The sequence below is a fragment of the Paenibacillus sp. GM2FR genome (assembly GCF_002803325.1).
Classification (GTDB): Bacteria; Bacillota; Bacilli; order Paenibacillales; family Paenibacillaceae; genus Paenibacillus_AQ; species Paenibacillus_AQ lautus.
Map to the genome: position 1 here is coordinate 115,343 of NZ_MKZM01000008.1, position 115,343 is coordinate 230,685.

Below are 115,343 nucleotides of genomic sequence, written 5' to 3' on the forward strand. Positions count from 1 at the left end.
GCTGAATCGGAGAAAGCAGCCGAAGTGATTAAGTTTCTGGACTTTATCGCCAGCGACTATAAGACGCTGAAGCTCGGCTTCGAGAACGAAATCTGGCGTTGGGAGGACGGGGCGATCGTTACGGATTTTGCGCTTCACGACAAGCATTTGTACCGTGGCATTTACCAGTCGCTTGTTGATGTGCCGGACCAACTGCTGTTTAAGGAGCGGCTTGACTCCCTAGGCGATTTCAATCTATACAACAACTTGCAAATGATTAATCAGCATATCGTTCCTAACGCATTCTACGGAGTTCCCACACCTGCCATGACGAAGTACAGCAATAAGCTTAAAAATCTGGAGGACGTGTTTACGAAGATCATTATGGGGCTGGAACCGCTGGATGCCTTCGATGACTATGTGAAGAGGTGGAAGGAAGAAGGAGGAGATGAAATCACGAAGGAAGTGAATGAATGGTACTCCAAACAATGATGTCGGCCGCCAAAAGAGGGGGGACTCGAATGATGGCGTTGATTCGCTGGGTCCGGGATCGGTTTTCGCAAAATATTCAAACCCGCTTGACCGGTTATTTTCTGCTGATCCTGCTGCCACTGGTCATCATCAGCCTGTTTGCGGTGGAACGGTCCCGGGATATTCTGTATGAACAGGCGGTCGAGCGGACGGAAATGGCGCTTTCGTCAGCGATGAATCATTTTGATCTAGCTCTGCAAAACGTGGAGGAAATATCCACCTTGATTGCAAGCGACCCTGGAATGAATGAGCTGCTGAACAAAAACAGCACCAACTTCTCCCCTTATTCGATCGTGGATTTCTCGGATATATTGGATCAGTTATTGAATTCCGTTTCGGTGAACCGGTTTGTATCCCAAATTTCGGTGTATCATCCGGCGTCCAGCAGGTTAATCTCTACTCATTATGGCGTCAAAGAGCTGACGGGTGAGACGCAGCGGGAATGGCTTGTTGAAGCTGCCCGGAGGAACGGAACGGGGATTTCCTACGTGATGTCGGAATCCCCAGTGGCGGAGGGCATCACTTTTGGCCAGATGACGAATACGGACAGCGTCTCCTTAATCCGGGCCATGGATCTGTACAACAGCGAGCGGCAGTCGAATCTGCTGGTGGTGTCTTTTAACAAGAGCAAGCTGTTAAATATCATCAAGACGCTGCTTCCCTCCGAGAACAGTCGTATCGCCCTGTTGAACGAAAAGGGACAAGTGGTGGTGGAGACAGGCAGAAAATACGAGGATAACATTTCCCACAAGGATATGACCGTAGCGATTGACTCGGATTACTCCGCATGGCGCCTCGCGCTGGTGCAGCCGAAAAGCGAGCTGTACGAAGAGACGGATCAGCTGCGCCTGTTCACGGTTGCGATCATCGGGCTGAGCATCCTGCTGGCCATCATTATTTCATGGGTGGTTTACAGCGGAATTGCCTCCCCTGTGTTGAAATTGTCGCGCGGGATGAAGCGGCTCAGCAGCGGGGAGCTGAATATTCATGTCGATACCAAGCGGAAGGACGAGTTCGGCTTTCTCATTCAGTCGTTTAACAAGATGGCCGTCGTACAGAAGCATCTGATCGAGGATCATTATGAGCAGCAGCTGCGATTAACGACAACGGAGCTAAAGTTTCTGCAATCCCAGATCAACCCGCATTTTCTGTATAACACCCTTGATTCGATTTATTGGACGGCCAAAAACTACGATGCGGATGAGATCAGCGAGATGGTGATGAATCTGTCGAAGTTTTTCCGGTTGAGCCTGAACAAGGGCAGGCAGGTGTTCACGATTGAGGAGAGCATCACCCATCTGCACTACTATTTACGAATTCAGCAGCTTCGTTTCATGGACAATTTCACCGTGGATTATCACATATCGGAAGAGAGCAAGGACGTTCCGCTCCTCAAGCTCCTGCTCCAGCCTTTGGTGGAGAATGCGATCATTCATGGCATGGAGGGTAAATCCTCAGGTGGGAGCCTGGTCATATCCAGCCGGATCGAAAAGGGGCAGACCGTGGTCATTAGCGTACAGGATAACGGGCCGGGGATTGGGGAAGAACGGCTGCGTTATATCCAGCATGAGCTGGAGATGATGGGTTCCCGCAGTGTGGCGTCTTCTCAGGATGAGGACCATGTAAAGGATCTGTTCGGCCTTCGGAACGTGCTGAGCCGAATGAAGCTGTATTATGGCAGGGAAGCCCAACTCACGGTTCACAGTGTCTCAGGCGAAGGCACAACCGTCACGATTTCCATTCCGCTGGATCGCTGCAAGGAAGTTAACCTGAAGTAGGTATTCATATATAGATCGCTCAAAAGGGGAGGACATAAATGAATCTCATGATTGTAGAAGACGAACCCCGGCTGCGTAATGCACTGGCTTACAATATCCCTTGGGACAAGCATGGAATTGAAGTGGTCGGTATGGCGTCCAATGGCATCGAAGCCCTTGAGCTTGTAAGCCGGAAGAAACCGGATATTATGCTGATCGATGTGCAGATGCCTGAAATGGATGGACTGACGCTCCTCGGCGAGCTGCGAAGCCGGCAGGACATCAGTCGATTGACGAAAATGATCATCCTGAGCGGGCATGATAATTTCGAGTTCGCGCAGCTGGCGCTGGAATACGGGGTGTCCAAGTATTTATTGAAGCCTGCCGGCGAGGAGGATATTCTCGAAGCGGTGCTTGAAGCGAGGCAGCAGCTGCGGGAGGATTTGGAGCAGTGGCAGCGTAAGGCGGCGTTGGAACAGAAATGGAAGGACAATCTTCCGCACCTGCAAAATCTCTTTTTTATCCAGTGGGTGAGCGGCAAATATACCAAACAGGACGTTCTTAGCAAAAGCAAGGAACTATATATTCCGTTGAAGGAGGACGACCGCATTGCGGTGGCCGTGGTGGACCTGGACCCGCTGCCGGAGCATGAGACCCGGTTTCAACGGGGGGATGTCGAGCTGCTGCAGTTTACGATGCAGTGCCTGGCCAAGGAGCTATTGTCCCATCCTTCCCGCTGGATCACATCGGATTCAGGCAATATGCTGCTGATGGTGTTGATCGTGGAGGAAAACCAGGAAGCCAAGGAGGCCATGCTGCGACTGAATGCGGATGTATCCAAGCTGCTCTCCCAGACGAAGGAAGTGCTGAAGTTAACGGCAAGTGCCGGCATCTGTGCTTCGATCGGCGCGATTGAAGATATGAGCCTGCTGTATGCGCAAGCCTGCCGGGCGCTTCAAGACCGCGTCGTGTACGGACACGATCTTGCGATTCCTTACCGTGAACAGCTGAGGCGGGATATCCAGGGCGTGATCGTGCAGCAGAATCTGGAGAAGACGCTGGAGATTGCTCTGGAAACGGCGGATGAAACGAAAGCCCAAGAGGCGCTGAAGGGGTTATGGGAAGAAGCCTTCTCCAGATCCGAATCCTCGGATGAATTTCATGAGGCGGTTTTATACATGAACAGCTTCTTTACCCGGATGATTCAGAAGCAGGGCTGGACAGTAAAAAGAGTCGTCGGTGAGGATATCGAATATTTTCATAACGTCAGGCTGCTGAGCACCAAAATGCAAACCTGGTCGCTCTTGGAACGAACGGTGAAGCATATCGTCTCCTTTATGAGCGAGCAGCGGAAAACGACGAGCAATCAGGTGGTGAAGGATATTCTGAACCTGCTCGAGGAGGAGATGGACCAGGAAATTACGCTGCATACGGTGGCGGACCGGCTCTACGTCAATTCTTCCTACCTCAGCCGGTTGTTCAAGCAGGAAATGGGGGTTGTCTTCTCAACCTATGTGCTGGAACGCAAAATGGAGCGCGCCAAGTCGCTGCTGCAGGAGGGACTCAAGGTGTACGATGCCGCCCGGCTGGTCGGGTACCGCGATGTCAGTTATTTCACCAAGGTGTTTCGGAAGTATTGGGGTGTGAGTCCGGGGGAGTTTAAGGGGTGAGGATGCGGGAGAGGCTGTACGGCACTGCTTTACACACCTGAAAGCCGCTCCGCGGTCGTATCGTTCCTCCAATCGCTGTTGTCGCCGAATTTCCAGAATGATGATGACAGAGGAAGAAATTCGGCTCCAAAGGCGACCACTATCGTTTTTCCGGAATCGATTCGCCCGCTCCGCTAGTCCGCGTGGGTTCAATCCACCCAAAAGCCTCCCCCTTGAGGTTGGGGAAAGGGAGAGATTGAAAGCCCGCTGCGCGGTCGTATCGTTCCTCCAATCGCTGTTGTCGCCGAATTTCCTGGAATGATGTTACAGAGGAAGAAATTCGGCTCCAAAGGCGAACACTATCGTTTTTCCGGAATCGATTCGCCCGCTCCGCTGGTCCGCGTGGGTTCAATCCACCCAAAAAGCCTCCCCCCTTGGGTTGGGGAAGGGAGAGATGTGAAAGTCCGCTGCGCGGTCGTATCGTTCCTCCAATCGTTGTTGACGCCGAATTTCCTGGATTGGATGTTACAGAGGGAGAAATTCGGCTCCAAAGGCGACCACTATCGTTTTTCCGGAATCGATTCGCCCGCTCCGCTGGTTCGGTGAGGGTCCAAACCACCCAAAAGCCTCCTCCCCTTTGGGTGGGGGGAGAGGGGAAGCGCAGCGCGGCAGAGCCTGCGCAGTACATAAACTAACCAAACGAGCCGTTCGGGGCATCCATCCCGAACGGCTCGTTTGCTATTACCCCCAGCCTAAACCATCGGCAGGACGGAAGTAATCACCCGCGCGGTATGGTTGGGGGTGGTGTACGGAGGCCAAGGTCGGTGCAGAGCAGACGAGGCCTCGCTATGGCGACGAAGCAGGGCAACGCCGTGCTTCGAATGCCAACATCATTCTTGAGCAAGCTTCAACGGAGCAGGCGGAATTGTTCTGGAGAAGCGGCAGCGGTCCCCTGAAAGCTTTCCTCTGGAAAGCTAGCTTCGGAAGCATAAGCCATCCCTGGATTTCCACTTTATCTATCCATTCAGAAGAAATCCGGGGGTAACAGGGATCGGAAGAACAATCCGCATGCGGAGTGCTGAACCATCCTCTTTTTCGATGTGGGTTCAAAAGGTGCAAATGGTCCTAGGAGTTTTGAAAGCAAAGGGTTTGAATTTCAGTTATGAATTTCGGTTGGCAACGGTTCGCCGATCCTCACAAGTTAACATCGCATGAAACACCCGCCGCAACCTCATGGCACATTTACTGACGTCCATGCCTCAACACAACATCATATTACCATAAATAGTAATGATCCTCGCCTACTCAGTCCCTCCTCCGGGAATTACAATTTGTAGTAACCAAGGAGATTGAATCAATAGAAAGGGGGAGACGAGTCGATGAAACCCACGATAGAACCATCGCCGGCACCGTATAGAGAGATGAAGAAAAAACGAGGGTACTGGGGCCGCTTAGGGTCGGACATATGGAAAGAGTGGGATCTTTATCTGCTGCTCGTACCGGGCATCTTGTTCATTTTACTGTTCAAATACACGCCGATGTACGGCATTACGATCGCATTTAAGGATTTCAACATCTTCACCGGATTTGCCGACAGCCCGTGGGTGGGATGGAAGCACTTCGAGAAGCTGTTCACGTCACCGGATTTTGCTCAGGTATTCAAAAATACGGTCATCATCAGCTTCCTGAAAATCGTGATCTTGTTTCCGCTCCCCATCATTATCGCCCTGATGCTCAATGAGCTGAGGAATATGGTATTTAAACGCACGGTGCAAACCGTCATCTATTTGCCGCATTTCCTGTCCTGGGTAATTGTTGGCGGATTGTTTATCGATATCCTCTCAACGAACGGAGGAATCGTCAATAAAGTTTTGGTATCCCTGGGCATGGAGCAGATTGCGTTTTTCCTGGATAACAGCGTGTTCCGAGGCGTGCTGATCACCTCGGCAGGCTGGAAGGAAACGGGCTGGAGCACGATCGTATATTTGGCAGCGTTTACAATGATCGACCCGATGCTGTATGAAGCGGCGAAGATCGACGGGGCCGGACGATGGAAGCAGCTGTGGCACATTACGCTCCCGGGGATCGCCCCGATTATTGTCCTGATGTTCATCCTGCGTCTCGGAAACGTGCTGGAAGCGGGAACGGAACAGATTCTCGTCATGTACAATCCGGTCGTGTACCAGGTGTCGGATGTCATCGGAACCTATGTATACCGGCAGGGTCTCGGGAACCAGGATTATAGCTTCTCGACAGCGGTTGGTTTGTTCGAAGCCGTAATATCCTTCACATTGGTCATCATGGGCAATGCCATGAGCAGAAAATACTTACAGCGCGGAATCTGGTAAAGAAAGGGTGGCGCAAATGGATCACAAAAAAGCTTTGGAAGGAACAAACACCACCCGAGGTGTCATCCAAACATCGTTTTCGGAAAAATGCTTCTCGGTATTCAATTATGCTTTTTTCATCTTGATGGGTTTAACGACCCTGCTTCCTTTCATGAACCTGATCGCGAAATCCTTGAGCAGCGAGGGAGCCGTCATATCGGGCCAGGTTGGACTGCTCCCGGTCGGGGTTCAATTCGAAACGTACAAGTATGTGCTGCAGGATTCCATGTTCTTGAATTCGCTCAAGGTATCCATTTTTCTGACGATCATCGGAACAGCTTGCAGTTTGTTCCTGACCACGCTGACGGCTTATCCGTTGTCCAAATACCGGCTGCGGGGACGAAAAGGGCTGCTGTTGATTTTCGTATTCACGATGCTCTTTAGCGGCGGACTGATTCCGACTTACCTGCTCATGCAGAATTTGAATCTGGTGAACTCCTTCCCGGTGTTATTCCTGCCGGCAATGGTGAACGTGTACAACATGCTCATCATTAAAAACTATTTCGAGGGGCTTCCGGATGAGCTGGAGGAGTCCGCCAAGCTGGACGGCGCGGGGAATATCCGGATCCTGGTCTCGGTCATTGTGCCGCTCTCGCTTCCCGTCATGGCAACGATTGGATTGTTCTTTGCAGTCGCTTTCTGGAATGACTATTTTGCGGCGATGATCTACATTACCGATCCGGCAATCAAACCGATGCAGCTGTACCTGAAGGAACTGCTGGTTTCTTCCAGCGGGGACTTCCTGAAGGATAATGTCGACGCCGCGATCAACGCAACGCCGCAGTCCATTCAAGCTTCCTCGATCCTGCTGGCAACGATCCCGATTTTGCTGGTGTATCCATTCCTGCAAAAGTATTTTGTCAAAGGCGTGCTGGTAGGTTCGGTTAAAGGATAGGGTCATCCGACCTTACTTTATAAAGGTGGTGATGCGCTTCGTATTGCTCAGATGGCAGAATTCATTGAATTTCTCAATCACAAGGAGGGTTATCCATGATCAAGATTAAAAAATCCGCGGTACTGGCCGGGATTCTCGGATTCACACTGGCGCTGTCCGGATGCGGCGGCGGGGGAGGCGGCACGACGGATACGCCGGCCGCTCAGCCGACGGATACACCGGCAAGCACGCCAAAAGACGAGGGGAACGGTGGGACTACGGCCGAGAAACCGGGTCTGCGCATGATCATGCAATATGGATTGTTTGATCCGAAGACCGAATACGTGGCTAAGTACATCCAGGAAAGAACCGGATTCAATGTGGAGTACGAACTGCTGCCGGCCGAGAACGCGGATGAGAAGCTGAACCTGCTCGTATCCAGCAAAGATAACTATGATTTGGTGAAATTGAATGCACTCCAGTTCTACAATCTGGCCTCTGCGGGAGCGCTCGAGCCGATCGATGAGCTTCTTGAAGCTCATGGGAATTATATCAAACAATCCATAAAACAAGAGTCCTTTGGCAGTGCAACGATCGACGGGAAAATCTTTGGTATCCCAGAGACAGGGGCAGGCGTAAGCATCGGCGAGGCACTGGTGGTCAGACAGGATTGGATGGATGAATTAGGCCTAGCTACACCTACAAACACCGATGAGCTTTACAATGTGCTTAAAACAATTAAAGAGAAGAAGAATGTTATTCCACTCACAGTGAGCAATAAGGCTCCAGCTATCTATGGCAACATTGCCGCAACATTTGGCGTTTTCACCGATTGGAAGGAAGTCGATGGCAAATTGGTGCATCGGGCTGAACTGCCTGAAATGAAAGAATATCTTACTTTTATGAACAAACTGTACAAAGAAGGATTGCTTGATACCGAGACTCCGATTAATACCGCACAGAAATCCATTGAAAAATTTTCGGGTGGTAAAGCTGCGATGTATGAACTGCCTTGGTGGAGCGCTGGGACAACGATTGAGGCACTGACGAAAAATTTCCCGGAAGCAAAAACATCCATTATCCCTTACCTGAAGGGCAAAGATGGTAAGGCTGCTATTGGAGTTAAAACGAATACAACTTGGTATGTGGCTATCCTGAAATCTTCGAAGAACAAGGAAGCTGCCATGGATTTCCTCAATGCGAAGTTGGAGCCTGAGACATTTAAAGGCATAGCGCTTGGTAAGGAAGGCGTACACCATGAAGTTAAGGATGAGAAATACTATCCGATTCTGCCGATATTTAACGATGAACTGAATAATGCAAGCAACTTCCTAACCGGGGTAGATGAAGAAAAGTATCCGATCTACTGGCAAGCACGTGTACGTAAAGATCCTGTTCTTCAGGCGCATTTCGAAGAGTATCAGAAAAATGCCGAAGGAATTATGGTTGTAGATCCTATGTCGACAGCTCCGCCTATTGATGCCGTATCCAAAAACCAGCTGAAATTGTCGACCATGCTCGATGACAATGTGCTGCAATTCATCTCGGGAGCGAAACCGATTGATGCTTACGATCAATTCTTGGCTCAATGGAGAGCCGAAGGTGGAGCCGATATGGTAGCCGCAGCAAATGAATGGTTTCAATCTACGAAGTAAATGACCTAAACGAAAAAGCAGTCTGCGCAAGCAGCTGCTTTTTCAAAATTCGTAAAGGGGGTGACTGTTGAATCTATATTCACTTGATCGTTCATTCTGAATAAAAGAAGGGTGGTATTTCTTGATGTATCGTTTATTTCGCAGGCGGATCGCGCTGTTTCTCAGTCTGTCGCTGATCGTTTCCCTCCTCGTTCCGGTTGGTTCCTCCGCGTTCGCGGATAACGAAATTTCCCCGGTTCAAAACGCGGGTCCCGAACCGGTTACCCTGATCTCCCAAGGCGGAGAGAGTCTGGAGTTCACGGATATCAACGTGGCGGGCGACACGTTGGAAGGGAATAACGACTATTTGGCGCTGTATACCAGTGGCGCAACGGTTACGGGTTCCGTATATACCGATGAGGTATGGGTGCCTACGCTTCATGTCGCGGTCTCCGTGGATGCGGGTGGTAAAGTACTGGATATCGTTGGACCGGACTCTGATCCTCCGACTTCTTGGGATCCGGGAACGTTGCTTCCAATTCCGGCCGGTGGTTATGTTGTAGTGGCTGGTGGCACCAATGCGTGGGATCAATCTGCTTTTCAGAAACCTCTCTTCAATCATAATAAAACAGGAGATTCGGTGAAGCTGATGCAGGCGGGCAAAGAAGTGACAGCGGCTGATTTCCTGCCGGAGCAGCCGGGTCCGGGGCCGGATCCGCTGCCACCCGAGCTGCATCTGATTACGCAAAATGATACGACCGTGGATATACCGGTCATTGAGATTGCAGGTTTTGTGGCGAACTATGCCGCGGATCAGGATTTAAGCGTAACGGTGAATGGCGATGAGACTGCGCTTACGGCGGAAGGCATGTTTCGCACGAATATTTATTTGGAGCCGGGCCCGAACGCGGCTGAGGTGAAGCTGTTTAAGGGAGACGGCGAATTGGCCGTTCAAACGCTGAACATCGTGTACGAACCGATCGAGAACCAGGATTATATTGAAGTCGAAGCGGCGCCGAAGGATATTACGATCGACATCGAAGGTCCGCGCAAGAAGCTGGACTATGTCGACAAGGATGTCACAGGCGTGCCTAACATCGTGGCGGTGTTTACAAGGGATTATGGCAGCTCCATCACGATTCCCCAGACTAATGTCGCCGTGCAGGTGGATGCCAACAACCGCGTATTGCAGGTGATCAATCCTTCGATCAACGGCAAGCCGCCGGTATGGACCGGACCAACCGAACTTGAAATCCCCGAAGGCGGTTATGTGCTGATGGCACAGGATAACAGCTACGCAGGTAATAACATCAAGCGCTATTTGGCTGAGAATTTTAAGGTCGGGGACATGATCAAGCTGCGGAAGAACGGGGAAGTGGTTCAGGTACGCGACATCATGAGCGGCAATGGCCTCATTGCAAGACTCACGCTGGATAACCAGACGATGTACACCGTAACGGAAGGCAGTACCGCTATCACGGGGCGCATCGACAACATGGACGCCATTACCGCGATCAAACTTCTAGTGAACGGTAACGAGGTTCCTTTTGAAGCGGATGGTACCTTCACCCATAACTACACGTTAACAAGCGGCACCAATTATATCGAAATCAAAGTGTTGAAAAATGACATTGAGCAGGATGTGCGTCATCTTGCGGTGTTTGCAAGACCTGATTTTTCCCCGGAAAAAGAAGTCATCCTCTGGGTAGACCAGGCTTCCAATGCCAGAAAGTTTAAAACGAGCGAGGATGTTTTAGCATTCTTGCAAAAAGCCAAGGAAACGGGTGTTACCTCGGTCGCATTTGATGTGAAGGGCGTTGAAGGTTATGTCTCGTACAAGAAGAACGATTTGACGGGCAGACCTTATGTCAGCGAGATCAAGGCACCCGAAAAAGCAGGCGCAAGTCCGGATCTGGACTTATTGCAGGAGTTCATTGATCATGGTCATGCCTTGGGATTAGAGATTCACGCGGCGATCAACGTATTTGCCGAAGGATCGATCGCCCATAACGAGTATGCGGTTCTGAACGATCATCTTGATTGGGAGGAACGTGTATATTTCGCGGAGAACAATGGCGAGATCAAGCGTCTGCGCGAAAGCAAAAAGCAGGGCTTGGTAGCCTTCGTCAACCCGTCCAATGACGAGGTTCGCAATTATCAGCTTAGAACATTTGAGGAAATCATCAAGAACTATGATGTGGACGGCGTTGTCCATGACCGGAGCCGGTATGACAACGAAGGGGCTGATTTCAGCGACGAAACCCGCGTGAAGTTCGAGCTGTTTTTGCAGGCAAGGGGCAAGCAGCTGGTCAATTGGCCAAACGATATTTTCTATTATGAAAACAATGTTCGGGTATACGGCGACCTGATTCAGGACTGGTGGGAATTCCGCTCGGGCACGATTCAGAGCTTCTTCGGAGAAGTGAAGGATCTGGTGGATTCCTATGAAGTTTCAACAGGCAGAAAGATCGAGGTATCCTCTTATGTTGGATCCTGGTATGAAACGTATTATTTGAACGGCGTGAACTGGGGCAGCAAGAACTTCCGGTTCAATCCCGCGCTCGGCATGCCGGACGAATCGGTGTATACGCCGGAATATTATGAGACCGGGTATATCGAGTATTTGGATTTCCTAATGATCGGGGCTTATCAAACCACAAGCCAGGAAATCCAAAAATACATTACGCTCGGCAATATCGTAACGAACGGGGAAATTCCGCTGTATGCAGGCATTGCCATGAACAATGTGCAGGCGCCGGCCGTTCAGCGCGAAGTGTTCCAGGCGGGGCTGAAGTCCACGAACGGATTGATGCTGTTTGACGCATCCCAGGTCAACTGGCCGATCGCGGCGGCTGCTCTCCAAGATAAGGAGTGGGTGAAGGATTACCAGCTCGGCATGAGCTTGCCGGGAAGTCCGGATTCGTTCCTGGAAGGCAATTTCTATAATATCAACCGGATTGAGGGCAACGTTAATGTGATGACGGAAGCCTTCGGATACTCCACGGGCACGAATCGCTTTGGGGTTGAAGTGGTGGTTGACAACACGGGCCACGTGACCCGGGTGGTCAACCGGAACCAAGCGATCAATTGGAGCTGGGGAGCGCCGGAAGAGAATAACAGCGTTATTCCGCAGGGAGGCTTTGTCATTTCCACCCTGGACCCGTCAGGCACGAGAACGCTGCGTCAGCTTGTGGCCAATGCCTACAATACCGGGGATCAGGTTCGCTCAGCCGTATTAAGCGGGCTGATGGATGACGAGGGCAAAGAGACGCGCGACAGCCAGCTTGCGCTGCAAGGGCTGGTGGAAGTTCTCGGACCCGGCCAAGCGGCCGTGAAGGTGAACGGTGCCGATGCGACCCTGTCGGCGAAAGGTGAATTTACAGCTAATGTGCCTCTGCAAACGGGCGTCAATTCGATTACCGTGGACGTGTTCGTTGACGAATTCAAAACGAACAGCAAAACGTTCGAGGTCATCCGGACTACTACGGGAGACGGCGGATCCGATCCGGGAACTCCGGGCGGAGGATCCGGTTCACCCGGTGGAGGATCGACAACACCACCTCCTAAACCGTCAGAGCCCGAGCGGTTGAGCATCAAGAAAGAGACAGCACCGGGCGGCGGGACGGTCATCGTAGCGGATGCGAGTGAGAAAGGCATGCTCAGGGACGTGGAACGGCTCAGCAAGCTGCCCGCGGCATCACGCGTGCTTACGTATTCGGTGACCGACGCTTCGGATTCCGTTGTTCTTCACTTGCCGGTTCAGGGGTTGAGCGCTGCTGTGAAGGACCTGCCGGGGGGCTCCATCGTGTTGGAATCCTCCCAAGGCCGATTGGAAATTCCGCTGCAGTCGCTAACGGAAGCTATGCAACAGCGGGGTACGGCGGAAAGTCTGCAAATTCGCATCGGTTTAGCTTCGAATGAAGAAGAGGAACGTGTGAAGGCAGCGTTGGAGGCCGGAGCCTCCGTACTGGATGCATCACTTTCCATAAACTTGGCTTGGAAACAGGGAGATACGTTAACTGCGTTGCCGGCGCTTAAGGGACCTTATGCTAAGTTTACCAAGGGACTGTCCAGTGTCGTCAGTCCATCCCAAACGACGGTGCTGCGGATGGATCCGGCATCCGGCAAGCTGGTCTTCGTACCGGCGCTCATTCGCACGTCGAACGGCAAATCCCAAGCGGAGTTTAAGTGGAGGGAAAGCGGCGTTTACTCCGTTGTTTCCCAAGAGAAGACATTTGAGGATTTAAACAGCCATTGGGCCCGCGAGGACGTTTCGCTGCTGGCCTCGAAACAATTAATTGAAGGACTGAGCGTCACGCGTTTTGGTCCGAACGAGCCGATCACGAGAGCCCAGTTCACGGCGATGCTCGTCCGTGCACTCGGATTGAAGGATCAGGGAGCCGAAGCGGGCTTCCAGGACGTGGAGGCAAACGATTGGTATGCAGCCGCTGTTGCTATGGCTGTGGAGCATGGAGTTATCGAAGGCTTCAGCAATGGTACGTTCCGTCCGAACGAGGAGATTACCCGTGAGCAGATGAGTGTCCTGCTGCTCCGTGCACTGAAGCTTGCCGGTACGGATATGGAGACAGGAGATTCGGACTCCATATTGGAAGGATTTAAGGATCGCGAACGCATTGCGTCCTGGTCCGAAGAGGCCGTGTCGGCCATCGTCAAATCAGGGTTGATGGAAGGACGTTCTTCTGACCGGTTCGTACCGGAAGCCCATTCTACCCGGGCTGAAGGCGCAGTCGTATTAACCCGAATGCTGCAGATGGCAGAATTCATTAACCGTTAAAGCTAAAGACCCGTTCGATCCTATCGAACGGGTCTTTGTTATGTACCAGAGAGTTGTACATAACAATCAACAGTATCAGTAAGCAAGTAGAAGTGAGTTAGAAGAACCAACTAAATCTAATTCCAACAGCTATAAATAAAATGATCCAACCCCACAGAACCCATAATCGAAAAGGACGCGGGATAATTAAATATTCCGAATACAGTTTGAGTATAATCTTCAATTTAATCACGTCCTTTTTTGGACTCATGCACATTCTGATCATCATTGCCGAAATGCCCTGTCTAAGGGCATCTGCTTACATAAACTGTACCATACCACTTCGCAAGGAGGTTTATATCGATGAGCTACGATAAATGTTGCTACGGCGGCGGATACGGAACTTCGGTAGGCATTGTTCTGGTATTGTTTATTCTGTTGGTGATTGTATTAAGCACCTTTTGGATTTAAGTCATGGTGAGCATCCTTGTCAATCATAAAGCCTTCCGGATTCGCTCCAGCATATCGCCGGCAAACGCGATGAGACCATCCGGTGCGGATTCCGCAGGTTTCCCGGCTCCGCCGGTATATTGATGCAGGGCATGCTCGATCATCGGGTGATACTGTGAGGGAAGTGCGCGAAGCCCCCATTCGCCTCCTTCTTTTTTGGAGGACACCACGCCTTCCCTCAGATAGTACAGCACCCGGCACAGGTTTAGCGTGTAGTACATAGGGGAGCCAGTGATGTCTTGTACCGCACCCTCCACGTCATGGAGAATGGCTTGTATGTAATGCTCCCGGTCAACGGATGTAAAGACCTCTTGAACCGGTTTGCCGTACAGGGTAATGCCTCGATGATAGATCACGGTGTAATGGGCCGCGAGGTCGGCGTCTAGGGATCCGCCGCATAAGTAATCGTCATCGGCCAAGTACTTCTCCCGATGAAAGGCGGAATAGTGGAACTCGAATGGAGGCGGATAGACGAGCCTCTGCAGACTGGACTCCAGGACAAGGCTGAGTTCCAACCCCTGCTGATTGGGCATATCATCGTGGAACGCTATGATTTTCTTGGCCAGCCGTCTCATATGATCCCGGGTCAGCTTGTCCGCTACGACGAGCAGCAGATCGATATCGCTTGTGTCCGGGTTGAAGCAGCCCATAGCTAACGAGCCATGTAAGTAAATGCCGACCAGATTGTCGCCGAGCTCCTCCTTAAACAAGTCGACCGCTTGATCCAAAATCCATTGCGTGTCCAATCGAATACCTACCTTTCACTCTGTATGATATTCATCCATTATGTTCGGGAATTCTTTCCCTTGTCAATCCATCGATCCGTTCGTCCGTTTATATTTGCAATGGCGGCAGGGAGCCTAAGGCAAGCAGGGGAATTGAATGTGCATATCGAAGTGAACAGGGGACTAAGTTTTAGTGAAAGGACGGAGTTATGGATACTTTTCATGCTGACCAACCAAGCCATATTGAAGTATATGCAATTCAGAATTCGGACCAAATTCGCGATGAGACGTTCCGTGTCTTGTTCCATACGTTATCGCCCGATCGACAGGACTATGTGTCCAAATTCAGAAGAGCGAGTGATTACCAACGATCAGTGCTTGGTGATGCCATGGTCTATCGAATCCTTCGGGATAAACTGGGTCTTGATCCGAAGAATATAGAAATCGTAAGGAACGCATATGGCAAGCCATTCTTAAAGGATCATGACAACCTGCATTTTAACGTCTCCCATTCCGGGCATTGGATCGTGTGCGCCGTTAGCCACGAGCCGGTTGGGATTGATGTGGAGAAAATAGAGGCCATCGATATGGATATCGCTAAACGCTATTTCCATAAAACCGAGTTTAACTCGCTGCTAAGCTGTGATCCTTCCGTCCGGCTTTCCCGCTTCTTTGATTTATGGACGTTAAAGGAAAGCTATATCAAGGCCGTTGGCAAAGGCCTTCATTTGCCTTTGGATTCTTTTGCTTTGGCGCTGCAAGAAGGCGAGTGGGATCCTATTGTTGGGGAGGACGGAGAGACCTACTATTTTAAACAGTATGCGGTGGAAGAAGGTTACAAGCTGTCGGTCTGCGGCATTAGCCGTCATTTCCCTAAGAACGTCCATTTCGTAACTGCTGAGGAGTTATGAACGGAACTAGAAAAAACCAGCCTGAGGACGATGCCCATGAGCTGGTTTTTTGGCATTTCTATTGTAGCTGATGATCATACAGGCCGCAGTGCCGGCCATGCCAGCTCGATGCCTTCGCTAACGAGCCTTTGCTGGAAGCTGGCCAGCCTTTCTTCATCGCTGCGCACATCCGTCGGCAGAATATCATGGTCCAGGCAATAGCTGACGCAGTATCCTGCGGCCTCGCCGATGTTCCACTCTACGGGATGCAGCCGGTAGCAGCCGTTCGTAATGTGGGTGACCCCGATGTTTTTGCTGGCAGCCAGCACATTCTTCATCCGTTTCGGAATTAAGCTGCCCAGCGGGATTTGGAACGGCAGGGACGAGATATCAATGTAAGGGCGCTCGCCCGTGCTCGGATGCAGATCGATACGGTAACAGCCGATGCCGACGGAATCAGGGAACGTTTCCGAAGCTCCGTCCGGCCGCGATTCGGTTGCCACATGCTGTTCCAGCACCGTAAACTCGGCCTGAATTCTTCTCGACTCACGGATATAAGGATACATCGCCATGCCGTCTTCCGTTCCGACCACATCGGGACGCAGGCGCAGCCCCGGGTAACCCTGCCCGCCATCCGGTCGCGGCACTTCGGTCTGCAGCCAATACAGCAGGGACAAGCTAAGCTGCTTGGCTTGGTAGATATGATGGTCAGCCTCTTCCTTCGGAACATCGATAATGGAGCCCAGCCAGTAGTCGTTCTGCGGCCAGTTCACTAGAGACACCGAGCTTTCGAACGTACCTTCGGCGAAATGCTTGGGATCCAGGATTTGCCTGTATTGATAGAGCGGGAACTTGCCATGTCCCGGGAATATCTCATACTCGATCGGCTCATTCGTGGACGGCTTGACGGCGGTCAGGCTTAACAGTTTATCCGGCCAGAATTCGGGTTTATATTCCCGCCAAAAATCGTAAAGGGCAGGCTTCTCGATGGTGTGGTCCTCACCCTCCAGATAATCCACGGCAAAACAATACGTGAAGCCCTGCATGTCCTGCGGCAGCGGATCGCCTTCAACGGCATGCGGCTCCCCTGTCTGGGACTTGGACTCGGCGCCGGTAACATACTCGATACCCGCCAGCGGAAGCAAATCGCCGAGCTCGGTGGCATCCACGAAGAACGGGGCGCGGAGCGCGATTTGATCCTGCGTTTCAAGATGACGAACGGTTACGCTGTTCACGCGATCCCCTGAAACGTCGGCAGACTCCGCCGCATACTGATACAGGATCGTAAGCCGTCCGCTATGAATGTACGGGGCCAGCATTTGATGCAGCACGGCGAGAGCCGTGCGCGGCTCATGGCACAGCCGGCTGACGATGCCGCTGCCGGGGTTCAATTGAACATTGGATCTGGCCTTGGGCGTCATGGGGAAAAAATCGCGGTAGTACTGGCGGACACCTTCGCGGAACTGCCGGTAGCTGCGCGTGCAGCCAAAGGATTCAATCCACGGATGCTCGTCGGGCGGAACCGCCTGGCTGGTTAGCTGTCCCCCGATCCAAGTGGTCTCTTCGGTCATGATGACCGTCTTTCCTGATTTAGCGGCGGCAAGTGCGGCGGCTGTTCCTCCGGTCCCGCCGCCGAGAATGACGATATCGGCCTGCATTTCTCGTATCATTGACAGATTCTCCTTTTGGGATAGTTTCATAAATGATCAACAAGATCAGCACAACAAGTGACTATTTCTAATTGTAGATGCTTACCCTTAGGAAAAGTACGGGAAACAGGTGACCTTTTTTGGTAATCTGATGCCGTTTTACAAGGTTTATTGTCCGGTTTTGTATTTGCCGCGATATTGCCCGGGTGTCATCCCCTCCAGCTTACGGAAGGACCGGATAAAGTTCTGCGAATTGTTGTAACTCAGCTTCTCCGCAATATCCTTAATGGGCATATCGGTTTCAACAAGCCATTTTTTGGACATTTTGAAGCGGTATTGGGACAGGTATTCGCTGAAGGACATATTGGTTTCCTTCTTGAACACGCTGCTTAGATAAAAATTGTTGTAATGGAGGCGCGAAGCACATTCCTCGAGCGTAATATTGCGGTCAAACTCATTGCGGATGATCTCGATCATCTGCTCGGAGAGATTCTGGTATTGAGAGTCCTGGCGGTCCCGGAATACACTCACCATCGGCCGGATAATCCGGGATTTAAACCAGCTTTCGATATCGGGATTGGTGTAGAGTCGAAGAAGCTCCTCCACGAGAGAGCTGTCCCGGATGTCGAGCTGCTCCAGCATGATGCCATTCTCCTGCATCACGATCATCAGATCATTCAACAGCCGGATGAGTGAGATTTGATAATCATGCGGGGTCCGATCCTTGCGAAACACTTCGTGCAGCCACTGCTTCAGAAGCTCTACGGCCCGATCTTCATCAGCCAGCTTGATGGCATCAATCAGCTCGTTCTCCACCTGCATCGGGTAGAAATAGACCCGGGTATGCTTGCCGGAGTTCAGGCTGAAATAAGGGATGATGACGCCGGTACCCAGCTTGATGCGGTGTTTAAGGGCTTCAAGCCCTTCTTGGTAGGCGCGTGACGTTTTGGATAGGTTCTCGTATGGCAAACTGATGCCAATGCTGACCTCCAGATCGAGAAAACTGCGCGTCGTCTTCTGGATCTCCTCCGATAACGTATAGATATAGTCATTGAATTCTTCCAGCGTGATACCGCCTCGTCCGATGAGCGTAACCTGTGTGAGATCGATAATGACGGAGGGGAGACGATGGGAGGAGGGGATCATCTCCTCAATGATATTGTTGACGGCAAAGAGCAGCAGATCCCTATCCTTGCGTTCATAGCGGGTTTCGTCCAGCATGTCGATCTGGAGGGTGAATACCGCCAGCCGTTCCCATGCGGACACTTGCTCCTTGAAGCCGAACAGCTCGATCTGTTCCATTACTTCGGGCGGACTGATCTTGCCCAGGAACAGTTTATGGAGGAAAAAGGTGCGCACCTGCTGGCTGGTCTGCCGAAGCTCGCTGCGGAGCTTGGTATTCGAATGGAACATATCCCGGATATGTTCATCGATGATTTGCAGCTCGCTCTTTTTATTCGCTTGAATTTCCGGCAGGCGCTCCACGATATTTTCAAAAATGTGCCGGATAGGCGTGTACATCTTCCGCGTTCCAAGCCATACCAGCAGAATGCTGAAACCGATCATCAGCAGGCAGATATACAGTGTAAACCAGCCGATGGAGCGGGACTCCTTGGTAATGGCGGACATTTCGGTAAAGGAGGCATACAGCCAGCCGTTAAAATCGGACCGGACGTACGTAACGGACACCGGCTTGTTGTCAATCTTCGTCTCGAACTGCCCCGATTTATTGTCAAAATGGTCCAGCTCTGCCTCTGCATACCCGGTATCGGTCAGATATTGCCCAAGCTTTCCTTGCTCGGGATGTACGACGATCCGGTAATTGTGGTCCAGAACCATCACCTCCCGGGGTTCGGAAGGGGTATCCATCATAGCCGCGAGACTGCAGCTGGGAATGGTGGCGAGTGCGACACCCCGGGCGCTGGAGGAGGAGAGCGGCATTTTCTTCACAAGCGCAATCGTGTAGGGGCAGGCATAACTGAGCGTATCGCTGGATCCGAGGGATTCCGTCTCAAGCATCACCCAATTGGAGTTCCCTTGAAGCTCCATGAGTGTCAGAAGCGTATCCTTGGAAGCGTATTCATTAAATTCGTACATGCCCCGGTTATTGATCAGCCAGTTGGTTGTTGTATTCGCAAGGATGACATCCGTAACCTTGGTTTCGGGAGATTGCAGCAGACTCATCTCTTCTCTCAGTTTGTTATACAATTGGAAGTCATAGTAAGACAGGGGCCGATACAATGCGCTTTGCAGAATATTCGAATTAATGACGTAATTCAGTGTATAGTCCACGGTCCGCAGCACCTGTTCGAGATTGCTGTTTGTTTGATTCATAATCTGGATATTGCTGCTGTTTACGTGGTTTTGTACGGAGGTGGATGATTTCATGAACGAGAAGAAGCCGAGGGCCACAAGAGGAATGATGCTGATGAAACAGCCGAACAGGACCATTTTAGAATAAAAGCTACTTTTTGGATGCAATAGGTACACCTTCCTGTTTAACAAAGTGTATAATCATTGTATGGGCAACCCGGGTTACATTCAATAATCATTTCAAAAAGAATAATCACTGTATTTGATCATCATGGCTTGTCATGAAAAAAGATGTACATATGTTAAAATCATCCCAACCACATAGGAACCGCAAGAAACATGGGGGAACGGAGGTAGAACGGATTCATGACCCGTCTGTCTAACTATGTCATTCTTACGCTCGCTATCCTGATGGTGTCGGCTGCGTGCATCAGCATGGCCCGATCATCGGGAGCGGATGGCGGAAGTACGTCTTCTGATCGCAAAACCAGCATTTCGATTATGGCCAACCTGCACACCGCTGAGGTTCCCTCCGATCGGATCGAGAAATGGATAGAGGAAAAAACGGGTGTTCAGCTCAACATTCAGTGGGTACCCGACGGGAGTTATGATGAGAAGGTGTTTGCTTCGCTTGCAACGGGGACTTTGCCGCAAGCACTGTATCTTAAGAATGCCGCATCCTTGTCCTATTTCAGGGACGAGATTCGGAGCGGGCAATTCTGGGAAATCGGCCCTTATCTTAAGGACTATCCGAATTTGCAGAGATTGAAGCCCGAGGTTTTGAAGAATACGGCTATAGACGGTAAACTGTACAGCCTGTATCAGGAGCGAGCCTTAGCCCGTTCAGGCATCATTTACCGTAAGGACTGGTCAGATCGGCTGGGGCTGCCGGCACCGGAAACGCTTGATCAATTATATGAAATGTTGAAAGGGTTTACATATGAGGACCCTGACAACAACGGTATCGATGACACCATAGGTTTGACGGATCGCAACGATTTGATCTACGGGGCTTTCAAGACGATCAGCTCCTATTATGGAACACCGAACCATTGGGGATGGTATAACGATTCATTGCAGCCGGAGTTCGTCTTTCCACAGTATATGGAAACGATGAAGTTCTTCAAGAAGCTTCATAGCGAGGGACTGATAAATGAAGACTTCCCGATTACCAGCAAAACCGACCAGCAGGAGCTGTTCGTAACGGGAAAAGCCGGCGTCTATATCGGCGCGATGGGGGACGTCCTGTCCCTGGAGTCAAGGCTGCTGGCGAATGATCCCAAGGCAGTGCTGGATGTTCAGAACCGGATTCTCGGACCCGATGGGTACAGGATTTGGGCTTCGCAGGGGTACGGAACGGTCATCTTGTTTCCGAAGACCGCCATTGCCACGGAAGAGGAATTGAAGAGTGTGCTCTCCCTCTATGATGCGCTGATGCGTCCCGAGCTTGCGAATCTGATGTATTGGGGAATCGAAGGGACTCACTATACCGTTCAAGATAACAAAGCGATGGCGGTGGATGCTTTTGAGCTGAGGGAAAAGGACGTAAAGCCTTACCAGGCTTTGATGGCCGGAGGCTTCAGCACCATACCGGGCATGCTGCAGCCGGTTAACACGAATCAGGTGAAGGATAAGGCCGAGCGGCTGATTTATGATAACGAAAGCTTCCTCGTCTATGATCCCACCGCACCGCTGGAATCTCCGCTGTATAACGAGATCGGCGTCAGATTGAATGAACGCATGCGGGATGCGACCTATCAATTCATGCTCGGGATGATCGATGAGCAGGGCTTTGAGGCCGAGACCGACCGTTGGCTGGAAGAGGGGGGCCGCCAAATTATCGAGGAATATAATACTTCATACCAAAGCACGGCCGGACCATATTTGCATGAGCAATACCGCTAGGGGATGGATATCCCCAGCGGTATTTTTTGTTGTGCCATGCATGATCAATCTCATTGACAACATAATCATTAGATTTGATTCCACGGCATTCCATGCCGGACGCGACCGAACTCCCCATATCCAATCTCAGGATTATATACGTACCGGGCTTCCGTCATCTAAGCTGTTTCTTGTCAGTCCATATTCAAATTTAAAAACGGAGGTCAGAAGATGAAGAAGAAGAAAGCCAGTACCATCCTGGCAATTGTAACCGCTTTATCCGTGTTGGCGGGCTGTGGCGGCAACTCCGCTCCTGCAGCAACCGGCAGCTCAAATGGCAGTCCAGCGCAAGGCGAGAAAGCGAGCGATCCGGTAACCATCTCGATTATGGCCAACCTCCATACTCCTGAAGTTCCCTCCGACATGATTGAGAAGCTGCTGGAAGAGAAAACAGGCACCAAGCTTGACATTCAGTGGGTGCCGGACGGCACTTATGATGAAAAGGTGAATGCATCCTTTGCAACCGGAACGCTGCCGCAGGTGACGTACCTGAAGAATGCTGCCTCGCTTGTGAATATGCGTGATGCGATCCGCAACGGGCAATTTTGGGAAATTGGGCCATTGCTGGATCAGTACCCGAACCTCAGCAAGCTGAAACCCGAGGTGTTAAAGAACACGGCGGTGGACGGCAAAATCTATGCGCTGTACCGTGAAGTGCCTTTGTCGCGCCAGGGCATCATTTACCGCAAGGATTGGGCCGACAAGCTTGGGCTCAGCGCTCCGACCAATGTGGACGATTTCTATAATATGTTGAAGCAGTTTAAGGAGAAGGACCCTGACGGCAATGGCAAAGACGACACCATTCCGCTCACGGACCGGAATGACCTGATCTATGGCGCGTTCAAAACGATTAGCTCGTGGCTCGGCACACCGAATAACTGGGGCGAGAAGGACGGCAAGCTGGCTCCCGAATTTATGTTTCCCGAATATCTGGAGACGATGAAATTCTTCAAGAAGCTTCACCAGGAAGGCCTGATCAATCAGGATTTCCCGGTTACCAGCAAAACCGACCAACAAAATCTGTTCATTACCGGCAAGTCGGGCGTTTATATCGGAGCGATGGGGGACGTATCCAGCCTGCATCCCAAGGTCGTCGAAGTGAATCCGGATGCGGAGCTTGATGTTCAGAATAAAATCGAGGGAGGACCGAACGGCTTCGGGATCTGGTCTGTGCCCGGCTATGGTTCGGTGATTCTCTTTCCGAAAACGGCCATCAAATCGGAGGAGGAGCTGAAAGGAGTGCTTGCCTTCATGGATCAGTTGATGAGCCCGGAGCTCGGCAACCTGATTTATTGGGGCGTGGAAGGACAGCACCACAAGCTGGAGGAAGGCAAGGTCGTTCCTTCGGAGGACGTCAAGCTGACCGATCGTGAAGTGAAGCCGTACCAAGCCATGCAGGTCGGCGGGCCGTTAACGATTGAAGGTTTTTATGAACCGAAGCACTTGCTCCCTGTTAAAGCGAAATCCGAGGAAATGATCACGGAAAACAATGATTATCTCATTGAGGATCCTTCGGCTTCGCTGGATTCCAAGACGTTTAACGAAAAGGGCGTCCAACTGCAGGAGATGATTAAAGACGGCACGTATCGATTTATGCTTGGCGATATCGATGAGGCCGGATTCCAGGCGGTCGTGGATAACTGGCTTAAGAGCGGCGGTCAGCAAATCATCGATGAGTTCAACGTATCCTACGAATCATCCAAATAACGAACATGCCAGCATCCCGAATGGCCGGGGACTGCGATGCTGCAGTTTCCGGCAGGCTTCGGGACAGAAAGGAAGTCTGAGATCATGAGCGAAACCGCAGTGAAGACCGGGATGAGCAAGAGCGCCCCCAAAATACCGGAGTCCGGTCGAATGAGAAGAATAATAAAAAACCGGGCGATCTACCTCATGATACTTCCGGGATTTTTATACTTCCTGATCTTTAAATACATCCCGATGTCGGGATTGATTATAGCCTTCCAGGATTATCAGGCTTATCTTGGCGTCACGGGCAGTCCCTGGGTGGGGCTCAAGCATTTTGAGCGGCTGTTTACCGAGCCGATGTTCTTCACGATTTTGGGCAACACGCTGCTGCTGTTTTTCTTGAACCTGGCATTCTATTTTCCCGTGCCGATTATCCTCGCCTTGATGCTCAACGAGGTCCGGCGCGAAGTATTTAAACGTTTTATCCAGACGCTGGTGTACATTCCCCACTTTATGTCTTGGGTCATTATCGTATCCATTTCGTTTGTCATGCTCTCGATGGATCGCGGAATCATTAATGAATTGCTGGTTATGGCCGGATTCGAAAAAATCAATTTCCTGATGAGCAGCGAATGGTTCAGGCCGATGTATGTCATGCAGATCATCTGGCGGGAGGCAGGCTGGGGCACGATCATCTATTTGGCCGCCATGGCGGCGATTGATCCCGGTTTATACGAAGCGTCCCGGATTGATGGAGCCAGCCGCTTTCGGCAAATGTGGCATATTACGCTTCCTTCGATTCGAAGCGTGATCGTCGTTTTGTTGATTTTGAAAATCGGCGATGTGCTGGAACTTGGGTTCGAACATATCTATCTCCTCTTAAACTCGATGAACCGGGATGTGGCGGAGATATTCGATACGTATGTTTATACCGCAGGTCTTAAGCAAGGACAGTTCAGCTTCAGTACGGCGGTCGGGTTCTTTAAATCGCTGATCGGTCTCATTCTGGTGATGCTGGCCAATTGGCTGGCCAAAAAAGCCGGAGAAGAAGGCATCTATTAACTACAGAAAGGTGGATCGCTATGGTACAAGATAAAACGATATCGAGCCGAATCTTCGATATTGTAAACTATACGCTGCTGTTGATCATCGGCCTGGTTACCATCCTGCCTTTCCTGCACGTCATCGCGGGATCCTTCACAACCGTGACGGAGCTGGCGCAGAAGCAGTTTGTCCTGTTTCCGACCGTTTGGTCACTTGATGCCTACAAATATGTATTTTCAACCAATACGGTGTTTCGCTCGCTTGGCGTTTCCGTGGGCGTCACCTTCCTGGGCACCTTGTTCAGCATGCTGCTAACCTGCCTGATGGCTTACGGACTGTCGCGCAGAGATCTGGATGGCCGTAATTTCATCATGTTCATGGTATTGTTCACGATGCTGTTCAGCGGCGGAATGATCCCTACGTTTCTCGTGGTGAAGGAGATGGGGCTGATCGATACGTATGCGGCGCTGATTGTCCCGACGGCGATCAATGCCTTCAATCTCATCATCATGCGAAACTTCTTTCAGAACCTGCCTGAGGGACTGGAGGAATCCGCGAAGATCGACGGGGCCGGCGATTGGGGCATCCTGTTCCGAATCGTGATTCCGCTGTCGATGCCTGCCATTGCAACCATATCGCTCTTTTATGCGGTGACCTACTGGAACACGTATATGTCAGCGATTTTGTACCTGAATGATGCGGCCAAATGGCCCGTGCAGGTCATTCTGCGGCAGATCGTCATCCTTGCCAGCGGTTTGGCAGCGGACACCTCCGGCATGGACGAATTCGTCCGGCCGCCGGAGCAGACGGTGAAGATGGCAGTTATCGTCATTGCCACGCTGCCGATTCTGTGCGTGTATCCGTTCCTGCAGAAGCATTTTGCGAAGGGTGCGCTGCTGGGATCCATCAAAGGATAGAGAGGAGTGAGGCAAGGTGTTGGAAAAGAAACGGTATGCGCCAATCATTGCCGGCAATTATGCCGACCCGTCGGTCATCCGGGTCGGCGAGGATTATTACATGACGCATTCCTCCTACAAGCTGACGCCCGGACTCGTCATTTGGCATTCGCGCGATCTGCTGAATTGGAGCCGAGTTGGGGCTGCGCTGCCTCATTACGAGGGTGATGTATGGGCACCGGACTTCGTTGCGCATAACGGCATGTATTATATTTATTATCCGGCGGGGCGCACGAACTGGGTCGTAACGGCGTCCAGTCCGGCGGGACCTTGGAGCAAACCGATCAATCTGGGGATCAAGGGAATCGATCCGGGGCATACGGCAGGACCGGACGGAAAGCGTTATTTGCATATGTCGGGCGGTGATTTTGTAGAGCTTACGGCGGACGGACTCGCGGTCGCAGGCGAAGTCAGACATGTGTATAACGGCTGGCGGTATCCGGACGATTGGGTCGTGGAGGCTTACAGCCTGGAGGGGCCGAAGATTACCGTTCATGATGGATATTACTACCTGACAGTGGCCGTCGGGGGGACGGCCGGCCCGCCTACAAGCCATATGGCCGTGTCATCAAGATCCAGAACGCCATGGGGCCCCTGGGAGCACTCTCCGTACAACCCGATCATCCATACGGAGTCCAGGGATGAGCCCTGGTGGTCCAAAGGACACGCCTCGTTAATCGACACCCCTGACGGCCAGTGGTGGATGGTCTACCATGCTTATGCGGGCGGGTTCCATTCGCTGGGCAGGCAGACCTTGCTTGAACCGATTGAATGGACTTCTGACGGATGGTTTCGAGCTGCGGGAGGCCGTGAGGGACTTGACCAGCACGATCGGCAGCGTTACGAAGGAGAAACCAATGTTGTGCAGCAAGGAGTTTCATTCAGGGATACCTTTGCCGGACCTGAGCTGGGTCTGCATTGGCAGTGCGAAGGCGTGGAGCCTTCCGCCCGGTTCCGTTCGGGGAATCAGGAACTGGTTGCCGAGGCAGCATCCGAGGAAGCAAAGGCTTCCCCACTGCTTTATGTGGCGGGTCATGAACGTTATTCGGCAGAGGTCGAGATGATCGTGGAGGGCCCGGCAGAAGGCCGCCTGCTGCTCTACTATAACGATGCGGCATATCTTGGTATGGGAGTCAACGAGCGCGGAGTCCGGCATTTCCGGTCATTCAAGGGCTATGGCACGATGCCGAACGATCAGCGCAGGGCATTTTTGCGATTGGTAAACGATAAGCATATCGTTTCATTCTTTTACAGCTTCGATGGGTTCGAATGGCACCGATACGACAAAGTGGTGGATGTTTCAGGGTTTCATCACAACACGTTTGGCGGGTTTCAGAGCCTCCGCATCGGACTGGATGCTATCGGTAAAGGCAGGGTAATTTTTCGGAATTTTTCATATAACGTCATAAAGAGCTGAAAGAAGGGATAGGGCATGACACAGCGATTAGAGGACGTTCTGGAGGGTGGCGACGGACTGTTCGAAGGATTCTTCGAATGGCTTGAGGGACAATATGACGCTGCTTCCGGCGGTTTTTATTATGCCCGCAGTTCCAGGGATTCCGGGACGTTCACGCCGGACATCGAATCGACAGCGCAAGCTTTGGGTATTATCGAGCGCTGCGGGCTTCAGCAAAGGCTGGCCGATGATATTAAGACGGGTATCGTGCGTTTTTTTCAGTCTAAGCAAGACCCTGCGACGGGGTATTTCTATGATGCCGATCCCAGGATGAGAAAAGACGATGTGATGGTGGGACGTGCACTTGGCTACAGCGTAGGAGCACTTCGCAAGTTGGGTGCAGCCCCTTTGCATCCGCTGCCGGGCAATCGAAATATGGCTCCGGCATACTGCCGTTCTCCCGAGGCTTATGCGGAGTGGCTGCGTTCGATCAGTCTTGCGAACAGCTGGCGCGGCTGCGACCGGCTGTGTAACTCGGCCCCTTATTTATCCCAAATGCCGCAGGATGATAGGGAGCCGTTTTTGCATGAGGCGCTGTCGTATTTTGCGAGTATTCAAGATCCGGCGACGGGGCTATGGGGCGAAGGTACCCTTTATGTGCGAATATCGGGAACCTTCAAGCTGTTAACGTTCTATAACCGATTTCAAGCACCCCTGCCTCGGACTGCGGAAATATACCGATCCCTGCTCCACGCCCTACGGAACGAGGAGGCGGTTGATATGTGTTATATCCGGAACCCGATCAGCCTCCTGACATCGATGAAGCTGCGCATTCCGGAGGAGGACGTTCTGGAGATCGCGGAAATCACCATATGGAATATGGCGCGGCTCAAGCGGGCGGACGGGGGATTTTCCAGGGAGATCGATCATTCCCCGCCGGCACCCAATGTGGCCCAAGTGAAGCAAGGTGAGTATTATCCTGACATGCCGGAGGCGGTTCCGCTGGGCAGAGGTGAGGTTGAAGGGGACATGAATGCGGGAACGCAGGCGATTCTTATCCGCTATTCGCTGCGTGAACTCGGGGGGATGCAGGAACGAAAGCTGGATATTCCCGATTCTGTGTTCTCATCCCTACATAGCAGATACGTGTAGATCATGTATGCGTCAGTACCCTCTAAATAAATGTTATCACTCAGTCGAGATGACTTTTCTGAATTTTATGACATGGATAATAGGAATACGCAGACTCTTCGGCGAAGAAGTTATGAAGGGTCTTTAATTTAATGAACCGATAAACGCGAAAATTCGGAGTTTGATTAGCAGAGGAGGAGGATCATGGCGGAAATCGGAGTTTGGGAACAAGCGGAGCCCGGGGTGACAAGGAAGGTGTTTAAACCCGGGACCGGGCTGATGATGATGGAGGTGCATTTTGAAGAAGGGGCGGAAGGTGCACTGCACAGCCATCCCCATGAGCAGATGAGTTACTGTCTGAAGGGCGCCATCGAATTTTATATCAACGGTGAGACGACCCTGGTGCATCAGGGAGATACGATCATCATTCCCGGCGGAGCGGAGCATGGGGTAAAAGCACTGGAACCCTCTGCTCTTTTGGATGCGTTTACACCGCTGAGACTGGATTTGCTTGGTTCCTGAGTGGCTAAAGCTGAAGGAAATGAAGAAATGAATGAATAAATAAACGACTTGATATGAGAGACAGAAAGGAATGGATATGATGAAGCTTTGGGAACGGGATATTCCCGGACATGAGTCGGTGGAAGAGACATTCACACCCTACATGACACCTTATCTATTGCAAAATGAAACGCCTCACGGGGCAGTGCTTGTGCTTCCGGGCGGCGGATACGGGGGGCGCGCGGATCATGAGGGCGGTCCGATTGCCTTGTGGCTGAATTCGATTGGTCTATCGGCCTTTGTCGTTCATTACCGTGTTGCCCCTTATCGGCATCCCTATCCGCTGGGCGATGCACAGCGTGCAGTCCGGCTTGTAAGGCATAACGCCAAGGAATGGAACATCGATCCGGACCGCATCGGAATCCTCGGATTCTCAGCCGGCGGACATCTCGCGGCGAGCGCCAGCACGCATTTCGATGAAGGAAATCCGGAGGCCGTGGATGCTGTGGACCGGCAGAGCTCCCGCCCGAACGCTTCCATTCTCTGTTACCCGGTCATATCATTTAAGGATTATTACCATGAGGGCTCCATGACCAATTTGTTGGGGGAGGACCCGCCGGAAGAGTTGAGAAATGCGTTGTCTCTCGAGCTTGCGGTAAAACCGGACACCCCTCCGTCATTTCTGTGGCATACCGCGGACGATGGCGCGGTTCCGGTCGAGAACAGCCTGATGTATGCCGGATCACTAAGCCAGCAGCGCATTCCGTTTGAGCTTCATGTTTTCCCGGAAGGCCGGCATGGCCTTGGCCTTGCGGATGAAGACGCCAGTGTTTCGCAATGGACGGGCCTGTGCGCGGGGTGGCTGCAGAAGATCGGATTCCTGTCGCAAGCGGTCGTTCAGGGAAGGTAGACGGATGCAGCTAAATTGAACCCATGAAAAAAACAAGCTCATCTGAAAAATCATTCAGATGAGCTTGTTCGTATAACCTAAAGATCAGGACCGGCCTCTAATCTCCTGTCGGAGGAACAGGACGTAAGAGATGGCGAAGCAGATCAACGTGGCTGCGGTCAGTCCGGTAATTTGCGGCCAGACGAGCAGCAGGCTTTGGCCAAACGGCAGCGGACTTGCGATGGCACCGTACACCTGCTCCTGCGTGAGCGGTCCGAGATTGCGGATGGACGGCATCAACAGGGTGGTCGTCGCTTCATTGAACAGGGTATACGGCGACAGCCGGCCAAGCCAGAGCATCAGATTCTGATAGCTCATGACATCATGGACCGTGGCCGAGGCAGAATCCGGAGCCAATCCTCGTGCCAGCAATTGCAGGATCATATCAAAAAAGAAGCTGAAGAACAGCCAGACCGCAATGCTCGACAGGGCGGATGTCGCCGGCTGGCGGAATCTTACGGAGAACATAATGGACAGATTCAGCCAGAAGCCAACATAAAAAATGGTCACGACCAGAAAGCTGAGGATTCTCAAAATTTCCTCAAAGGTTGGCGGTATGCCGATAATCAGGGTGCCCAGCGCCATGGTCAGCAGCCCGAGCGTGATAAACATGATGCTGATGACGATCAGGGAAGCGGCGAATTTGGCATTGAGCAGGTCGTCGCGGTGGATCGGCTGGGCCATGATGCGGCTGAGCGTCCCTTTGTTCCGTTCACTGTTGACGGCATCAAAGCCCATGCCGATTCCGAGCAATGGACCTAAGAAACCGACAAACCCGATGAAGGTCGGGAGGGTGCCATCCGAGAGGGTGAACAGCTTCAGGATGACAAAATCATCGACCCCGTTCTCCGACCCGAGGGCTTCCCGGATGCTGTTCATAGCCGTATATAGGGAAGCCACGCAGGTTAAGGCAATGATGCCTAGCAGTAAAATGAAGCGCCAGCTCCGGATATGGTCCGCGATCTCTTTACGGACCAGCACGCCGAAAGCTGAAGGCGTGGACGATTTGGCAGATTCTACTGTCACCGATTGGCCGGGGGTGCTGGTCCGCTTGGAAACAATTTTTTTGATGTTTTCGGAGAAGGACTGAAGCCGGCGCCCAATGCCAGCCAGCTTATCCTGTACGCTCAGCACTCTTCGCTCTGCCATGCTCATCACCTCCTGCAAAATAACGGTGGTAGATTTCGTCCAAACCATACTGCTGGCGGTTCAGCGAGAACAGCTGGGCACCTGCATTCACGACCGCGCGGGCAATCTCAGGGCTGCAATCCCTATCGGCCCGGATCAGAACCTTAGCCGATCTGATCGGTATGTCCGCATGCTCAGCCGGATCGCTTTCGATAGACGGAACCTCGATCTGGTGAACTCCTTCGATGTTGCTGATCTCATCCCGCAATTCGAGTCGAAGCTCATCCAGCTCCACGGTGATCATAATCGGATCATCCGCGAACAGGGTCCGGGACAGCCCCTCGACATCCCCTTCGGCAAGCAGCCGTCCCCGCACGAACAGACCGACGCGGTCGCAAATCTGCTGAACCTGGTGCAGCTGGTGGGACGACAGCAGTACGGTAAGACCTTGCTCACGGCTTAGCTTCCGTATCAAACGCAGCAGCTCCTCCATTCCTGTTGGATCGATGCCCAAGGTCGGTTCGTCCAGAATGATAACCTCCGGGGATTTCATCAAAACGTCCGCAAGTCCGAGACGCTGTCGCATCCCGCGGGAATAGGCCCCCGTCTTCTTGTGGGCTGCCTGCGTGAGCCCTACTTGCTCCAACAGCTCCAGCGCCCTTTTCCTCGCTTGGGAATCGGGGATTCGATTCAGCCGGGCCGTAAGCATCAAATTTTCCAGCCCGGTTCGGTCCTCGTAAAAGCCGACGTCATCGGGCAGATATCCGACCCGCCGCTTGACCGGGATCGGTTCTCTGGTCGGATTGAGGCCAAGCACGTTAATGGTTCCTGAATCCGGCTCGCTGAGTCCGAGCAGCATCAGGATCGTGGTGGATTTGCCCGCACCGTTCGGGCCGAGCAGACCGAAGATCTCGCCGCGTTTAATTTGGAGGGATAAACGGTCCACCGCCTTCGTTTCATTGTAGCTCTTCGTCAATTCGTGAATGTCAATGACCGTATCCATCAAGGTTATCTCCTTCCGTATTTACGAATGAGAACATAGATGCCTCCCAGAATTGCAACAATGACGAGCACGCCGATCCAACCCCACAGCATGGAGCCTTTGACGGCTACGCGAAATTGGGCGTCGGCGCTTGCTTCAGCCGCTGCGGCCTTCAGGCTGGTAACATAATCGCCCGCAATGGCTTTGTCGCTTGACGTCAGTTTGGCCTCTACCGTTGTGGATTTGCCTGCGGGCAGATTTTCGATCGTTTTCGGATTGAAGCTTACCTCCCAGTCCACCGGCGTATCGGAGCTAAGATTAATATCCGAGAGGGGCGCTGTTCCCGTATTCTTGACCAGCAGCTCGATGGTTTTGCTGCCGCCCGCATTTACGTTTGTGCTGAGCAAACCGCTTGGTGTTGTCAGCTCCAGCCCATAAGATCCCGTAATGACAGCTTCCAGCGAAAGCTCGGAGGATGTCGATGAATTGGAAGCGCGGATCGGAATGGAGAAGGTGCCTTCCGTCACTTCGGCAGGCGGTTTGACATCGACGGTAATGGATTGACTTGCACCCGCTTCGATTTCGACAGAGGATACCTGCTTGCCGCCGGAGGTGAATGTAACGTCCCATCCCGCTTGGGCATCGGCCTGCAGAGCATAGTTTTGTTTATTGGCAGTTCGGTTTTGCAGATTCACCGTGTAGGTAAACGTGGAATCGGCATGCCCCTCCAGATTGGCTTGATCGGTTGTGAGCTCGGTCTGATAGGTTCCTTTTTCCGTAATATCCACGGTTAATGGCAGAGTGGCCAGGGATCCCGCCGTCACTTGAAACCGGTAGGAGCCTTTATCTACTTTGAGCGGCACGGTAACCTCCAAGGACACCGATTCCGATTCGCCCGGCTTCACGGACACTTCCTTTAGCTGCCAGCCTCCGCCGTTAAGCTTGGTGCTCCAGCCGCTCGGCAGGCTGTTGATTTGGAGCGGAACCGTAATGACGCCGCTCGTATTGTTTTTGACTTCAAGGGGATAATTGATGACTTCCCCCGGCGGAACGGAAATCGAGGTGTAAGGTGTGTACAAGGTGATTTCCCCTGCCGCGAATGCGGTATTTCCTCCACTTAACAAGTAAGTACCCAGGATGAACAAGAGCAGCAGGTTCAGCTGCTTTGCTCTTTTTCTAAGCGATTTCATGACACTACCCCTCCTAATTTATGAATTCATAATGAGTACGTTAGAAGCACCGGGTTTGGATTTATCGGAAAGATTAAAATTAGCTAAAAAATTCATTAAAGGAAGCTGAAAAGTGTCCCGGTTTATTCAAAAGACAAGGAGCGTTTGCTAAAATATTGAATCGAAAATGGCAGTGCGAAAGGCAGGCCATCATGATTCTTTGAGAGGAGAACAGGTTAGGGGGGTTCAGGGATGAACGATCATTCTGCGATGTGGTTGGAGGAGATTGCAGAAGGTTCGGCCGCAGCGTTCAGGCGTTTCTATGATGCCTATGCCCGCCTGGTTTACCGGCTGGCTTTGCAGATGACCAAGGATCCGGCCGAGGCGGAGGAATTATGCCAGGATATCTTCATGGAAGTGCTGCATAAGGCGGATCAGTATGATCCTGCACGCGGAAGCGTCGAGGCTTGGCTGGCTGTGAGAACACGGTGCAGGGCGATGGATCGAATGCGCAAGCGGCAGCGCACGGCTGCAGCCGAATGGATCGAAGAGGCGCTGCCGGAAACGGCATGGAGCGAAGAGCAGGAATCGGTAGAGTTGGCCGCCTTGCGCCGGTTGGAGCTGGAGCAGGTAAAGGAGGCGCTCCAGGGCATTCCGCCCCTTCAGAGGATGGCGGTTTACGGAAGCTACGTCGAGCAGCGCTCCCACCGGGAAATGTCGGAATTGTTAAACCGGCCTGTCGGAACCGTCAAATCCTTAATCCGGTACGGCATCCACAATGTTAGACGGCGGCTGGATGCGATGAACGGGAAGGAAGGGGGGAGCTCGCAGCATGAAACATTCAAAGCAAGACCATGAGCGTTTCGCTCAAGACAACTTTGACTGCCCGTTATATCCCGAGGAGAAGCTTGTTGATTACGTTATGAAGCGATTGCCGTACGCGGAGAGGATGAATGTCGAGCACCATCTTAAGGAATGTAAGACATGTTCCGGGACAGCGGCAGAATGGGCCGACCTTATGGGAGCAGAAGGTATCGCAACGCCATCACATGAATCCGATGTCATCGAGCAGGAGCTGTTTCGAAGCGGTGATATTCATGGCGAACCGCTTGTCGGATCGACTCAGCCTGCAGGTACGAGGACGGCCATTCGGGAGTCAATGAAGAATCAAGCCGCGGAGGGACACATGCCTCCCAAACGACTGCGCAGCAGGCTCCTGCTTGCGGCTTATATCCGGTCCTTCCGAAGCAAAATCCGAATCAGGAAGCATGTTGCATGGCAGGCGATATCCGGAGCACTGTTCATCCTGTTGATAGCCGGTTTATTCACCTTGAAGGGAAACGACGCTCAGACCCATGCGGCCTTCGAACATACGGTGAGTCAGCGGATTGCCGATATGCAAAGCGAGGATACCGAGCGGTATATCATACAGCCGGTTGAGCCTTTTTACGGCAGCGGCTCGGTGTGGCTAAAACGTGGCTCGGGAGAAATGCTGATCGTTGTGAACGGCCTGCATTCCTTGGAGGAGAAAGACTATCAGGTGTGGCTTCAGGATGAGGATCGGCTGTCGAGCGCGGGCTTTATGCTTGTGCAGGGCCCGCAGGGGAAGAGCTATTATTACGGTTTCGGAGCGGAGAAAGCGAAGCGGATTGTGGTCAGCATGGAACCCAAAGGGGGGAGCCGGAGACCGACCGGGCCCGAAGCCGTCCTGGTGAATATGGGGCCTTGATGCCCAGGCATACAGGGGAAATAAGTTATCCAAGGGAAACGCAGTGTCTAAAAACAATGAGTAAATTGAAGGCGGTGAGTACGGTGATGTGGCGCGCAGATGCTTTACTGGAGTCCATGTATAACGAGGCAATGGGACGAATGAAAGACAGGCAGGTTTCCATGAGCCCCGAAGAGCGCAAAGGGCATTTAAAGCAGGCGCTTCGGCAATTGATCGGCGAATTCGAATCCAATGAAAGGCATAAGCCTGTACTGCTCGAACAGGTACAATGTGACGGGTATATTCGGGAGAGGGTGGAGCTATCCGCCGTACCGGGCGTGTCCTTTGCGGCATATGTATTAATTCCGGAAGGGATTCAGATGAAGCCGATGCCAGCAGCCGTCGCCGTTCATGGTCATGGCTATGGAAGCAGGGAGATTGTTGGGCTGAGGCAGGACGGATCAAGCGATCCCGATACACCTGGTATACATCGGCATTTTGCTGTCCAGTTGGTAAGACGAGGCTTGGTGGTGATCGCTCCGGATGTTGTCGGTTTCGGTGAGCGGCGCCTTGCGGCGGATCTCGCACGGAATCCGGATGCCCCGAATTCCTGCCACCGGCTGTCCACCCAGCTGATGATGCATGGCAAGACGCTCGCCGGTCTCCGCGTAACCGAGACGCTGAAGGTCTTGGAGTATGTGGCCGAACGCCCGGAGGTTCAGGCTGACAGAATCGGCATCATGGGCTTTTCGGGAGGCGGGTTTATCTCGTTTTTGAGCGCGGCGCTGGATGAACGGATTCGGGCTGCCGTGCTTGCGGGATATCCCAATACTTTCAAGGACAGCATTATGGCGATGCAGCACTGTGTATGCAATTACATCCCCGGCATCTTGAACTATGCCGAGCTGCCGGAATGGTTGGGACTGATCTGTCCTAGGCCCTTGTTTCTGGAGTCGGGAACCCATGATCGGATATTTCCGGCTGCCGGCTTTGAAGCAGCAGCTCATGAGCTCAGGGAAATATATCGGCACAACGGTGCTGAGGAGAGGCTTCGAACCGATCTGTTCTCCGGAGCGCACGAAATTAGCGGCCGGTATTCGTACGACTGGTTGTTTGAACGGTTAAGCAGCCCGGATTTGTGAAGGGTACTCTTCCCTAGCCGATTCTGATCAGACACTAATTGTAACAGGGCATCGCACGTATGGGCCGCAAGAGACTATGGGTACAGTTGAAATAGAACAAAAAGGGACTCCTGAACATCAGGAGTCCCTTTTTTATACGTTATGCATGGTCGCCGCTATAGCGCTTGATGTTTACTCCAAGCCATCCTGCCAATCTTGGAGCAGGGAGTTCGCATCGGTATTCAATACCGTTTTGGCTTGATCGCTGACGTTGCGTCCCAACGCCTCCTTATTCAGGTGCTTGGTGAAATTCTGCATATGCTTGACGGCATGATCCACTCTTTCCAGATCCAGTTGATGCTGTACCTGGTTAAGAGCGTTGGTCAGCTGAGGAATGAGCGCTCCGCTTACATCCCCAGAATCCGCGAATCGGTCGATTAATTGTTTCATGGAAAACACGCTGGTCATGACCCGGAACTGGAATGTCTTCTGAGTTTTGTTACCGGAGCGGTCTTCAGTCGTAACCGTTGCCGTTATGTCGCCCAAATTCCCGGCCAAATCGATGTCGATAGCGTCCTTGGTCAATAGATCCAGCGTATATACTTTATCGCCGATGGTTATTTCGGCTAATCGGATGGCAGAAGTGTCCATGATTTTGAAGCTGAGAGCCATGTAATCCTCCAAAGAATCGCCATCTTCCAAGCTCTTGCCATTAACAGTCAAAGAGAAGGAAGGAGAATCGGTAACCTCGATGGTGACTCCCTGCGATACATTCCCGGACCGATCAATGGACCGGATGAAGAGCGAATAGTCCTTGCCCGCTTCGATTCCCTGTATCACCGCTGTTTGAATTCCCCGATTTACCTTAATGACGTCGCCGACCTGCTGTCCATTACTCCGCAGCGTAATTTGCACTTTTTGAGCATCGATATCGTAGGGACCATCCCAAGACAGCGTCATCTTGCCCTCGCCGCGCTTCACCTGAACATTCTCTACCTCGCCCGGAGCAACATGGTCCTCTTCAGGCATAGGAGGAGTTGGAGTCTCTGTGAATACGGCCGGATCGCCAAAAGTGAATTTATCAAAGTTATATAACCAGTCTCCGCCTTTAAAAGACAGGAATACAATGTGTTTTCCCGTTACAGGGGTCGTTACATCCGTCGAGGAAACTTTGAAATTTTGCCAGCCCCCGGTTCCTGAGACGGTGGCTGTTGCAATGACCGGACCGCCCAGACTGTCCAGTCTGACCTCGATTGTCCCGCCAGCCGTGGCGCTGGCTGCATTGACATGGAATTGGGTAGGGCTTTCGCTGCCAAAATCGATGTAATTGTACATAGCATAAGGGTTATTCGGTCCAAACATCCCGGCCAGGTAAGTTTCCCCGCCGCCGGTTTCTCTGCCGAAGCCTACTCCGTTTGTATAGTTTTCGGCTTCCAGCTTGTCGTAAGCATCCCTTGCTTTTCCTTTCATGGTGGTAAAGGTGAACCACTCCAGATTGAGAGGGTAGTCACTGCCGTTCGCTCCCTTGAAAACAAGGTATACGTCGTGAACACCTACAGCTAAGGTGTCATCGATATTCGCCATGATATCGACCCAGTTATCCCAGCTTCCCAGCGCCGGAATTTGAATGACCCCTGCGGTAGGTCCATCCAGACTGTCCAATTTAACCTCGATCGTGCCGCCTTGATTGCCGCTGGCCACATGCACCGTGATGCCAGCCGCGCCAGATCCGAAATCAATTCCTTCATAAGAGGCATAGGCATTGTGATGGATTGCGTCCAAATATCCGAACTCGGCATGTTTACTAAGTCCTTCGCTACTGTCGTAATTTCCGGCCTTAAGCTTGGCATAGGCGTCGGTTTCCGTCGGGTCCGTCGTTGTGAATTTAACCCAGTTCAAATTGAATAAATAATCGTCGTTTGTCTTGGTGAAGACAAGATACACATCATGGACGCCGGTTATCGTGCTCGGCGCTCCCTGGTCATCTTTAAGGAGGGTGACGGCATCGATATATTGATTCCAGTCGCCCGTTCCCTCTACGTTCAAGGTCCCGACTTTGGGGCCATCCTTGGAATCAAGCCGGATCTCAATGTTACCTCCGCCTGTTCCGCTGGACGCTCTGGCAATGAACCCGATCGCACCGTCGGATCCGAAGTCCACATTTTTGTAAGCGGCATAAGAGCCATGCTGTATTCCGCCTAATTGCAGCGAACCTTCGAACGCGCCTTCCAGAACGAAACCGGACCCGATATTGTAGCGTTCCGCTTCGATTTTATCGAAGGGGTTTTTAACGCCATAATGAAGCTCGGCTTCCATCGGTTTGATACCGTTTAAAGCTTGAACGGCTGCGGCCGAGGACCAGGATTCATAGGTTCCGGACAGCAGTTGTCCCGCCCAGTTTCCATCCACGATATGATCCGAATTCCGGTGACTCCAGGCCATTTCGATATTGAATGCAAGCCATTCGTCGAATTCAGCACTGAATTCCGGGTACTGGCCGGTTTCATCCAGTGTCTTTTGCAGATGGGCCAGATTGCGCATAAGGATCGTTTTGCCGCCTTTCAGATCCCCGTTGGGACCTTCATAATTCAACACCCCGTTTGAATCCACCAGATGGTTTTTGGTGAATTTAGCGGCTTTGACGGCGTCATCGAGGTAAACGGCATTTCCGGTCGCTTTATACAATCCGACGGCCGACCCGATGTATGTACCCTGGTTGTAGTGAGTGGCATCCGGAACCGCGCCATGTTCAATTTCGATGCGGTCGAACACTTTTCCGTTTCCGTCCGTAAGCATCGTTTTGCCCCATCTGAATATTTTGGTTGCCGCGTTTAGATAATGCTCATCTTTCGTAATATCGTAAAGATAAAGCGCCGCTTGCGCCGCCGGGAAATTAATGCACGCATTTTTGGTATTATGGTCGCTGTTCAGCCACCAAATGCCGCCGTTTGCGAACTCTTCATCCCACTGCGTATCGTACACAAAATCGAAATGATCCCTCGCGGCTTCCAAATATCTTGGGTTTCCGGTGATTTGATAGGCTCTGGCGCTTCCCATCGCCCACCACATAATATCGTCATTGAACGGGTTATTCGTCCAATCTTGCCCGTACTTGGCGACGGTGCCGTCATATACATCGTCGATTTGCGTTTTAAGCTCGGCTTTCAAAGCAGGATCGGATGTATGCTGATACGCATCCATGACCAATTCCCACAGCTCAGCCTCCACCCAGAAGTCTTGATGCTTTTCGCGCTTCGAGTCCTTCCAGAACATCTTGGCGTTCGGATCCCAAAATGTATCGTTAAAAGCTTTCATCGCTGTATCCCCATCTGATGCGGTATAGGCGTAGGCTTTGGACGTTCCGATGCCCGGCATGGAACCGAGCATGAGCGCGATAGCCAGAGGCACCGCCAGAAACCTGAAAAGTTGACCTGATCTTAGTGACATGAATGTTCCTCCTCTATTTTCAAATCGAAGCCGATCCGTTCCATTCACGATCGGCTTCATGAGCTTAACGGTTCCGGTTACTACTTGCCGGTCGTAATCACTTTGTTGATTTTTTCGGCCATCACATCCAGTTCGGTGATCGGGGCTTTGCCCATCAGAATGTTTTTCCATGATGCTTCAATGAACGGGTACGCTTTGCCAGCCCACGTCGACAGGAAACGAACCGGCTGCGTATTCTGGGATTTCAGGATATGATCCAGTCCTTCGCCCACTTCAGGATGTCCGGCCGTTTTCAGCGCTTCGTAATAAGCTGCGGAAGAAGCTTGATAGGCTGCGGGAGCCACCGGGGTTGAAGGGAGAACTTCCTCGTACATTTTGGAATCCAGATACTTGAGCACTTTCCATACCGCTTCCGGATTTTTGAGCGTTGCCGGACTGGACCAGCCTACGGCGTCATAAATCTCGGTCTGGCTGTTAACCACCGGCATCGGCACGTAGCCCCACTCCAATTCCTTCGGAGCCGTACGGATCAAATCGTCGGCTACCCATTGCCCTTGCAGGGTCATCGGGACTTTACCTTGTTTGAACGAACTCATGGCATTCGTTAAATCAAAGGTAGGAGGATTCATGTAACCATTTGCAATGGCAGCCTTATATTTTTCGACGCCTTCCCTGAACGGGTCGCTGATTTCCACCTTCGTTGGATTGATGATGGCATCAGCGAAGGGAGCACCGCCTGCGGAAACCGAATAGAGAGAGACATGGAAGGGGTCAAGGGGGGCGTAATAACCAAATTGCTGCACGCCGCCCTGATTGCTCGAAAGCTTCTCCATCGCCGTGAAGAATTCATCGTAGGTCCAGCCAATCTTCGGTTCCGGAAGACCTGCATCCTGGAATGATTTTTTATTGTAAAAAATGCCGTATGTGTTCAAAAGGCCCGGCAATCCGACCAACTTGCCTTCATAGTACCAGCTGTCTACCACGCCCTCGTAGAAGCCCTCCATGAACGCTTTGTCCTGTGTTGCAAGCTCCGTCCAGTCATAGAGAAGTCCTTTGCCGGCATTATCGAGCAGCATGTCGTTACCGGTCATGAAGATGTCGGGTGCTTTCTTCGCCGTGATCATTCCGTTAATCTTGACACCGTAATTGTCCAATGGAGTAGGGATGAGCTTCACTTTGATGTCAGGGTTATCCTCTTCGAATTTTTTCATGGATGCCATGATTTTTTCGTTCATGGCCGCCGACTCCCAAGTAATCATCGTGACTTCGACGGGTTTCTTGGACCCGGCGTTATCTTCTCCGGATGGTGTGTTCCCGGGACTCGCCGAACCGGAGCCTCCGCCGCTGTTGCCGCCGCAAGCGGCCAGCAGACTTGAAAATAACAGTAAAGCGATGATTCCACTGGCCCACTTTCTTGCACCCTGTCTCATTGAAAGACCTCCCAATGGTAAATTTAATGAACTGAGCATCACCTGTTTTTTACTTCAGTCAATCCCGGTCGGCATCACCTCCCATATGGTCGGAAGCTTTACTTTAAACCCGCGGAATTCATGGAGCCGAGCCCCTGCATAAAAAACTTCTGGCCAAAGAAGAAGAGCAGCAGCATCGGCAGGATATAAATCAAATCCGCGGCCATGAACAGATTCCAGGCTGTCGCATAGGTGCCCGTATAGGTAGCCATCGCCAGCGACAACGTCCATTTGCTTGGATCGATAATATAGAGCAAAGGTTCCAAATATTGATTCCATGCCCCTTGGAACGCAAATATTACCATGGTCATGATGACCGGCATGGACATCGGCACCAATACCTTAAGCAGCACATAAAGGTCCGATGCTCCGTCTATTTTGGCAGCCTCGTCAAATGAAACGGAGATTGTTTTTATATACTGGACAAACAGGAACGAGAACGTGGCGTTTCCAAAAAAGGCGGGAACGATAATCGGCAGCCAGGAATCGTACCATCCAATGCTGGTGTACAGGTTAAACATAGGGATCATGCCTACAAATCCGGGAAGCATAAGGCTCCCTATAAAAAGCGAGAACCACAGCTTACGTCCCGGGAACTTGAGCCGTGCGAGCCCGTAGCCCACCAGCACCGAGCTTATAATCTGTCCGATTGTGCAGGTAATCGCGATAAACAGGGAGTTGCCAAACGTTTGCCAAAAGTTGATTTCTTTTGTTCCGGTGACAAAATTGGACCAATGAAATTCCCGCGGAAACCATTCGGGCGGAATTTTGAACACGTCGTTGTTGCTCTTCAGCGCAATGGTAACCATCCAGAAGAGGGGGAACAGCATCGCAATGGCGCCGATCGCCAATAAGATAAAACGAATGGCGTCTATCCAGTTAAACCGTACTCTTCGCTTTACGCGTATGTCCGCTGTATTCAAATTTCCTCGTTGTTCGGGCCGTACTTCCGCTTGCATCACTTCTAACCCCCTTATTTGTCGCTTTCGTAATAAACGAACCGGTTGGAGTACCGATAAGAAATCACGGTAAAAATCATGATGATGACAAACAGTACCCACACCTCCGCAATGGCATAACCAAACATTCTTCCGTTGAAGGCGTCGGTATAGATTTTGTAATTCAGCAGGGAGGTGGAAAAGTTCGGGCCGCCTCCGGTCAGCACCTGAACCTGGTTGAACGCCTGGAATGCCCCGATGATGCCGAGTATAAGCTGCAGGAACAGGATCGGGGTGATCATGGGCAGCGTAATGTTTAACGACATCCGCCACCTGGAGGCGCCGTCGACTTCTGCCGCTTCATACATTTCCTGAGGAACCGACTGCAGACCGCTCAGAAAAATGATGACACTGGATCCGACCTGCCATAAACCGATTAAAACAATGGATGGAAGCGCTGTCGTTTCGCTGGTCAACCAAGTGCCCGGCGGCAGTCCGAACTCTCTTAGCAGCGAATTCGCCAGACCATATTGGGGCTCATAAATAAATTGCCACAACGTGAGCGTGGCGATGGAGGGAACGACAACGGGAAGATAAAAGATCGTGCGGAACCATTTGATGCCGGTCAAGTTTTTGTTCAGCATCATGGCCAATAACAAACCTAGGATCAGCGATAAAGGAACACTCAGGATCACGAAGTAAAACGTTGCCCGGATCGAAGGCCAAAAAGCCGGATCCTCGGTGAAGAGGTATCTAAAGTTCTCAAAGCCGACAAAACGGGGGGAATCGTACCCGCTCCATTCTGTCAAGGCGTAATACATGGACGACAACAGGGGGTAGGCGACAAAAACGCTGAAGCCGATAATGGACGGTAGAATGAACAGATATCCGATGACCCAGCCGCGAAGCTTCCTATTGGTTCCCATGGTGATCCCGATGACCTCCTCCAATATCTATCGCTTTGACTCGAATGCCGCAGTAATCCATGATCAGTTCGCAAAACATCATGTTAGCCCAGGAAAACCATGGGCGGGTATAACGGGCAGGGTCGTCGACCAGAAATCCTTCATGCATCATGCCGGTGCCTGCATCGGTATCCGCCATCAGCCGAAGCAGCCGAAATTTCTCTTCCCGATCGGTAGTCGTCAAGCCTTGAATCGCCAGCGCAATCGGCCAGATATAACGATCAGGCGTATGGGGGCTTCCAACGCCCGCAGCGGCAGTGCCCTGATAATAATACGGATTGGCGTGGCTCAGCACGAACCTGCGGGTATTTTGATAGACCGGGTCATCAGCGCTTGTGTAACCCAAATACGGAATGGACAAAAGGCTGGGGACGTTGGCGTCATCCATTAACAGGTGGCTTCCCATCCCGTCCGTTTCATAGGCATAAATTTTGCCATATTCGGGATGCTCGAGAACGCCGTACGACTCAATGCCATGACGGATCTCTACGGAAAGTTTCTCCGCCTCCGCTTCCAACTCGGGATCGCGCAGGACATCGCGGGAAATCTCCGCCAGATATCCAAGCACAACGACGGCGAACATATTGGATGGAATGTGGTATCCGTAGGCGCAGGCGTCGTCGCTCGGGCGGAAGCCGGACCAGGTCATTCCTGTATAAGCCACCTCCGTCCCTTTTCCGCCGCGCGGCAGCGTGTCGCTTGGAGGACAATCGAAGCGTTCGAAGTAATACGGCGATTTCGATTCATGATGCTGCTCGGTTCGCCAGATGTCCAGAATGACCCTAGCGGCTGAATGGAACGTTTGATCCAGATGCGAGGTCCTGCCGGTTTCTTTCCATAGCAGGTAAGCAAGCTGGATGGGATAGCATAACGAATCGATCTCATATTTGCGCTCCCATAGCCATGGATTCATGGCGGTGCGGTCGTTCTGGTGGCCTTGACCGGAAGGCGAATCATTGAATGCATTGGCGTATGGATCAAGCAGGATGAATGCTGTTTGCCTGCGTACGAGCCCCTCGATCAAATCGGCCAGCTTCTCGTCTTGGCCCGCGGGAACGAGGAAGGGGCGGATTTGGGCAGCCGAATCCCTCAGCCACATGGCCGGAATATCGCCGGTAATGACAAAGGTGGTACCGTCGGGCTGTTTTTGAATGGTCGAACCCAGCGTATTGTCCAGCATGCTCCTGAACATATGTCCGAGCTTCGGGTAAGCTGAGGTGCCTTCGGTTATCGTGCGGTTCAAATCATGCAGTACAGAAAAATAGTCCAACGTGTACATGTAAGCTCTTCTCCCTTCCATTCTTCAGGGTGTTGATCGTTTTGTAGGTCATTATATAAAACGCTTACATTTAATATAATTACATACCAATTTAATGTCAATATATTATATTAAGAAAAATTATGGCTGTTATATTGTGTGAGTGTAATGAATGTCTTATCGATCAATCTGTGGGTCCGTCGCTTATATTTACAAAAAGTCAACCTCCCTCGTTATGAGGGTAGAAATGCTGGACTTGAATGATTGATTTGAGCCAAAAAGTTTTGTATTAGATTCGGAATGTACCGTGCGGCAAATGCAATTCATCGGTTGTTGTAGCTTATTTTCATAACATGATATATTGGTATGTGTTGAATGGATGATCACTAGTTGCGGTAGTTCGTTGCTTGGTTGAGGAATCAACCAAAAAAACAATTGGCGTATAATTGCGGGCCTTCTTTTATGAATGGTCGGACAGATGTGGGAGATTAAACGTTTTTACGAATCACTTTCCCGCGTACAGGCACTTCTGGGCCGTTGCCTACATACAATGAGAAGACCGAGAGACCGAGCGCGATAAGGGCCGGTTGCATTGTAACTTCGCAGGAGGTGTCCTAAAGTGCCTGGATTGTTTACCGCAATTGCTTTGTTCATAAAAGAGTTGACCCTGCTCGTTTCGTACGTGAAAAACAACGCGTTTCCCCAACCTCTGACCGAGGAAGAGGAAGCTAAACATCTGCAGCGAATGGCCGAAGGCGATCCTCAATCGCGCAATAAACTGATTGAGCATAATCTTCGGCTGGTTGCGCACATCGTCAAAAAGTTCGATAACACCGGCGAGGATTTAGAAGACTTGATTTCCATCGGGACGATAGGACTCATCAAGGCGATTGAAAGCTTCAGGCCGAATAAAGGCACGAAGCTGGCGACATTTGCTGCCCGTTGTATAGAAAATGAGATACTGATGCATCTTCGTTCCTTGAAGAAGACACGAAAAGACGTATCTCTTCATGATCCGATTGGAACGGACAAAGAGGGGAATGAGATTACACTTATCGATATCCTCGGGACCGAAGCGGATGATATCGTGGATGCCGTGCAGTTGAAGATTGAGAAGAGTAAAATCTACCGGAACCTCGATATATTGGACGACCGGGAGAAGGAAGTCGTTATTGGACGTTTCGGACTGGAAGCTGGCGGAGAAGAACGGACGCAGCGTGAGATTGCCAAGGAACTCGGCATTTCGCGCAGCTATGTATCGCGGATCGAGAAGCGGGCGCTGATGAAGCTGTATCATGAGTTTTACAAGCAGAAGCGGTAGGAAGCAAGCTGTGTTAACCACTGATGACCGACGGGAATGTCGATATAGAGCTACTAAAGCCACTTCCTGTGATGGAAGTGGCTTTAGCTTGTTTTCTCGGGGCCGCAAACCGCATGCTTGGCAAGAGGCTTTTACCATACAGGTTCAAATAATTGTTCTGGGCAGCCTGTGAGCTGCTGCCCGCATGATTATGTAGGGCTCAGCTTGCTCGGCTTGGTCAGTGAATGCAGCCCAAAGCGCACCTGAAGCTCGGATTTGCGCTGTTGCCATTGCAGCACGCGGCGAATCGCCATTGGAGCGATCATACTGCCAATCATGCCGAGCAGATCGGATTGGAGCGCTTTTTGAGCGATAATATAACCGCAAGACCCCCCGATAAATTCAATGGACATGTAGCGCTTTACGCTGGATAACGTAACAACATAAATCACGAATTCATCCTTTTCCTTATTAATAGGCATGTGCTCCTCCCTCCACTCCTTCCTCTCTCTAACCGCAGCCGACGGTGTATCTCTTCGTGGGACCGCGAGTCGATGGAAGGTTCTCACAAGAAAAACATCCGCCACATGCGGTTTGTCTTTTTGAGAAAGTATGATGATCGGCGTTTTTCTTTTGCCATTTTATGTGTTTTTATAGGCCATTATGCTTACGAAGCGGAGGTTACAAGCCTGGTTACGACAAAAACCAACCGTCTTGTCCAAAGAACGACGGTTGGTTTTTTAGGTTGGCTCTACTCGGGTTTCTTTTGTCCCGGGTCTGCTTGAATGCTCTCGTCTTCGCCAGGATACTCTCGTTCAATGCCCATGTGCAGGTTGCGATCCTCATAATCAAACCGATTCGGAGGCCGCTGATCCTTGCGCCATGGGGTGCTCTTTCCAAGGGAATCGCTGCGGAGATCGGAACCGTAAGGTCCCTCGGGAAATTCCTCGGCCACCAGATCGTTTCGCTGTGACTCAACGGTAGACAGATCCGTAAAGTTATCCCGTTCTTCCTTCTTAAATCCGTTCATTCCTGAGACCTCCTGAAAAGGTGCTTAACCTACCATTTCAGTGTTCCCCTCAACAGGTGGAATCATTCCGTTATGTGACGTGGCTCCCACCGCGTGACATGGAGAGTTTGCCTGTCCTGAGTATCTGCCAGTCAGTTAACCGCTCTCAGCATGCATGGAACCTCTAATTATAATCCTGCAGCCCCGAATACGTTGTTGAAGGCTTGACGTGATTTGGCAACGAGTTCTTCCGGCGTGCCCGTTGGTGTGGAAGGCGTCAGAATTTCTTGTGTAACCGGGCCTGCATATCCGATATCGTTCAGTGCCTGAAGAAACCCTGGCAGATCAATTACGCCTTCACCCGGATAAACCCGATCATTATCGAGAACATCCCCCACGGGAATATTCTTCGCATCATTAATGTGGACATGAACGATTTGTTCAGCCCGCAGCTGCCGGATATCCGAAACCGTCATCTCATTGGTGTACCAGTGATAGGCATCATATAGCAGCCCGACATTCGGTTCCCCGATGGCATCGATCCAATCCAATGTTTCTTGTACCGTCCAGATGAACGGGTTCTTCCATTGGGTGCGCAGATGATGCGGGCCTACGAACTCCAGGGCCAATCGAATTCCGTATGCTCCCAAAATGCTGGCACAAGCCCGCAGCCTTGTGGTGGCCAGAGCCATGAAATGAGCTGCGGGTGCATCAGTGGAAGGAAGAATGTATGTACAGCAGCGAGTGCAGCCAAGGGCCCTGGCCGCTGCCGCTGCTGCCGGCAGTTTCTCAAGTCCGCTTAGGAACTGCTCGTTCGACCCTCTCCATTCCACGGGAAGGCCGATCGCCCCGATTTCCAGTTGGCGGGATTTCAGCATATCGGCCGCCGCTTCTGTGCCTAGGCGGTCTACAAGACCTTTGGCATCGATATCGACGCATTGGAATTCATATTTGGCCGCGAGCTCGATAAACTGTAAATCGCTTTCAAGCTTTCCGAGTCCTGCGCTTGTTAAACCTTGCAGCATATTCATCGTCTCCATTCGCTATAAGATGTCGTATTGCTCTGGCGGGCGCATCGTTTATATCAACCCGTTGGTTTTTCATAGTTTCTATTATGATATGTTCAACTCTATAAATCTATGATCGCTTTTTAATTTTTTTAGAAAAGATAACGATTGGAGCCCCGATCAATTTGTTATTTTGAGAGAAAACGTAATAAACCGGCATGAATTCCTACCGTTTCGAAAGGGATTGCGGATGTGTTGCCGAAATAACCATGTTACAAGAACCTTCACTTCACTCGCGAAAAGGAGATTTAACTCAGAATGAATACCATTGACCTGCGTAAGAAAGAGCTTGGCAACTTGTATCCGGAACCTACGATCAACGTGGAGGTATTGAATCGATTTTGGGAAGAAGTGTTGAAGTCGTATAGCGGCAAGCCGCTTCACATGGCCATTCAGCCGGAAGCGACGCCATATCCCCATATGAAGGTATCCAAGGTAACTTATCACGGTTATGATGATACGCCCATCCATGCTTGGTATATCGCTCCAGCTATGCAACCTTCGGACGAAAAACCCCGACCGTGTATCGTAACCTTCCCGGGTTATTCCGGAGACCGTGGATTTCCAGAACGGTATGCTCACTGGCTGATGCTGGGTTATACGGTATTTGCCGCTGACGTCAGGGGACAGGGCGGGGAGACCGGGAATCTGCTGCCATTGGACAGCGGCGTGGTTAAAGGCTGGGTGACACAGGGGATTACAGATATTCGTCGCTCCTATTACATGGCAGTCATTATGGATGCTGTGAGAGCGGTGGATGCGGCATCGCAGCAACCCGGAGTGGATCCGAAAAAAATTGCCGTGGTAGGTGGCAGTCAGGGTGGCGGACTGTCTCTGCTGGCAGGGGCCCTGAATCCGAAGGTCGCGGCCATTGTGGCCGATATTCCCAACATGTGCAGAATGGATTACGGGATTCTGCATTCGGTCAGCTCGCTGAGCGAAATCGCCCAATACATAAAGCGGTACCCGGAGCAATTGGATCAGATCCTGGAGCATCTATCGTACTTTGACATGCTGAATCTGGCGCCGCGAATCCAGGTGCCGGTCATGGTATCCGTTGGATGGAAGGATACGGTCTGCATGCCTGAAACCATATATGCAGCTTACAATCGAATGAAATCGGCAAAAGAAATAAGAGACTATCCGTTCTCCGGCCATGAAGTCAATGAGCACCAGAAGCGGGAGGGCGTCTTGTTCCTGGAACGGATTTTTAGCGGGGAATAGAACAAGGTGATAGATTTAGGACGTGAGCACGGGGCCCGACGCCCGATCAGGATTACTCTTTATTTAGGAAGAGGGCAGAAGTAAAGTAAACGGAACCACACTCAAAAAGATGTTATTTTAATGTTATATAAATTGACATTAATTAAGTTTTTGTTATCTTTTTTGACGTTTATGTATTGACAACAGCCCGATATCGCCTATAATTATACCCAAGGACAGAAAAAACTCGATAAACACCCTATACCTACCCCGGTCAATGTAATATTAATTTACACAAAAGGGATGTTGAACCATGATGACAGCAGGCGAACTCAAACAGGATCTTTTGAGGGTTTACAACGCGATAAATAAGAAAATATTTAACGTGGGTGTAAAGCAGCAAAAAGTCGATTTCGTTGGCAACAAAATCATCATTGTATCGAGGAATAGTAGAGTCCCCGTCCTCAAACTGCTGGATGAGAATTACCCCCTCTCTACCCGGCAGTTGGACCACCTTTTATTTCAGGTGTTCAAGCAGGAGATTAGAACCTCCTTGGAACAGCAGTTTCAATTTAAAATCATCTCCATTCTTAAAGACTATGATGCAGAGACCGAGTTTTCCGGTACCATCGTATTTTTGGAGAAGGATGTAGAAGCATATCTGAACGACATGCCGGAACTCTTGTAGTGCGGGTTCAAAAAGTCAGGTTTTCAGCACTGAAGCTTATGCTTCCGATGTGCGTTTTTTCAAAACGCTTTAGTTGGATGAAGCTAGGGACTGAGGAGCGGAGCGTAGGTGCTACGTGATCAAAAGATGACTTTTTGAACAACCTCGAGTAGAGAGCGGGCCGATCGTCAGTTTGGTACCAAGGCACACACATGTGTGCGGCTTGGGGCTGGACTGGCGATTTTTTGTTACATCCGCTTTTGAAAATACATGTTTGATGTTTCTGAAAAATCATGAAATCAAAAAAGAGGAGGAAGGGGCATGACTCACAAAATTGAAATTTCGGGCGTCAGCAAATGGTTCCGCAGAAATGGGGAAGAGATTGCGGCCATGCGGGAGACGAGTCTGGCGATTGAGGAGGGGCGTTTTGTCAGCATTATCGGCCCCAGCGGGTGCGGCAAATCCACCCTGTTTAACATTATCGCCGGTTTGATGCCGCCCTCCACGGGCAAGGTGATGGCTGACGGCAAAGATATCGTGGGCACCACCGGTTACGTGGGCTATATGCTGCAAAAGGACATGCTTCTGCCTTGGCGCACCATCCTCGACAACATCATTTTAGGCATGGAGGTCCGAGGCGTTCCTTATAAGGAAGCCGTAGAGAGGGCGCTGCCCTTGATGGAAAAGTATGGACTAAAGGGCTTTGACAAGCATTATCCGAAGGAGCTGTCGGGAGGGATGAAACAGCGCGCCGCGCTGCTGCGGACGCTGCTCTACGACCGGGATATCATTTTGCTGGACGAGCCCTTCGGCGCACTGGATGCCCAAACGAGGCTGACCATGCAGAACTGGCTGCTGCAGATCTGGGAGGATTTTGGGAAAACGGTGCTGTTTGTTACCCATGACATCGACGAAGCGATTTACCTGTCGGATGACATCTACGTGTTCTCGTCCAGACCCGGACGGATCAAGTCCAAAATCACCGTAACGATGGAGCGTCCGCGCAAAACCGAAGACATGACGTCCCCGGCATTCATGGAGCTGAAGCATCATCTTATGGATTTGTTGTCAGCCGGACATGATGAGGAACTAATATCGTAGGGAATAAGAACGAATGAGGAGGGAAACCGATGGAAACTGCACGCAAAGAGGCTTTTATCGTACATGCCGTAACACCAGCGGAACCTGCCACGGGTTCATCCAAACGGCCGGAGGTTGTGCCCTACATCTTGGATGAAGAGGCGATGGAGCGCCGGAGGAGCAGGCGGATCGTCTGGGGGCGGGCCGTTGTGGCCGTACTTGTTTTTCTGGTATGGGAGGTGTTCACCCGGCTCGGCCTGCTGGACTCCTATTATTGGAGCAACCCAAGCGCGATCCTTCGCACAACCTGGACCCAAATGACCGAGGGGACGTTGTTAAGGGATATTACGTACACTTCAGGGTCAACCATACTCGGATTTGTGTTCGGCACCTTCCTCGGTGCACTGCTCGGGCTATCGTTCTGGTGGTCAAGATCGTATGCAGGGATCAGCGAGCCGTATCTTATCATTTTGAATGCCATGCCCAAGCTCGCTTTGGCGCCTGTACTCGTCATACTGCTGGGTATTGGGTTCTTTTCCAAGGTGGCGCTGGCGTTCTCCATGACGGTTGTCGTTTCGGCGCTGTCTGCTTACAGCGGTGTGAAGAGCGTGGATCCGGATATGGAGAAGCTGATGTATTCCCTCGGCGCCAAGCGGCATCAGGTCTTTGCCAAGGTCGTTGTCCCCTGGTCCATGCCCTGGATTATCAGCAGTTTGCGGATTAACATTGCCCTTGCGCTGGCAGGTGCTATCGTAGGCGAGTTTATCGCTTCAAGTCAGGGCGTCGGCCGAATGATTATGTATGCAGGGACGATACTCGATATCAATCTCGTGTGGGTGGGCGTCGTTGTCCTGTCGCTGCTGTCCATGGTGATGTACTGGGGCGTGGTCGTGATGGAGAAGTGGTTATCCAAGGGATTGACCAAACAATAGACACAATAATCGAACTCATTATTTCTATTAAAAGGGGAATTCATATGAACCAAAAAATGAGGAAACGTTCACTGTTGTTTGCACTGGTCATGGTCACCGGTCTGCTTGGCGCCTGCGGCAATGAAAAAAACGACGCCAGCACCGTGTCCGCCTCGGGTGACGGGAAGCTGAAGAAAATCGTGATCGCCGAGCCGCTTCATTCCACGGGCTATCTGCCACTGTACGTCGCACAGCGCGAAGGTTTCTTTGAGAAAAGAGGGCTGAACGTCGAGGTCATCCAAGCGGCCGGAGGGGCGCACGTAACGGCCGTGGTCAGCGGAGATGCCTGGGGTGTTATCGGCGGGACAGAGTCCAACGCCTTGGCTAACAACAACAATTCCGATCCAATCATCTCGGTCGTGAATGTTGTCAATCGGGCGAACGTGTATTTAATGGCCAAGAAAGGCACCGCGCCTGCGAGCAATTCTCCCGAAGACCTGAAGGCATTTTTGCAAGGGAAAAAGATTAACGCCGGTCGCCACGGCGGTACGCCAAACCTTCTGACCCGCTATCTCTTGATTCAGCTTGGACTCGATCCGGAAAAGGATGTGCAGCTGCTGGAGCCGGCAGATGGCTCAACGGTGGTGACGATGGTCCAGCAGGGTGCAGCCGACATAGCGAACGGAGCCGAGCCGCAGATCAGTGACGGGATATCGAAGAACGTATGGGAAGAGCCGTTTTACAAGTTTCATGATCTGGGAGATTTCTCGTATTCGGTGCTCAGCGTGAAGAAGTCTACCATCGAGAAGGATCCGGAAGCCGTGCAAAGCTTTACCGATGCCATTATCGAAGCGCTGGAAGTTGTGCAGACGGATAAAGAGCTGGCCAAGAAGAACCTGAAAGCCGAATTCCCGACGTTGTCTGACGATGCCATCCAAGCTGCGCTGGACCGGGCCTATGCAGACAATCTCTGGAGCTTGGACGGGATGATCTCGGAAGAGGCGTTGAAGCATGATATGGATGTCATGATCGAGACCGGGATTTTTAAAGGGGATTACACCTATGATGCGCTGGTGGATATGCAGTTTGTGAACCATTCCAACAAGTAAGCGGCAGGGTTCATTCTTACCAATACAGGTCTGAAGGGGAGAGAGTCACGATGAAATCTTTAAATCAGCTGATGCTTGGGAGTAAAGCGGCTGTCATTGTCGTTGATGTGCAAAATGATTATTGCCATCCCGAGGGGGCACTGCCTCGAGCGGGATGCGATGTTAGCGGGGTGGCAGCGATGATGCCGCAGCTGCATAGGCTGCTGCATTCAGCCAGAGAGCTGAACGTCCCCGTTATCTTCATTCAGACGCTTCACGAGAAAGCGACGGACTCCGACGCATGGACCACCCGGTCCTCGGGACGTTCGGCTAACGTATGCCGGAGGGGAAGCTGGGGAGCGGAATTTTACGAGGTATCGCCGGAGGAGGACGATATTATTGTCAATAAACACCGGTACAGCGCTTTTGTGAATACAAGGCTGGATTCGGTATTGAAGACGCTGAAGATCGAGACCTTGATCATGACGGGGGTCAGCACCAATGTGTGTGTGGAATCGACGGCCCGGGACGGGTTTATGCTGGATTATCATATCGTGCTTGTAGCCGATGCTTGCGCATCGTATTCGACAACGGCCCATGAAATGACGCTTGAGAATATTGAAGGCTATTTCGGGAAAGTTAGTGAGGTAGCGGAGCTTATCGATATTTGGATGGATCAAATGCCCGAGGAACCGCTGCGGCCGATGTCGACGGCTCAGCCGGCCATCGGCTAGCTTGTCAGAACGTGGTTCTAACAGAGGGAAGCTCTCGAATGCGGGAGCTTTTTCTATGAACGGAACAGAAATTAATGAATAAAGCTGGTGAGTCCTGCATGAATAACAGATCAAGGATGATCGTCCAATATACCATTTGTTTAGGGGCTTTTCTGTCCAATCTGTCGGCCGGCATGTTCAACATTGCGCTTGTTGATATCGCCAGAACGTTTGATTCCACCATCCCTACGGCCCAGTGGATCGTCACCGCCTATTTGCTTGTTATCTCCATATTGCTTCCGGTCATGGGAAAACTCGGGGATATGCTGGGCAGGCGGAAAATCCACAATATCGGCTATTTTGTGTTTATGGCAGGTGCGCTCTGCTGCGCCTTGTCTCCTTCATTAAACGGACTGGTATCTTCCCGAATTCTACAAGGCGTAGGAGCGGCTATGTATCAAGCCACCAATATGGCGCTGATCATCTCCGTGTTTCCGAAGGAACAGCGCGGCAAAGCGCTCGGGCTTATCAGCACGTTTGTTGCCGCAGGCTCGATGGTCGGACCGAGTCTTGGCGGGATATTGATTCAGTGGTTTTCGTGGCGGAGCAATTTCTGGCTGCTGACGGCTGTTTCCTTGATTGCATGGTTGTTTGCCCGGCGCTTCATTCCGAAGGACGAACCGGAAAAAGGCGTAAGCCGATTGGATGTCCCGGGGGCTGCCTTTTTTGCAACATCCTTAACCGGACTGGTTACGGCCGTCAATTTGGGGGCTCAGTGGGGATGGGGTTCATGGCAGGTTGCCGTGCTGTTCATCGTGTTTGGAGCGGGAGCTGCTGCATTCATCGGGTGGTGTCTATCGTCGCGGTGGGAACGAGTAGGGAAGGGGAAACTCCCGTTTATGAAGCTGGATCTGTTTCGGGATACAGGCGTTAGCGTAGGAATCATCATTACGATCATTACCTATATGGCGGCCTTCTCCGCACAGCTTGTGCTGCCCGTGTTTTTGCTGAGCGAGCTGGGCGTTGAACCTGCCACGGCAGGGCTGATCATGATGGGATATCCGTTGTCCCTGATTATTTTCTCGCCGCTGAGCGGGAGCCTGTCGGACAAGCTGGGGACATTCCCGTTATTGTCTGCCGGCCTGCTGGTCATGACGGCAGCGTTATTAGTGCTCGGTTTTGTATCGCCGGCATATCCGATCTTCTTTCTGATTCTGCTTATCGTCCTGCTCGGCGGTTCCATGGGCATGATAACGCCCCCGAACAATTCGCTGGTGATGGGCAGGACAGCCAAAACGGACCTCGGCCTGATCAGCAGCATTTTGGCGCTGTCACGAAATCTGGGGATGATGTTTGGTACGGCGGCGGGGGGTGCCATGCTGGCGCTCCCGGGCCAGTCGGCAGGGGGACTTATAGGATTTCGCATGATATTTGTGCTGAATACAGCTCTGGTTGTTATTGTCTATTTAACGATGATTTTATCCTTTCGGTTCGCACGGCATAAAGAGACGTTATCTTCATAAGGAAGAAGTAAGAAAAAGGGTATCCGCAGGTCTCTTTGAAACCTGCAGGATACCCTTTTCTTATAGATTATGCCCGGTCGAGAATCGTCTGGAGTGTCGTGCGATCCAAACCTTTCACGAGCTTGATCAGAAGTTCTTTAGCAGCTTCGTAGTCGTCCGTGTGGATGATGGACGAAGATGTATGGATATAGCGGGAGCAAATGCCGATGATGGTAGACGGAACGCCGATGCCGCTAAGATGCACTTGGCCTGCGTCTGTGCCGCCCGGCGAGACGAAGTATTGGTATTTGATTTTGTTTGTCTCCGCCGTATCTTGAACGTACTCGACCATTCCGCGGTGAGTCAGCATTGTCGGATCGAAGATGCGGAGCAGTGCGCCTTGACCCAATTGGCCGAACTGGCTCTTGTCCCCCATCATGTCGTTTGCCGCGCTGGCATCCAATCCGAAGAAAATATCCGGCTGAATCAGGTTGGCTGAAGTACGTGCTCCACGCAGTCCGAGCTCTTCTTGGACGGTTGCACCGGCGTAAACGGTGTTAGGCAGCTTCTCGCCATGGAGCGCCTGGACCAGCTCGATTGCCAGGCCAACGCCATAGCGGTTATCCCACGCTTTGGCCATGATTTTTTTCGGATTGGCCAGCGGCGTGAATTCACAGATCGGAACCACTTGCAATCCGGGACGAATGCCAAACGCTTCCGCTTCCGCCTTGTTGTCGGCACCGATATCGATATACATGGTTTTGATGTCGACCGGCTTGCTGCGCTGCGCTTCATCCAGCAGATGCGTAGGAATGGAGCCGACTACTCCGACAACAGGGCCGTTGTCCGTGATGATTTGCAGGCGCTGAGCAAGCACGGCCTGACTCCACCAGCCGCCGAGCGGCTGGAAACGGACCATACCCGCTTCGGTTATGCCGGTTACCATGAAACCGACCTCATCCATGTGACCGGCCACCATGACTTTCGGACCTTCATCGTTACCGCGAAGAACGGCGAACAGACTGCCCAGCCGATCCTGCACGAACTCATCTGTATATGGAGAGAGGGCATCCTTCAACCAGGAACGAAGTTCCCTCTCAAAGCCTGGTGCAGCCGGGAATTCCGTCAAAGTACGAAATAATTCCAGTGTTGATTCATTCATTACGAAATCGCTCCTTTAAAAAAGGTATGTAAGAGTTTTTCCTTGTTCTAGTATGCCCCTATATATCTGAAAAGTCTACAAAACCCGTACCGCTAAAGACACGTCATTTATTAGTAATTGGAACAAGCACCCTGCATCCGGGAAAGGAATACGATGTAGAAACGAAGTGGAATTTTGGTTGTCCGAGGGAAGGAGCAGAGTATGAAGCACCATGGGATTGAGGTAAATGTCTATCATGCCGAAGTCAGAGAACTTCTGCTCATTATGGTTCTGTTCATCCTCCTCGTCATTTTGCTGAAATACATTCTTATATAATGACCGGCTCCAGCAATGATGACAGGCGACTCTTATTTCAGCTTTCAGGGATACTCCTGGAGGCTGATTTTTCGTGTGGGGCAATCTTGGCGTTAGGACAAGCTGTGATTACCACGTGAGAAGGATGATTTTCCAAACATAAAGGGAGTTCATTCAAAGCATAATGATATCGAGTGATATCCATAGCGGCTCTTTAGCCTTTTTAGAGGATTCCATACTTAAATAAAAGCGGAGGTGTATTGAAATGTCAGGCTCTAACCAAAAGCCGAAGTCTGATATCACCACAATGAGCTCGGCGGAATATCAGGCAATTGCCAAAAAGCATGAACCTCCCCGCGCCGTACTTAAAAATTGTCTGCGCGCTTTTTTGGTGGGAGGTCTCATCTGTTTGATCGGCCAATGCATTCAGCGGTTTTTTATGTCCGTATTCGACATGAGCACCACCGAAGCGAGCAATCCGACGGTAGCCGTGCTGATTATACTCTCCGTCATTCTGACCAGCTTCGGCGTGTATGACAAAATCGCGCAATGGGCGGGAGCAGGCAGCGCCGTGCCGGTTACGGGGTTCGCGAATTCCATGTGCTCCGCAGCGCTTGAGCACCGCGCGGAGGGTTTGGTACTGGGGGTCGGGGCCAGCATGTTTAAGCTGGCGGGATCTGTCATTGTATTTGGTACTGTCGCAGCGTTTATCATCGGTATCATTTACGCTATTTTTGGCATCGAGGGGAGGTAACGAGAGATGAAGGTGATCGGCCAAACCTGGCAGTTCGAGAACAAACCCGTCATTATCGGCACGGGGACGATTGTAGGACCTGAGGAAGGCGAAGGGCCACTCGCCGATGATTTCGACTACATCTACGACAATATTGAGATCAACGAAAAAACATGGGAAAAAGCGGAACGAAAACTGCTGGAGGATGCTTCAAGCAAGGCGGTCGAAAAGGCGGGCATCAAGGAAGACCAGCTGCAGTTTTTTGTGGGCGGGGACTTGATGAACCAGATCATCAGCAGCTCGTTTGCCGCAAGACAGTTGGGTGTGCCTTACATCGGCGTATTCGGAGCTTGCTCTACATCGATGGAGAGCCTCGCGGTGGCCTCCATGCTCGTGGATTCAGGAGGGGCCAAGTATGTCATGGCCGGCACGGCAAGCCACAACTGTACGGTCGAGAAGCAGTTTCGTTATCCGACGGAGTACGGATCGCAGAAACCGCCGTATGCGCAATATACGATTACCGGAGCAGGCTGCTCGGTCATTTCGGACAAGGGAGACGGTCCTGCTGTCACGTATGCCACTATCGGCAAAGTGGTTGATCTGGGCATCAAGGATCCGTTCAATATGGGGGCGGCAATGGCTCCGGCGGCAGCCGATACGATAACAAAGCACTTTAAAGACACAGGCCGGCAAGCGAAGGATTATGATCTGATCGTGACCGGTGACCTGGCCTCCGTTGGGCTTCCGATAGCCAAAGATCTCTTGAAACAAAATGATGTCATCATGGACGGTACGGTGTTTGCCGACTGCGGCTTAATGATCTACGACTTGGAAACACAGAAATACGTTAATGCAGGGGGCAGCGGCTGCGGCTGTTCGGCCGTTGTCACGTATGGCCATATTTTGAAACGGATGCGTAAAGGCGAATTGAAAAAGGTGCTGGTCGTTGCAACCGGGGCCTTGCTGTCGCCTCTTTCTTACCAGCAGGGTGAGAGCATTCCGTGCATCGCTCACGCCGTAGCCTTAGAGATGGGAGGATAACACAATGCAGTTTTTATGGGCGTTTATTATTGGCGGTCTGATTTGCGTCATTGGGCAAATTATGATGGACGTTATTAAACTGACACCGGCACATACGATGAGTTCGTTAGTGGTCGCCGGAGCCATCGCCGATGGGTTCGGATTGTATGAGCCGCTTGTTAAATTCGCGGGAGCGGGAGCTTCCGTCCCGATCACCAGCTTTGGTAATTCGCTTGTGCATGGCGCCTTGACGGAACTGGGGAGGGACGGCTGGATCGGGGTCGTGACGGGGATATTCGAAGTCACCAGTGCGGGGATATCCTCGGCCATCATTTTCTCTTTCCTGGCAGCGCTGTTCGTCCGTCCGAAGGGATAAAACTGAATCATCAAGAAGGAAAGGACCCTGGCTTCATGCCGGGGTCTTTTTCTGTTGAGAGGAACAACAAAAAGTTGAATAGGCAAAATATCTCTTCGAATGTACTCCGGGACCTCGATCATGTACAATAGTACTAAAATAAGTATTTATTCCCTTACAGGAGGTTAGTCATACATGCCCGTAAGCCAAGAATCCATGAAAATCATTACCTCGGTGCGAACCAATCTGGAGTCGTGCCTTCTAGGCAAAGAATTTGAGATCCAATTGCTCCTTACGGCGCTGCTCGCTGGCGGACATGTACTGATCGAGGATGTGCCCGGTACAGGAAAGACCCAATTGATCAAAGCATTAGCGAAATCCATGCAGGGAGACTACCGCCGGATTCAGTGCAACCCGGATATTCTCCCGAGTGATATAACGGGCGTTTCGGTATTCCACCCGAGAGATGAAATGTTTTACTTCCGTCCAGGTCCGGTCATGACCAACATTTTGCTGGCGGATGAAATCAATCGAGCGACAACCAAGACGCAATCGGCCCTGCTTGAGGTCATGGAGGAGCGCAGTGTAACGGTGGACGGGGCTACCCACGAACTCCCGCATCCCTTCATGCTGTGCGCGACCCAGAACCCGATCGATTTTGAAGGCACCTATATGCTCCCGGAAGCACAGCTGGACCGGTTTATGCTGAAGCTGAGCCTGGGTTACCCTGATGCTGTCACGGAGAAGCAGCTGATGTACCGTTCACGTGACGGACAACTGGCAGACAAACTTCAGCCGGTGACCCATATGGATAAGATTTCGACTATTCAACGTGAAATTCGCGAGGTATTCATCGGTGACCCTGTCGCCGATTACTTGCTGAATATAACCCGGTCGACCCGCGAGCACCCTTCCGTAATGCTGGGCGCAAGTCCCCGGGCGACGCTGTCATTCATGAATGCCGTTAAAGCCTATGCCTTCTTGCAAGAGAGGGATTACGTTCTGCCAGATGATGTGAAGACGCTGGCTCCATACGTGCTTTCGCACCGGATCATGCTGCGTCCGGAAGCCAGGCTCGACAATGCGAGTCCCGAATCGGTGCTCGAGTTTATACTGCGTCAGGTCAAAGTGCCTGTTCAGATGGGGAGATAGGCATGCGCCGCGCGGTTTCGTTATTTTTGAATGGCATGCAGCCGTCTAGACTCGCAGCGGTATTGGCGGTATGGTGCCTATGTCTTTTGTATGTATTATTTCAGGGGGGCAAAACCTCGCTCATGCTTTTCTCCATGGTCAGCCTTCTGACGATCTATTTGATCGGTGCAGGCTTTGGCGGAGTCAATCGCGTAAAAGCCCAGCGAAGCGTGCTGGGAGGATCGGAGCGCGGAGGAGAACTTCTTCATGCGGGTGAACAAGTCCGCGTGAAGCTGGAGGTCCATGTTCCGGGATTGCTGCCGATGCCCTATATGATCGTGCGTGAAGTATTGCAGAGGCACAACGGCGACTCCTGGTCTTTTGAAGATAGCGTCATTCCGAACCTCCGCGGTGTGGGCAAGCTTGTATTTCAGACCCCTCCGCTTGAACGGGGGCGGTATGCTTTTTCAAAGACGGAATGCATTAGCGAGGATATATTCGGATTAATGGAGCACAAGGGACGCATTGAAGTCCAGACCGATTTCCGCGTTCTGCCGAGAACCATATATATTCCCAAATGGCAGCGAAATATACGGAATTCCAGGTTGGGCGGCACGCATACAACAGTTTCGGCTTCAAGACGGGAAACAACGCAGATCAACGGGGTCCGCGATTATGTATATGGCGACCGGATCTCCCGGATTCACTGGAATGCAACGGCGAAGACCGGCTCGTGGAAGTCGAAGGAATTTGAGCATGAATCCTTTCCCAGAACGATGATCGTGCTCGACTGCACCGCGGACGGATATGATCATGCCCAGCAATTCGAGTTGGCTGTATCGGCAGCCGCGTCGCTGATCGAATATGGTGCCAAGGAGCATGCGGGTACAGGCCTGTTCACGGCTACCCGCGAAGCTCAGATGTTCGCTCCCGCCGATCACGCCGGAGAGCGGATGCGCATGATTCAGCATTTGGTTGACGTGGATTATGACCGAAAAACCAAATTGATTGCTTCCCTGGAGAAATCCTATCGCCATTTTCCAAAAGGGGCCCTGTTTCTGCTGATCAGCCCGATGAGCGGCAAGGACGCTTCGGAGATCATGCGCTGGGTGGAGACCAGGGGAATGAACCCTTGCTTCTTGCAAGTAACCAATTCCAATGAAACGAATAAACGCGATGAATCCATTTCGCTTCTGCAATCCCGGGGGATTTCAAGCTATTCGGTTGCTTCTCTTGACGAGCTTCCGGCTGCGCTGGGAGGTGGTGCATGATGAAGTTATGGCTGGACAAACTATCTACGACATTCTTTAGTACGCTAACGATGCTATGGATCTGGATCATCGGGATGCAGTGGGTGTCCTTTACGGAGACGATATGGCTCTCGGAAACAACAGCCATCGTTATTGCAGCGTTAACCATTACGGCGGTTACCGAAGCGCTGCTGCCGATCAAGCAAGGGTACCGGGTGCTTATCCAGTTTATTTTGATCCTGTATTGTGTATACAGTTTGCTGAAAACTTACGGTAATCCGGTTCCTGCCTTTGGCGCTGAAGGGGCTTTGACCGAGGAAATCATGTATCTTTTTCCTTATTTGTGGTTTGCTATCGCCGCATGGGCCGCTTTTCTGTTCCTTGCGCGGTGGGCCAAAACCAAGGGGCGCGTGCTTTTTGTAGTCGGGATCAACGTCATCGGTTTTGCCGTGCTCGATTCCTTTACGAAAATCGTGCTGTGGGATGAGATCGCTTGGGTTGTCGGAGCGGGGATGGGCTGGCTCGTATCCAGCCATTTTAACCGGTTTCGCAGACGCTTTCCGCAGGGATGGGTCAATTTATCGAAGTATCCCTTTAAGATTATCGCCAACATTTTGGTCATCTTCTCGTTGATCATTGTGGCCGGCGTGAACATGCCGCATGTGAAGCCCACGTTAACGGATCCTTACACGGCGTGGAGAGAGTGGAACGGGGTACCGTTATCCGGCGGCAGTACAACCGGAACCGGAACCCTTATCGATTCACCGTCTGAAAGCATGTCCGGATATGGACGTGAGGACAACGACCTTGGCGGCGGTTTTAATTTTGACTATTCACCGGTGATGTCGATTACCTCGGATGAACGCAGCTATTGGCGAGGGGAAACCAGAGCCGTATATTCGGGAACGGGTTGGGCGGACGGAGCCAGCAGCCGGCGTTCCGGCACGGGCGTGGGCATCGGTGAGGAATTGCCGGGAGAAGCCAGCGCATCCGTTCCTACCAAAACGTTGGAGCAGTCGGTAACGATGCTGAGTGATACGGTGTATCCGGTATTGTTCGGTGCCTATACCGTTCGTCAGTTGGAAAGTATGGATGAGGATATCGATCCGGATCGGCTCAGCTGGCTGCAGGAAGGTGCGGAAATGCATCTGGACGACGTTCGTAACGCGGACTATCCGAAGAGTTATACTTTAACGTCCGAAGTGCCGGTGATTCCAATCGATGAGCTGAGTACCAGAACTTATGATGAACTATATTCCGGCTCAATTGACGATGCTTATATCCAGATGCCGAGAAACTTCCCTGACCGCGTTTCCGATCTCGCCGAAGAAATTACCGCGGGCGGAAATACGCCGTATGAGAAGGTCATGCTCTTGCAACAATATTTATCGAGCAACTTTACCTATACCAACACGCCCGATCTTTCGCGTAAGCAGAGCGATGATTTTGTGGATGCGTTTCTGTTTGAAATCCAGGAAGGGTATTGCGATTATTTCTCGACATCCCTGGTGATGATGACACGGTCGCTGGATATCCCTGCACGCTGGGTCAAAGGCTACGCGCCGGGAAGAATGACGGCTTCGGAGTATGTACCGGCCGATGGTCAAACCTCGATTGAGCCCGGAAACTATACCGTTACGAATGCCGACGCTCATTCCTGGGTTGAAGTATACTTCGGCGAGTACGGCTGGGTTCCGATTGAAGCGACACCGGGCTTCAGCATGCCGATTCTGACGGCCGACACAGACGCTGAGCCTGTCATTGAGGAAGAAGTTGAAGAAGAAGAGAACGAAGAGGACAAGACTACGCCAGCAGCAACCTCTGATCACCAGCAGCCCGGCTGGGTTAAAGTTGTTGTAACGGCCGCGGTGGTTGTTATCGTATTGTGGATTCTGTACATCGTATGGAGAATGCGCATCAGCCTGCGTTTTGCCGGGGCGCGTATTCGGGCAGGCAAGCCGCTGACGGCAGCGGATAAAGTCATTGCCGAAACCGAACGATGGATTCGTTCCGTGCAGCGCAGAGGCTTGGTGAGGCAGGAACATGAAACGCTCCGTGAATCGGTTAGCCGCTGGGTAAGTGCACACCCTGAGCTGGGAGCAGAGCTGAGACCGCTGCTGCAGCAATTTGAAGCCGCTCGTTACAGCCCGGCTGAAGTGAAGGAGGAGCAGTGGCGCTCCGTCCAACAGGATGCTCAGAAGCTGAAAAAGTTCATTAAGAAGGTCCGCATCGTACCCGAGAAACGTCTATCAACCTAATCCAAGAAGACAGACCGCGTGATGGTGGTTGTTGTTGGGTGTATCAGGATAGCTCGGTATGCATACGTTCTGATATCCGATCATTTCAAGACCGCCCGGTCCGCTTCCAAACAGCCGCCGGGTGGTCTTTTGCAGGTAAAGGTAGCGATACGGTAAAAGGGAAGAAAAAGGCTCGTGATTATTTTTACTAAGGAACCGGAATATGGTATAGTTTTTCGTATGAAATTGAGGTGACGAACTTGTTTGAAATGTTAATCCCAAAGCTCCGTGTCAATACGGTTTTTGATATTAACCTAGAGGAATTATATGAGCAGGGGTATCGGGGGATCATTACCGATTTGGATAATACCCTTGTGGGGGCCAAGGCACCGGTAGCCACGCCCGAACTGGTCGTTTGGTTCAAAAGGGTGAAGGAGATCGGTTTCCAGCTTATCATCGTCTCGAATAACCAGCTTGAACGCGTGTCTAAATTTGCGACGCCGCTGGATATCCAATATGTGCATGAAGCCCGTAAACCAAGCAATACCCCGTTTCGCAAAGCGATGAAGATGATGGAGCTCACGCCGGATAAAACGGTTGTTGTCGGCGACCAGATGCTGACCGACGTATATGGCGGAAATCGGCTGGGTCTGTATACGGTATTGGTTATGCCCATCGCCATCAACGATGAGGGGTGGTTTACGCGCCTGGTCAATCGCCGGGTGGAGCGCATCGCATTGACCCGTTTGCGCAAAAAAGGATTATGGATGGAGGAGGAACCGAAATCATGACGTTGCCTACTGGCGGAGAAGACATCAAGAAGTGCAGCGGTTGCGGCATACAGCTACAGAGTGCAGCACAGGACAAGCCGGGCTATTTGCCGGAGAAGGCTTGGGACCGCGACCCGGTTATTTGCCAGCGCTGTTTCCGGATTAAGAATTATAATGAAGCGTCCTCGGTTGCCGTAGACCAGGATGAGTTTTTACGGCTGCTGGGACAGATCGGCGGCAAGAACGCGCTTGTCATTCATATCGTGGACCTCTTCGATTTTGAAGGGAGTCTTATTTCGGGACTGCAGCGGTTTGTCGGCAACAATCCGGTGATTCTGGCCGTTAACAAGACCGATCTTCTCCCGAAGGTCACCAATTGGAACAAGGTTCTCAATTGGGTGCAGAAGCAGTGCAAGGAGCATGGACTGAGAACCGAAGACATCGTGCTCTGCAGCGCGAAGAAGAATCAAGGCTTTGAGCGGCTGCTGGAGACGGTTGCGCATTACCGAGGCGACCGGGACGTCTACGTGGTTGGCGCCACGAATGTGGGTAAATCCAGCTTGATCAATCGTCTGATCCGCGACTACAGCGATCTGGATCAGGAACTGACCGTTTCCCGTTATCCGGGAACGACGCTGGACATGGTCAATATTCCGCTGGACGACGGCCGGTATATTATCGATACGCCAGGCATCGTGTATCCATGGCGCTATAGCGAGCTTGTGAGCCGTGAGGATTTGGGGACGGTCATGCCGGAGCATCCGCTGAAGCCGATGGTATACCAGTTGAACGAAGGACAGACGCTCTTCTTCGGAGGTTTCGGCCGTTTTGATTTTCTGCAAGGAGAGCACCAATCCTTTACTTGCTTTATCAGCGGCAGATTAGGCATTCATCGGACCAAGCTGGAACGGGCGGATTCGTTATTCGCCGAGCATGCCGGAGAGCTCCTCTCACCGCCGACCAAGCAACGAATTGAAGAACTGCCGGAGTGGACAAGACATGAAATCCGTATTCCTAAGGGGACCCGCCAAGACGTGTTTATCTCGGGGCTCGGCTGGATCAAGATCAATGGTGAACAAGGAGCGCTCGTGGCGGTTCATGTACCTAAAGGAATCAAAGTTCTGTCGCGTCCATCCTTGATATAAGTGTTAACATCGCTTTGGTACACCGCCCGGTTTATCATGGGAGAGATAAGGGAGAAATGAAAGTGAATCCAATGATCGAGCGTGATTATTTGCTCCTAGGCGTAATGGGGGACCCTATCGGTCACTCGAAATCACCGGCTATGCATCATGCGGCCATTACCGCCCTGGGTTTGTCAGGGGCCTATGTACCCCTTCATATACGTCCGGAGGGGCTTGGTGACGCCATCCAAGCTGTTAAAGCGCTGGGATTCCGCGGAGTGAACGTAACGATCCCGCACAAGGTGGAGGTTATGAAGTATCTGGATGTCGTCGATGAAGGGGCGCGGCGCATCGGTGCCGTGAATACCATCGTCAACGACAATGGCAAATTGACCGGTTATAATACGGACGGCATCGGCTATGTTCGTTCATTAAAGGATGAAGCCTGCCCCGATCTTAAGGGAAAACGCATCGTCGTCATCGGCGCCGGCGGAGCGGCCAGGGGGATCATCTATGCTCTTACCGGTGAAGAGCCCGAGAAGATTTCCATAGTGAATCGGACATCCGACAAAGCGCTGGCATTGGCCGAGGAGTGGAGTGCGCTTGCCGACTTGAGGGGATACGGAGAGGATCATGCCAGAGAGGCATTGTCGGATGCCGATGTCTTGATCAACACCACCTCGGTGGGGATGTTTCCCCGGGTTTCCGAGCTTCCCGTTCCAGCGGAATATATACCGGAAGGGATCGTTGTCAGCGATCTGATCTATAATCCGTTGAAGACCGAGCTGTTACGGGAAAGCGCGCTTCGGCAATGCACGGTGCATGGCGGACTCGGAATGTTCATCAACCAAGGGGCGTATGCATTCGAGTATTGGACAGGTCTGACGGCGCCCGTACAGGCTATGAAGGAAGCGGTTCTGACCAGCTTCCAATCCGAGGTTTAATATCTTGTTTATTGATTAATGCTTATGCAAAAGCTACAATATAGCTTTCGACAAGCAGCAGGCTTTAATAATTGAATATTTAAGGAGTAATGACCAAGCATGTTAACAGGAAAGCAAAAACGACATTTACGTTCGCTTGCGCATCATCTGGATCCGCTGTTCCAGGTAGGCAAGGGAGGCAGCAATGAGCATCTGATCCGGCACATTTCCGAGGCGATTGAGAAGCGGGAGCTCATGAAAGTATCCGTGCTTAACAACTGTCTCGAAGATCCCCGCGAAATCGCCGAGGAGCTTGCTGAAGGTGCCGGGGCGGAGCTGGTTCAGGTTATCGGCAAGACGATCGTGCTTTATAAGGAATCGAAAGACCACAAAACCATCGAATTGCCGTAAAGGAGCCCTGATCGCTCCAGCTTGGCGGATATAGAATAACTCTCTTATTAGGGGAGGTGAACCCGGATGAAGGTAGGGATAATGGGCGGAACCTTTGATCCCATTCATATCGGGCATATGCTCGCAGCCGAGTGCGCGCGGGACGCTTACGATCTGGAAGAGGTATGGTTTATGCCCAGCCATATTCCCCCGCACAAGGAAGATGCCGGCGTAACCGGCCTGATGAGGCTGGAGATGACCGCGGAGGCTGTAGCCGACCATCCATCTTTTCGTACATTGGATTGGGAAGTGAAACGCGGCGGCGTATCCTATACCGTAGACACGGTTAGAGAGCTGCGGGACACGTATCCCGAGCATGATTTCTCGTTCATTATCGGGGCGGATATGGTAGCGTATCTTCCCAAGTGGAACCGGATCGGGGAGCTGGCGGAAATGCTGACTTTTATTGGGCTTAACCGTCCCGGAACCAGACTATCGGTGGAGGATCTGCCTGATTTCCTGCAAAAGGTGGTAGTGACAGCGGAGATGCCGCTGATCGAAATATCCTCCACCCTGATTCGGAGCAGAGCCGCGTCAGGCTCGTCCATCCGTTATATGGTGCCGGACCGTGTATACGATTATATTGTTAGGAGCGGTATTTATGGAGTACAGCCGTGAAGAACTCATTGAAGCGGTATCCTCTCAGATGCCGGCAAAGCGCTGGGAGCACACCAAAGGCGTAATGGAAACCGCGGTCATCCTTGCGAAGAGGTTCGGGGCCGATCCGGTTAAGGCGGAATTAGCCGCCATCCTGCATGATGTGGCCAAATACTGGCCCGTGCAAAAGCTTCATCAAATGATGGTGGAGCACGCGCTCTCCGAAGAGCTGCTCCATTACGATAAGCAGCTTTGGCATGCTGAGGTCGGTGCGTTCGTAGCGGAGCACGAATATGGCGTGACGGATGCGGAGGTGCTTGATTCCATCCGTTACCATACGTCAGGACGCATAGGCATGACGCTGCTTGACAAAGTGGTCTGCCTTGCGGATTATATGGAACCGGGACGGGATTTCCCCGGCGTGAATAATATTCGCGAACTGGCCAACCATAGCCTTGAAGAGGCGCTTGCAGCCGGTTTTGATTCGACGATCGGACATCTGCTTTCGCGCAGACAAATCATTTTTCCGTTGACGGTACAAGCCCGCAACGATCTAATTAAGCAATTGGAGGCGAATTCATGACGTTGAAACCGAATGAATTGTTAAATGTGGCAGTAACTGCTGCTGAAGATAAAAAAGCGATGGATATCGTGGTCCTGGATCTCAGAGGAATTTCCCTGATCGCCGACTATTTTGTCATTTGCCACGGTAACTCGGATACACAGGTGCAGGCAATTGCAACCGAAATCCGTAAACAGGCTCATGATGCGGGAGTAGCTCTGCGCGGACTGGAGGGAATGGATGCAGCCCGCTGGGTACTGATGGACCTCGGAGACGTGATCGTTCATATCTTCCATCGCGATGAGCGCGAATATTACAATATCGAGCGACTGTGGTCGGATGCTAAAGTGGTGGAGAACGTATGAGTCTGATTGCCGGCACATTAACGAAACTCGTCGTTTCCAGAGAAGTGTCCCCTTACGGTTATTTTCTGGATGGCGGAGATCGGGATGTGCTTCTTCACTATTCGGAGCTCACGGGTAAAATTGAGCCTGGGGATACGGTAGAGGTCTTTATATTCTTCGATACGGAAGACCGCCTGGCCGCAACGATGAAGAAGCCTTACCTTACGCTGGGCGAAACCGCTAAGCTTGAGGTGGCGGACGTTCATCCGCGCCTTGGCTGTTTCCTCGAGATGGGGCTTGGCAGGCAGCTTCTGCTTCCGATCCGGGAATTGCCGGAGATGCGGGAGCTTCACCCGCAAGTGGGAGATCATGTGTTTGTCATCATGGAGCATGATAAGCAAGGACGACTTCGCGCCAAACTCGCCGGAGAACAAGAGCTTGCTCCGCTTGCGTTCCATGCGCCTGAATCGTGGAAAGGGCAATGGTTCACTGCCTTGGTGTACAAACCGCTCCAGATGGGGACGTTTGTCATCATCGATGGCGGTGTGATCGGTTTCGGCGCAATCGGCATGATCCACTCCTCGGAACGGACGCGCATGCTGCGGCTTGGCGAAGAGGTGAAGGTCCGGGTCAGTCATATCCGGGAAGATGGCAGGGTCAACCTGTCGATGGTTCCGCAAAAAGAGATCGGCCGGACGGATGATGCAGACCGGCTGCTTGCTTTTCTGAAGGAGCGTCCGGGCCATGCGATGCCGTATTCGGATGAAACGCCGCCCGACATTATCAAGCAGCGGTTCGGCATTAGCAAATCCGCCTTTAAACGCGCGCTGGGCAAGCTGATGAAGGACGGTTTGGTTACGCAAAAGGACAGCTGGACGTACATGGTCAATCAAGAGGAGAACTCCGGTTCAAACGAATAACCCGGCAAGGTAGGGGAAGCTTCTAAGGAAAGTGGTGTCATCATGTTGTCTTACCGCAAGTTTGCTTACGTATATGATCAACTCATGGAAGACATGCCGTACCCGGATTGGATTCGCTTTGCGAGAACCGCCTGGGATAAGCACGGAATGCCAAAAAGCGTCGTTGAGCTTGGATGCGGGACGGGCAGTATCACCATTCCGCTTGTAAACTCCGGTTTCGAGGTAACAGGAATAGATCTGTCGGCAGATATGCTCTCGGTTGCCAGACGCAAGCTGGAGGGTACACCCCAGGGGCATCGATTGTTCCGGGAAGGCAGCGTCCGCTGGGTACAACAGGACATGCGTTCGTGGGAGCTGCCCGAGCAGGTGGATTCCGTCATTTCATTTTGTGATTGTGTGAACTACCTGCTGGAAGAAAAAGACATACGCTCCGCTTTTGCCAGGACTTACAACGGTCTCAAGGATGGCGGCACGTTCCTGTTTGATGTGCATCACCCGAACACGCTCCTACGATACGACGCAGAACAGCCATTTGTGCTGGATGAACGGGAAGTATCCTACATTTGGACATGCGACCTGGATGAACGCCGGATGGAGATTGAACATCATCTCTCCATCTTTGCGCGGGATAACCAAGATCCTACGGTCTACCGTCGCTTTGAGGAAACGCATGTGCAGCGGGGATATGAACCGGAATGGATGAAGGTCGAGCTGGTTAAGGCCGGATTCCGGGATGTGAAATGTTATGCCGATTTTGAGTGGTTGGAAGCGGGCCAGGATGCATCCCGGCTGTTCTACGTTGCCGTCAAATAAACGAATATCCTTTTTGCGAGAAGCATTTTCTTTTGTCTGTACAGACGAAAGAAAATGCTTCTTTTCTTTGTGTAGGGATTCATTATATTCAAAGACATTTCTTTTCTGCTTTATTTGACTGTGGTTAAGGTTCATTGGAAGGGATATGGGTTTGCTTCCAGGACTGTGCTACGATGAGGGATAGATAAGATGAACAGAAATGAGAGCGCTATCTAAAAGAATGATTCTATGCATCCGGTACGCTCTGAATGTCAGTATTTGAGTTCAATGATGGTCAAATGATGCATAAGCTAGTTCATTAGGTTAAGAGAGGATGAATGAGTCATGAAACTGTCCGTATTCACAGTCGCAACCCCTGATTTACAGCCTGAGGAGTTGGCAAAAGCCGCGGCGGATGCCGGTATTGAAGGGATCGAATGGCGCTTTAAAGAGATTCCTGCCGATGCTGCCGAGGAGAAGCCTTCCTTCTGGCGGCATAACCGCTGCTCCATGGATCCGAACGGCACGCAGGAGGATTGGCTCAGGTTTCAGCAAGCAGCCGACAAGCATGGACTGCGCAGTCTGGCGGTCGTTCCTTATCTGACCTGCGGTGATGTGGAAGGGACGGAGAAGGTCATGCAGGCGGCCAAGCTGATCGGAGCCTCCTTTATACGCGTGGGTATTCCGGGATATGACCGAAAGCGCAATTACAACGAGCTGTACGACCAGGCGGTCCGTTACCTGCATGAGGTACAGGATCTCGCTGCGGCTTACGGTGTCAAGGGAGTGGTGGAAACGCATCATCTTACGATCACCCCGAGCGCCGGACTGACGCACAGGCTTGTATCCCACTTCAATCCGCAGCATATCGGCGTGCTGTATGATCCGGGCAACATGGTCCATGAGGGTTACGAGAACTACCGGATGGGCTTGGAGCTTCTTGGTCCCTACCTGGCTCATGTCCATGTAAAAAACGGGGGTTATCGCAAAATGCCTGCCGAGGATGGTACCTCTGCGGCGTGGTCCGGGGAATGGGTTCCGCTTGACCAGGGGGCCGTGCCATGGAAGCAGGTCATACAGGATCTGCAATCGGTTGGTTACGAAGGTTACTACGGAATCGAAGATTTTAGCGGAACGTTTGAGTCCAGGGAAATGCTTCTTCGTTTTGCCGAGCAGATGAAGCTGTGGTCAGAGCAGAAACAAAACGCGTAGGTCACTTTTGAAGGAGGCTACAGATATGGATCAGGTAAGAGTAGGGGTTATTGGACTGGGGATGGGTTTTTCGCATGCCAGAACGCTAGCGTCCGGGCGGATCAAGGGCGCGCGGCTTAGCGCGATATGCGATCTGAATCCTGCCAAACAGGATGAAGCGAGGGAAACGCTGCCTTCGGACGTGAAAATATGGAGTGATACGGGCGCTATGATCTCATCGGGGGAGATCGATGCAGTCATTATTGCGACGCCCCATTATGCCCATCCTCAAGTGGCGATCGAGTGCCTGAATCATGGACTCCATGTCCTGATCGAGAAACCGGCAGGCGTTTACACGAAGCAAGTACGGGAAATGAACCGCACGGCTGAAGCCAGCGGCAAAGTATTCTCGATTATGTACAACCAGCGCTGCAATCCGCTGTACAAGAAGCTGAAAGAGCTCATAGAAGACGGTGAACTCGGGGAGATCCGGCGGATGAACTGGATCATAACGAATTGGTACCGGTCCCAGAGCTATTATGATTCAGGCGGATGGCGAGCTACCTGGGCTGGTGAAGGCGGAGGGGTGCTGATTAACCAGTCCCCGCATCAGCTGGACCTCTGGCAGTGGACGACCGGCATGATGCCAAAGAGAATTCGTGCATTTTGCGCCTTCGGCAAGTACCGGAACATCGAAGTCGAAGATGACGTGACGGCTTATGCGGAATACGAGAATGGTGCTACGGCCGTGTTTATTACGACAACGGGTGAAGCGCCGGGCACTAACCGATATGAAGTGACGGGGGACCGCGGAAAAATCGTCATCGAGGACGGCAAGCTTACCTTCTGGCGCCTCCGTGTGCCTGAGCCGGAATTCAATCGGCAGTTTACCGGGGGCTTCGGCGAACCGGAATGCTGGAAATGCGAGGTCCCGATCTGGGGGGATAATCCGCATCATAGCGGCATTATCCAGAACTTTGCGGATGCCATTTTGCATGGAACGCCATTGATTGCCCCGGGTGAAGAGGGAATCCATGGATTGACGCTGTCCAATGCCATGCATCTGTCCACCTGGACCGACAATTGGGTTGATCTGCCTCTTAACGAAGACCTGTTTTACGAAATGCTGCAGGAACGGATCACACATTCTTCCGCTCAGAAAACGGTCAAGGAGATCGGGGCGGTGGATATGAGCAAAACGTTTGGATCCTACTAAATTATAATCGGGGGGCGCGTGGTATGGACCGCAGTAATGGAATGCTCTATGCGCCGGTGGGCAAAGCCCAGCCGGTGTGCAAGCCCGGAGAGTTTATGTTTGCCGCCATGTCGCTGGAGCATGGCCATATATACGGCATGTGTAACGGATTAATCGAGGCCGGGGCGACGTTGAAGTGGGTGTATGACTCAGACCCCGCGAAGGTTGCGGCTTTTTGCAAGGCTTATCCGAGTGTAACGGTCGCTTCGTCCGAGGCACAAGTGCTTCAGGATGCGGAGGTTCATCTGGTAGCGGCTGCCGCCATTCCTTCGGAAAGATGCGAGCTTGGCCTGAAGGTCATGTCGCATGGCAAGGATTATTTTACGGATAAAACGCCTTTCACCACGCTGGAGCAGGTGAACGCAGCTCGCGCGAAAGCCGAGGAGACAGGTAAGAAGTACATGGTCTATTACAGTGAACGGCTGCATGTGGAGAGTGCCGTCCATGCAGGAAGTCTGATCCAGGACGGGGCAATCGGGCGAGTGGTGCAGGTGATGGGAACAGGACCGCACCGATTAAATGCGCCCTCCCGTCCGGACTGGTTTTTCCGTCATCAACAGTACGGCGGCATTCTGTGTGATATCGGCTCCCACCAGATTGAACAGTTTTTGTTTTATGCGGGCTGCCGCGATGCCAAGGTGCTCAGCAGCAAGGTGGGCAATTATGCGAATCCGGAGTACCCGGAGCTGGAGGATTTCGGAGATGCAACGCTAGTGGGGGACAACGGGGCCACGAATTATTTCCGTGTCGACTGGCTGACACCTGGAGGCCTTGGCACCTGGGGCGACGGAAGAACCTTTATTCTGGGCACAGAAGGATACATTGAGCTTCGCAAATACATCGATATCGCAAGGAATCCGCAGGGCGATCATCTGTACCTGGTTAATGGCGAGGGAGAGTTTCATATGGAGCTTCGAGGCAAGGTAGGCTACCCATTCTTCGGAGAGCTTATCCTCGATTGTCTGGAACGTACGGAACATGCCATGTCCCAGGAGCACGCCTTCAAAGCCGGAGAGTTGTGCGTGATTGCCCAAAATGAAGCCGTGCGCATTCCATAAAATCATATATAATAGAGAAAACCCCGTTACGTTGAGGGTTATATAACTCCAAAATCGCTAAAGGGGCGATTCTCTAGATGACCTCATCTTCCCATATGATGCCGGGATTTGATCGCATGCAGCTGCAAGCGCCGTTTGATCTGATCTATTACAATGAACGGCCGTTGTCGGGCGGGCAGTTTCATTCGCATGCTTTTTATGAGATTTATTACTTTCACGAAGGACGCTGCACTTATTTGATCGGTGATTCCATTTTTGCCCTGAAGCCGGGGGATCTGCTCCTGATGAACGGGCTCACGCTCCATTGTCCGAATGTAGAGCCTGATTCCAGATACGTCAGAAGCATTCTGCATTTCGATCCTGCCTGGATTTGCAAGGGGCTTTCGGAGACGGCCAGATCGATATTGCTGGACCCCTTCGAAACGCTGCGTAATCATCGCATGACACTGACAGGGGCAAACCGTGACGAATTCGAAGGGATGCTGGCCGATATACATCGTCTCTCGGCATCCACGACCGGTTTTCGCCAGGAGCGGATGACCTTGCGTATTCAGGAGATGATGTACGTCATCGCGGACTGGTGCCAGGACGCTGTGCAGGATCAGGACTCCATCTCCGAGAAAGAGCGGCATGTCCAGCATGTCGTATCGTTTGTCGAGGAAAACTACATGCATGATCTGACGCTGGAGCGAATCGCCCGCGATATGCATATTACGAAACACTATTTATCCTCCTTGTTTAAGGAGGTTACCGGAACGACGGTGTTTAAATATTTGTATCACCGGCGGATTAACCAAGCTAAAATTTTGCTCAGGCTCCACCCGCATCTCAGCATCACGGAAATCAGCCAGGCATCAGGTTTCAAGCATTTGGCTCATTTCAGCCGGATGTTCAAGGCCATGGTCGGGACGACGCCGGAATATTATCGCAGAAACGGTGAAGAGCTTCCGTTGACTTGATCGGACTTTTTGGGTATAATAGCCACATTAAAACGGTAATATGAACGCGATGATGAGGATCAATCGTTCCACTTTCGATCATGCAGAGAGCCGGTGTCTGGTGAAAACCGGTTGACGATAGGGATGAACTCGCCTCGGAGCAATGGTGTTAACCCGGCCGCTGGAGGGCTGTATTCCGGCAGATTCGGCCGCTGAAGCACCGTCGTCTCATCCGCGATAAGGATGCAAAGGGAGTGAAAGGCAAAGCATGCCTTTGGCTAACTAGGGTGGTACCACGGGAATCAAACCTCTCGTCCCTAGCGATCAGCGCTATGGATGATGAGGTTTTTTTGTTTTTTGGGCAATGGCATAGGCCTTGTCTCTCGACTGTGAAGGAGGAGCAATGAAGTATGACGGACAATCAACCAACCGGCCACGGCTACCAGCCGCAGGCCATCGAACCGAAATGGCAGCAATACTGGGATGAGAACAAAACCTTTAAAACGGAAGATTCATCATCCAAACCGAAATTTTACGCACTGGATATGTTTCCGTACCCATCAGGCGCAGGCTTGCATGTAGGACATCCGGAGGGGTATACAGCGACTGACATCGTGTCCCGTTACAAGCGGATGCGCGGATACAACGTGCTTCATCCTATGGGATGGGATGCTTTCGGTCTGCCAGCGGAGCAGTATGCAATGGATACAGGCAAACATCCTCGCGAGTTTACCGTGCAGAATATTGATACGTTCCGCCGCCAGATCAAATCTCTCGGCTTCTCGTATGATTGGGACCGTGAGATCAGCACAACCGATCCGGAATATTATAAATGGACCCAGTGGATCTTTATCCAGCTCTATAAGCGCGGTCTTGCCTATGTGGCTGAAGTGCCGGTGAACTGGTGCGAAGCGCTCGGTACCGTGCTTGCGAACGAAGAGGTCATCGACGGCAAGAGCGAACGCGGAGGCCATCCGGTCGTACGTAAACCGATGCGCCAATGGATTCTGCGTATTACCGAATATGCGGATCGTCTGCTTGAGGATCTGGATGAACTGGACTGGAGCGAAAGCCTGAAGGATATGCAGCGCAACTGGATCGGCAAATCCACAGGCGCTGAGGTCTGTTTTGACATCGAAGGTTACGATGGTCATCTGGAGGTGTTCACAACCCGTCCGGATACGCTGTTCGGGGCAACCTACTGCGTCCTGGCGCCGGAGCATGACCTCGTCGATAAAATTACGCCAGCCGATCAGCGTGAAGCCGTCAAGGCTTATCAAGATCAAGCAGCCCGTAAAAGCGACTTGGAGCGGACGGATTTGGCCAAGGATAAAACCGGTGTATTTACGGGTGCATACGCCATCAATCCGGTAAACGGCGCTAAGGTGCCGATCTGGATCGCGGATTATGTGCTTGCCGGCTACGGAACGGGGGCCATCATGGCGGTTCCGGGTCATGACAGCCGCGACTGGGAGTTCGCGAAGCAATTCGGTCTTCCGATTATTGAAGTCGTTCAGGGTGGAAATGTCGAGGAGGAAGCATACAGCGGCAGTGGCGCGCATGTGAATTCCGGCTTCTTGAACGGGTTGGACAATGAAGCGGCTATCCAGGCGATGAATGAATGGCTGGAAAAAGAGGGCAAGGGCAAAAAGAAGGTAACTTACCGTCTGCGCGACTGGCTGTTCAGCCGTCAACGCTACTGGGGTGAGCCGATTCCGATTCTGCATTTGGAAGACGGAACGATGAAGACCGTGCCTGAGGATCAGCTTCCATTACTGCTGCCGGATGTGGATCAGATTAAACCTTCCGGTACCGGCGAATCGCCGCTGGCTAACGTTACGGAGTGGGTGGAAACGGTAGATCCCGAAACCGGCATGAAAGCCCGCCGCGAGACCAATACGATGCCGCAATGGGCCGGCAGCTGCTGGTACTACCTGCGTTACATCGATCCCCGTAATAATGATGAATTGTGCTCTAAGGAGAAGCAGAAGGAATGGCTGCCGGTTGACCTCTACATCGGTGGTGTGGAGCATGCGGTGCTTCATTTGCTGTATGCGCGCTTCTGGCACAAAGTATTGTATGACCTGGGCGTTGTCGATACGAAGGAGCCTTTCCAGAAGCTGGTCAATCAGGGTATGATCCTGGGCAACAATAATGAGAAAATGAGTAAGTCCCGCGGCAATGTCATCAATCCGGATGATATTGTGAACGAATACGGTGCCGACACGCTGCGCGTGTACGAGATGTTCATGGGGCCGCTGGAAGCGACCAAACCATGGAACACCAATGGCGTTGAAGGAACACATCGTTTCCTCTCCCGGGTATGGCGCCTGTTCATCGGGGACGACGGTCAATTGAACCCTAAAATCGTGGAAGGCGAGGGTACGGACGAATTCAAACGTACGCTGCACAAAACGATTAAGAAAGTAACGGAAGACTTTGAGCATATGCGCTTTAACACAGCGATCAGCCAGCTGATGGTATTCATCAACGAGGGATACAAGACGGAAGAGCTTCCGCGCAAAGCGATGGAGAACTTTGTTCAGCTGCTTTCCCCGCTGGCCCCTCACCTGGCTGAAGAGCTGTGGAGCCGTTTAGGCTACACGGAGAGCGTAACCTACGTGCCATGGCCGGAGTACGACGAGGCTTGGACTGTAGAGGCCGAAGTTGAGATTGTCGTTCAAGTTAACGGCAAAATCGTAGAACGTGCCAAAATCTCGAAAGACATGGACCAAGAAGCCATGCAACAACATAGCCTCTCCCTTCCAAATGTCAAGCAGGCGCTGGAAGGAAAGAGTATTCGCAAAGTCATTGCCGTACCGGGTAAACTGGTCAATATCGTGGCCGGTTAATCGTAAAACCGAAGGCAGCATCCAGTTTGGCCAAATCCTCCTCATACTTGTCGTGTGTGGTTTTGATCAATTGGTAGAACAATCCGTCCAGGTTTGAATCCAGCAGTGCCAAAGCCTGGGCCGTGATGCCTCCGGGAACCGCCACCCGCTCTTGCAGCTGTTCGGGGGAGAAGCCCTCCTCCGTTAGCAGCTTGCCGGTGCCAAGCAGCATTTCACCGGCTAATGCATTCAGGGTCCTGCGGTCGATTCCGGTCATTTCAACGGCAGCGTCAATCCATTTTTCCATGAATAAACTTAAAAAAGCAGGCCCGCAGCTGGAGAAATCGGAAGTGATTCGCGTGTGCGATTCCAGTATCTCGAGCGGCCTGCTGATATAAGACAGGAGGCTTTCTATAAGCTGCCTGTCTTCTTCTTTTATTCGGGAACCATACATGCATAACGATGCTCCGCCTCCAGTTAAGTTGGTGATGCTCGGTATGATTTTCGCCACCTTGCAGGGCAGCGATGATTCCAGATGGATCAATTGGACCGGACTCGTGATGGATATCGCGATTTGCCGGGCTTCAAGCCGGTCTTTGATTTCGCTGATGACCGATTTGAATTCGAGCGGCTTGATACATAGGAATAGCAGGTCGCTCTGAGAAGCCGTCTCCGTGTTACAGCTGCATACCGTCAGACCGGGATGGCGTTTTGCCAGCTGCAGCGGCTTTTCAGGGCTTCGGTTGCTGACCCGAATCTGCTCAGGCAGGAGTGCGCCCGATTGAATGAAGGCATCGATCAACAGACTACCCATGCTGCCCGTACCGATAAAACCGACCTTCATGTGTATGTTCCCTCCTTTCGCGCTTTACGGCAGAAATGTACCGTCCTTACGTTTAATGTATGCGGGGAAGATGCCGATTCATGACGGTTTTTCATGCGATTTCGGTGGGGAAACCGAAGAATATTCATGGGTTTGTACCAGATGAACTTTAATGTTAAGGAGGGGTCATAGATGAAACGGATATCTTTAGGTTGGAGTCTAGCCGCGACGATTGCCGGCTGTGGGTTTATCTTGTTTGCCGGCGGTACGGATCGGGGGATCGAGGGCTGGCAGCCGCTAAACGATCAGTTGGAGCAGGTGGTTGCCATCGAAGACAATGCGGGTGTGAAGACGTCCGGGGCTGATTCCCGGCATAAGAATGTGGAACAGGCTGAAGCCTCTGCTGAAGCCGGAACAGATTCGAAGAATGCTGCAAAGACCGCTCAGGCTGGGCAAATCGAACCTGCAAGTAACGTGAAGGACCCCATGCCAAACCACGACCAAGGTGCGGGAGGGAGCAGTATAGCAGATCATACGGCTCCTTCTTCAATTTCTGCCCAATCTGCTTCGTCTTCAGTTCCGCCTCAGGCTGAAGATGTCGGTCAGCAGTTACAGCAACAAGCCCCTGTTAACCGTACAGCACAGCCACCAGCAGCTCCGGATTCATCCGGGTTGATTAATGTCAACACGGCGGATGCTGCAGCGCTTATGGAGCTGCCTGGCATTGGCGAAGCGAAGGCCAAGGCCATTATCGATTACCGGAATCAGTTCGGTCCATTTCGAAGTCAGGCTGACTTGATGAACGTAAAAGGCATCGGGCCCAAAATGCTGGAGAAGATGAAGCCTTACGTCGGACTTTAGCTATGTGCTACAATAAAGGGGATATTGATAAGGAACAGGTGACAGATGATGAGTGCAGATCAACGTAAAGATTGGGATACTTATTTCATGGATATTGCCTTTATGGTTTCTACCCGCTCTCAATGCCCGCGGCGTCATGTCGGTGCGGTGCTGGTACAGGGGAAGAAACTGCTCGGAACGGCTTATAACGGTGCGCCGATGGGAGTGCCTGATTGCTCGGAAGCGGGTTGTATGATCGCTGAGGATTATGAATTGGTTGTACAGGACGGTAAGGAGAGCATGGTGAAGAAACAGCGCTGCATCCGGACTATTCATGCCGAGCAGAATCTGCTGCTATTCACGGACCGGATCGATAGGGAAGGCAGTACGGTGTACGTGACGGATGAGCCCTGCTGGACCTGTGCGAATATGCTTGCCAACAGCGGCATTGTCGAGGTTGTGTTCCACCGTCCTTATCCGAAGGATTCGGGCAAGGTGTCCCGCATGATGGAACAGAAGGGGATTTTGTTCCGGCAGCTTGAAGCGTATGAGCCGCCGCGCGAAACCTTGATGACGGTAGCGGAATGATTCATGAATATAAGGTTATGGAAAAAAATGAATAGAAAATCACAGAGGAAGGACCTTTGACTGCGATATGCAGGCAAAGGTTCTTTTTCATTTAATGATGAAGGGATTTGTTCAGATCATGAAGCGAAGGCCGTTACTTGTGTTTACCGTGTTTTGGGTAATCGGCAGTGGTGCCGCATGCCTGTACGATGGATGGAGGCTGGCCTTGATTGCTGCCGGGCTGATGCTCATACTGCTTGCTGTATGTCATTGGGCGGGGGCGGGGCGTCTTTTTTCACTCTGCATGCTGTTCTCCTTGTGCGTGTCGGGTACTTACTGGGAATGGCATGACGCGGTGAATGTAAGTGATTTCGAGCAGGTCCTCTCCGGGGAGACATCGACGGATACCGTTCCTGTTACTGCGTTCGGTGTAATCACATCCCCTATAGAAGCGGATGGTGACCGTGCGGATTTCAATGTTTCACTGCATCAAGCTGCTCTCACGCTAGCCGAGCCTCCAGCGTCGCAAAAGCAAGCGAATCCGGATAACGGCTCCATGCTGAAGACGGATGATATCGTGAGGGTTCAAGTAAAACTTCTGGACAAAAAGGAGCTGGAGATCGTTAACCGTTGGCAGCGCGGGGACCGCATCGAGCTGACGGGAGAGTTGCAAAAACCTGGAGAAGCCCGCAATTTTGACGGATTTGATTATCTTCAATATTTGCGAACCCAGAACATTCATTGGATGATCAAAGTGAAAGGCTCTGAACAAGCGCAGGTTACCCCGCCTGAAAGCTGGAAATTAGGCCATATTCTACGATGGACTGATGCCGTTCGCGAGAAGCTCGGGGGCAAGCTGGATCAATTGTACGACGGAATCCATGCAGGTTATATGAAGGGACTTGTCATTGGCAATCAGGATGATCTGGATCCCGATACGTTTATGGAGTTCTCGCGTTTGGGATTGACTCATATTCTTGCGATATCGGGCATGCATGTGGCTGTGGTTGTGGGATGCCTCTTATTCGTATGCACAACCCTTCGAATGACGAGGGAGACCTCGCTGACTGTGGTCATGTGGCTGATTCCCGTATATGTCCTGCTTACCGGGGCGAGTCCTTCTATCGTCCGTGCCGGCATCATGGGGATGATCGGTTTGTATGCCGCACGGCGGCGACTTTTGAAGGATGGACTGCATATTCTTAGTGTTGCCGCGCTCGCTATGCTGCTGTGGAACCCGTATTTTCTTGTAAACGTCAGCTTTCAGTTGTCATTCATCGTGACTGCGGGCTTGATGATATTCGTACCGAAGCTGATGCCGCTGCTGACATTCTTGCCCCGCTGGCTTGCGGGAACCGTCGGAATCACGGTTGTAGCGCAGTTGATCTCCTTTCCCCTTACCATTTATTATTTCAACCAAGTGTCGCTGATATCGGTCTTTGCCAATTTGATCCTGGTTCCGGTTATTAGCCTTGTGGTTCTTCCGTTAGGAATGGTGTCTTTGCTGATGGGGTGGATATGGATGGGAGGAGCTAGCTGGTTGGCGGCTGTAGTGGAATGGCTAAACCAAATAACGTTCCGAATCGTTGAATGGATGAATGGTTCATCCGCTTTTATGACATTGTGGCCATCCCCGTCGTTAGCCTGGATTCTGTGTTATTTTGTTGTTCTGTATTCATTGCTGTCCATTCTGAAGAAGAGATCCGGAAGTCGCCAAGAAGAGCGGAGCGGGTCGGATGATACCGTTCCATTGGCAGGACACGTACCCTTGGATAATAAAAGAAGCTTGTCTGGGGCAACCGGCATGTTTCCGCTTGTGGATCAATGGGCCGGTGCGTTGCGATGGAGAGGGTTTCTTCGCGCCAGTGATTATATCGAACGCTACGCAGCGAGAACTGCGATCGTGCTGCTGTCCGGAGCTTTGGTTTTTCTGCTGTACGGCGGCTATCAATCTCCATCTATGCACGGAGCGGGACTCGTGCAATTCCTGGATGTGGGACAAGGGGATGCGATATTGGTAACAACACCTGAAGGCAAGCACGTACTCATTGACGGTGGTGGAACGGTGAATTTTCGGAAGGAAAAGGATGCCTGGAAGGAAAGGAAGGCTCCATACGAGGTGGGAGCGAAGGTGGTGGTTCCGTTGTTGAAAAAACGGGGCGTGCACCAGCTTGAGGCTGTCATCATGACCCATGGAGACCAGGATCATATAGGCGGTCTGCAGGCGGTTTTGCAGGAAATCCCCGTAAAATCGGTTGTGTTCAATGGGACCTTGACCGAATCCGCCACCTTCAGAAAACTGATGTTAACGGCCGTTCAGCAGGGCATTCCCATTTACGAAGCAGGAGTTGATCGGGAAGTATGGAAGCTTGACAGTCATACGGAAATACAATTTTTAGCACCTGTTTTCCCGGAAAGTGGAGAAACGATAAAACCATTACCGTTGATTAAGGAGCAGAATCATGCTTCACTAGTATTTGTCCTTCAGATGAACGGCAGTCGGTTCTTATTTACAGGTGACACGGACCAAGCCGCCGAACATAAAATATTGCTGCACCTGGAGGAACGATCTCCACAAGATGATTTAGTTTCACGGGGTGCTGCTGCCGATGACCGGATCGATGTCATGAAGGTTGCCCATCACGGAAGCAAAACCTCGACATCCGCGCTATGGCTGAATGCATGGAAGCCGAAGGCATCGGTTATTTCCGCTGGCGTCAACAATATGTACGGCCACCCTCATCCGGATGTGGTAGGCCGGTTGGAACGTTCCTCGACGCTCATCTATCAGACCAACCTTCAAGGTGAAATACAGATGAGGATCAAGGAGGGGCAAATTGAGACGCGTACGAAGCTTCCGTAAAGGCAGCCGCTGTCCTTGGGACATCGATTCGTAGTATGATCTTTTATAGGAAAATGCAGCGGTGACTATCATCTTTATATTTGGTATAGTTAGATGAAGTTTCTAAAAAAATAATAGGTTACATACTGCAACATTTTTTTTATTCTATCCGTCTGTATGTATGCAGGGAGAGGGGGATCCACTGTGGTGGAGCAGGGACTCATAAGAGCCGCTCAATCGGGCGATCGCGACGCTCTAATCACCCTATTGCGAGAAATTGAGCAACATGTTTACCGAACTGCTTATTATATTTTAAACAATGAACAGGATGCCATGGATGCAGCCCAGGAAGCACTTATACGTGTATATACGAAGATTAACTCCTACGAGGAGAAGGCTCAGTTCAAAACTTGGGTCCAACGGATTGTCACCAACATATGCATTGATAAATTCCGCAGGACCAAGCCGACGGTTTCCATCGATGAACATGATCTGGTGTTTCGGGATAATCTCGATGTAGAACGGGAAGTGATGTCGGGATATTTGGCCCAGGATATTCAGGAAGCCATTAATCAACTGCCGGATCATCATCGCACGGTCATTGTCTTAAGGTATTTGCAGGATCTATCCTACAACGAAATTGCTGATTGTCTGAACCTCCCGCTCAATACGGTGAAATCCTATTTGTTCAGGGCCAGGCAGCAGCTGCAGAATATGCTCCAAGAGCATCAGAAAGGTGGTGTATCAGGATGAATTGCCAAGAGGTGGTGGAACGTATGCACCGGTATTTGGACCGGGATCTCACTTCGGAGGAGACGGCCCAAATGTACCAGCATATTGCCGTGTGCCCCATGTGTGCGGAGACCTTTAATATATTGAAATCATTGAACAGAGAGCTTGAGGATCTTCCGGCCGTAACCCCGCCTGTCAGTCTGGTAGACGCTATCATGCCTAGACTGGATGCCATCGACCGTGATCGCCAGAACCTTGTTGAACCTCCAGTCGTGAAAAGCCAGGAGCCAGCCGAAATGATGCCGGAAATGCGGCGTCCGCGACGTGCGGGCAGCTGGTTAAGCACGATTGGCGGGAGAACTGCTATCGGGGCCGCCGCGGCTGTACTTATTTTCGGCGTAGCGATCTTTAATCATGAACCAAAGATGTTATCCGATGCGGAGATTCCATACGAAGAGGCAAGCACGACCAGCGCCGGGGCGAATGAAGACTCGTCTGCGATGCAGAGTCAGGAAATGGCTCAGCCGTTCGCTGCCGATGGCGGCACGGAGACGGGTGGCGAATCGAATGAGGGAAACGATTCTTCCGCAAGTCTGCGGAGTTCGCCATCGGAATCGTCATCGGAAGCTAATTCCGACACTGCCCCGGATGATACGAAGGCAACACAGGAGCCATCGGATGCGGCTAACGGCACCAAAAAAGATGTCACAGCACCCGATACTTCGGTCCAAAAGAAAGATGATGGGGAACCTCAAGTGTCAGACCAACCTGCAACGAGCAACAATGAGGTACCAAAAAACAATACCACAAGTTCGTCTGACCCTCCCGCCAGTGAACCGGAGCAGGGCTCTGAGACCATGGATGCCCAGACTTCGCCTACGGAATCGGCAGATACCTCGTCAGAGATGGTGCCTCCAATTAGCGATCCTTCCGGCGATGCAGGCACGGGAAGCACGGAATCATCCGACAGGTCAACCGGATCGTACCAAGGACTGGCGATGGTACCGGAACAGTGGTCGTCCCCGGACGGTCTCTACCGAGCTTCGCTTGAAGCCGATCATCTGATTATCTATCGTCTGCCATCGGGAAGCCAAACTTCGCCAGAGGCGGTTGAAACGGTTGAGACGATTCCACTCGGCGGAAGCTGGGTATCCGGTCAATGGTCGGAGGACGGCTTAACGTTTAAGTACAAGGTGCAGACCCATAACGAATTGGTTGAATCCGTCTATTCCGTTGAGAAGTCTCAGCCACCGGCGTCTACGGGGCAGAAGCAGCCTAAACCATAGAAATGTTCAGAGATATATACAATCGGTGCACCAATGCCGGGAGATATGAATACACTATATATTAGAGAGAGCATGATACCAACTACCGTCGTATGACCGGCGGCGAGGTGTTTCTAGAGCATACTTGCCGGCGTTTATATAGATGTGTTGGGACGAAGGGACCTTGCCGCTGCCAAAAGCCGAGGTCTCTTTGTTTTCGTATGGGCGATGTCATTTTTATGCTTGTCGTCTATCGCATTCAGGCACTCTTTTTTGGTATAGTGTACAGAGTAGAAAGGGGGGACGCCGATGGATGCCAAAGCGGCGGCCAAGGCGGTTAAGCAGGGAGATGTGTCTGCCGTCTATTTGTTGTATGGCAGCGAGAAATTTCAAATGAAGGAATTCGCCGAATTTCTGGAAGCCCAGCTGATCCCGAAAGAAGACCGTGATTTTGCCCTTGTTCATATGGATTTAGGGGAAGTTCCGATTCAAACGGTTATTGAAGAAGCGGAGACGGTTCCTTTTATGGTTCAGAAAAAATTGATCATGGTGAGGGATACGGCATTTTTTACCGCAGCAAAAGATAACGGGAAAGTGGATCATCGTCCAGAGGCTTTGCTGGATTATTTGACCAATCCTGCTGATTATAGCGTGATTGTCTTTATGGTTGGACAAGAAAAGCTGGATGAACGCAAAAAGGTAGTCAAGGCAGTCAAGAAATCGGGGGTTGCTTTGTCCTTTATGCCTTTGGGCGGAGAGGATTTGATTCGTTGGGTGGACAAGCAGGTGAAGAAAAGTGACTGCACGCTGCGGGAAGGTGCGGCAGAGGCGATCGTGCGAAATGCGGGAACCAGTCTTCAGGCCTTGTCAGGCGAGATCGAAAAGCTGTGTTTATATGCCGGTGCTGGCGGAGCGATTGATGTCGCAACCGTGGATATGCTGGTGGCGCGAAGCACGGAACAGAATGTGTTTGCGCTAGTAGAGGATATTGCGAATCTCCGATTGGACAAGGCGCTCGGCATCTATTACGAGCTGCTGAAGCAGCGCGAGGAGCCGATCAAGATTGCGGCGCTGATTACCAGACAGTTTCGGATTATTCTGCAGGTGAAGACTCTATCTACCCAGAGCTACTCGCAGCAGCAAATTGCTTCCCAGATCGGATTGCATCCCTATGCGGTGAAGATTGCGGGCGAGCAAGCCCGCAAGTTTGAGACGGCACGCCTTGAAGGTATACTGAACCACCTGGCGAATCTGGATTACCAGATGAAGACGGGGGCCGTGGATAAGGTGCTGGGGATTGAATTGTTTCTGCTGCGGCTTGGGGCTTAACATAACATATCCGCAACAAGTTAAGAGCGTATGGCCGCGGGAGCAGTCGTACGCTCTTTTTCTCGAGAGATCAGAAAAGTATGTACTTCAGAGGCTTACCAACTTGATCTCGCAAGAGAAAAATCCGCTATACGCGGTTGTCTACCGAGAAGAGTACGTCGATCAACATACCACAAAAAGCCCTGAGCAGCGTGAACTGTTCAGGGCTTTTTCCATGTCGTATTCAACAAACGTTACTTACGCCTGGGACGTAAGAGCGTTCAGTCTTTTCGCCAGACGGGACTTCTTGCGGGCAGCTGCGTTCTTATGGATCAGGCCCTTCGTAACGGCTTTATCAAGCTTCTTGGAAGCAGCTTGGAAAGCAACTTTAGCAGCTTCGATTTCTGTACCGTTCAACGCTACGTCAGCAGTTTTAACAGCTGTGCGAAGCGCGGATTTTTGAGAAATGTTAAGCGCGTGGCGTTTGTCACTTGTCTTTACACGTTTAATCGCGGATTTGATGTTTGGCATTACATTCACCTCCTGTAAGGCATTTCAATAGAGCGAAATGATTCACAACTTAAAATATTTTAGCATGGGGGTGGACAAAAAGCAATACTCATTCGGACTTCTGCATAATCTCTCCCCTACTCTCGCACACTACTAGCAATATGAGGAGGAGTGTGAATTTATATGGATCTGGATCTGCAAAAATATTCGGTCCGAACGGACCTGGCGGTGGAATCAAGAGAACTGGCGGGAGGCAAAGGCAGTGCGCCCATTCCTGGTGTGATGGAGGACGTGGTGCAGGAGGACGGAATCAAGATTACAAGGCTGGACGTGGAGAACGATGCAGCCTCTAAGCAAATCGGAAGAGTAAAGGGCCATTATGTCACGTTGGAGGTGCCCGATCTTCGCAAGGGTGATACGGGGCTTCAGGATCAAGTGTCTGTTGTCTTCGCCCGTGAGTTTGAGGCATTCATGTCCCGGATCGGGATCGGACCCAAGGCAAGCGTGCTCATTGTCGGGCTCGGCAACTGGAACGTGACGCCGGATTCCCTGGGACCGCTTGTGGTGGAGAACGTGATGGTCACCCGTCAGTATTTCGAGTTGATGCCGGATCGCGTGGCGCCAGGCTATCGTCAGGTCAGTGCCGTAGCGCCAGGCGTGCTCGGTCTGACAGGGATTGAATCAAGCGAAACGGTTCAAGGCATTGTGGAACAAATCCGTCCTGAGCTGATCATCGCCATTGACGCTCTAGCTTCGCGTTCGCTGGAGCGGGTGAATACGACCATCCAGATTGCGGATATCGGAATCCACCCCGGCTCTGGCGTCGGCAATAAGCGCAAGGGATTAACGCAGGAGATTCTCGGGGTCCCCTGCATTGCGATCGGAGTTCCGACCGTCTGCTATGCTTCCACCATCGTTAATAACGCGATTGAGCTCATGAAATCCCATTTTGGCGAAGGCGCGCCGGAGACGGGCAAAATTATGGGCATGCTCCATGATATACCTGAAGGTGACCGCCTGGCGCTGGTGAAGGAAGTTCTGGAGCCGCTGGGCCATGACCTTATCGTAACGCCCAAGGAGATTGACGAATTTATAGAGGACATCGCCAATATCGTGGCAACCGGCCTGAACGCAGCGCTGCATGAGGCTGTGGATCCAGGGAATGTAGGCGCGTACACGCACTAACCCGGTATAAAAGCTCCGAATCTATCGGAGCTTTTATATTTTTCATGGATCTAGTTCTATCGATTCTCCCCGGTTCATAGATTTGAAATATAAGAGATTACGAAAGTCGCGGGAACGGCGGAATGATGGCCGTTATAGCTCCCGGCGAACCGAGGAGGACATCGTTATGAACAATCGCAAGTTTCGCATCTGGAATATTGCCAGACTGAAACGAAAGGTTATGGAAGGTCTGAGCATGGGTCGAACGCTCGTTATATTGATGCTAGGCTCTCTTATATTTTTTATTTTGCTAGGGCTCGGAGGGATGGCGGAACAGCGGATGAATTCCTCGCCCGTATCGTCAATGAAAGGGTTGGCGGCTTCGTTATCCAGCCATTTTTTCATCGATATGATCGGCATGGAGATGCCGCATATGACGGCTTCCAAAGAAACCTCAAGCTTCTCCGGCGAGAAAATGTCGACCTTCGTCTTTGAACTGCTTACGAGCGTGAACCCCAGGGACCCGAAAAGCCTTCTTGCGGGAGAACTGCCAGGCATGAAGGCAAACCAACCGGTACAGCTGTCTCACGGCTCCGGTAACGAGGATGGGGAGGCACCGGCGGATTACCGGCCGGATCCAGCGGAGGGGCAGGCGGAAGGCGATCCTGCCGATGCCGGGGAAGAGCCGCCGCAAGGCGGTCGGGGAGATATCGGCAATGAAGGCAATGGCGAGGATGCCCCGGATCAGGGCACGGAGGACGAGCCGGGCAGTAAGAATGAGCCTGGAAACACATCTAAGGACGGAAAGTCCACGAATGGAAAGAAAGCCGTTCTCATCTATCATTCTCACCCACAGGAAGCATATAACCCGCTGCTCTCGCATCCATCTGACAATCCGGGGGCTGTATCCCCGAGTAAAAACGTCATGCTGGTAGGAAGCTTTCTGAGTAAAAGACTTGAAGCCAACGGAATTGGCACCCTGCATGATAAAAGCGACTACCAATCTACCATCGAAGGGTACAATTACAACTTTTCTTATAAATACTCGCGCCAGATGGTCATGGAGGCCATGTCCCAGAACGACGGCATTCAATACCTGATAGATATTCATCGGGATTCGCAGCGCTATAAAAAAACGACGGCAACCGTCAACGGCGTTAACTACGCCAAGGTTTACTTCATCATCGGACATGCGAACGAGAACTGGAGACAGAACGAGGCGTTTGCAAGCAAAATCAATGCCAAGCTGGAACAGTCCTATCCCGGGGTATCCCGGGGCGTGTGGGGCAAATCGGCGGATCAAGGGAACGGGGAATATAATCAATCCCTGTCACCGAACAGCATCCTGATTGAAATCGGCGGCATCGATAATACGAAGGAAGAATTGCAGCGGACGGCTGAAGCGTTGGCGGACATCATTGCAGATGTGTACTGGCAGGAACAAGAGGCGGAAAAAGCCAGTGTGAAAAAAGAAGATGATCAAACGAAGAAGCAGTCCGTTTCGGCGGCACCCAAGGGCGGAAGCAAAAAAGGTACGGAGGATCAAGCAGCCAAAGCAGGTTAACAGCCCGGCGGCAACTGCGGAGCAAGCGTGAACGGGTAAATCGGGGAGGGACTCAGTGATGTCAAGAATGGGAAAACGGTTGGTGGCTCTTATCATATGGACAGGCATCGGCATATTGGTCGGCATGCAGCTTGGCGGGGCAAAGGCACCAGTACCGGGAGACGGTACCGGAGCCGTGCAAACTGTGCAGCAAGACCATATTCTGAATCCGCAAGGCGGGGCTGCCCAAGGGAATGGATGGGGAGGGACACGCAAGAACCCTCCCGCATCAGAGTCCGCTGTTCTAGAACAAGACGCTCGTAAGACACTGCCAGAATATGAGCCTATGCCTAGCGACATCCTGCTTCCCGAACGCTCGCAGCCGCCTGCCGATGTGCTTGCCGACAAGACGGCAGGACTGCTCCAGCAGCTGTCTGACAAAAGCATACGCTGGGTCGTGTCGATGTTCGGATCGATCACGGAATAAATTCACCTTTATTCTCAGCATTGCTGTGCATCCCCTCAACTGGTATAATAAGTTGATTCAAACATCTGGTGGTTGTTGGGGGTTAGGCATGACAGACGTACAAGTTAGACAACAAAAAATTCGTAATTTCTGTATCATTGCACATATAGACCATGGGAAATCGACGCTTGCTGACCGTATCTTGGAATTTACGGGGGCATTAACTTCGCGTGAAATGCAAGAGCAAGTACTGGATCAGATGGATCTGGAGAGAGAGCGCGGGATTACCATCAAATTGCAGGCCGTTCGCCTGAATTACAAATCCGATGACGGCGAGGAGTATATATTGAACCTGATTGATACTCCAGGGCACGTCGACTTTACGTATGAGGTATCCCGAAGCCTGGCCGCTTGTGAAGGCGCGCTGCTCGTAGTGGATGCTGCACAGGGAATTGAAGCGCAGACATTGGCCAACGTATATTTGGCACTGGATAACAATCTTGAAATTCTGCCCGTCATTAACAAAATTGACCTGCCAAGCGCCGATCCCGAGCGGGTGAAGCAGGAAGTTGAGGATGTCATCGGACTGGATGCCAGCGATGCGGTGTTAGCTTCTGCCAAGGCGGGTATCGGAATCAAGGAAATTCTGGAGCAGGTGGTTCAGAAAGTGCCTGCGCCAACAGGCGATTCGGAAGAACCGTTGAAAGCGCTGATTTTCGACTCCCATTATGATCCTTATAAAGGTGTCATCGTATATGTGCGCGTTATTGACGGAAGTATTAAAGCCGGCTCCAAGATCAAGATGATGGCCACCGGCAAAACCTTCGAGGTCATTGAGGTGGGGGCGTTTAAGCCGCGCATGTCCATCGTGGACGAGCTTAACGTCGGAGATGTCGGTTTCATCGTGGCTGGCATCAAGAGCGTTGGCGATACGCAGGTCGGCGATACGGTAACGGATGCCAAGCGTCCGACGGCCCAGCCGCTCCCGGGTTACCGCAAAATCAACCCGATGGTATTCTGCGGTCTGTATCCAATCGAAACGTCAGACTACAATGATCTGCGCGAGGCGCTCGAGAAGCTGCAGCTTAATGATGCATCGCTAAGCTTCGAGCCGGAGACATCCAGCGCGCTCGGATTCGGTTTCCGTTGCGGATTCTTGGGCCTGCTGCACATGGATGTCATTCAGGAGCGGATTGAACGCGAGTTTAATATACCGCTGATTACAACGGCGCCGAGCGTGATTTACCGCATTACGCTGACGAACGGGGAGCAGATCCAGATCGATAACCCGTCCCATTATCCTGAGGTCGGCAAGGTCGATTATGTCGAAGAGCCTTATGTTAAAGCAGGCATTATCGTTCCGAACGATTACGTCGGAGCGATCATGGAACTCTGCCAAAATAAACGCGGCGAATTCGTAAATATGGAATACCTGGACACAACGCGCGTTACCATTACCTATGAAATTCCGTTGTCGGAAATCGTGTATGATTTCTTCGACCAGTTGAAGTCGAGCACCAAAGGATATGCTTCGTTTGACTACGAGCTGTCCGGGTACCGTCGATCCAACCTGGTCAAAATGGATATTTTGCTCAATGCCGAGCAAGTGGATGCCTTGTCCTTTATTGTGCATAAGGACCGTGCATACCACCGCGGCCGGGCGATTTGCGAGAAGCTGCGCGAGCTGATTCCTCGTCAAATGTTCGAGGTGCCGATTCAAGCTTCTGTCGGTACCAAGGTTGTGGCCCGTGAAACGGTTAAAGCGATGCGCAAAAACGTTCTTGCCAAATGTTACGGCGGTGACATCTCCCGTAAACGGAAACTCCTTGAGAAGCAGAAGGAAGGTAAGAAGCGGATGAAGCAAGTCGGCAGCGTGGAAGTGCCGCAGGAAGCCTTCATGGCGGTACTGAAAATCGACGACAAGTAATTTTGCCTAGGAATGGCAGGCCTTCGAGGTAACGGGCTGGGCTGGTCCTACGGATATAGTCTGATGAAGTAAATGATGGGGAAAGCCGATTCTCGGCTTTCCTTTCTTTCATTCCAAGAGGCATCGCGTTATAGTAGAGAAGGAACTTCTGAGAAGTTACTTAAAGAGGTTGTTCAAAAAGTCATCTTTTGATCACGAAGCAGCACATGAAGCTAAATCGACATCGAATATTGAATTCAGCCGGGCCTTCCGGTGCTCACGTAGGTTTTGCCTACGCTCCGCTCCTCAGTCCCTAGCTTCATCCAACCTTCTCGGTGCTGAAAACCTGACTTTTTGAACTCGCACTTAAAGTAAGTCATGCTAGAGGTGTACATGAGGGGGCAAGAAAAGAATGACGGCAAACGATCAACGGACGGAAGCGGTGTACATTCACATTCCGTTTTGTACCAATAAATGTTTTTACTGCGACTTCAATTCCTATGTATTGAAGGATCAGCCGGTGATGGATTATCTGCGGGCGCTGGATAAGGAGATGGAGCTGACCGTTCAGGCCAACCCGCCGGGACGAATCAAAAGCATTTTTGTAGGCGGCGGGACCCCTACGGTGCTGAAGCCAAATGAAATGGAATACTTCCTGCAGAGCGTGAAGCGCCATTTTCCGGAATGGTCCGATCGTATTGAATTTTCGATGGAAGCGAATCCCGGCACCACGGATTTGGAGAAACTGTCCGTCATGCGCGAAGGCGGCGTGAACCGGATCAGCTTCGGGGTGCAGGCCTTCCAGAACAGCTTGCTGACCGGCATCGGCCGGATTCACGATACGGATGATGTGTATCGAAGTCTCGAGAACGCGAGAACGGCAGGCTTTGATAACATGTCCATCGATTTGATGTTCGGGCTCCCGAACCAAACGCTGGACATGCTTGCGGAAAGCGTGGATAAGGCGCTAGAGCTTGGACTCCCGCATTATTCAATCTACAGCTTGAAGGTTGAAGAAAATACGCTGTTCCATACGATGTACCAGCGAAACCAGCTGCCGCTTCCGGATGAGGAGGACGAGCTGAATATGTATCTTCTATTAATGGAGCGGATGAAGGCTGCCGGATATAAACAGTATGAGATCAGTAATTTTGCCAAACCCGGCTTTGAGAGCCGGCATAATATGACGTACTGGCGCAACGAGGATTATTATGGCTTGGGCGCGGGAGCGCACGGATACGTCGGTCGTCAGCGCCATGTGAACATTAAAGGCGTCAACCCATATAATGAAGCAGCGAATCAAGGACTTCCGCGATTGGAGAGCTTTGAGGTATCAAGGGAAGAAGCGATGGAGGATTTCCTCATGGTCGGGCTCCGAGTGCTGGATGGCGTCTCGCGCAGCCGATTCCGGCAGCAATTCGGGACTTCCATGGAAGAAGTATTCGCCGGCCCGCTGAATAAAATGGTAGGTGCGGGACTTCTCGACTCCACTGATGACGGATATAAACTGAGCAGTAAAGGCATTTTGTTCGGCAACGATGTGTTCGCCGAATTTATAGGCAGCTTGTCAGCAAATTAATCTATTGAACTTATATGCGCTCTGTTGTATATTTATTCATAACATGACGGAGCGTGTAAAGGGGAGACTGACACCATGTCGGCGGTATGCAGAAAGGCGAAGTTAGAGGATGTCGAGCCGCTGTATCAGATGATTCAGGGTTATGCGGAAAAGGGGATTATGCTGCCCCGGTCCAAAAAAGTGCTGGAGAAACAAATCGGGGAATTCGTTGTAGCCGAATCCGAAGGGAACGTGATCGGCTGCGGTTCGTTGTGTCAGCTGGGAAATGATCTGGTGGAGATTCGTTCACTCGGTATCTCTGATGGATATAAAGGGCAAGGAATCGGCTCCATGCTGGTGGACTCCCTTCTGGAAGAAGCGAAACGTCGTGAGCTTCCGAAAGTGATGGCCTTGACGTATGAGGTATCCTTTTTCATCAAAAACGGCTTTGCCGTCGTGGAGAAGGAGATTTTTCCGGAGAAAGTATGGACCGACTGCATTCACTGCAAGAAGCAGCATGCATGTGACGAAATAGCTGTTCTTAAAGTACTGAACTGACTTGACAATCCTCAGGTCGGTTTGGTATTTTTGTTATATCGGTTAGCACTCGATGGCGATGAGTGCTAACGAAAGTGAAAATAAGCAGTCAGCAAGGAGGGGAGCGACATGTTAACAGATCGTCAACGCATGATTTTGAATGCCATTGTGGATGACTATATCCGTTCTGCCGAACCGGTTGGTTCAAGAAGCATTTCCAAACGCGGGGATGTCGGATACAGTCCGGCAACCATTCGTAACGAGATGGCTGATCTGGAGGAACTCGGCTTTCTGGAGCAGCCTCATACATCAGCTGGACGAATTCCGTCACATAAAGGATATCGTTATTATGTTGATCATCTCACGTCGTCGTTTTCCTTGAACCCTGCGGAACTGCATATGATGAAATCCTTTTTTGCAGAAAAGCTGAACGTGATGGAGCAGATGATACAGCATACAGCCGGCATTCTGTCTCAGATGACTAATTACACTTCCATCCTGCTGGGACCGGAAGTTTTTCATACGTCTTTGCGTCACTTCCAGCTTCTTCCTCTTCATGAGGATCAAGCGGTAGCCATCATCGTAACCAGCACAGGGCAAGTCGAGAACAAGATTGTTTCGATTCCGCAGGGTGTATCCGTTTCGGATCTGGAGCAAGTGGTAAATCTTCTGAACAAGAAGCTGGTCAATGTGCCTCTATATAAACTCAAGACCCGTTTGTATACGGAGATTGGTGAGGAAATGCAGCGGCATATTTCACATTATGAAGATCTCATGAGTATGCTGGATATCGCCCTCAACAATGAACCAGACCATCGCGGCGTATATCTCAGCGGCACGACCCACATGCTGAATCAGCCGGAGTTCAAGGATGTTGATAAGGTAAGGGAAATTTTCGAGCTTCTGGAGCAGACACCCGCGCTGATGAAGCTCATGGCCCCTGCTCCCGGTGAGCATGGTGTCCAGGTGAAGATCGGTACGGAGAATACGCATGAAGCGATTTCCAATTGCAGTTTGATCACTGCGACTTATTCGATCGACGGAAAAGCGCTAGGTTCGATTGGCATTCTCGGTCCTACAAGAATGGAATATGCACGGGTGATCGGCATCTTGAATGTGTTATCCCATGACCTGACGAAGCTGCTGTCACACTGGTACAAATAAAGGAGTGAGACAGATGAGCCAAGGACAACATAGCCAAGTGGACGGAGATGAACGTTATTCTACGCTATTGAACAACAGTAATGCCGTCCGGGCCGTCACGTCCGCTGTAGAAGGCACGCTTGGTCCCAAGGGGCTCGACGTGATGCTGGTGGGTCCCCGCGGCGAAGTGGTCATTACCAATGATGGGGTGACGATTCTGGATAAAATGGATGTCACCCACCCGGCAGCGCGCCTTCTCATTCAGGTGGCACGAGCGCAGCAGGAGAAAATCGGCGACGGAACCACAACCGCTACCGTGCTTGCAGGCGCACTTGTGCAGGAAGGAGTCTCCCGCATAACCCGCGGGGTGCCTGCTTCCAAGGTGGTGGAAGGACTGCGTCAGGGAATTGAGAAGTCGATGCAGCTCTTAACCAAACGGGTTCGGCAGATTGACGGATTGGATGATCCGCTTCTGGAACGGACGGTGTACGTTGCGGGGCGGGAACGGAAGGACATCGTGGAGCTGATTATGCAAGCCGCGCGGAAAGCCGGAATCACCCGTCTTCAGGACCCATCCTACTCGCTTGCAGACAGTATAATTGCCCTGGAGAATGCCGAGAATGAAGTGTTCGAGGGGGTACTGCTCCGGCAGCGGCCGATCTTCGCCCGCGAGTCCAAGTCTTATGACGATGCAAAAGTGTTGGTGCTGTATGATTCTCTTGAGCCGGATGAGATTGATGATGAGGCGCTCACAACCGAAGCCGGATTTGCGCAGTATATGGACCTCCGAAAAGTGTTCGCTTCCGATTTAGAGAGATTGTCCGAGCTGTCCGTAAAACTCATCCTGCTTGAAAAAGGCATCCATCCGGATGCGGAGCAGTTTTGCCTGGATCACGGCATAATGGTGGTGCCGCGCGTGTCACGTGCGGATCTTCGCCGGGTAAGCGATATGACGGGATCTACTCCCGTACGCCGTAAGGCGTTACATAAAGACTCGAAGGAGCTTGCGGCCCTTCTGGGTGATACCCCGCGTGTCGCTTATGATGAAGGCATCGAGAAAATCAGGCTGGCCAGCGGTAGCCAAGACCGGGACCGTATCGTGACGGTCATTGTTGGGGCAAGCACTTCGGAAGTAGTAGGCGAGGCGGCCCGAATTGCGGGAGATGCGGCCTCGGCACTGCAGGCTGCCGTTTCCGGCGGTGTCCTTCCGGGTGGCGGGACAAGCGAACTCGCGGTGTCCTACGAGTTGGAACGAATCCGGGAGGCTCAGAAAGGCATGGAAGCCTTCGGCATGGAAGCCGTTTCGGCGGCGCTGCGCAAGCCGATGTCGCAGATACTTCTCAATGCCGGTTACAATCCGCTCGAGAAGATGGAAGAAGTTCGAGCAGCGCAAATCCGTGCAGACTCGGATTGCATGGGCATTGATTGCGACAGCGGCCGGGTTGTGGATTATGAGGAGCTGGGCGTGCTGGATCCGGCTCCGGTCAAACTTCACGGCCTGCGGGCAGCCGGCGAAGTTGCCGCAGCCGTGCTGCGGATTCACCACGTGATCAAGATGAAAGAAATAGGCGAATAACGCTTAAAGGATAAAATGAATCACAGACAGTCTGTTTTATAATATGAAGGAGGTGAAGGCGTCTTGAATAATGAGCATAAGGATGCCGTTCAAGATACAGTTACAGAAGAAACGATGGAAGAAACTTTCGAAAACACGCCAAACTCGGGTGAGAGCAGGTCTGCGGAGGAAGCCGTAAATCCCGAACAGGAGATTCCTGTAACCGAGTCGGCTGATGAAGCCGGATCAGCCGAGCTTGAGAAGCTTCAGGCCGAGGTGCTGGAGCACCAGCAGCGTACCCTGCGAGTACAAGCGGATTTCGATAACTTCCGTCGTCGCACCCAGAAGGAGAAAGAAGATCTGGGCAAATATGCTTCCTCCAAACTGATTACGGAGCTTCTGCCTGTCATCGACAACTTTGAGCGTGCCCTTCAGGCATCCGAGGAGAATCCGGAGTTTGAATCCTTCTCCAAGGGAGTCAGCATGATCTTCCGCCAGTTGGAATCGGTCCTCGCTACCGAAGGCTTGACGGCAATGAAGAGCGTAGGCGAGCCATTCAATCCGGAGTATCACCAAGCGATCATGCAGGTGGAAAGCGATGAATACGAGGAAGGCATCGTGGTTGAGGAAGTGCAGAAGGGGTATATGCTAAAAGATAAAGTATTAAGACCTGCGATGGTTAAAGTGAGCATGTAAGCGACTTTCGATAGTCGTTTATCATATAAAAATTGATGAAGATCATGCGAGGATTCGCGTGAATGAATAAGGAGGAAAATTTTACATGAGCAAAGTTATTGGTATCGACTTAGGAACAACCAACTCCTGCGTAGCCGTAATGGAGGGTGGGGAAGCAGTAGTTATTCCGAATCCGGAGGGTGCTCGTACGACTCCATCCGTTGTCGGATTTAAGAAAGACGGCGAGCGTATCGTTGGGGATACAGCGAAGCGTCAAGCGATCACCAACCCGGATCGCACCATTATCTCCATTAAGCGTCATATGGGTACAAATCACAAAGAAACGATCGACGGCAAAGACTACACGCCGCAAGAAATCTCTGCCATCATTCTGCAGAAGCTGAAATCCGATGCGGAAGCTTACCTGGGCCAACCTGTAACCCAGGCGGTTATTACGGTTCCTGCATACTTTAATGACAGCCAGCGTCAAGCGACCAAGGATGCCGGTAAAATCGCAGGTCTTGAGGTTCTCCGTATCGTCAACGAGCCAACTGCTGCTGCATTGGCTTACGGCATGGAGAAATCCGAAGACCAAACCATCCTGGTATATGACCTTGGCGGCGGTACATTCGACGTTTCCATTCTGGAATTGGGCGATGGCTTCTTCGAAGTAAAAGCAACCAGCGGGGACAACCAGCTTGGCGGCGACGACTTTGACCAAGTGATCATTGACTACCTGGTAGCCGAATTCAAGAAAGAGCAAGGCATCGATCTCAGCAAAGACAAGGCAGCCGTTCAACGTCTGAAAGACGCTGCGGAAAAAGCGAAAAAGGAATTGTCCGGCGTACTGACAACTACGATTTCGCTGCCGTTCATCACGGTTGCTGACGGCGTGCCTCAGCATCTTGAGATCAACCTGACTCGTGCTAAATTCGAAGAATTGTCTGCTTCCCTTGTAGAGCGTACGCTTGGCCCGACTCGTCAAGCGCTTAGCGATGCAGGTTTGACAGCTAACGATATTCATAAAATCGTCCTTGTCGGCGGTTCCACTCGTATTCCTGCCGTACAGGAAGCGATTAAGAAATTGACAGGCAAAGAGCCTCACAAAGGCGTCAACCCTGACGAAGTGGTTGCTCTTGGAGCAGCTGTTCAAGCCGGCGTATTGACAGGTGACGTTAAAGACGTCGTATTGCTCGACGTAACTCCGTTGTCCCTCGGTATCGAGACAGCAGGCGGCGTATTCACCAAAATGATCGACCGCAACACCACGATTCCGACAAGCAAATCCCAAGTATTCTCCACGTATGCCGATAACCAGCCGAGCGTTGAAATTCACGTGCTGCAAGGTGAGCGCGAAATGGCTGCCGGCAACAAAACGCTGGGACGCTTCATGCTTGGAGACATTCCTCCAGCACCACGCGGCGTGCCGCAAATCGAAGTTACCTTCGATATCGATGCGAACGGGATCGTAAACGTTTCGGCGACGGATAAAGGTACAGGCAAGAGCCAGAAGATCACGATCACGTCCTCCAGCGGCTTGAGCGATGCTGAAGTTGAACAAATGATGAAGGACGCCGAGCTTCATGCCGAAGAAGACCGTAAACGCAAAGAGCTGGTAGAAGCTCGCAACAATGCGGACCAACTCGTATACACGACCGAAAAAACACTCAAGGATCTGGGCGACAAAGTCGACGCTTCCGAAGTGGAAAAAGCGAACGAAGCGAAAGACAAAGTGAAGAAGGCCCTTGAATCCGATAACCTCGAAGAGATTAACGCTTCGGTAGAGGAGCTGACTCAAATCGTACAGCAGCTGTCCGTGAAGCTGTATGAGCAAGCAGCACAAGAGCAGCAGGGTGCTGAAGGCGCCGACTCAGGTGCTGCTAATAAAGACAATGTCGTAGATGCAGATTACGAGGTTGTTGACGAAGATAAAAACAAAGGTTAATCTGAATAGATTGTATGGGAAGGTCAAAGCTGCGCATCTTCGCACTTTGGCTTTCCTTATGTAAAAGAGTAATAAAGAGATTGGGGTGAAACCGTGGCTGATAAGCGTGATTATTATGAGGTGCTCGGTGTCGGCAAGGATGCATCGGACGATGAGATCAAGAAGGCGTACCGCAAAATGGCTCGCCAGTATCATCCGGACGTGAACAAAGCCGCTGACGCGGAAGCCAAATTCAAGGAAGTGAAAGAGGCTTACGACGTATTGAGCGATGGTCAGAAGCGTGCGCAATATGACCAGTATGGTCATATCGATCCGAACCAAGGCATGGGCGGAGGCGGTTTCTCCGGTGATTTCGGCGGTTTTGGAGATATATTCGATATGTTCTTTGGCGGCAATGGACGCCGTGATCCGAATGCGCCTCAGCGGGGGAACGATCTGCAATATACGATGACGGTTGAATTTAAGGAAGCGGTATTCGGTAAGGAAACGGATATTACCATTCCGAGAACGGAGACATGCGATACATGTCACGGCTCCGGTGCGAAGCCGGGCACGCAGCCGCATACATGTTCAGTGTGTAACGGCAGCGGGCAGCAAGAAGTCGTGCAAAATACGCCGTTTGGACGCATGGTAAACCGCCGTGCTTGCTCGAACTGTAACGGAACTGGGAAAATCATCAAAGACCGCTGCTCGACTTGTAACGGTAATGGCAAAGTGAAGAAGCAGCGCAAGATTCATGTTCGCGTGCCTGCCGGCGTGGACGACGGAGCTCAACTTCGCATGACAGGTGAAGGCGAAGGCGGTTTCCGCGGCGGCCCGGCCGGTGACTTGTATATCGTCATCCGCGTGAAGCCGCATGACTTCTTCGAACGCGAAGGGGACGATATTTATTGCGAAGTGCCGCTTACCTTTGCTCAGGCTGCGCTTGGCGACGAGATTGAGATCCCGACGCTGACGGAGAGAGTGAAGCTGAAGATCCCGGCCGGTACGCAGACGGGAACCTTCTTCCGCCTGAAAGGCAAAGGGGTGCCTCGGCTTCGCGGCATGGGACAGGGTGACCAGCACGTCAAGGTTGTGGTCGTTACGCCAAGCAAGCTGAGTGATGAACAGAAAGAGCTGCTTCGTCAGTTTGCTTCCCTTGATGGCGAACAGACCCATGAGCAGGAACAGTCTTTCTTTGACCGTGTAAAAAAAGCTTTCCGCGGTGACTAATACAAACTTATGGGGTTAACCCCCCTCATAGCTTAAAGAACAGCAGCAGGCTTAAGGTAATCAACCTTGGGCCTGCTGTTTTTTTGTTTCTGGGAACGGAAGGGTGCCTTTAGGTGTTCTGTCAGCTTAAACAGCCCGATTCCTCAAGAATAAAACCCTTGACGATGAAGCAACCTAGGGAAGTTCCATCTAGGAAGATGCAATCTTGAATAGGAAATGCAGGTGATATGAAATGGCAGAGAAAAATATTTTGGCATATTTCAAAAGTCCGGAAGAAGCCCAGCATGCAGCCCGTAAATTACAGTCGCTGCGCGTTGCGGATATGTCCATCGACCGGTTTAGCGCCGATCCCGGCGGGGAGCTCAACAATCCGATGAATCCGTTGACAGGCAACATTGCAAGCTTAACAACACTGACCTTAAATGCGGATATTTCGGGCCCGGGGGCCGGTATTCTCGGGGCGGCGGACCCGTCCGCCAGCGGGATGAGCCGCGCCGGGGAGGACGGAACCGAAGGCCGGGATATTTTGCTGACGGTTGTACTGGACGAAGGTGTCTTCCCGCAAGCCATGCGGTTAATCGAAGAATCCGGCGGCATGATTTGAGGTTACAGGCACAAACTCTGAGTGTTTATATCGGAAAGGAGAATAACACCCATGATGAGACGCGTAAAAAAAGGGAAGATCTCGAGCAAAACCGAGAAGATGATTGCGCTGCAATCCGCCAAGGCGGAGGATGTTGAATTTTCGGCAATGGCAGCCGACCACGATGATGTGGAAGCGCTGCGCAGAAGCGAGGCGGCGGATGAACGCCAATTGAAGAAAATTCTCGATGAAACCAGTAAAAATGTAGATTAATCGTTATGGTTATAGCTTATGAAGAGCCCTCTTACCTACTTGTTACAGAGGTGGTAAGCAGGGCTTTTTTTGAAGAGATAAGAAAGTATAAACATCGGTGGCTTACCATCGTTCGTTCGCAAGAAAATCTTCCGCCGTATGCGGTCTGTCTTCTGAGATTGTACGTCGATAGCGTTTTTCTTATTCGAACGACTTGCGAGAAAAGTCATCATGGTATTTTAGTACAAACTTTGTATCCGGGGTCCTCAATATAGTACAATAATACTTATGTATGAATGAGGAGGAACAGTAGCACATGTTATGGCATGAATTAACGATACATACCACGGAGGAAGCCGTGGAGATGATTACGAATTTCCTGCATGAGGCGGGAGCCGGCGGCGTTTCGATCGAAGAATCCGGTACGACGAACAAGAAGCGGGACACATCCCTTGGACAGTGGTTTGATGAGATCGTTCCGTTTAACGATATTCCTGAAGGGCAAGCCGTTATTAAAGGCTACTTTGATGAGACGGTTACCCTGGAAGCGATCCGTGATGAGATTGCCCCGCGCGTGAATGAACTGAAGGAATTCGGGATTGATACAGGTGAAGTCAAGTATGAGATGAAGACGGTCGATGAGAATGAATGGGCAACGGCCTGGAAGCAGTATTTCAAGCCGATCCGCGTGTCCGAGCGGTTAACGATCAAGCCGACTTGGGAAGAGTACACGCCGGAATCCGATCAAGAATCGATCATTGAGCTGGACCCGGGTATGGCATTCGGCACAGGAACGCATCCGACAACTTCGTTATGCCTGCGCACACTGGAGATGGTGATCAAGGGCGGAGAGGAAGTCATCGATGTAGGGACAGGCTCAGGTATTCTCTCCATCGGCGCAGCGCATCTGGGAGCTTCACGGATACTGGCGCTCGATCTGGACCCGGTTGCCGTATCCAGCGCAATGGAGAACACCCGTCTTAACGGCTTGGAAGATCGGATTACGGTGAAGGAAAGTGATCTGCTATCGGTACTCACCCATTCGTCCAATCAATCGGATCTGGGCGTGACGCTGCCGGTACAAGTTGTAGTAGCTAACATTTTGGCTGAGGTCATCCTGTTGTTTGTAGACGATGTATACCGGGCTCTTCAACCGGGAGGCGCGTATATTGCCTCGGGCATTTACAAGAACAAAGAAGAGATTGTAGAGAAGGCGCTGATTGCCTCCGGTTTCGAAATTGCCGACATCTGCCGCGAGGATGATTGGGTTGCGTTCGTAGCGAGGAAAAACTGATTATGGATTTTTTGGATCAACTGTTATTTTATCCGCTGGAACAACTTCCTTTTTATCTGATTGCTTTAATTATTGCCTTTACTGTGCATGAGTTCTCGCATGCCTATTTTGCGAATAAATTTGGAGACCCAACGGCTAAGCTGCTGGGCAGGGTCACGCTGAATCCGGCGGTGCACTTTGATTTTCTGGGGATTATTCTCTTGCTGATAGCAGGTTTCGGTTGGGCACGGCCGGTTCCGATCAATCGTGAGAATTTCAGCAACCCGCGCCGTATGAGCATCATTGTGGCGGCGGTTGGCCCGCTGAGCAATCTCATGTTAGGTATACTTGGAACGCTGATCTATGCGGGCCTCTATCAGTTCGGTGTGATCGAGCCGATCGGCGTTACCAAAACAGATCAAGCGATCCATTTGTTTTTCAATACCTTTATACTGCTCAATTTCTTTCTGTGCCTCTTTAATCTTATTCCGTTGCCACCGCTTGACGGCTACCGGATTCTTGAGAATGTGCTTCCTCCGCGCGTAAGCGCGAGGATTCAGAAGTTCGAGCAGTGGTCGATACTTATATTCCTATTGATCATATTGCTGCCAACCTTTCAGAGATATACGATTAAGCCATTATATGATGCGGCGCATGCATTATCCATCGACTTTTTGAATCTGTTCATTAAGATGTTCGGGGGGTAAGAGGTGCGGATTTTCTCTGGTCAGTTTGCCCGAAAAGTTGTATGATGGGGTTTGGCGATTTTGGAGTTAGGTGAGGATAAAGATGCAGCGATATTTTGTGACTCCCGCACAATTCGAGGGAGACCGTGTTGAGATTACGGGCGATGACGCCCGTCATATTACCAAGGTCATGCGAGGCAGGCTTGGTGATAAATTGATTGTAAGCGATGGGGTATCCCGCGAAGCCATGGTGGAGATTGAAGGCATCGAAGCGGCCAGTGTCACTGCCGTTGTAATTGAACCCATGGAGATGACGCAGGAACCGCGTCTGCAAGTTAGCATCGCTCAGAGCTTGCCGAAAGGCGACAAGATGGAGACCGTCATCCAAAAGTGCACCGAGATTGGAGCGGTGTCCTTTGTGCCCTTCCTATCGGACAGAACGATTGTTCAGTACGATGCCAAGAAGGAAGGGAAGCGGCTGGAGCGCTGGCGGAAAATTGCGAAGGAGGCGGCTGAACAGGCGCATCGTAACCGGATACCGTCTGTTGAACAGCCTCTGTCGTGGAAAAATCTGCTTGCAGCATTTGCCGGCTATGATGCCGTATATTTTTGTTATGAAAAAGAGCATGGCTCCCAGCTGAGGGACGTGCTGAAGCCTTTTGTAGAGCAGGCGCTGCCGGAGTCGGCCGAGAAGGCCAGCTTGCTGCTGGTCGTTGGACCCGAGGGCGGCTTTACGGAAGAGGAATGCCGAGCGGCCGAAGATGCAGGAGCCGTATCCGTTGGACTTGGAAGGCGGATCCTTCGCTGCGAGACTGCCGGCATGACGGCGCTTGCCTGCGCACTATACGAATCTGGAGAAATGGGGGGCGTTTGAACATGCCATCCGTAGCGTTTTATACGTTGGGTTGCAAAGTCAATTTTTACGATACCGAGGCCATCTGGCAATACTTCAAAAATGAAGGCTACGACCAGGTGGACTTCGAACAAACCGCAGATGTTTATTTGATTAACACCTGCCACGTTACCAATACAGGGGACAAGAAGAGCCGTCAGATGATCAGACGCGCGGTTCGCCGCAATCCCGAGGCCATCGTGGCCGTAACGGGCTGTTACGCTCAAACCTCGCCTGCAGAAATTCTGGACATACCGGGCGTGGATCTTGTCATCGGGAACCAGGATCGCGATAAGATCATGGATTTCATCCATGATATTGAAAAGACGCGCCAGCCGATTAATGCTGTTCGCAACATTATGAAGACCCGGGTATTTGAAGAAATGGACGTTCCGGATTTTGCTGAACGCACTCGTGCATTTCTAAAAATCCAGGACGGCTGCAACAACTTCTGTACGTTCTGCATTATCCCTTGGTCCCGCGGTTTGTCACGCAGCCGTGATCCGAAGAGCATCATCACTCAGGCGCATCAGCTGGTTGGAGCGGGTTATAAGGAAATCGTGCTGACCGGAATCCACACAGGCGGATACGGAGATGATCTTGAAGATTACAGATTGTCCGATTTGTTGTGGGATCTTGACCGGGTAGACGGTTTGGAACGAATCCGCATCAGCTCCATTGAAGCAAGCCAGATCGATGAGAAGATGCTGGATGTGCTGAACCGCTCCAGTAAAATGTGCCGCCACCTTCATATTCCGCTGCAAGCGGGGGATGATACGGTATTGAAACGGATGCGCCGTAAATATACAACCGAAGAGTTCTATAACAAGATGGGCTTGATTCGTCAAGCGATGCCCGATGTGGGCATTACGACGGACGTTATCGTTGGCTTCCCTGGCGAAACCGATGAAATGTTCCGTAACGGCTATGACCTGATGAAGGCGATTCAGTTCTCCGAAATGCATGTATTCCCGTATTCGAAGCGTACCGGTACGCCGGCAGCACGGATGGAGGATCAGGTGGACGAGGAAGTGAAGAATGCACGCGTCCATGATCTGATTGACTTGTCGGAGCAGCTGCAGCTTGCTTATGCTGAACGTTTTGTGGGTCAGATTCTGGAAGTGATACCGGAACGTGAGTACAAGGGTGCCCCTCAGGGCGGAAAGATGCAGGGTTACAGCGATAATTATCTGCAGCTTGTATTCAACGGATCGTCTGATCTCGAAGGCAAACTGTGCCGTGTAAAAGTAACCAAAGCCGGTGTAAATGAATGCGAGGGCGAACTCCTAAGCGTCATGGATCATGGACTAAAGGCAGCTGCTCAGTAATTCCCATAGCGGCCATACCAGACAAGGATTTCATTTCCTGGCTACCGGAAGTGGAATCCTTGTTGTACATGAAGGAGGAATAGGACATGGCATATACACAGATTTCCGCAGGCGGCGTGGTATACCGTCATCATGAAGGGGCGCTTCAGATCCAGCTTATTTTGGACCGTTATGGAAAAACCTCGCTTCCCAAGGGCAAGATGGAAGCCGGTGAAACCGTCGAGCAGACAGCACTTCGAGAAATTTGCGAGGAGACAGGTATAGTCGGATCCATCACCTCTCCAGTGGACATTATTGCATATAAATACCATCATCCCGAATTCGGCCAGGTAGACAAGGAGGTTCACTACTATCTGGTTAAGGCAGAAAAAGGTGACCTGAAGCCCCAAATCGAGGAAATCAACGGGGTGGACTGGTTTGAGCCTCTGGCCGCTTGGAGGAAGCAGCGCAGCAACGGATACAACAACAATGATATCATCCTGCGTAAAGCGTTAACGCTGCTTGAAGTAAGCATTCCTGCGGATGAAGATATGAAATAATTTTAGATCTTTGCCCGCTTGTTCCAGAAGGGCAGATAGCATAGTGGAAGGGCGATGAGCGAGCATACGACATTGAACAGGGTTTGCGCATGGGCGATTTGTCCGGCCGGATCCGCCGCTAACCATCCGGATACGGTGGTTAAACCCGCTATGAACGGAGTAAAGAGCAGGACTCCGCCGATATTCAGCCCCATATGGGACCAGGCCACGAATCGTCCTGCTCGGGTACTGCCAATCGCTGCTATAAGTGCTGTTGCACAGGTGCCGACATTGGAACCCAGAACGATGGCAACGCCGATCTCCGGAGGCAGCGCACCGCTGGCTGCAAGTCCCATAGCCATTGCGATGACAGCGGCGCTGCTGTGCATCAGAGCAGTCAATATCGTTCCGGCTGCAATGCCCCAGAGGACGCTCCGCGAAGCGTGGTCCAGGAACCACTGGAACAAACCGAGGCTTTGAAGGGTCGGGCCGATGGATTGCATGAATTGTATAGCAAGCAGCACCAGCGAGAATCCGGCGACAGCAAGGCATAAAAACTGGCTGCGGATCAAATTGTTTTTTAACTTATCGTAGCTCAGAGGCACGCGCTCGCTGACGAGGACGGCCCCGACCCATAACATCAGCGAGAGGACAAGCAGGGGCATGGCGGCTTGTCCGATCTGCAGGCTGATGAGTTCGGTGGTTACCGTTGTCCCAATGTTGGTGCCGAGGATAACGCCCAGCGTACCGGCGAGGCTTAACAATCCGGCATTGGCGAAACCTATAGCCAGCACGGTAACGGCGGTACTGCTCTGCAGCAGGGCCGTGACCGCTGTGCTGGCGATCATGCCTTTAAGGGGCGTGGATGTCGCTTTATGGAGCCACTTATGCAACAGCGGACCGGCCCAGCGTTGGAGGGCAACCTCCATGACCTTCATGCCGAACAGGAACAGGACAAGACCATAACAGATGGGAAACCAGAGTGAGGATAGCATGATGTTCTCCTTTTTGTGAAATAAAGTGGTGGATTGGATATGAAGCAACCGCTACTGTGAAAGTCTGTCGATAGACTTTTTTCTTAATTACGTATATGACCCTTGGCGGACATGCATGCCTATTGAAATGGCCAGGGGCTAACTTAAGGAGTGAAATACAGTGCCATCGGTAATTTTGGAGCGCAGTCGAAAAAAGAGACTGGAGCAGGGGCATCCCTGGGTTTATAAAAGCGAGATTGCCTCTGTCGAGGGTGAACCCAAGCCAGGTGATATCGTATCGGTGTTAAACCATCAGGGCCGTTTTCTCGCCTCCGGTTATTACAACCCGCAATCTCAAATCACCGTACGCACCGTTTCGTATGAGCCGGTTGAGACGATGGACAAGGCTTTTTTTATCGCCAGGTTCCAGGAATGCCTGAAACACCGGGAACGGTTTATCGGAGATGAGAACGCCTACCGGCTGGTATATGGCGAGGCGGATTTTCTGCCGGGGCTGATTGTGGACCGTTTTGATGATGTACTGGTCTTGCAGCTGCTGACGCTGGGCATGGATCGCTGCCGCGAGGACATCGTGAACGCGCTTGTCGAGGTGGTCCAGCCGAAAGGAATCTATGAACGGAGCGATGTATCCATCCGGGAACTGGAAGGGCTGGAGCAGCGCACAGGCATTCTCTACGGGGAGTGTCCGCGCCACGTAACGGTGACGGAGAACGGCTTGAAGATCAAGGTGGATATCGAGGAAGGGCAGAAGACGGGCTATTTCTTTGATCAGCGGGAGAATCGGGCATCCATTAAGCCGTTAATGAATGGTTGGGGAAGCCGCAGCGGGATCACGCTCCAGACTGTGGAACGGGACGGTGAGATGAAGACCTTACCGGTGAACAAAAGCGGAAAAGAAGTCACTTTTCCCTATTGGGACGGAGCCACGGTGCTGGAATGCTTTTCGCATACGGGCAGTTTTACGCTGCATGGATGCCTTTATGGGGCCAAGAAAGTAACCTGTCTTGACATATCGGAGCATGCCATTGAAAGCGCCAAAGAGAATGTGGAATTGAACGGATTCCAGGATCGCGTGGAGTTTGTAGTGGACGACGCCTTCCAATATTTGCGCAACCAGGTAAAAGGCTTGGAAGAACGCGAACAACGTGCGCAAGGGGACCAGAAAGTGGATACCTCCAAACCGCTGACCGCGGGAGGTGGACGTTCTTGGGACGTGGTCATTCTGGACCCGCCGGCGTTTGCCAAGACCAGGTCTGCCGTCAAAGGGGCTTGCCGCGGGTACAAGGATATCAACCTTCATGGCATGAAACTGGTGAATGAGGGCGGTTATTTGGTTACTGCAAGCTGCTCGTACCATATGCGGCCGGATTTGTTTCTGGAGACGATTCAGGATGCGGCGAAAGATGCCGGCAAAATTTTAAGACTTGTGGAATGGCGTGCGGCTGGCAAGGATCATCCGCAAATTCTTGGGGTCGACGAGGGCCATTATTTGAAATTTGCCGTGTTCGAAGTGCGCAGCAAATCAAAGCTTTAAATTGCCGCAGCTACGCGGTTAATGCGAAGGGTCTTGCCATGGTGGGTGAACCACGATGGCGGGGTCCTTTTTTGGTTGCCCGCAATATTTTGGAATGGGAATGAAATCCAAACGTATGTTCCATTAAACGTTACTTATGCTATACTAGTAATCAGCATCTTTTTTGATAGAGAACGAACCAAGACGTGGATTTCACATGAATTTTGATAGATTTGACCAATAGATTCAAGGGCATGATTTCACCGGGCACGCAGCTGGTTTTGAAGGTGAAGGAGTCCCTTTCGAAAGACGATGTAAAGGGGGCAAAGCATGAGCATTCAATTTGTTATCGGCAGGTCGGGCAGCGGCAAAAGCACGTCGATCCGCCAAGAGATGATCGAGCGATTGGAGCAAGATCCCAAGGGGAATCCAATGATACTGATCGTTCCCGAGCAAGGGTCTTATGAAGCGGAGCATGCACTCGTTAATGCAGGAGGCATTCACGGGATGATGCGCGCGCAAGTGCTAAGTTTCCGTCGACTGGCTTACCGTGTCATGCAGGAAACCGGCGGGGCCGCGAAAGTGGCGATCAGCGAAGAAGGCAAGCGCATGCTGCTGTATAAAATTTTGCGGAGGCGCAAAGAAGAGCTCCAATTGTTCGGGGCTTCGGGGGAGCAGCATGGTTTTGTCGGCAAGCTGAGCGAGCTGTATACGGAAATGAAGCGCTATTGCATTGACGCTTCCTGCGTGGAGGAGCAGCTGGAACAGATGGTGTCAGGTTCCGGGAATTCACCGATGCTTCGGCGCAAGCTGGAGGACATTGTAACAGTCTTTCGCGATTTTGAGCTTGAGATTTCACGGTTTTACATGGATGAGGAAGATACGCTGGCCTCTTTGGCAGAGGGAGTGACCCAATCCGACTATATCAAGCGCGCGGACATTTGGATTGATGGTTTCCACGGCTTTACGCCACAGGAGTACCGGGTGCTCCAGGAGATTATGACCCATGCCAACCGCGTAACGATCGCGTTGACACTGGACAAGCCTTATACGAACGGGAATGCTCCGCATGAGCTGGATCTCTTTCATCCTACCGCGGTGACGTACATAAAGCTTAAAGGCATTGCCGATGAGATCGGGGTGGATACGGCGCATCGTATCCTGCAGCCCGATGTTCTTCCACGGTTTCAAGAATCCCCTCTGCTTGCCCACCTCGAACGCGGTTATGATCGGAAGAAACGTTGGACTGAAGCTGCCCGGGACGGAGTTACAGAGAGCAATCCGGACGGTAGAAGCGCAGGTCTTCTTCTTCATGCTGCCAGTCACCGACGGGCTGAAATTGAAGGGGCTTTACGTGAAATGGTGCGTCTCGCCCGGGAAGAAGGAGCAAGATACCGGGAAATGGCCGTGTTTGTCCGGAATATGGGGGAATATGAACATCTGATAGGTCCTTTGTTCAGGGAACACGGCGTTCCTTATTTCCTGGATCAGAAGCGAAGCGAACTGCATCATCCGCTGGTCGAATTTATTCGCTCTGCGCTCGATATCATCGGACGTCGCTGGCGTTATGAGGATGTATTCCGCTGCGTGAAGACAGATCTGCTGCTGCCGCTGGACGGTTCGCTTACCCGTGAGGACATGGACCGTCTGGAGAACCATGTGCTGGCTTCCGGAATCCAGGGCACGCGCTGGACGGATGGCCGTCCGTGGAAGGGAATTCCAAGCCTCTCATTAGAAGACGGGGAGAGCGAGGCGCGAAATCCCGATGGCATGCAGGTGATTGAGTATGCCAGAAAGGTGATTACGGAGCCGCTGCATGCGTTTGAGAAACGGATGAAAAAGGCTGCAAGTGCAATGGATCAGAGCACCGCAGTTTATCGGCTTCTGGAGGAAACCGCTGTTCCTGAAAAGCTGGAGCTGTTAAGCCGGGCAGCTCTGGATGCCGGGCGTCCTGAGGAAGCCAGGGAGCACCGCCAGGTATGGGGGGCTGTGCTTGACCTGCTCGACCAGATTGTGGAGATGATGGGTGCGGAGAAGTTAAGCACCGAATTGTTCACGGGCGTGCTGGGTACGGGACTTACGGAAATGAAAATGGCTCTGGTGCCTCCGTCTCTGGATCAAGTGCTGATCGGCAGCATGGACCGGACACGGACGGGCGGCGTGAAATATGCTTTTCTGCTCGGCATTAACGACGGTGTTCTCCCAGCCCAGTTTCAGGACGATGGTATCCTGACAGAACCGGAGCGTGTTCAGCTCGAAGACCGCGGTTTGGAGCTTGCTCCAAGCATATCCCGAAGACTGCTGGATGAACGTTTCCTGATCTATAATGCTCTGACTTCGGCCAGTAAGCAGCTATGGGTCAGTTATCCTGCGGCGGACGATGAAGGCAAGACGCTATTGCCATCCGAGGTCATCCGCCATTTGAAGCTGATGTTTCAGATGGAAGAGGTGCCATTGTTTCCAAGACCGCATGCCGGGCAATCGGCCAGCGAGCAGGAGCATTACGCGGCCCGTCCGGACAAGACGCTTGCTTATTTAACGGGTCGGCTTCGCGACTGGAGGAATGGAGAGGAGATCCCGGACATTTGGTGGCATGTGTACAATTGGTATGCGGAGCAGCCGGATGTAAGACCGCGTCTTTCTTCGATGCTCTCATCCTTGTCCTACCGGAATGAAGCCCGGCCGCTTAAGCAGGAAACCAGCAGGCAGTTGTACGGAACGAAGCTGCGGACAAGCGTATCCCGGATGGAGCGCTTTGTTGCGTGCCCGTTTTCCCATTTTGCCTCCCATGGGTTGAAGCTGAAAGAACGGCAGCTGTACCGTCTTCAGGCTCCTGACATCGGGCAGCTATTTCATGCGGCCTTAAGCAGCATGGCCGTGAAGTTTCAATCGCAGCATCGAAGCTGGGGAGACTTGACCGCGGAGGAATGCCTGCGCGAGGCGGAAGCAACGGTCGATCGGCTTGCTCCGATGCTGCAGGGTGAAATCCTGCTTAGCTCCAAGCGATATGGATATATTTCGCGCAAGCTGAAAAATATCGTGGGCAGAGCGTCCGTGATTTTGGGTGAACAAGCAAGGCGCGGCAAATTCGAGCCGATCGGCCTCGAGCTTGATTTCGGTCCCGGAAAGCCGCTGCCGCCGCTGACGTTTGAATTGCCGAACGGGGTCAAGATGGAGATTGTCGGGCGTATTGACCGCGTCGACATGGCACGCGGAGAGCATGGGATCATGCTGCGCGTCATTGATTATAAATCGAGCCAGAAGGATTTGCGGCTGCATGAGGTCTATTACGGCTTATCCTTGCAGATGCTGACCTATTTGGACGTGCTGCTGACGTTTGCCGAGGACTGGCTCGGCGAACAGGCGTTGCCTGCGGGAACATTGTATTTCCATGTTCATGATCCGGTCTTGCAATCGGCAAACGGCATGACGCCGGAGCAGGCGGCAGAGGAGCTCCTCAAACGTTACAAAATGAAGGGCTTGCTGCTGGCAGACCGCGAAGCGGTTTCCCTTATGGATTCGTTCCTTGAAAAAGGGCACTCGGCCATTCTGCCTGTCGCCGTCAAAACGGACGGCAGCTTCTACAGCAGCGCAGCCGTTGCAACGCCTGACCAGTGGGAGACCTTGTTATCCGCCGTGCGAGAGAACATGCTGAATATCGGCTCCCGAATTACGGGGGGCGATGTCGCGATTGTGCCATACCGGATTCAGCAGGAGACGGCCTGCACGTACTGTTCCTTCCGGCCGGTATGCCAGTTCGACGACGCGATTGAGGGCAGCGAGTATCAGCTGCTGGGTAAACCGGGTAAAGATCAGGTTTGGGATCTGCTCGGGCATCCGAAGGGAGGAGATGGCCGGTGAGAGAGATGATAGCAAAACCCGAGGGCAGCATGTGGAGTGACGACCAGTGGAAAGCCATCGCAATGTCGGGCGATGACATGCTGGTTGCAGCTGCAGCAGGTTCAGGGAAGACCGCCGTGCTGGTTGAACGGATCATTCGCAAAATCCTCGACGATTCCGCAGGGTTCAGCGTAGACCGGCTTCTTGTGGCTACGTTTACCAAGGCCGCTGCTGCCGAAATGCGGGGGCGGATAAGAGAAGCGCTGGACCGTGAGCTGGACCGGGATCCGGACAATGAGCATATCCGGCGTCAGCTCGCTTTGCTTGGCAGGGCGTCCATTACGACGCTGCACTCCTTTTGCATGGAAGTCATTCGTCGATATTATCAGTTAATACCGCTGGATCCGGGATTCCGCATTCTGAATGAACATGAGGCGGATTTAATGCGGCAGGATATGCTGGAGGAACTGTTCGAAGAGAAATACGGCGAGGCCGAAGGTGATCCGGAGAGTCATTTTGTACGATTGGCGGACTGGTTCAGCGGCGAGCGAACGGATGACGCGCTGTACCGTCTTGTGCAGCGCCTCTACGATTTCTCCCGCAGCCATTCGTGGCCGGCACACTGGCTTAGGGAAACGGCTGCCGGCTTCCAGGTACAAGGTACGGAGGCTCTCGGACAAACGCCATGGGTTCAAAGCATTTTGGCCGATGCTCGGTTGGCCTTGAATGGAGCAGCCGGCTTGCTGCAGCAAGCCAGGGCGATCGCCATGCAGCCGGGAGGGCCTGCGCCGTATGTGGATAATCTGGATGACGACTTACGGCTGGTCGCCTCCCTGCTTGAGGCCATCGATATTTCGCCGTGGGAATCGTTGTACGGCATTTTCCGCGAGGCGTCTTTTGGCAAGCTCAAATCCGTTCGGAAGGATGAGGTGCTGCCGGAGCTTCAGGAACAGGTTAAGGAACTGCGCGACAACGTGAAGAAAATCGTCAACGAGCTGAAAAGTGCATTATTTGGCCGTCCGGCATCGGAATTTTTGCAGGAACTTCACACGGCAGCGCCGCTGATGATGGAGCTGGCCGAGACGGTTATCGCTTTTGGCGAGCGATATCGGGAAGCCAAGGCGGCCAAAGGTATGGTCGACTTTAATGACCTTGAGCATTATTGCCTCCATATTCTTCGCCACCCCGATTCCGTGCCGGGCCGTATGATGCCTTCCGATGCGGCCATGGAATACCGCGAGCAGTTTGATGAAGTGCTGTTGGACGAATATCAGGATACGAACAGCGTACAGGAAGACATCGTACGATTGATCTCCCGGGAAATGCCGGGCAACCGGTTTATGGTCGGAGACGTGAAGCAGAGTATTTATCGGTTCCGCTTGGCGGAGCCGGGATTGTTTCTCGATAAATATAAGACGTTTTCTTCTGACGCAAGCACTGCCCAAGCCGGTATCCGGATTGATCTGGCCCGTAATTTCCGCAGCCGAATGGAAGTAGTGGATGCCGTCAATTTGCTGTTCCGGCAGATCATGAATGAATCCGTAGCCGAGATTGCCTATGACGAACGGGCAGAGCTTGTATGCGGCGCTTCCTTTCCGGAGCAGGAGGTTCAGGGTGGCACGAACCCTTACACCCCTGAATTACTCCTCATCGACCGTCTTGGAAAAGGGACGGAGGCGCAGCCCGAAGAATCGGTTTCCGAAGACGATGGGGTTCAGCTTGAGGTTGAGGCGCTTGAAATGGAAACCGCCCAGCTGGAGGCACGCGCCATTGCCCGTAGAATCCGTGAGATGACAGGCGAAAGCGGGAAGCCGCTTATGGTGTACGATAAGGGACTCAAATCGATGCGGCCCGCGGGATATGGAGACATGGTCATTTTGCTGCGCTCAGCCATGGTATGGGCACCGTTAATTATGGAGGAGCTGCGGCAGGAAGGCATTCCGGCGTTCGGCGAGCAGAACAAGGGATACTTTCAGGCGACGGAAGTGGAGATCATTTTATCGCTGCTGCAGGTGATTGATAATCCCCGCCAGGATATTCCCCTGGCTTCCGTATTGCGTTCGCCCATACTTGGATTATCCGAAGAAGAGATGGCGCAGGTGCGTCTGTGTGCCAAAGGGACTTACTACGATGCGCTTAAGGCAGCAGTCGCGTTAAGTGTCGCCCCGCCGGTCATGGATTCTGCACGCTCTGCGGGCTTCGTGGATGGCAAATGGACACCGGGCGTAGAACTGGAAGGCTTGGCCGAAGCAGCAGCAGGTCATGAGCTCGTGGCAGGCAGCCTTCTTTCGGATGCTCCGTTATTAGCGGAAAGTCAGAATATCGAAATATCTCCGGAGCTGGGCTCAAAACTTGGATTGTTTATGGATCAGCTTCAGCGCTGGCGGCAGGAAGCGCGCCAAGGAAGTTTGAGCGATCTGATCTGGCGAATTTACAGCGAAACCGGTTATTTGGATTGGGTTGGCGGTCTGCCCGGCGGCAAGCAGCGTCAGGGTAATCTGACCGCCTTGTATGACCGGGCTGTGCAGTATGAACAGGATACCGCCTCCAGAGGTCTCTTCCGATTCCTGACCTTTATCTCCCGGCTCCGGGAGCGAGGCGGGGATCTCGGCACGGCCGGCGGTACGGAAAGTCAGGGCAACGCAGTGCGCCTGATGACCATTCACAAGAGCAAGGGGCTGGAATTCCCGGTTGTTTTTGTAGCGGGATTGTCCAAAAATTTCAACCAGCAGGATTTGAACTCCCCATTCCTGATGCATAAGGAGCTTGGCTTTGGACCGAAGTTTGTGGATGAAGGCATGCGCGTCAGCTACCCGACGCTGCCGAATCTGGCGATCCGGCGCAGGTCGCAGCTGGAGCTGTTGGCTGAGGAGATGCGCGTCCTCTATGTTGCCCTTACGCGGCCCAAAGAGAAAATGATCCTGGTCGGCACGGTGAAGGATTTGCCGAAGAAGGCGGCTGCGTGGGCACAAGCCGATTTTAACCCGGAGCTTCTTCTGCCGGATTACGTCCTTGCCCGTGGCCGGAGTTACTTGGATTGGATCGGCCCGGCCGTGATACGCCATCCATCCGCAGGTGTGCTCCGCGAAAAGGCGGGATTACCCGGAGAGACGAGCTCACGCGTGTTGAGGGAAGATCGATCGCAATGGATAATTTCGATTGAGACACCGGAATCCTTGGCGCAGGGCATGACCGGCATTGAGGATGACGTGCAGGCGGATAGCGATGATCGGTTGAATAAGCTGAATGCCCTGCGCAAGCTCGAGCCGGTTGTTCCCGTGGCTGCTATAGCCGAAGAGGAAGATAAAAGCACAGATGGTCAACGTTCAAGCATCTATGAGCGCTTGTCTTGGAAATATCGTTATGAAAAGGTCAGCCAAATATCCGCCAAAACGTCCGTAACGGAGATGAAGAAGCTGCTTGCCTTGCAGGACAGCCCCTCCCTGGATCTGCTGGAGGAGCAGGCCGTAAAACGCCAGAGCAAGGAAAATATCGGGGCAGGCTCATCCTTCACACTAAGCTTGCGGCGGCCGAAATTTATGGAGTCAACAAAGCTGACACCCTCGGAACGGGGAACCGTGTATCATACGATCATGCAGCATGTGCCTCTTGAACGATTGGAGGGAGCCGCGGAACCGACGCCGGAGATTGAAGACACGATCCGCTACCTTGTGGAAAAAGAAATCTTAACCGGTGAGCAGGCAGCCGCGGTGGAAGCCACGGAGATCAGCGGCCTGTTCGCTTGCGAGGTAGGGAAGCAGTTGCTGACGGCAGAGGATGTCTGGCGCGAGATGCCGTTTTCATATGCACTCCCAGCAGCTGAAGCATACCAAGGGCTCGCTTTCATGGACCAAATCTCGGACCAAGCGGCCGAAGCAGCACCGGATGTGCAGCTCCTTCAGGACGAAACCGTGCTGATCCAAGGGGTTGTGGACTGCCTGTTCAGGCAGGGTGGTAGACTTGTGCTGCTGGATTATAAAACGGACCGGGTCCTGGAGCATCGCGGCGGCGTTTCGGCCTTGGCAGAGCAGTATCGTTTTCAGCTGGATCTATATGCGAAGGCCTTGGAGGATATTTTAGACGAGCCCGTGCATGAAAAATGGCTGTACTTTTTTGATGGGGGACATGCCGTTCAATTATAGTCATTTCTATTGGTTTGATTGGGAAGTTTGAAGCGGGAGAGGAGAATAGCGATGCGTATATTGCATACCGGAGACTGGCATCTGGGGCGCACACTCGAAGGCCGGAGCAGGCTTGCAGAGCAGGAGCGCTTTTTGGATGAGCTGGTTAAGCTGGCAGATGAAGAGCAGGCGGATCTGATCCTCATGGCGGGGGACGTTTATGATTCCGTCAATCCGCCTGCGGCTGCAGAGCAGTTGTTCTACGATGCGGCCGCCAGACTTACGGAGGGGGGGCGCCCTATGGTGGTCATTGCGGGCAACCATGATCAGCCGGAACGGGTTGCATCGGTCACGCCGCTTGTTGCAACCAGGGGCATAACCCTGATTGGTACCCCTGTTGCCGATGCAATCACTGTTTCAGCGGCACGTACCGGAGAAACGGCCAAGATTGCAGCACTCCCTTATCCTTCGGAGGCCAGGCTCAACGAGCTGCTTTCGATCGATGGAGACGAGGATCAGCTCCGGCGTGCCTATAGCGAGAGAGTCGGAAAACTGATGAGGATGATGGCAAGGGATTTTTCTCCGCAGACGGTCAATCTGGCCATGAGCCATATCTATGTGCTTGGCGGCGTCGAGAGCGATTCCGAGCGACCGATTCAGGTGGGTGGAGCGTACACGGTTGATCCGTTGGCACTCTCTGTAGGCGCATCCTATACGGCGCTTGGTCACCTGCATCGTTCTCAGGCAGTAAAAGGAGAGGGAATGATCCGTTACAGCGGTTCACCTCTCGCCTACAGCTTCTCGGAA

95 protein-coding genes and 1 other annotated feature (2 of these 96 running past the window's edge) are annotated in these 115,343 nt (G+C 51.9%); of the genes, 77 read left to right on the plus strand and 18 right to left on the minus strand.

Going from position 1 to position 115,343, the window contains the following annotated elements:
- The 9 genes from PAEVO_RS00635 to PAEVO_RS34070 form a co-directional block, all read left to right on the plus strand.
- Nucleotides 1-471: the end of an extracellular solute-binding protein gene (locus tag PAEVO_RS00635; protein ID WP_100535833.1), read on the plus strand. It extends 1,086 nt beyond the left edge of the window; only the last 471 of its 1,557 coding nucleotides appear in the window; the start codon falls outside the window, past its left edge; the stop codon is at nt 469-471.
- A 29-nt stretch (nt 472-500) separates the two neighbouring features.
- Complete coding sequence (locus PAEVO_RS00640; protein WP_100535834.1) at nt 501-2,288, plus strand: sensor histidine kinase; 1,788 nt, start codon at nt 501-503, stop codon at nt 2,286-2,288.
- A 38-nt stretch (nt 2,289-2,326) separates the two neighbouring features.
- Nucleotides 2,327-3,937: a response regulator transcription factor gene (locus tag PAEVO_RS00645; RefSeq protein WP_100535835.1), complete on the plus strand. Its 1,611-nt coding sequence runs from the start codon at nt 2,327-2,329 to the stop codon at nt 3,935-3,937.
- Between the two features lie 297 nt (nt 3,938-4,234).
- Nucleotides 4,235-4,522 (plus strand): hypothetical protein, encoded by a 288-nt coding sequence (locus PAEVO_RS33405; RefSeq protein WP_133120291.1) that lies wholly within the window; start codon nt 4,235-4,237, stop codon nt 4,520-4,522.
- Between the two features lie 815 nt (nt 4,523-5,337).
- Entirely contained in the window at nt 5,338-6,264 is a 927-nt protein-coding gene (locus PAEVO_RS00650; RefSeq protein ID WP_100539276.1) for an ABC transporter permease, read from the plus strand.
- A 16-nt stretch (nt 6,265-6,280) separates the two neighbouring features.
- The gene (locus PAEVO_RS00655; RefSeq protein ID WP_076320516.1) at nt 6,281-7,198 is read left to right on the plus strand and encodes a carbohydrate ABC transporter permease; all 918 of its coding nucleotides are present in this window, start codon (nt 6,281-6,283) and stop codon (nt 7,196-7,198) included.
- A gap of 95 nt (nt 7,199-7,293) precedes the next feature.
- Nucleotides 7,294-8,832 (plus strand): extracellular solute-binding protein, encoded by a 1,539-nt coding sequence (locus tag PAEVO_RS00660; protein ID WP_100535836.1) that lies wholly within the window; start codon nt 7,294-7,296, stop codon nt 8,830-8,832.
- A gap of 124 nt (nt 8,833-8,956) precedes the next feature.
- Nucleotides 8,957-13,606 (plus strand): S-layer homology domain-containing protein, encoded by a 4,650-nt coding sequence (locus PAEVO_RS00665; protein ID WP_100535837.1) that lies wholly within the window; start codon nt 8,957-8,959, stop codon nt 13,604-13,606.
- Between the two features lie 342 nt (nt 13,607-13,948).
- The gene (locus PAEVO_RS34070; protein ID WP_015734120.1) at nt 13,949-14,056 is read left to right on the plus strand and encodes a hypothetical protein; all 108 of its coding nucleotides are present in this window, start codon (nt 13,949-13,951) and stop codon (nt 14,054-14,056) included.
- A 23-nt stretch (nt 14,057-14,079) separates the two neighbouring features.
- On the opposite strand, the gene PAEVO_RS00670 is transcribed toward PAEVO_RS34070, so the two are convergent.
- Nucleotides 14,080-14,841 (minus strand): aminoglycoside adenylyltransferase domain-containing protein, encoded by a 762-nt coding sequence (locus PAEVO_RS00670; protein ID WP_100535838.1) that lies wholly within the window; start codon nt 14,839-14,841, stop codon nt 14,080-14,082.
- A gap of 188 nt (nt 14,842-15,029) precedes the next feature.
- Between PAEVO_RS00670 and PAEVO_RS00675 the strand changes: the two genes are divergently transcribed.
- Nucleotides 15,030-15,731 carry a 4'-phosphopantetheinyl transferase family protein gene (locus tag PAEVO_RS00675; RefSeq protein WP_100535839.1) on the plus strand — a complete coding sequence of 234 codons (702 nt, stop codon included), beginning with the start codon at nt 15,030-15,032 and terminating at the stop codon, nt 15,729-15,731.
- A gap of 74 nt (nt 15,732-15,805) precedes the next feature.
- On the opposite strand, the gene PAEVO_RS00680 is transcribed toward PAEVO_RS00675, so the two are convergent.
- Both PAEVO_RS00680 and PAEVO_RS00685 read right to left on the minus strand, forming a co-directional pair.
- The gene (locus PAEVO_RS00680) at nt 15,806-17,380 is read right to left on the minus strand and encodes an FAD-dependent oxidoreductase (RefSeq protein WP_100535840.1); all 1,575 of its coding nucleotides are present in this window, start codon (nt 17,378-17,380) and stop codon (nt 15,806-15,808) included.
- A 147-nt stretch (nt 17,381-17,527) separates the two neighbouring features.
- Entirely contained in the window at nt 17,528-19,840 is a 2,313-nt protein-coding gene (locus PAEVO_RS00685; protein WP_207797434.1) for an AraC family transcriptional regulator, read from the minus strand.
- Between the two features lie 198 nt (nt 19,841-20,038).
- Here PAEVO_RS00685 and PAEVO_RS00690 point away from each other — a divergent pair, with 198 nt between their 5' ends.
- The 8 genes from PAEVO_RS00690 (at nt 20,039) to PAEVO_RS00725 (ending at nt 29,243) form a co-directional block, all read left to right on the plus strand.
- Nucleotides 20,039-21,577, plus strand: coding sequence for an extracellular solute-binding protein (locus PAEVO_RS00690; RefSeq protein WP_100535841.1), 1,539 nt, complete (start codon nt 20,039-20,041; stop codon nt 21,575-21,577).
- Nucleotides 21,578-21,787: 210 nt separating this feature from the next.
- Nucleotides 21,788-23,323, plus strand: a complete 1,536-nt coding sequence (locus PAEVO_RS00695; protein WP_100535842.1) for an extracellular solute-binding protein — start codon at nt 21,788-21,790, stop codon at nt 23,321-23,323.
- 150 nt (nt 23,324-23,473) lie between these two features.
- Complete coding sequence (locus PAEVO_RS00700; RefSeq protein ID WP_394057475.1) at nt 23,474-24,367, plus strand: ABC transporter permease; 894 nt, start codon at nt 23,474-23,476, stop codon at nt 24,365-24,367.
- Nucleotides 24,368-24,387: 20 nt separating this feature from the next.
- A complete protein-coding gene (locus PAEVO_RS00705; protein WP_071222846.1) occupies nt 24,388-25,266 on the plus strand; it encodes a carbohydrate ABC transporter permease in 879 nt (292 codons plus the stop codon).
- 19 nt (nt 25,267-25,285) lie between these two features.
- Entirely contained in the window at nt 25,286-26,722 is a 1,437-nt protein-coding gene (locus PAEVO_RS00710) for a family 43 glycosylhydrolase (RefSeq protein WP_100539279.1), read from the plus strand.
- Between the two features lie 15 nt (nt 26,723-26,737).
- On the plus strand, nt 26,738-27,853 hold the full coding sequence (locus PAEVO_RS00715) for a hypothetical protein (protein ID WP_100535843.1): 1,116 nt from the start codon (nt 26,738-26,740) through the stop codon (nt 27,851-27,853).
- A gap of 183 nt (nt 27,854-28,036) precedes the next feature.
- The gene (locus PAEVO_RS00720; RefSeq protein WP_100535844.1) at nt 28,037-28,354 is read left to right on the plus strand and encodes a cupin domain-containing protein; all 318 of its coding nucleotides are present in this window, start codon (nt 28,037-28,039) and stop codon (nt 28,352-28,354) included.
- Between the two features lie 79 nt (nt 28,355-28,433).
- The gene (locus PAEVO_RS00725; RefSeq protein ID WP_100539280.1) at nt 28,434-29,243 is read left to right on the plus strand and encodes an alpha/beta hydrolase; all 810 of its coding nucleotides are present in this window, start codon (nt 28,434-28,436) and stop codon (nt 29,241-29,243) included.
- A gap of 84 nt (nt 29,244-29,327) precedes the next feature.
- Here PAEVO_RS00725 and PAEVO_RS00730 read toward each other — a convergent pair whose 3' ends face one another.
- The 3 genes from PAEVO_RS00730 to PAEVO_RS00740 are packed head-to-tail and all read right to left on the minus strand — an operon-like array spanning nt 29,328 to nt 32,582.
- Complete coding sequence (locus PAEVO_RS00730) at nt 29,328-30,431, minus strand: ABC transporter permease (RefSeq protein WP_207797435.1); 1,104 nt, start codon at nt 30,429-30,431, stop codon at nt 29,328-29,330.
- Nucleotides 30,397-31,413 carry an ABC transporter ATP-binding protein gene (locus PAEVO_RS00735; protein ID WP_100535845.1) on the minus strand — a complete coding sequence of 339 codons (1,017 nt, stop codon included), beginning with the start codon at nt 31,411-31,413 and terminating at the stop codon, nt 30,397-30,399. Before PAEVO_RS00735 ends, PAEVO_RS00730 begins: the two co-directional genes overlap by 35 nt.
- 5 nt (nt 31,414-31,418) lie before the next feature.
- The gene (locus PAEVO_RS00740) at nt 31,419-32,582 is read right to left on the minus strand and encodes a COG1470 family protein (protein WP_100535846.1); all 1,164 of its coding nucleotides are present in this window, start codon (nt 32,580-32,582) and stop codon (nt 31,419-31,421) included.
- A 231-nt stretch (nt 32,583-32,813) separates the two neighbouring features.
- On the opposite strand from PAEVO_RS00740, the gene PAEVO_RS00745 reads away from it, so the two are divergent.
- The 3 genes from PAEVO_RS00745 (at nt 32,814) to PAEVO_RS00755 (ending at nt 35,411) form a co-directional block, all read left to right on the plus strand.
- Entirely contained in the window at nt 32,814-33,419 is a 606-nt protein-coding gene (locus tag PAEVO_RS00745; protein WP_100535847.1) for an RNA polymerase sigma factor, read from the plus strand.
- Entirely contained in the window at nt 33,394-34,290 is an 897-nt protein-coding gene (locus PAEVO_RS00750; RefSeq protein WP_100535848.1) for an anti-sigma factor, read from the plus strand. The genes PAEVO_RS00745 and PAEVO_RS00750 overlap by 26 nt, the downstream gene beginning before the upstream one ends.
- Nucleotides 34,291-34,376: 86 nt before the next feature.
- The gene (locus PAEVO_RS00755; RefSeq protein ID WP_100535849.1) at nt 34,377-35,411 is read left to right on the plus strand and encodes a dienelactone hydrolase family protein; all 1,035 of its coding nucleotides are present in this window, start codon (nt 34,377-34,379) and stop codon (nt 35,409-35,411) included.
- A 171-nt stretch (nt 35,412-35,582) separates the two neighbouring features.
- On the opposite strand, the gene PAEVO_RS00760 is transcribed toward PAEVO_RS00755, so the two are convergent.
- From PAEVO_RS00760 to PAEVO_RS00780, 5 genes are all read right to left on the minus strand, one after another.
- Complete coding sequence (locus PAEVO_RS00760; protein WP_100535850.1) at nt 35,583-38,837, minus strand: carbohydrate-binding protein; 3,255 nt, start codon at nt 38,835-38,837, stop codon at nt 35,583-35,585.
- A gap of 80 nt (nt 38,838-38,917) precedes the next feature.
- Entirely contained in the window at nt 38,918-40,267 is a 1,350-nt protein-coding gene (locus tag PAEVO_RS00765) for an ABC transporter substrate-binding protein (RefSeq protein ID WP_100535851.1), read from the minus strand.
- A gap of 98 nt (nt 40,268-40,365) precedes the next feature.
- Nucleotides 40,366-41,265 (minus strand): carbohydrate ABC transporter permease, encoded by a 900-nt coding sequence (locus PAEVO_RS00770; RefSeq protein ID WP_100535852.1) that lies wholly within the window; start codon nt 41,263-41,265, stop codon nt 40,366-40,368.
- Nucleotides 41,266-41,279: 14 nt separating this feature from the next.
- On the minus strand, nt 41,280-42,170 hold the full coding sequence (locus PAEVO_RS00775; RefSeq protein ID WP_071222856.1) for a carbohydrate ABC transporter permease: 891 nt from the start codon (nt 42,168-42,170) through the stop codon (nt 41,280-41,282).
- Complete coding sequence (locus tag PAEVO_RS00780; RefSeq protein ID WP_100535853.1) at nt 42,157-43,488, minus strand: glycoside hydrolase family 125 protein; 1,332 nt, start codon at nt 43,486-43,488, stop codon at nt 42,157-42,159. The genes PAEVO_RS00775 and PAEVO_RS00780 overlap by 14 nt, the downstream gene beginning before the upstream one ends.
- A gap of 598 nt (nt 43,489-44,086) precedes the next feature.
- On the opposite strand from PAEVO_RS00780, the gene sigK reads away from it, so the two are divergent.
- Nucleotides 44,087-44,788, plus strand: coding sequence for an RNA polymerase sporulation sigma factor SigK (gene sigK / locus PAEVO_RS00785; RefSeq protein ID WP_006208952.1), 702 nt, complete (start codon nt 44,087-44,089; stop codon nt 44,786-44,788).
- Nucleotides 44,789-44,976: 188 nt separating this feature from the next.
- Here the strand turns inward: sigK and PAEVO_RS00790 are convergent, their stop codons facing one another.
- From PAEVO_RS00790 to PAEVO_RS00800, 3 genes are all read right to left on the minus strand, one after another.
- Entirely contained in the window at nt 44,977-45,249 is a 273-nt protein-coding gene (locus PAEVO_RS00790) for a hypothetical protein (RefSeq protein ID WP_243390604.1), read from the minus strand.
- 269 nt (nt 45,250-45,518) lie between these two features.
- Nucleotides 45,519-45,797, minus strand: a complete 279-nt coding sequence (locus PAEVO_RS00795) for a hypothetical protein (protein ID WP_100535854.1) — start codon at nt 45,795-45,797, stop codon at nt 45,519-45,521.
- Nucleotides 45,798-45,964: 167 nt separating this feature from the next.
- The gene (locus tag PAEVO_RS00800) at nt 45,965-46,801 is read right to left on the minus strand and encodes a sugar phosphate isomerase/epimerase family protein (RefSeq protein WP_100535855.1); all 837 of its coding nucleotides are present in this window, start codon (nt 46,799-46,801) and stop codon (nt 45,965-45,967) included.
- Between the two features lie 300 nt (nt 46,802-47,101).
- On the opposite strand from PAEVO_RS00800, the gene PAEVO_RS00805 reads away from it, so the two are divergent.
- The 7 genes from PAEVO_RS00805 (at nt 47,102) to PAEVO_RS00835 (ending at nt 54,028) form a co-directional block, all read left to right on the plus strand.
- Nucleotides 47,102-48,067 carry an acetylxylan esterase gene (locus tag PAEVO_RS00805; protein WP_100535856.1) on the plus strand — a complete coding sequence of 322 codons (966 nt, stop codon included), beginning with the start codon at nt 47,102-47,104 and terminating at the stop codon, nt 48,065-48,067.
- A 292-nt stretch (nt 48,068-48,359) separates the two neighbouring features.
- On the plus strand, nt 48,360-48,734 hold the full coding sequence (locus tag PAEVO_RS00810; protein WP_100535857.1) for a Na-translocating system protein MpsC family protein: 375 nt from the start codon (nt 48,360-48,362) through the stop codon (nt 48,732-48,734).
- Nucleotides 48,735-49,034: 300 nt separating this feature from the next.
- Complete coding sequence (locus PAEVO_RS00815) at nt 49,035-49,814, plus strand: ABC transporter ATP-binding protein (RefSeq protein WP_100535858.1); 780 nt, start codon at nt 49,035-49,037, stop codon at nt 49,812-49,814.
- 29 nt (nt 49,815-49,843) lie between these two features.
- On the plus strand, nt 49,844-50,725 hold the full coding sequence (locus PAEVO_RS00820) for an ABC transporter permease (protein ID WP_100535859.1): 882 nt from the start codon (nt 49,844-49,846) through the stop codon (nt 50,723-50,725).
- Nucleotides 50,726-50,769: 44 nt separating this feature from the next.
- Nucleotides 50,770-51,813, plus strand: coding sequence for an ABC transporter substrate-binding protein (locus tag PAEVO_RS00825; RefSeq protein ID WP_100535860.1), 1,044 nt, complete (start codon nt 50,770-50,772; stop codon nt 51,811-51,813).
- 50 nt (nt 51,814-51,863) lie between these two features.
- On the plus strand, nt 51,864-52,526 hold the full coding sequence (locus PAEVO_RS00830) for a cysteine hydrolase family protein (RefSeq protein ID WP_100535861.1): 663 nt from the start codon (nt 51,864-51,866) through the stop codon (nt 52,524-52,526).
- A gap of 98 nt (nt 52,527-52,624) precedes the next feature.
- The gene (locus tag PAEVO_RS00835; protein WP_100535862.1) at nt 52,625-54,028 is read left to right on the plus strand and encodes an MFS transporter; all 1,404 of its coding nucleotides are present in this window, start codon (nt 52,625-52,627) and stop codon (nt 54,026-54,028) included.
- A 67-nt stretch (nt 54,029-54,095) separates the two neighbouring features.
- Here PAEVO_RS00835 and PAEVO_RS00840 read toward each other — a convergent pair whose 3' ends face one another.
- Nucleotides 54,096-55,169 (minus strand): M42 family metallopeptidase, encoded by a 1,074-nt coding sequence (locus PAEVO_RS00840; protein ID WP_100535863.1) that lies wholly within the window; start codon nt 55,167-55,169, stop codon nt 54,096-54,098.
- A gap of 559 nt (nt 55,170-55,728) precedes the next feature.
- On the opposite strand from PAEVO_RS00840, the gene spoVAC reads away from it, so the two are divergent.
- The 20 genes from spoVAC to leuS all read left to right on the plus strand — a co-directional run bounded on the left by spoVAC (nt 55,729) and on the right by leuS (nt 75,965).
- Nucleotides 55,729-56,217, plus strand: a complete 489-nt coding sequence (gene spoVAC / locus PAEVO_RS00845; RefSeq protein ID WP_100535864.1) for a stage V sporulation protein AC — start codon at nt 55,729-55,731, stop codon at nt 56,215-56,217.
- A gap of 6 nt (nt 56,218-56,223) precedes the next feature.
- A complete protein-coding gene (gene spoVAD / locus PAEVO_RS00850; RefSeq protein ID WP_100535865.1) occupies nt 56,224-57,237 on the plus strand; it encodes a stage V sporulation protein AD in 1,014 nt (337 codons plus the stop codon).
- 4 nt (nt 57,238-57,241) lie between these two features.
- Nucleotides 57,242-57,592: a stage V sporulation protein AE gene (gene spoVAE / locus PAEVO_RS00855; RefSeq protein ID WP_100535866.1), complete on the plus strand. Its 351-nt coding sequence runs from the start codon at nt 57,242-57,244 to the stop codon at nt 57,590-57,592.
- A 174-nt stretch (nt 57,593-57,766) separates the two neighbouring features.
- Nucleotides 57,767-58,723 carry an AAA family ATPase gene (locus PAEVO_RS00860; protein ID WP_100535867.1) on the plus strand — a complete coding sequence of 319 codons (957 nt, stop codon included), beginning with the start codon at nt 57,767-57,769 and terminating at the stop codon, nt 58,721-58,723.
- A gap of 2 nt (nt 58,724-58,725) precedes the next feature.
- On the plus strand, nt 58,726-59,973 hold the full coding sequence (locus PAEVO_RS00865; protein WP_100535868.1) for a DUF58 domain-containing protein: 1,248 nt from the start codon (nt 58,726-58,728) through the stop codon (nt 59,971-59,973).
- Nucleotides 59,970-62,210: a DUF4129 domain-containing transglutaminase family protein gene (locus PAEVO_RS00870; protein ID WP_100535869.1), complete on the plus strand. Its 2,241-nt coding sequence runs from the start codon at nt 59,970-59,972 to the stop codon at nt 62,208-62,210. The genes PAEVO_RS00865 and PAEVO_RS00870 overlap by 4 nt, the downstream gene beginning before the upstream one ends.
- Before the next feature lie 239 nt (nt 62,211-62,449).
- Nucleotides 62,450-62,980 carry a YqeG family HAD IIIA-type phosphatase gene (locus PAEVO_RS00875; RefSeq protein WP_100535870.1) on the plus strand — a complete coding sequence of 177 codons (531 nt, stop codon included), beginning with the start codon at nt 62,450-62,452 and terminating at the stop codon, nt 62,978-62,980.
- Nucleotides 62,977-64,104 carry a ribosome biogenesis GTPase YqeH gene (gene yqeH / locus PAEVO_RS00880; RefSeq protein WP_100535871.1) on the plus strand — a complete coding sequence of 376 codons (1,128 nt, stop codon included), beginning with the start codon at nt 62,977-62,979 and terminating at the stop codon, nt 64,102-64,104. Before PAEVO_RS00875 ends, yqeH begins: the two co-directional genes overlap by 4 nt.
- Nucleotides 64,105-64,160: 56 nt before the next feature.
- Nucleotides 64,161-65,027, plus strand: coding sequence for a shikimate dehydrogenase (locus PAEVO_RS00885; RefSeq protein WP_100535872.1), 867 nt, complete (start codon nt 64,161-64,163; stop codon nt 65,025-65,027).
- A gap of 99 nt (nt 65,028-65,126) precedes the next feature.
- Nucleotides 65,127-65,417 carry a ribosome assembly RNA-binding protein YhbY gene (gene yhbY / locus PAEVO_RS00890; protein WP_076320548.1) on the plus strand — a complete coding sequence of 97 codons (291 nt, stop codon included), beginning with the start codon at nt 65,127-65,129 and terminating at the stop codon, nt 65,415-65,417.
- Between the two features lie 66 nt (nt 65,418-65,483).
- Entirely contained in the window at nt 65,484-66,074 is a 591-nt protein-coding gene (nadD, locus tag PAEVO_RS00895) for a nicotinate-nucleotide adenylyltransferase (RefSeq protein ID WP_100535873.1), read from the plus strand.
- Nucleotides 66,058-66,636: a bis(5'-nucleosyl)-tetraphosphatase (symmetrical) YqeK gene (gene yqeK / locus PAEVO_RS00900; protein WP_100535874.1), complete on the plus strand. Its 579-nt coding sequence runs from the start codon at nt 66,058-66,060 to the stop codon at nt 66,634-66,636. The genes nadD and yqeK overlap by 17 nt, the downstream gene beginning before the upstream one ends.
- Nucleotides 66,633-66,980, plus strand: a complete 348-nt coding sequence (rsfS, locus tag PAEVO_RS00905) for a ribosome silencing factor (protein ID WP_071222884.1) — start codon at nt 66,633-66,635, stop codon at nt 66,978-66,980. The genes yqeK and rsfS overlap by 4 nt, the downstream gene beginning before the upstream one ends.
- The gene (locus tag PAEVO_RS00910) at nt 66,977-67,879 is read left to right on the plus strand and encodes a CvfB family protein (protein WP_100535875.1); all 903 of its coding nucleotides are present in this window, start codon (nt 66,977-66,979) and stop codon (nt 67,877-67,879) included. Before rsfS ends, PAEVO_RS00910 begins: the two co-directional genes overlap by 4 nt.
- Nucleotides 67,880-67,921: 42 nt before the next feature.
- Nucleotides 67,922-68,692 (plus strand): class I SAM-dependent DNA methyltransferase, encoded by a 771-nt coding sequence (locus tag PAEVO_RS00915; RefSeq protein ID WP_100535876.1) that lies wholly within the window; start codon nt 67,922-67,924, stop codon nt 68,690-68,692.
- A 324-nt stretch (nt 68,693-69,016) separates the two neighbouring features.
- Nucleotides 69,017-69,883 carry a sugar phosphate isomerase/epimerase family protein gene (locus PAEVO_RS00920; protein ID WP_100535877.1) on the plus strand — a complete coding sequence of 289 codons (867 nt, stop codon included), beginning with the start codon at nt 69,017-69,019 and terminating at the stop codon, nt 69,881-69,883.
- A 25-nt stretch (nt 69,884-69,908) separates the two neighbouring features.
- Entirely contained in the window at nt 69,909-71,078 is a 1,170-nt protein-coding gene (locus PAEVO_RS00925) for a Gfo/Idh/MocA family protein (protein WP_100535878.1), read from the plus strand.
- Between the two features lie 23 nt (nt 71,079-71,101).
- Entirely contained in the window at nt 71,102-72,175 is a 1,074-nt protein-coding gene (locus PAEVO_RS00930) for a Gfo/Idh/MocA family protein (RefSeq protein ID WP_100535879.1), read from the plus strand.
- Nucleotides 72,176-72,273: 98 nt separating this feature from the next.
- A complete protein-coding gene (locus PAEVO_RS00935) occupies nt 72,274-73,134 on the plus strand; it encodes a helix-turn-helix domain-containing protein (RefSeq protein WP_481856477.1) in 861 nt (286 codons plus the stop codon).
- Between the two features lie 40 nt (nt 73,135-73,174).
- Nucleotides 73,175-73,435 (plus strand) — a binding site (T-box leader).
- Between the two features lie 88 nt (nt 73,436-73,523).
- Nucleotides 73,524-75,965, plus strand: coding sequence for a leucine--tRNA ligase (gene leuS, locus PAEVO_RS00940; protein WP_100535881.1), 2,442 nt, complete (start codon nt 73,524-73,526; stop codon nt 75,963-75,965).
- On the opposite strand, the gene comER is transcribed toward leuS, so the two are convergent.
- Nucleotides 75,946-76,788 (minus strand): late competence protein ComER, encoded by an 843-nt coding sequence (comER, locus tag PAEVO_RS00945; RefSeq protein ID WP_100535882.1) that lies wholly within the window; start codon nt 76,786-76,788, stop codon nt 75,946-75,948. The two genes, leuS and comER, sit on opposite strands and share 20 nt — an antisense overlap.
- Before the next feature lie 171 nt (nt 76,789-76,959).
- Between comER and PAEVO_RS00950 the strand changes: the two genes are divergently transcribed.
- The 6 genes from PAEVO_RS00950 (at nt 76,960) to holA (ending at nt 84,342) form a co-directional block, all read left to right on the plus strand.
- Nucleotides 76,960-77,628, plus strand: coding sequence for a ComEA family DNA-binding protein (locus tag PAEVO_RS00950; protein WP_100535883.1), 669 nt, complete (start codon nt 76,960-76,962; stop codon nt 77,626-77,628).
- A 48-nt stretch (nt 77,629-77,676) separates the two neighbouring features.
- Entirely contained in the window at nt 77,677-78,195 is a 519-nt protein-coding gene (locus tag PAEVO_RS00955; protein WP_100535884.1) for a deoxycytidylate deaminase, read from the plus strand.
- A 97-nt stretch (nt 78,196-78,292) separates the two neighbouring features.
- Entirely contained in the window at nt 78,293-81,037 is a 2,745-nt protein-coding gene (locus PAEVO_RS00960; protein WP_243390605.1) for a ComEC/Rec2 family competence protein, read from the plus strand.
- Between the two features lie 183 nt (nt 81,038-81,220).
- Nucleotides 81,221-81,769: an RNA polymerase sigma factor gene (locus PAEVO_RS00965; protein ID WP_036644490.1), complete on the plus strand. Its 549-nt coding sequence runs from the start codon at nt 81,221-81,223 to the stop codon at nt 81,767-81,769.
- On the plus strand, nt 81,766-83,034 hold the full coding sequence (locus PAEVO_RS00970; RefSeq protein ID WP_100535885.1) for an anti-sigma factor family protein: 1,269 nt from the start codon (nt 81,766-81,768) through the stop codon (nt 83,032-83,034). The genes PAEVO_RS00965 and PAEVO_RS00970 overlap by 4 nt, the downstream gene beginning before the upstream one ends.
- Before the next feature lie 288 nt (nt 83,035-83,322).
- On the plus strand, nt 83,323-84,342 hold the full coding sequence (gene holA / locus PAEVO_RS00975) for a DNA polymerase III subunit delta (protein WP_100535886.1): 1,020 nt from the start codon (nt 83,323-83,325) through the stop codon (nt 84,340-84,342).
- Between the two features lie 237 nt (nt 84,343-84,579).
- On the opposite strand, the gene rpsT is transcribed toward holA, so the two are convergent.
- A complete protein-coding gene (gene rpsT, locus PAEVO_RS00980; RefSeq protein ID WP_053489175.1) occupies nt 84,580-84,852 on the minus strand; it encodes a 30S ribosomal protein S20 in 273 nt (90 codons plus the stop codon).
- A gap of 162 nt (nt 84,853-85,014) precedes the next feature.
- On the opposite strand from rpsT, the gene gpr reads away from it, so the two are divergent.
- The 18 genes from gpr to PAEVO_RS01070 all read left to right on the plus strand — a co-directional run bounded on the left by gpr (nt 85,015) and on the right by PAEVO_RS01070 (nt 104,088).
- The gene (gene gpr, locus PAEVO_RS00985) at nt 85,015-86,016 is read left to right on the plus strand and encodes a GPR endopeptidase (RefSeq protein WP_100535887.1); all 1,002 of its coding nucleotides are present in this window, start codon (nt 85,015-85,017) and stop codon (nt 86,014-86,016) included.
- Between the two features lie 166 nt (nt 86,017-86,182).
- On the plus strand, nt 86,183-87,559 hold the full coding sequence (locus PAEVO_RS00990) for a stage II sporulation protein P (RefSeq protein ID WP_100535888.1): 1,377 nt from the start codon (nt 86,183-86,185) through the stop codon (nt 87,557-87,559).
- Nucleotides 87,560-87,614: 55 nt separating this feature from the next.
- A complete protein-coding gene (locus PAEVO_RS00995) occupies nt 87,615-88,025 on the plus strand; it encodes a hypothetical protein (RefSeq protein WP_100535889.1) in 411 nt (136 codons plus the stop codon).
- Between the two features lie 88 nt (nt 88,026-88,113).
- Nucleotides 88,114-89,931: a translation elongation factor 4 gene (gene lepA, locus PAEVO_RS01000; protein ID WP_100535890.1), complete on the plus strand. Its 1,818-nt coding sequence runs from the start codon at nt 88,114-88,116 to the stop codon at nt 89,929-89,931.
- A gap of 391 nt (nt 89,932-90,322) precedes the next feature.
- A complete protein-coding gene (gene hemW / locus PAEVO_RS01005) occupies nt 90,323-91,489 on the plus strand; it encodes a radical SAM family heme chaperone HemW (RefSeq protein ID WP_100535891.1) in 1,167 nt (388 codons plus the stop codon).
- A 75-nt stretch (nt 91,490-91,564) separates the two neighbouring features.
- Complete coding sequence (locus tag PAEVO_RS01010; protein ID WP_100535892.1) at nt 91,565-92,026, plus strand: N-acetyltransferase; 462 nt, start codon at nt 91,565-91,567, stop codon at nt 92,024-92,026.
- 108 nt (nt 92,027-92,134) lie between these two features.
- Nucleotides 92,135-93,169, plus strand: a complete 1,035-nt coding sequence (hrcA, locus tag PAEVO_RS01015) for a heat-inducible transcriptional repressor HrcA (RefSeq protein ID WP_100535893.1) — start codon at nt 92,135-92,137, stop codon at nt 93,167-93,169.
- Between the two features lie 13 nt (nt 93,170-93,182).
- Nucleotides 93,183-94,724, plus strand: coding sequence for a TCP-1/cpn60 chaperonin family protein (locus PAEVO_RS01020; RefSeq protein ID WP_100535894.1), 1,542 nt, complete (start codon nt 93,183-93,185; stop codon nt 94,722-94,724).
- Between the two features lie 63 nt (nt 94,725-94,787).
- Nucleotides 94,788-95,399 (plus strand): nucleotide exchange factor GrpE, encoded by a 612-nt coding sequence (gene grpE / locus PAEVO_RS01025; protein WP_100535895.1) that lies wholly within the window; start codon nt 94,788-94,790, stop codon nt 95,397-95,399.
- Nucleotides 95,400-95,484: 85 nt separating this feature from the next.
- Nucleotides 95,485-97,323 (plus strand): molecular chaperone DnaK, encoded by a 1,839-nt coding sequence (dnaK, locus tag PAEVO_RS01030; RefSeq protein ID WP_100535896.1) that lies wholly within the window; start codon nt 95,485-95,487, stop codon nt 97,321-97,323.
- 93 nt (nt 97,324-97,416) lie between these two features.
- Entirely contained in the window at nt 97,417-98,535 is a 1,119-nt protein-coding gene (gene dnaJ / locus PAEVO_RS01035; RefSeq protein WP_100535897.1) for a molecular chaperone DnaJ, read from the plus strand.
- A 232-nt stretch (nt 98,536-98,767) separates the two neighbouring features.
- The gene (locus PAEVO_RS01040) at nt 98,768-99,139 is read left to right on the plus strand and encodes a hypothetical protein (protein WP_100535898.1); all 372 of its coding nucleotides are present in this window, start codon (nt 98,768-98,770) and stop codon (nt 99,137-99,139) included.
- A 51-nt stretch (nt 99,140-99,190) separates the two neighbouring features.
- Complete coding sequence (locus PAEVO_RS01045) at nt 99,191-99,391, plus strand: YfhD family protein (protein ID WP_100535899.1); 201 nt, start codon at nt 99,191-99,193, stop codon at nt 99,389-99,391.
- Nucleotides 99,392-99,686: 295 nt separating this feature from the next.
- A complete protein-coding gene (gene prmA, locus PAEVO_RS01050) occupies nt 99,687-100,664 on the plus strand; it encodes a 50S ribosomal protein L11 methyltransferase (protein WP_100535900.1) in 978 nt (325 codons plus the stop codon).
- Between the two features lie 2 nt (nt 100,665-100,666).
- On the plus strand, nt 100,667-101,350 hold the full coding sequence (locus tag PAEVO_RS01055; RefSeq protein WP_100535901.1) for a site-2 protease family protein: 684 nt from the start codon (nt 100,667-100,669) through the stop codon (nt 101,348-101,350).
- An 82-nt stretch (nt 101,351-101,432) separates the two neighbouring features.
- A complete protein-coding gene (locus PAEVO_RS01060; protein WP_100535902.1) occupies nt 101,433-102,203 on the plus strand; it encodes an RsmE family RNA methyltransferase in 771 nt (256 codons plus the stop codon).
- A gap of 2 nt (nt 102,204-102,205) precedes the next feature.
- Nucleotides 102,206-103,549, plus strand: a complete 1,344-nt coding sequence (gene mtaB, locus PAEVO_RS01065; protein WP_100535903.1) for a tRNA (N(6)-L-threonylcarbamoyladenosine(37)-C(2))-methylthiotransferase MtaB — start codon at nt 102,206-102,208, stop codon at nt 103,547-103,549.
- A gap of 86 nt (nt 103,550-103,635) precedes the next feature.
- On the plus strand, nt 103,636-104,088 hold the full coding sequence (locus PAEVO_RS01070) for an NUDIX hydrolase (RefSeq protein ID WP_100535904.1): 453 nt from the start codon (nt 103,636-103,638) through the stop codon (nt 104,086-104,088).
- A 2-nt stretch (nt 104,089-104,090) separates the two neighbouring features.
- Here PAEVO_RS01070 and PAEVO_RS01075 read toward each other — a convergent pair whose 3' ends face one another.
- Complete coding sequence (locus PAEVO_RS01075) at nt 104,091-105,062, minus strand: Na/Pi cotransporter family protein (protein WP_100535905.1); 972 nt, start codon at nt 105,060-105,062, stop codon at nt 104,091-104,093.
- 160 nt (nt 105,063-105,222) lie between these two features.
- Between PAEVO_RS01075 and PAEVO_RS01080 the strand changes: the two genes are divergently transcribed.
- The 4 genes from PAEVO_RS01080 to PAEVO_RS01095 form a co-directional block, all read left to right on the plus strand.
- Nucleotides 105,223-106,596 (plus strand): class I SAM-dependent rRNA methyltransferase, encoded by a 1,374-nt coding sequence (locus PAEVO_RS01080; RefSeq protein ID WP_100535906.1) that lies wholly within the window; start codon nt 105,223-105,225, stop codon nt 106,594-106,596.
- A gap of 309 nt (nt 106,597-106,905) precedes the next feature.
- Nucleotides 106,906-110,436, plus strand: a complete 3,531-nt coding sequence (gene addB / locus PAEVO_RS01085; RefSeq protein WP_100535907.1) for a helicase-exonuclease AddAB subunit AddB — start codon at nt 106,906-106,908, stop codon at nt 110,434-110,436.
- Between the two features lie 5 nt (nt 110,437-110,441).
- The gene (gene addA / locus PAEVO_RS01090) at nt 110,442-114,557 is read left to right on the plus strand and encodes a helicase-exonuclease AddAB subunit AddA (RefSeq protein ID WP_100539283.1); all 4,116 of its coding nucleotides are present in this window, start codon (nt 110,442-110,444) and stop codon (nt 114,555-114,557) included.
- A gap of 51 nt (nt 114,558-114,608) precedes the next feature.
- On the plus strand, nt 114,609-115,343 hold the 5' portion of the coding sequence (locus PAEVO_RS01095; RefSeq protein WP_100535908.1) for an exonuclease SbcCD subunit D. Its footprint extends 444 nt past the window's final position; the window shows 735 of its 1,179 coding nt (coding positions 1-735); the start codon lies at nt 114,609-114,611; its stop codon lies beyond the right edge, outside the window.

Excerpts from the sequence above, each read along its gene's own strand:
- PAEVO_RS00835 (WP_100535862.1), top strand. The coding sequence starts at position 52,625 with ATGAATAACAGATCAAGGATGATCGTCCAATATACCATTTGTTTAGGG.
- PAEVO_RS00830 (WP_100535861.1), top strand. The coding sequence starts at position 51,864 with ATGAAATCTTTAAATCAGCTGATGCTTGGGAGTAAAGCGGCTGTCATT.
- rpsT (WP_053489175.1), bottom strand. The coding sequence starts at position 84,852 with ATGCCAAACATCAAATCCGCGATTAAACGTGTAAAGACAAGTGACAAA.
- PAEVO_RS00725 (WP_100539280.1), top strand. The coding sequence starts at position 28,434 with ATGAAGCTTTGGGAACGGGATATTCCCGGACATGAGTCGGTGGAAGAG.
- PAEVO_RS00700 (WP_394057475.1), top strand. The coding sequence starts at position 23,474 with ATGAGAAGAATAATAAAAAACCGGGCGATCTACCTCATGATACTTCCG.
- PAEVO_RS01045 (WP_100535899.1), top strand. The coding sequence starts at position 99,191 with ATGATGAGACGCGTAAAAAAAGGGAAGATCTCGAGCAAAACCGAGAAG.
- PAEVO_RS00810 (WP_100535857.1), top strand. The coding sequence starts at position 48,360 with ATGATGACAGCAGGCGAACTCAAACAGGATCTTTTGAGGGTTTACAAC.
- PAEVO_RS00745 (WP_100535847.1), top strand. The coding sequence starts at position 32,814 with ATGAACGATCATTCTGCGATGTGGTTGGAGGAGATTGCAGAAGGTTCG.
- yqeK (WP_100535874.1), top strand. The coding sequence starts at position 66,058 with ATGGAGTACAGCCGTGAAGAACTCATTGAAGCGGTATCCTCTCAGATG.
- PAEVO_RS00665 (WP_100535837.1), top strand. The coding sequence starts at position 8,957 with ATGTATCGTTTATTTCGCAGGCGGATCGCGCTGTTTCTCAGTCTGTCG.
- PAEVO_RS00675 (WP_100535839.1), top strand. The coding sequence starts at position 15,030 with ATGGATACTTTTCATGCTGACCAACCAAGCCATATTGAAGTATATGCA.
- PAEVO_RS00755 (WP_100535849.1), top strand. The coding sequence starts at position 34,377 with ATGTGGCGCGCAGATGCTTTACTGGAGTCCATGTATAACGAGGCAATG.
- PAEVO_RS00680 (WP_100535840.1), bottom strand. The coding sequence starts at position 17,380 with ATGATACGAGAAATGCAGGCCGATATCGTCATTCTCGGCGGCGGGACC.
- prmA (WP_100535900.1), top strand. The coding sequence starts at position 99,687 with ATGTTATGGCATGAATTAACGATACATACCACGGAGGAAGCCGTGGAG.
- PAEVO_RS00915 (WP_100535876.1), top strand. The coding sequence starts at position 67,922 with ATGTTGTCTTACCGCAAGTTTGCTTACGTATATGATCAACTCATGGAA.
- dnaK (WP_100535896.1), top strand. The coding sequence starts at position 95,485 with ATGAGCAAAGTTATTGGTATCGACTTAGGAACAACCAACTCCTGCGTA.
- addB (WP_100535907.1), top strand. The coding sequence starts at position 106,906 with ATGAGCATTCAATTTGTTATCGGCAGGTCGGGCAGCGGCAAAAGCACG.
- PAEVO_RS00715 (WP_100535843.1), top strand. The coding sequence starts at position 26,738 with ATGACACAGCGATTAGAGGACGTTCTGGAGGGTGGCGACGGACTGTTC.
- yhbY (WP_076320548.1), top strand. The coding sequence starts at position 65,127 with ATGTTAACAGGAAAGCAAAAACGACATTTACGTTCGCTTGCGCATCAT.
- PAEVO_RS00960 (WP_243390605.1), top strand. The coding sequence starts at position 78,293 with ATGAAGGGATTTGTTCAGATCATGAAGCGAAGGCCGTTACTTGTGTTT.
- PAEVO_RS00970 (WP_100535885.1), top strand. The coding sequence starts at position 81,766 with ATGAATTGCCAAGAGGTGGTGGAACGTATGCACCGGTATTTGGACCGG.
- yqeH (WP_100535871.1), top strand. The coding sequence starts at position 62,977 with ATGACGTTGCCTACTGGCGGAGAAGACATCAAGAAGTGCAGCGGTTGC.
- PAEVO_RS00750 (WP_100535848.1), top strand. The coding sequence starts at position 33,394 with ATGAAACATTCAAAGCAAGACCATGAGCGTTTCGCTCAAGACAACTTT.
- PAEVO_RS33405 (WP_133120291.1), top strand. The coding sequence starts at position 4,235 with ATGATGTTACAGAGGAAGAAATTCGGCTCCAAAGGCGAACACTATCGT.
- PAEVO_RS00935 (WP_481856477.1), top strand. The coding sequence starts at position 72,274 with ATGCCGGGATTTGATCGCATGCAGCTGCAAGCGCCGTTTGATCTGATC.
- PAEVO_RS34070 (WP_015734120.1), top strand. The coding sequence starts at position 13,949 with ATGAGCTACGATAAATGTTGCTACGGCGGCGGATACGGAACTTCGGTA.
- PAEVO_RS00840 (WP_100535863.1), bottom strand. The coding sequence starts at position 55,169 with ATGAATGAATCAACACTGGAATTATTTCGTACTTTGACGGAATTCCCG.
- PAEVO_RS00705 (WP_071222846.1), top strand. The coding sequence starts at position 24,388 with ATGGTACAAGATAAAACGATATCGAGCCGAATCTTCGATATTGTAAAC.
- PAEVO_RS00690 (WP_100535841.1), top strand. The coding sequence starts at position 20,039 with ATGACCCGTCTGTCTAACTATGTCATTCTTACGCTCGCTATCCTGATG.
- leuS (WP_100535881.1), top strand. The coding sequence starts at position 73,524 with ATGACGGACAATCAACCAACCGGCCACGGCTACCAGCCGCAGGCCATC.
- PAEVO_RS01010 (WP_100535892.1), top strand. The coding sequence starts at position 91,565 with ATGTCGGCGGTATGCAGAAAGGCGAAGTTAGAGGATGTCGAGCCGCTG.
- lepA (WP_100535890.1), top strand. The coding sequence starts at position 88,114 with ATGACAGACGTACAAGTTAGACAACAAAAAATTCGTAATTTCTGTATC.
- PAEVO_RS00650 (WP_100539276.1), top strand. The coding sequence starts at position 5,338 with ATGAAGAAAAAACGAGGGTACTGGGGCCGCTTAGGGTCGGACATATGG.
- PAEVO_RS01040 (WP_100535898.1), top strand. The coding sequence starts at position 98,768 with ATGGCAGAGAAAAATATTTTGGCATATTTCAAAAGTCCGGAAGAAGCC.
- mtaB (WP_100535903.1), top strand. The coding sequence starts at position 102,206 with ATGCCATCCGTAGCGTTTTATACGTTGGGTTGCAAAGTCAATTTTTAC.
- holA (WP_100535886.1), top strand. The coding sequence starts at position 83,323 with ATGGATGCCAAAGCGGCGGCCAAGGCGGTTAAGCAGGGAGATGTGTCT.
- PAEVO_RS00815 (WP_100535858.1), top strand. The coding sequence starts at position 49,035 with ATGACTCACAAAATTGAAATTTCGGGCGTCAGCAAATGGTTCCGCAGA.
- PAEVO_RS00645 (WP_100535835.1), top strand. The coding sequence starts at position 2,327 with ATGAATCTCATGATTGTAGAAGACGAACCCCGGCTGCGTAATGCACTG.
- PAEVO_RS00780 (WP_100535853.1), bottom strand. The coding sequence starts at position 43,488 with ATGTACACGTTGGACTATTTTTCTGTACTGCATGATTTGAACCGCACG.
- PAEVO_RS00730 (WP_207797435.1), bottom strand. The coding sequence starts at position 30,431 with ATGGCAGAGCGAAGAGTGCTGAGCGTACAGGATAAGCTGGCTGGCATT.
- PAEVO_RS00870 (WP_100535869.1), top strand. The coding sequence starts at position 59,970 with ATGATGAAGTTATGGCTGGACAAACTATCTACGACATTCTTTAGTACG.
- PAEVO_RS00695 (WP_100535842.1), top strand. The coding sequence starts at position 21,788 with ATGAAGAAGAAGAAAGCCAGTACCATCCTGGCAATTGTAACCGCTTTA.
- PAEVO_RS00865 (WP_100535868.1), top strand. The coding sequence starts at position 58,726 with ATGCGCCGCGCGGTTTCGTTATTTTTGAATGGCATGCAGCCGTCTAGA.
- PAEVO_RS00910 (WP_100535875.1), top strand. The coding sequence starts at position 66,977 with ATGAGTCTGATTGCCGGCACATTAACGAAACTCGTCGTTTCCAGAGAA.
- spoVAE (WP_100535866.1), top strand. The coding sequence starts at position 57,242 with ATGCAGTTTTTATGGGCGTTTATTATTGGCGGTCTGATTTGCGTCATT.
- rsfS (WP_071222884.1), top strand. The coding sequence starts at position 66,633 with ATGACGTTGAAACCGAATGAATTGTTAAATGTGGCAGTAACTGCTGCT.
- PAEVO_RS00820 (WP_100535859.1), top strand. The coding sequence starts at position 49,844 with ATGGAAACTGCACGCAAAGAGGCTTTTATCGTACATGCCGTAACACCA.
- PAEVO_RS01060 (WP_100535902.1), top strand. The coding sequence starts at position 101,433 with ATGCAGCGATATTTTGTGACTCCCGCACAATTCGAGGGAGACCGTGTT.
- PAEVO_RS00920 (WP_100535877.1), top strand. The coding sequence starts at position 69,017 with ATGAAACTGTCCGTATTCACAGTCGCAACCCCTGATTTACAGCCTGAG.
- PAEVO_RS01075 (WP_100535905.1), bottom strand. The coding sequence starts at position 105,062 with ATGCTATCCTCACTCTGGTTTCCCATCTGTTATGGTCTTGTCCTGTTC.
- PAEVO_RS00770 (WP_100535852.1), bottom strand. The coding sequence starts at position 41,265 with ATGCAAGCGGAAGTACGGCCCGAACAACGAGGAAATTTGAATACAGCG.
- addA (WP_100539283.1), top strand. The coding sequence starts at position 110,442 with ATGATAGCAAAACCCGAGGGCAGCATGTGGAGTGACGACCAGTGGAAA.
- PAEVO_RS00805 (WP_100535856.1), top strand. The coding sequence starts at position 47,102 with ATGAATACCATTGACCTGCGTAAGAAAGAGCTTGGCAACTTGTATCCG.
- PAEVO_RS00950 (WP_100535883.1), top strand. The coding sequence starts at position 76,960 with ATGAAACGGATATCTTTAGGTTGGAGTCTAGCCGCGACGATTGCCGGC.
- gpr (WP_100535887.1), top strand. The coding sequence starts at position 85,015 with ATGGATCTGGATCTGCAAAAATATTCGGTCCGAACGGACCTGGCGGTG.
- PAEVO_RS00800 (WP_100535855.1), bottom strand. The coding sequence starts at position 46,801 with ATGCTGCAAGGTTTAACAAGCGCAGGACTCGGAAAGCTTGAAAGCGAT.
- PAEVO_RS00925 (WP_100535878.1), top strand. The coding sequence starts at position 69,909 with ATGGATCAGGTAAGAGTAGGGGTTATTGGACTGGGGATGGGTTTTTCG.
- hemW (WP_100535891.1), top strand. The coding sequence starts at position 90,323 with ATGACGGCAAACGATCAACGGACGGAAGCGGTGTACATTCACATTCCG.
- PAEVO_RS00740 (WP_100535846.1), bottom strand. The coding sequence starts at position 32,582 with ATGAAATCGCTTAGAAAAAGAGCAAAGCAGCTGAACCTGCTGCTCTTG.
- nadD (WP_100535873.1), top strand. The coding sequence starts at position 65,484 with ATGAAGGTAGGGATAATGGGCGGAACCTTTGATCCCATTCATATCGGG.
- PAEVO_RS00735 (WP_100535845.1), bottom strand. The coding sequence starts at position 31,413 with ATGGATACGGTCATTGACATTCACGAATTGACGAAGAGCTACAATGAA.
- PAEVO_RS00655 (WP_076320516.1), top strand. The coding sequence starts at position 6,281 with ATGGATCACAAAAAAGCTTTGGAAGGAACAAACACCACCCGAGGTGTC.
- PAEVO_RS00860 (WP_100535867.1), top strand. The coding sequence starts at position 57,767 with ATGCCCGTAAGCCAAGAATCCATGAAAATCATTACCTCGGTGCGAACC.
- PAEVO_RS00720 (WP_100535844.1), top strand. The coding sequence starts at position 28,037 with ATGGCGGAAATCGGAGTTTGGGAACAAGCGGAGCCCGGGGTGACAAGG.
- PAEVO_RS00885 (WP_100535872.1), top strand. The coding sequence starts at position 64,161 with ATGAAAGTGAATCCAATGATCGAGCGTGATTATTTGCTCCTAGGCGTA.
- PAEVO_RS00760 (WP_100535850.1), bottom strand. The coding sequence starts at position 38,837 with ATGTCACTAAGATCAGGTCAACTTTTCAGGTTTCTGGCGGTGCCTCTG.
- spoVAD (WP_100535865.1), top strand. The coding sequence starts at position 56,224 with ATGAAGGTGATCGGCCAAACCTGGCAGTTCGAGAACAAACCCGTCATT.
- comER (WP_100535882.1), bottom strand. The coding sequence starts at position 76,788 with ATGAAGGTCGGTTTTATCGGTACGGGCAGCATGGGTAGTCTGTTGATC.
- PAEVO_RS00955 (WP_100535884.1), top strand. The coding sequence starts at position 77,677 with ATGAGTGCAGATCAACGTAAAGATTGGGATACTTATTTCATGGATATT.
- PAEVO_RS01020 (WP_100535894.1), top strand. The coding sequence starts at position 93,183 with ATGAGCCAAGGACAACATAGCCAAGTGGACGGAGATGAACGTTATTCT.
- PAEVO_RS00790 (WP_243390604.1), bottom strand. The coding sequence starts at position 45,249 with ATGCCTATTAATAAGGAAAAGGATGAATTCGTGATTTATGTTGTTACG.
- hrcA (WP_100535893.1), top strand. The coding sequence starts at position 92,135 with ATGTTAACAGATCGTCAACGCATGATTTTGAATGCCATTGTGGATGAC.
- PAEVO_RS00660 (WP_100535836.1), top strand. The coding sequence starts at position 7,294 with ATGATCAAGATTAAAAAATCCGCGGTACTGGCCGGGATTCTCGGATTC.
- PAEVO_RS01070 (WP_100535904.1), top strand. The coding sequence starts at position 103,636 with ATGGCATATACACAGATTTCCGCAGGCGGCGTGGTATACCGTCATCAT.
- PAEVO_RS00930 (WP_100535879.1), top strand. The coding sequence starts at position 71,102 with ATGGACCGCAGTAATGGAATGCTCTATGCGCCGGTGGGCAAAGCCCAG.
- spoVAC (WP_100535864.1), top strand. The coding sequence starts at position 55,729 with ATGTCAGGCTCTAACCAAAAGCCGAAGTCTGATATCACCACAATGAGC.
- PAEVO_RS00640 (WP_100535834.1), top strand. The coding sequence starts at position 501 with ATGATGGCGTTGATTCGCTGGGTCCGGGATCGGTTTTCGCAAAATATT.
- PAEVO_RS00990 (WP_100535888.1), top strand. The coding sequence starts at position 86,183 with ATGAACAATCGCAAGTTTCGCATCTGGAATATTGCCAGACTGAAACGA.
- PAEVO_RS00775 (WP_071222856.1), bottom strand. The coding sequence starts at position 42,170 with ATGGGAACCAATAGGAAGCTTCGCGGCTGGGTCATCGGATATCTGTTC.
- PAEVO_RS00825 (WP_100535860.1), top strand. The coding sequence starts at position 50,770 with ATGAACCAAAAAATGAGGAAACGTTCACTGTTGTTTGCACTGGTCATG.
- PAEVO_RS00765 (WP_100535851.1), bottom strand. The coding sequence starts at position 40,267 with ATGAGACAGGGTGCAAGAAAGTGGGCCAGTGGAATCATCGCTTTACTG.
- PAEVO_RS01055 (WP_100535901.1), top strand. The coding sequence starts at position 100,667 with ATGGATTTTTTGGATCAACTGTTATTTTATCCGCTGGAACAACTTCCT.
- PAEVO_RS00795 (WP_100535854.1), bottom strand. The coding sequence starts at position 45,797 with ATGAACGGATTTAAGAAGGAAGAACGGGATAACTTTACGGATCTGTCT.